General features: G+C 72.3%; 111 protein-coding genes and 2 pseudogenes (2 of these 113 cut by a window edge). 72 read left to right on the plus strand and 41 right to left on the minus strand.

Annotated elements, in window-relative coordinates; translation table 11 throughout:
* From ACWCQ1_RS30470 to ACWCQ1_RS30505, 8 genes are all read left to right on the plus strand, one after another.
* Positions 1-485, plus strand: partial view of a class F sortase gene (locus ACWCQ1_RS30470; RefSeq protein ID WP_358602800.1) — the 3' portion only. Its footprint begins 202 nt before the window's first position; 485 of the gene's 687 nt are visible here — the last part of the coding sequence; its start codon lies beyond the left edge, outside the window; the stop codon is at positions 483-485.
* A gap of 139 nt (positions 486-624) precedes the next feature.
* Positions 625-1,743, plus strand: coding sequence for a SchA/CurD-like domain-containing protein (locus tag ACWCQ1_RS30475; RefSeq protein WP_451027825.1), 1,119 nt, complete (start codon positions 625-627; stop codon positions 1,741-1,743).
* 62 nt (positions 1,744-1,805) lie between these two features.
* A complete protein-coding gene (locus tag ACWCQ1_RS30480; protein WP_133049369.1) occupies positions 1,806-2,210 on the plus strand; it encodes a cupin domain-containing protein in 405 nt (134 codons plus the stop codon).
* Complete coding sequence (locus ACWCQ1_RS30485) at positions 2,207-3,475, plus strand: beta-ketoacyl-[acyl-carrier-protein] synthase family protein (RefSeq protein WP_358602806.1); 1,269 nt, start codon at positions 2,207-2,209, stop codon at positions 3,473-3,475. Before ACWCQ1_RS30480 ends, ACWCQ1_RS30485 begins: the two co-directional genes overlap by 4 nt.
* Complete coding sequence (locus ACWCQ1_RS30490; RefSeq protein WP_133049347.1) at positions 3,472-4,722, plus strand: ketosynthase chain-length factor; 1,251 nt, start codon at positions 3,472-3,474, stop codon at positions 4,720-4,722. The genes ACWCQ1_RS30485 and ACWCQ1_RS30490 overlap by 4 nt, the downstream gene beginning before the upstream one ends.
* A gap of 35 nt (positions 4,723-4,757) precedes the next feature.
* Positions 4,758-5,015, plus strand: a complete 258-nt coding sequence (locus ACWCQ1_RS30495; RefSeq protein ID WP_133049348.1) for an acyl carrier protein — start codon at positions 4,758-4,760, stop codon at positions 5,013-5,015.
* A gap of 1 nt (position 5,016) precedes the next feature.
* Entirely contained in the window at positions 5,017-5,496 is a 480-nt protein-coding gene (locus tag ACWCQ1_RS30500; RefSeq protein ID WP_358602811.1) for an SRPBCC family protein, read from the plus strand.
* A 28-nt stretch (positions 5,497-5,524) separates the two neighbouring features.
* Positions 5,525-5,857: a TcmI family type II polyketide cyclase gene (locus ACWCQ1_RS30505; protein ID WP_133049350.1), complete on the plus strand. Its 333-nt coding sequence runs from the start codon at positions 5,525-5,527 to the stop codon at positions 5,855-5,857.
* A gap of 65 nt (positions 5,858-5,922) precedes the next feature.
* Here ACWCQ1_RS30505 and ACWCQ1_RS30510 read toward each other — a convergent pair whose 3' ends face one another.
* On the minus strand, positions 5,923-6,951 hold the full coding sequence (locus tag ACWCQ1_RS30510) for a methyltransferase (RefSeq protein ID WP_133049351.1): 1,029 nt from the start codon (positions 6,949-6,951) through the stop codon (positions 5,923-5,925).
* Between the two features lie 55 nt (positions 6,952-7,006).
* Positions 7,007-8,065 (minus strand): right-handed parallel beta-helix repeat-containing protein, encoded by a 1,059-nt coding sequence (locus tag ACWCQ1_RS30515; RefSeq protein WP_133049352.1) that lies wholly within the window; start codon positions 8,063-8,065, stop codon positions 7,007-7,009.
* A gap of 209 nt (positions 8,066-8,274) precedes the next feature.
* On the opposite strand from ACWCQ1_RS30515, the gene ACWCQ1_RS30520 reads away from it, so the two are divergent.
* A complete protein-coding gene (locus ACWCQ1_RS30520; protein ID WP_451027826.1) occupies positions 8,275-9,912 on the plus strand; it encodes an alkaline phosphatase family protein in 1,638 nt (545 codons plus the stop codon).
* Positions 9,913-10,235: 323 nt separating this feature from the next.
* Here ACWCQ1_RS30520 and ACWCQ1_RS30525 read toward each other — a convergent pair whose 3' ends face one another.
* The gene (locus ACWCQ1_RS30525) at positions 10,236-10,727 is read right to left on the minus strand and encodes a hypothetical protein (RefSeq protein WP_358602816.1); all 492 of its coding nucleotides are present in this window, start codon (positions 10,725-10,727) and stop codon (positions 10,236-10,238) included.
* A 209-nt stretch (positions 10,728-10,936) separates the two neighbouring features.
* Here ACWCQ1_RS30525 and ACWCQ1_RS30530 point away from each other — a divergent pair, with 209 nt between their 5' ends.
* Positions 10,937-11,212 (plus strand): ABC transporter permease family protein, encoded by a 276-nt coding sequence (locus tag ACWCQ1_RS30530; protein WP_358602819.1) that lies wholly within the window; start codon positions 10,937-10,939, stop codon positions 11,210-11,212.
* On the opposite strand, the gene ACWCQ1_RS30535 is transcribed toward ACWCQ1_RS30530, so the two are convergent.
* On the minus strand, positions 11,187-11,372 hold the full coding sequence (locus tag ACWCQ1_RS30535; RefSeq protein ID WP_358602822.1) for a hypothetical protein: 186 nt from the start codon (positions 11,370-11,372) through the stop codon (positions 11,187-11,189). The genes ACWCQ1_RS30530 and ACWCQ1_RS30535 overlap by 26 nt on opposite strands.
* Before the next feature lie 273 nt (positions 11,373-11,645).
* Between ACWCQ1_RS30535 and ACWCQ1_RS30540 the strand changes: the two genes are divergently transcribed.
* The 4 genes from ACWCQ1_RS30540 (at position 11,646) to ACWCQ1_RS30555 (ending at position 18,086) form a co-directional block, all read left to right on the plus strand.
* Entirely contained in the window at positions 11,646-12,668 is a 1,023-nt protein-coding gene (locus ACWCQ1_RS30540; protein ID WP_133049355.1) for a permease, read from the plus strand.
* Positions 12,665-13,393, plus strand: coding sequence for a TIGR03943 family putative permease subunit (locus ACWCQ1_RS30545; protein WP_451027827.1), 729 nt, complete (start codon positions 12,665-12,667; stop codon positions 13,391-13,393). Before ACWCQ1_RS30540 ends, ACWCQ1_RS30545 begins: the two co-directional genes overlap by 4 nt.
* 103 nt (positions 13,394-13,496) lie before the next feature.
* Entirely contained in the window at positions 13,497-14,717 is a 1,221-nt protein-coding gene (locus tag ACWCQ1_RS30550; protein ID WP_451027828.1) for a L,D-transpeptidase, read from the plus strand.
* A gap of 123 nt (positions 14,718-14,840) precedes the next feature.
* Positions 14,841-18,086 carry an NPCBM/NEW2 domain-containing protein gene (locus ACWCQ1_RS30555; RefSeq protein WP_451027829.1) on the plus strand — a complete coding sequence of 1,082 codons (3,246 nt, stop codon included), beginning with the start codon at positions 14,841-14,843 and terminating at the stop codon, positions 18,084-18,086.
* Here ACWCQ1_RS30555 and ACWCQ1_RS30560 read toward each other — a convergent pair.
* Positions 18,070-18,867, minus strand: coding sequence for an inositol monophosphatase family protein (locus ACWCQ1_RS30560; RefSeq protein WP_451027830.1), 798 nt, complete (start codon positions 18,865-18,867; stop codon positions 18,070-18,072). The two genes, ACWCQ1_RS30555 and ACWCQ1_RS30560, sit on opposite strands and share 17 nt — an antisense overlap.
* A 227-nt stretch (positions 18,868-19,094) precedes the next feature.
* Here ACWCQ1_RS30560 and ACWCQ1_RS30565 point away from each other — a divergent pair, with 227 nt between their 5' ends.
* On the plus strand, positions 19,095-19,769 hold the full coding sequence (locus ACWCQ1_RS30565; RefSeq protein WP_133049359.1) for a lytic transglycosylase domain-containing protein: 675 nt from the start codon (positions 19,095-19,097) through the stop codon (positions 19,767-19,769).
* A 3-nt stretch (positions 19,770-19,772) separates the two neighbouring features.
* Here ACWCQ1_RS30565 and ACWCQ1_RS30570 read toward each other — a convergent pair whose 3' ends face one another.
* Genes ACWCQ1_RS30570 through ACWCQ1_RS30580 form a run of 3 tightly spaced genes read right to left on the minus strand, consistent with a single transcriptional unit; the run spans position 19,773 to position 22,983 of the window.
* The gene (locus ACWCQ1_RS30570) at positions 19,773-20,828 is read right to left on the minus strand and encodes a Gfo/Idh/MocA family protein (RefSeq protein ID WP_358602840.1); all 1,056 of its coding nucleotides are present in this window, start codon (positions 20,826-20,828) and stop codon (positions 19,773-19,775) included.
* 5 nt (positions 20,829-20,833) lie between these two features.
* The gene (locus tag ACWCQ1_RS30575) at positions 20,834-21,832 is read right to left on the minus strand and encodes a Gfo/Idh/MocA family oxidoreductase (protein ID WP_358602843.1); all 999 of its coding nucleotides are present in this window, start codon (positions 21,830-21,832) and stop codon (positions 20,834-20,836) included.
* The gene (locus ACWCQ1_RS30580) at positions 21,829-22,983 is read right to left on the minus strand and encodes a Gfo/Idh/MocA family protein (protein WP_358602846.1); all 1,155 of its coding nucleotides are present in this window, start codon (positions 22,981-22,983) and stop codon (positions 21,829-21,831) included. Before ACWCQ1_RS30580 ends, ACWCQ1_RS30575 begins: the two co-directional genes overlap by 4 nt.
* Positions 22,984-23,135: 152 nt before the next feature.
* Here ACWCQ1_RS30580 and ACWCQ1_RS30585 point away from each other — a divergent pair, with 152 nt between their 5' ends.
* The 3 genes from ACWCQ1_RS30585 to ACWCQ1_RS30595 all read left to right on the plus strand — a co-directional run bounded on the left by ACWCQ1_RS30585 (position 23,136) and on the right by ACWCQ1_RS30595 (position 26,061).
* The gene (locus ACWCQ1_RS30585) at positions 23,136-24,140 is read left to right on the plus strand and encodes a LacI family DNA-binding transcriptional regulator (RefSeq protein WP_451027831.1); all 1,005 of its coding nucleotides are present in this window, start codon (positions 23,136-23,138) and stop codon (positions 24,138-24,140) included.
* A gap of 117 nt (positions 24,141-24,257) precedes the next feature.
* Positions 24,258-25,283, plus strand: coding sequence for an alcohol dehydrogenase (locus ACWCQ1_RS30590; RefSeq protein WP_358602853.1), 1,026 nt, complete (start codon positions 24,258-24,260; stop codon positions 25,281-25,283).
* 55 nt (positions 25,284-25,338) lie between these two features.
* Positions 25,339-26,061 carry a hypothetical protein gene (locus ACWCQ1_RS30595; protein ID WP_358602856.1) on the plus strand — a complete coding sequence of 241 codons (723 nt, stop codon included), beginning with the start codon at positions 25,339-25,341 and terminating at the stop codon, positions 26,059-26,061.
* A gap of 164 nt (positions 26,062-26,225) precedes the next feature.
* On the opposite strand, the gene ACWCQ1_RS30600 is transcribed toward ACWCQ1_RS30595, so the two are convergent.
* Positions 26,226-27,002: an MIP/aquaporin family protein gene (locus ACWCQ1_RS30600; protein WP_451027832.1), complete on the minus strand. Its 777-nt coding sequence runs from the start codon at positions 27,000-27,002 to the stop codon at positions 26,226-26,228.
* Positions 27,003-27,248: 246 nt separating this feature from the next.
* Here ACWCQ1_RS30600 and ACWCQ1_RS30605 point away from each other — a divergent pair, with 246 nt between their 5' ends.
* Positions 27,249-27,866: a VOC family protein gene (locus ACWCQ1_RS30605; RefSeq protein ID WP_133049168.1), complete on the plus strand. Its 618-nt coding sequence runs from the start codon at positions 27,249-27,251 to the stop codon at positions 27,864-27,866.
* Positions 27,867-28,011: 145 nt separating this feature from the next.
* Positions 28,012-30,807 carry an ATP-binding protein gene (locus tag ACWCQ1_RS30610; RefSeq protein ID WP_358602859.1) on the plus strand — a complete coding sequence of 932 codons (2,796 nt, stop codon included), beginning with the start codon at positions 28,012-28,014 and terminating at the stop codon, positions 30,805-30,807.
* Here the strand turns inward: ACWCQ1_RS30610 and ACWCQ1_RS30615 are convergent.
* Positions 30,797-31,516, minus strand: a complete 720-nt coding sequence (locus tag ACWCQ1_RS30615) for an SDR family oxidoreductase (RefSeq protein WP_358602862.1) — start codon at positions 31,514-31,516, stop codon at positions 30,797-30,799. The two genes, ACWCQ1_RS30610 and ACWCQ1_RS30615, sit on opposite strands and share 11 nt — an antisense overlap.
* Positions 31,517-31,770: 254 nt before the next feature.
* Between ACWCQ1_RS30615 and ACWCQ1_RS30620 the strand changes: the two genes are divergently transcribed.
* The 4 genes from ACWCQ1_RS30620 to ACWCQ1_RS30635 all read left to right on the plus strand — a co-directional run bounded on the left by ACWCQ1_RS30620 (position 31,771) and on the right by ACWCQ1_RS30635 (position 35,319).
* A complete protein-coding gene (locus ACWCQ1_RS30620) occupies positions 31,771-32,685 on the plus strand; it encodes a hypothetical protein (protein WP_451027833.1) in 915 nt (304 codons plus the stop codon).
* A gap of 114 nt (positions 32,686-32,799) precedes the next feature.
* Entirely contained in the window at positions 32,800-34,158 is a 1,359-nt protein-coding gene (locus tag ACWCQ1_RS30625; RefSeq protein ID WP_451027834.1) for an MBL fold metallo-hydrolase, read from the plus strand.
* Between the two features lie 46 nt (positions 34,159-34,204).
* Entirely contained in the window at positions 34,205-34,576 is a 372-nt protein-coding gene (locus ACWCQ1_RS30630) for a rhodanese-like domain-containing protein (protein ID WP_451027853.1), read from the plus strand.
* Positions 34,573-35,319 carry a sulfite exporter TauE/SafE family protein gene (locus ACWCQ1_RS30635; RefSeq protein ID WP_358602871.1) on the plus strand — a complete coding sequence of 249 codons (747 nt, stop codon included), beginning with the start codon at positions 34,573-34,575 and terminating at the stop codon, positions 35,317-35,319. The genes ACWCQ1_RS30630 and ACWCQ1_RS30635 overlap by 4 nt, the downstream gene beginning before the upstream one ends.
* A gap of 18 nt (positions 35,320-35,337) precedes the next feature.
* Here the strand turns inward: ACWCQ1_RS30635 and ACWCQ1_RS30640 are convergent, their stop codons facing one another.
* The 4 genes from ACWCQ1_RS30640 to ACWCQ1_RS30655 form a co-directional block, all read right to left on the minus strand.
* Entirely contained in the window at positions 35,338-35,625 is a 288-nt protein-coding gene (locus ACWCQ1_RS30640; RefSeq protein ID WP_133049167.1) for a metal-sensitive transcriptional regulator, read from the minus strand.
* A 187-nt stretch (positions 35,626-35,812) separates the two neighbouring features.
* On the minus strand, positions 35,813-37,645 hold the full coding sequence (locus ACWCQ1_RS30645) for a phospholipase C (RefSeq protein ID WP_358602874.1): 1,833 nt from the start codon (positions 37,643-37,645) through the stop codon (positions 35,813-35,815).
* A 221-nt stretch (positions 37,646-37,866) separates the two neighbouring features.
* On the minus strand, positions 37,867-39,105 hold the full coding sequence (efeB, locus tag ACWCQ1_RS30650; RefSeq protein ID WP_358602877.1) for an iron uptake transporter deferrochelatase/peroxidase subunit: 1,239 nt from the start codon (positions 39,103-39,105) through the stop codon (positions 37,867-37,869).
* Complete coding sequence (locus tag ACWCQ1_RS30655; protein WP_358602880.1) at positions 39,102-40,301, minus strand: EfeM/EfeO family lipoprotein; 1,200 nt, start codon at positions 40,299-40,301, stop codon at positions 39,102-39,104. The genes efeB and ACWCQ1_RS30655 overlap by 4 nt, the downstream gene beginning before the upstream one ends.
* Positions 40,302-41,549: 1,248 nt before the next feature.
* Here ACWCQ1_RS30655 and ACWCQ1_RS30660 point away from each other — a divergent pair.
* From ACWCQ1_RS30660 to ACWCQ1_RS30675, 4 genes are all read left to right on the plus strand, one after another.
* Positions 41,550-42,413, plus strand: a complete 864-nt coding sequence (locus ACWCQ1_RS30660; protein ID WP_358602922.1) for a dioxygenase family protein — start codon at positions 41,550-41,552, stop codon at positions 42,411-42,413.
* Positions 42,410-43,465, plus strand: a complete 1,056-nt coding sequence (locus ACWCQ1_RS30665; RefSeq protein ID WP_358602883.1) for a maleylacetate reductase — start codon at positions 42,410-42,412, stop codon at positions 43,463-43,465. The genes ACWCQ1_RS30660 and ACWCQ1_RS30665 overlap by 4 nt, the downstream gene beginning before the upstream one ends.
* 63 nt (positions 43,466-43,528) lie before the next feature.
* On the plus strand, positions 43,529-44,200 hold the full coding sequence (locus tag ACWCQ1_RS30670; RefSeq protein WP_133049148.1) for an RNA polymerase sigma factor: 672 nt from the start codon (positions 43,529-43,531) through the stop codon (positions 44,198-44,200).
* On the plus strand, positions 44,197-45,135 hold the full coding sequence (locus tag ACWCQ1_RS30675; protein ID WP_451027835.1) for a CU044_5270 family protein: 939 nt from the start codon (positions 44,197-44,199) through the stop codon (positions 45,133-45,135). Before ACWCQ1_RS30670 ends, ACWCQ1_RS30675 begins: the two co-directional genes overlap by 4 nt.
* A 3-nt stretch (positions 45,136-45,138) precedes the next feature.
* Here ACWCQ1_RS30675 and ACWCQ1_RS30680 read toward each other — a convergent pair whose 3' ends face one another.
* On the minus strand, positions 45,139-45,744 hold the full coding sequence (locus tag ACWCQ1_RS30680; protein ID WP_358602893.1) for a TetR/AcrR family transcriptional regulator: 606 nt from the start codon (positions 45,742-45,744) through the stop codon (positions 45,139-45,141).
* 71 nt (positions 45,745-45,815) lie between these two features.
* Complete coding sequence (locus ACWCQ1_RS30685; protein WP_358602896.1) at positions 45,816-45,944, minus strand: hypothetical protein; 129 nt, start codon at positions 45,942-45,944, stop codon at positions 45,816-45,818.
* Here ACWCQ1_RS30685 and ACWCQ1_RS30690 point away from each other — a divergent pair.
* Both ACWCQ1_RS30690 and ACWCQ1_RS30695 read left to right on the plus strand, forming a co-directional pair.
* Positions 45,943-46,314 (plus strand): cytochrome P450, encoded by a 372-nt coding sequence (locus ACWCQ1_RS30690; RefSeq protein WP_451027836.1) that lies wholly within the window; start codon positions 45,943-45,945, stop codon positions 46,312-46,314. The genes ACWCQ1_RS30685 and ACWCQ1_RS30690 overlap by 2 nt on opposite strands.
* Positions 46,315-46,499: 185 nt before the next feature.
* The gene (locus tag ACWCQ1_RS30695) at positions 46,500-50,177 is read left to right on the plus strand and encodes a family 78 glycoside hydrolase catalytic domain (RefSeq protein WP_451027837.1); all 3,678 of its coding nucleotides are present in this window, start codon (positions 46,500-46,502) and stop codon (positions 50,175-50,177) included.
* Positions 50,178-50,236: 59 nt separating this feature from the next.
* Here the strand turns inward: ACWCQ1_RS30695 and ACWCQ1_RS30700 are convergent, their stop codons facing one another.
* Entirely contained in the window at positions 50,237-51,049 is an 813-nt protein-coding gene (locus ACWCQ1_RS30700; RefSeq protein WP_358602908.1) for an SDR family NAD(P)-dependent oxidoreductase, read from the minus strand.
* 189 nt (positions 51,050-51,238) lie between these two features.
* Here ACWCQ1_RS30700 and ACWCQ1_RS30705 point away from each other — a divergent pair, with 189 nt between their 5' ends.
* Positions 51,239-52,225 (plus strand): pirin family protein, encoded by a 987-nt coding sequence (locus tag ACWCQ1_RS30705; RefSeq protein WP_358606053.1) that lies wholly within the window; start codon positions 51,239-51,241, stop codon positions 52,223-52,225.
* Between the two features lie 75 nt (positions 52,226-52,300).
* On the opposite strand, the gene ACWCQ1_RS30710 is transcribed toward ACWCQ1_RS30705, so the two are convergent.
* Positions 52,301-52,693, minus strand: a complete 393-nt coding sequence (locus ACWCQ1_RS30710) for a VOC family protein (protein WP_451027838.1) — start codon at positions 52,691-52,693, stop codon at positions 52,301-52,303.
* A 75-nt stretch (positions 52,694-52,768) separates the two neighbouring features.
* Here ACWCQ1_RS30710 and ACWCQ1_RS30715 point away from each other — a divergent pair, with 75 nt between their 5' ends.
* Positions 52,769-53,452 carry a TetR/AcrR family transcriptional regulator gene (locus ACWCQ1_RS30715; RefSeq protein WP_451027839.1) on the plus strand — a complete coding sequence of 228 codons (684 nt, stop codon included), beginning with the start codon at positions 52,769-52,771 and terminating at the stop codon, positions 53,450-53,452.
* A 10-nt stretch (positions 53,453-53,462) separates the two neighbouring features.
* On the plus strand, positions 53,463-54,515 hold the full coding sequence (locus tag ACWCQ1_RS30720) for a threonine aldolase family protein (protein ID WP_451027840.1): 1,053 nt from the start codon (positions 53,463-53,465) through the stop codon (positions 54,513-54,515).
* A gap of 13 nt (positions 54,516-54,528) precedes the next feature.
* On the opposite strand, the gene ACWCQ1_RS30725 is transcribed toward ACWCQ1_RS30720, so the two are convergent.
* Entirely contained in the window at positions 54,529-55,506 is a 978-nt protein-coding gene (locus ACWCQ1_RS30725) for a quinone oxidoreductase family protein (protein WP_358606041.1), read from the minus strand.
* A 130-nt stretch (positions 55,507-55,636) separates the two neighbouring features.
* Between ACWCQ1_RS30725 and ACWCQ1_RS30730 the strand changes: the two genes are divergently transcribed.
* The 5 genes from ACWCQ1_RS30730 to ACWCQ1_RS30750 all read left to right on the plus strand — a co-directional run bounded on the left by ACWCQ1_RS30730 (position 55,637) and on the right by ACWCQ1_RS30750 (position 59,882).
* The gene (locus ACWCQ1_RS30730; protein ID WP_133049141.1) at positions 55,637-56,002 is read left to right on the plus strand and encodes an ArsR/SmtB family transcription factor; all 366 of its coding nucleotides are present in this window, start codon (positions 55,637-55,639) and stop codon (positions 56,000-56,002) included.
* Between the two features lie 122 nt (positions 56,003-56,124).
* A complete protein-coding gene (locus ACWCQ1_RS30735; RefSeq protein WP_358606036.1) occupies positions 56,125-57,063 on the plus strand; it encodes an ABC transporter ATP-binding protein in 939 nt (312 codons plus the stop codon).
* Positions 57,060-57,902 (plus strand): ABC transporter permease, encoded by an 843-nt coding sequence (locus tag ACWCQ1_RS30740; RefSeq protein WP_133049139.1) that lies wholly within the window; start codon positions 57,060-57,062, stop codon positions 57,900-57,902. The genes ACWCQ1_RS30735 and ACWCQ1_RS30740 overlap by 4 nt, the downstream gene beginning before the upstream one ends.
* A 19-nt stretch (positions 57,903-57,921) precedes the next feature.
* The gene (locus tag ACWCQ1_RS30745) at positions 57,922-59,217 is read left to right on the plus strand and encodes a sensor histidine kinase (RefSeq protein WP_358606033.1); all 1,296 of its coding nucleotides are present in this window, start codon (positions 57,922-57,924) and stop codon (positions 59,215-59,217) included.
* Complete coding sequence (locus ACWCQ1_RS30750) at positions 59,214-59,882, plus strand: response regulator (protein ID WP_133049137.1); 669 nt, start codon at positions 59,214-59,216, stop codon at positions 59,880-59,882. The genes ACWCQ1_RS30745 and ACWCQ1_RS30750 overlap by 4 nt, the downstream gene beginning before the upstream one ends.
* A 7-nt stretch (positions 59,883-59,889) precedes the next feature.
* Here ACWCQ1_RS30750 and ACWCQ1_RS30755 read toward each other — a convergent pair whose 3' ends face one another.
* Together ACWCQ1_RS30755 and ACWCQ1_RS30760 are read right to left on the minus strand one after the other, a co-directional pair.
* On the minus strand, positions 59,890-60,540 hold the full coding sequence (locus tag ACWCQ1_RS30755) for a YoaK family protein (protein WP_358606029.1): 651 nt from the start codon (positions 60,538-60,540) through the stop codon (positions 59,890-59,892).
* Positions 60,541-60,625: 85 nt separating this feature from the next.
* The gene (locus ACWCQ1_RS30760) at positions 60,626-62,329 is read right to left on the minus strand and encodes an NAD-dependent malic enzyme (RefSeq protein ID WP_451027841.1); all 1,704 of its coding nucleotides are present in this window, start codon (positions 62,327-62,329) and stop codon (positions 60,626-60,628) included.
* A 127-nt stretch (positions 62,330-62,456) separates the two neighbouring features.
* Between ACWCQ1_RS30760 and ACWCQ1_RS30765 the strand changes: the two genes are divergently transcribed.
* Genes ACWCQ1_RS30765 through ACWCQ1_RS30775 form a run of 3 tightly spaced genes read left to right on the plus strand, consistent with a single transcriptional unit; the run spans position 62,457 to position 64,740 of the window.
* A complete protein-coding gene (locus tag ACWCQ1_RS30765; protein ID WP_358606023.1) occupies positions 62,457-63,362 on the plus strand; it encodes a LysR family transcriptional regulator in 906 nt (301 codons plus the stop codon).
* A 15-nt stretch (positions 63,363-63,377) separates the two neighbouring features.
* A complete protein-coding gene (locus ACWCQ1_RS30770) occupies positions 63,378-64,277 on the plus strand; it encodes a LysR family transcriptional regulator (RefSeq protein ID WP_451027842.1) in 900 nt (299 codons plus the stop codon).
* Positions 64,278-64,287: 10 nt separating this feature from the next.
* Complete coding sequence (locus ACWCQ1_RS30775) at positions 64,288-64,740, plus strand: GNAT family N-acetyltransferase (RefSeq protein ID WP_358606017.1); 453 nt, start codon at positions 64,288-64,290, stop codon at positions 64,738-64,740.
* Between the two features lie 5 nt (positions 64,741-64,745).
* Here ACWCQ1_RS30775 and ACWCQ1_RS30780 read toward each other — a convergent pair whose 3' ends face one another.
* Entirely contained in the window at positions 64,746-65,603 is an 858-nt protein-coding gene (locus ACWCQ1_RS30780) for an NAD-dependent epimerase/dehydratase family protein (RefSeq protein ID WP_358606014.1), read from the minus strand.
* Positions 65,604-65,809: 206 nt separating this feature from the next.
* Here ACWCQ1_RS30780 and ACWCQ1_RS30785 point away from each other — a divergent pair, with 206 nt between their 5' ends.
* Together ACWCQ1_RS30785 and ACWCQ1_RS30790 are read left to right on the plus strand one after the other, a co-directional pair.
* Entirely contained in the window at positions 65,810-66,670 is an 861-nt protein-coding gene (locus tag ACWCQ1_RS30785; protein WP_133049130.1) for a LysR family transcriptional regulator, read from the plus strand.
* Positions 66,671-66,728: 58 nt separating this feature from the next.
* Entirely contained in the window at positions 66,729-67,082 is a 354-nt protein-coding gene (locus tag ACWCQ1_RS30790; protein ID WP_358606011.1) for a VOC family protein, read from the plus strand.
* Between the two features lie 4 nt (positions 67,083-67,086).
* On the opposite strand, the gene ACWCQ1_RS30795 is transcribed toward ACWCQ1_RS30790, so the two are convergent.
* Positions 67,087-68,238, minus strand: coding sequence for an MFS transporter (locus tag ACWCQ1_RS30795; RefSeq protein ID WP_451027854.1), 1,152 nt, complete (start codon positions 68,236-68,238; stop codon positions 67,087-67,089).
* A 321-nt stretch (positions 68,239-68,559) separates the two neighbouring features.
* Between ACWCQ1_RS30795 and ACWCQ1_RS30800 the strand changes: the two genes are divergently transcribed.
* From ACWCQ1_RS30800 to ACWCQ1_RS30815, 4 genes are all read left to right on the plus strand, one after another.
* Positions 68,560-69,615, plus strand: a complete 1,056-nt coding sequence (locus tag ACWCQ1_RS30800; protein ID WP_133049127.1) for an NAD(+)/NADH kinase — start codon at positions 68,560-68,562, stop codon at positions 69,613-69,615.
* A 90-nt stretch (positions 69,616-69,705) separates the two neighbouring features.
* Entirely contained in the window at positions 69,706-70,170 is a 465-nt protein-coding gene (locus ACWCQ1_RS30805) for an SRPBCC domain-containing protein (RefSeq protein ID WP_358606006.1), read from the plus strand.
* Positions 70,167-70,508, plus strand: a complete 342-nt coding sequence (locus tag ACWCQ1_RS30810; protein WP_133049125.1) for an ArsR/SmtB family transcription factor — start codon at positions 70,167-70,169, stop codon at positions 70,506-70,508. Before ACWCQ1_RS30805 ends, ACWCQ1_RS30810 begins: the two co-directional genes overlap by 4 nt.
* 53 nt (positions 70,509-70,561) lie before the next feature.
* Positions 70,562-71,002: an SRPBCC family protein gene (locus ACWCQ1_RS30815; RefSeq protein WP_358606002.1), complete on the plus strand. Its 441-nt coding sequence runs from the start codon at positions 70,562-70,564 to the stop codon at positions 71,000-71,002.
* A gap of 55 nt (positions 71,003-71,057) precedes the next feature.
* On the opposite strand, the gene ACWCQ1_RS30820 is transcribed toward ACWCQ1_RS30815, so the two are convergent.
* Entirely contained in the window at positions 71,058-71,252 is a 195-nt protein-coding gene (locus tag ACWCQ1_RS30820; RefSeq protein WP_133049123.1) for a hypothetical protein, read from the minus strand.
* 253 nt (positions 71,253-71,505) lie between these two features.
* On the opposite strand from ACWCQ1_RS30820, the gene ACWCQ1_RS30825 reads away from it, so the two are divergent.
* The 3 genes from ACWCQ1_RS30825 (at position 71,506) to ACWCQ1_RS30835 (ending at position 73,450) form a co-directional block, all read left to right on the plus strand.
* Complete coding sequence (locus tag ACWCQ1_RS30825; RefSeq protein WP_356766077.1) at positions 71,506-72,501, plus strand: LacI family DNA-binding transcriptional regulator; 996 nt, start codon at positions 71,506-71,508, stop codon at positions 72,499-72,501.
* A gap of 63 nt (positions 72,502-72,564) precedes the next feature.
* Positions 72,565-73,188 (plus strand): DUF6629 family protein, encoded by a 624-nt coding sequence (locus ACWCQ1_RS30830; protein ID WP_358605999.1) that lies wholly within the window; start codon positions 72,565-72,567, stop codon positions 73,186-73,188.
* 85 nt (positions 73,189-73,273) lie between these two features.
* Positions 73,274-73,450, plus strand: coding sequence for a hypothetical protein (locus ACWCQ1_RS30835; protein WP_165955152.1), 177 nt, complete (start codon positions 73,274-73,276; stop codon positions 73,448-73,450).
* A 9-nt stretch (positions 73,451-73,459) separates the two neighbouring features.
* Here ACWCQ1_RS30835 and ACWCQ1_RS30840 read toward each other — a convergent pair whose 3' ends face one another.
* The 3 genes from ACWCQ1_RS30840 to ACWCQ1_RS30850 are packed head-to-tail and all read right to left on the minus strand — an operon-like array spanning position 73,460 to position 75,356.
* Positions 73,460-74,407: an NADP-dependent oxidoreductase gene (locus ACWCQ1_RS30840; RefSeq protein WP_358605996.1), complete on the minus strand. Its 948-nt coding sequence runs from the start codon at positions 74,405-74,407 to the stop codon at positions 73,460-73,462.
* Positions 74,404-74,691: a DUF2218 domain-containing protein gene (locus tag ACWCQ1_RS30845; RefSeq protein ID WP_358605993.1), complete on the minus strand. Its 288-nt coding sequence runs from the start codon at positions 74,689-74,691 to the stop codon at positions 74,404-74,406. Before ACWCQ1_RS30845 ends, ACWCQ1_RS30840 begins: the two co-directional genes overlap by 4 nt.
* Before the next feature lie 23 nt (positions 74,692-74,714).
* Positions 74,715-75,356: a GTP cyclohydrolase II gene (locus tag ACWCQ1_RS30850; protein ID WP_358605990.1), complete on the minus strand. Its 642-nt coding sequence runs from the start codon at positions 75,354-75,356 to the stop codon at positions 74,715-74,717.
* A gap of 174 nt (positions 75,357-75,530) precedes the next feature.
* Between ACWCQ1_RS30850 and ACWCQ1_RS30855 the strand changes: the two genes are divergently transcribed.
* Together ACWCQ1_RS30855 and ACWCQ1_RS30860 are read left to right on the plus strand one after the other, a co-directional pair.
* Entirely contained in the window at positions 75,531-75,986 is a 456-nt protein-coding gene (locus ACWCQ1_RS30855) for a DUF4442 domain-containing protein (protein WP_358605987.1), read from the plus strand.
* 52 nt (positions 75,987-76,038) lie between these two features.
* Entirely contained in the window at positions 76,039-77,298 is a 1,260-nt protein-coding gene (locus tag ACWCQ1_RS30860; protein ID WP_358605984.1) for a PP2C family protein-serine/threonine phosphatase, read from the plus strand.
* Between the two features lie 15 nt (positions 77,299-77,313).
* Here the strand turns inward: ACWCQ1_RS30860 and ACWCQ1_RS30865 are convergent, their stop codons facing one another.
* Positions 77,314-78,102: an SGNH/GDSL hydrolase family protein gene (locus ACWCQ1_RS30865; protein ID WP_358605981.1), complete on the minus strand. Its 789-nt coding sequence runs from the start codon at positions 78,100-78,102 to the stop codon at positions 77,314-77,316.
* A gap of 88 nt (positions 78,103-78,190) precedes the next feature.
* On the opposite strand from ACWCQ1_RS30865, the gene ACWCQ1_RS30870 reads away from it, so the two are divergent.
* The 6 genes from ACWCQ1_RS30870 to ACWCQ1_RS30895 all read left to right on the plus strand — a co-directional run bounded on the left by ACWCQ1_RS30870 (position 78,191) and on the right by ACWCQ1_RS30895 (position 84,944).
* Positions 78,191-78,901, plus strand: a complete 711-nt coding sequence (locus ACWCQ1_RS30870; protein WP_451027843.1) for a ThuA domain-containing protein — start codon at positions 78,191-78,193, stop codon at positions 78,899-78,901.
* Complete coding sequence (locus ACWCQ1_RS30875) at positions 78,871-79,992, plus strand: Gfo/Idh/MocA family protein (RefSeq protein ID WP_133049114.1); 1,122 nt, start codon at positions 78,871-78,873, stop codon at positions 79,990-79,992. The genes ACWCQ1_RS30870 and ACWCQ1_RS30875 overlap by 31 nt, the downstream gene beginning before the upstream one ends.
* Positions 79,993-80,066: 74 nt before the next feature.
* On the plus strand, positions 80,067-80,828 hold the full coding sequence (locus ACWCQ1_RS30880) for a sulfite exporter TauE/SafE family protein (protein WP_358605974.1): 762 nt from the start codon (positions 80,067-80,069) through the stop codon (positions 80,826-80,828).
* A 145-nt stretch (positions 80,829-80,973) separates the two neighbouring features.
* The gene (locus ACWCQ1_RS30885; protein WP_451027844.1) at positions 80,974-82,311 is read left to right on the plus strand and encodes a gluconate:H+ symporter; all 1,338 of its coding nucleotides are present in this window, start codon (positions 80,974-80,976) and stop codon (positions 82,309-82,311) included.
* 41 nt (positions 82,312-82,352) lie between these two features.
* Entirely contained in the window at positions 82,353-83,681 is a 1,329-nt protein-coding gene (locus ACWCQ1_RS30890; RefSeq protein WP_358605968.1) for an enolase C-terminal domain-like protein, read from the plus strand.
* A 156-nt stretch (positions 83,682-83,837) separates the two neighbouring features.
* Entirely contained in the window at positions 83,838-84,944 is a 1,107-nt protein-coding gene (locus ACWCQ1_RS30895) for an FAD-dependent oxidoreductase (RefSeq protein ID WP_451027845.1), read from the plus strand.
* A 9-nt stretch (positions 84,945-84,953) separates the two neighbouring features.
* Here the strand turns inward: ACWCQ1_RS30895 and ACWCQ1_RS30900 are convergent, their stop codons facing one another.
* From ACWCQ1_RS30900 to ACWCQ1_RS30910, 3 genes are read right to left on the minus strand one after another with little or no spacing between them, the layout of a single operon-like run.
* A complete protein-coding gene (locus tag ACWCQ1_RS30900) occupies positions 84,954-85,370 on the minus strand; it encodes a VOC family protein (RefSeq protein WP_358605962.1) in 417 nt (138 codons plus the stop codon).
* 52 nt (positions 85,371-85,422) lie between these two features.
* Positions 85,423-86,274, minus strand: a complete 852-nt coding sequence (locus ACWCQ1_RS30905; protein ID WP_358605959.1) for a helix-turn-helix domain-containing protein — start codon at positions 86,272-86,274, stop codon at positions 85,423-85,425.
* A 58-nt stretch (positions 86,275-86,332) separates the two neighbouring features.
* A complete protein-coding gene (locus tag ACWCQ1_RS30910; protein WP_358605956.1) occupies positions 86,333-89,239 on the minus strand; it encodes a SpoIIE family protein phosphatase in 2,907 nt (968 codons plus the stop codon).
* 169 nt (positions 89,240-89,408) lie between these two features.
* Here ACWCQ1_RS30910 and rutA point away from each other — a divergent pair, with 169 nt between their 5' ends.
* Positions 89,409-90,494: a pyrimidine utilization protein A gene (rutA, locus tag ACWCQ1_RS30915; RefSeq protein WP_451027855.1), complete on the plus strand. Its 1,086-nt coding sequence runs from the start codon at positions 89,409-89,411 to the stop codon at positions 90,492-90,494.
* Between the two features lies 1 nt (position 90,495).
* Here rutA and ACWCQ1_RS30920 read toward each other — a convergent pair whose 3' ends face one another.
* Together ACWCQ1_RS30920 and ACWCQ1_RS30925 are read right to left on the minus strand one after the other, a co-directional pair.
* The gene (locus ACWCQ1_RS30920; RefSeq protein WP_451027846.1) at positions 90,496-91,869 is read right to left on the minus strand and encodes a Tat pathway signal sequence domain protein; all 1,374 of its coding nucleotides are present in this window, start codon (positions 91,867-91,869) and stop codon (positions 90,496-90,498) included.
* Positions 91,870-91,991: 122 nt separating this feature from the next.
* Positions 91,992-92,588, minus strand: a complete 597-nt coding sequence (locus tag ACWCQ1_RS30925) for a TetR/AcrR family transcriptional regulator (protein WP_358605950.1) — start codon at positions 92,586-92,588, stop codon at positions 91,992-91,994.
* 120 nt (positions 92,589-92,708) lie between these two features.
* Between ACWCQ1_RS30925 and ACWCQ1_RS30930 the strand changes: the two genes are divergently transcribed.
* From ACWCQ1_RS30930 to ACWCQ1_RS30945, 4 genes are all read left to right on the plus strand, one after another.
* Positions 92,709-93,602, plus strand: a complete 894-nt coding sequence (locus ACWCQ1_RS30930) for an NAD(P)-dependent oxidoreductase (RefSeq protein WP_358605947.1) — start codon at positions 92,709-92,711, stop codon at positions 93,600-93,602.
* A gap of 58 nt (positions 93,603-93,660) precedes the next feature.
* On the plus strand, positions 93,661-94,455 hold the full coding sequence (locus ACWCQ1_RS30935) for an SGNH/GDSL hydrolase family protein (RefSeq protein ID WP_451027856.1): 795 nt from the start codon (positions 93,661-93,663) through the stop codon (positions 94,453-94,455).
* 150 nt (positions 94,456-94,605) lie between these two features.
* A complete protein-coding gene (locus ACWCQ1_RS30940) occupies positions 94,606-95,169 on the plus strand; it encodes a PadR family transcriptional regulator (protein WP_133049103.1) in 564 nt (187 codons plus the stop codon).
* 128 nt (positions 95,170-95,297) lie between these two features.
* Positions 95,298-95,999, plus strand: a complete 702-nt coding sequence (locus ACWCQ1_RS30945; RefSeq protein ID WP_133049102.1) for an SDR family oxidoreductase — start codon at positions 95,298-95,300, stop codon at positions 95,997-95,999.
* Positions 96,000-96,005: 6 nt separating this feature from the next.
* Here the strand turns inward: ACWCQ1_RS30945 and ACWCQ1_RS30950 are convergent, their stop codons facing one another.
* The gene (locus tag ACWCQ1_RS30950; RefSeq protein WP_133049101.1) at positions 96,006-96,410 is read right to left on the minus strand and encodes an ATP-binding protein; all 405 of its coding nucleotides are present in this window, start codon (positions 96,408-96,410) and stop codon (positions 96,006-96,008) included.
* A 388-nt stretch (positions 96,411-96,798) separates the two neighbouring features.
* Here ACWCQ1_RS30950 and ACWCQ1_RS30955 point away from each other — a divergent pair, with 388 nt between their 5' ends.
* From ACWCQ1_RS30955 to ACWCQ1_RS30970, 4 genes are all read left to right on the plus strand, one after another.
* Positions 96,799-98,136, plus strand: coding sequence for an acyltransferase family protein (locus tag ACWCQ1_RS30955; RefSeq protein ID WP_451027847.1), 1,338 nt, complete (start codon positions 96,799-96,801; stop codon positions 98,134-98,136).
* A 23-nt stretch (positions 98,137-98,159) separates the two neighbouring features.
* Positions 98,160-98,663: a MarR family winged helix-turn-helix transcriptional regulator gene (locus ACWCQ1_RS30960; protein WP_358605939.1), complete on the plus strand. Its 504-nt coding sequence runs from the start codon at positions 98,160-98,162 to the stop codon at positions 98,661-98,663.
* Positions 98,664-98,863: 200 nt separating this feature from the next.
* Complete coding sequence (locus tag ACWCQ1_RS30965) at positions 98,864-99,289, plus strand: CBS domain-containing protein (protein WP_133049097.1); 426 nt, start codon at positions 98,864-98,866, stop codon at positions 99,287-99,289.
* Between the two features lie 75 nt (positions 99,290-99,364).
* Positions 99,365-100,129: a hypothetical protein gene (locus ACWCQ1_RS30970; protein ID WP_133049096.1), complete on the plus strand. Its 765-nt coding sequence runs from the start codon at positions 99,365-99,367 to the stop codon at positions 100,127-100,129.
* Positions 100,130-100,148: 19 nt separating this feature from the next.
* On the opposite strand, the gene ACWCQ1_RS30975 is transcribed toward ACWCQ1_RS30970, so the two are convergent.
* Positions 100,149-100,451: a hypothetical protein gene (locus ACWCQ1_RS30975; RefSeq protein ID WP_356765727.1), complete on the minus strand. Its 303-nt coding sequence runs from the start codon at positions 100,449-100,451 to the stop codon at positions 100,149-100,151.
* A 170-nt stretch (positions 100,452-100,621) separates the two neighbouring features.
* Here ACWCQ1_RS30975 and ACWCQ1_RS30980 point away from each other — a divergent pair, with 170 nt between their 5' ends.
* Positions 100,622-101,272: a phosphoribosyltransferase gene (locus tag ACWCQ1_RS30980; RefSeq protein ID WP_133049160.1), complete on the plus strand. Its 651-nt coding sequence runs from the start codon at positions 100,622-100,624 to the stop codon at positions 101,270-101,272.
* Between the two features lie 39 nt (positions 101,273-101,311).
* Here the strand turns inward: ACWCQ1_RS30980 and ACWCQ1_RS30985 are convergent, their stop codons facing one another.
* Entirely contained in the window at positions 101,312-101,662 is a 351-nt protein-coding gene (locus ACWCQ1_RS30985) for a helix-turn-helix transcriptional regulator (RefSeq protein ID WP_358605933.1), read from the minus strand.
* A 132-nt stretch (positions 101,663-101,794) separates the two neighbouring features.
* Here ACWCQ1_RS30985 and ACWCQ1_RS30990 point away from each other — a divergent pair, with 132 nt between their 5' ends.
* From ACWCQ1_RS30990 to ACWCQ1_RS31005, 4 genes and pseudogenes are all read left to right on the plus strand, one after another.
* Complete coding sequence (locus ACWCQ1_RS30990; RefSeq protein WP_358605930.1) at positions 101,795-102,532, plus strand: ANTAR domain-containing protein; 738 nt, start codon at positions 101,795-101,797, stop codon at positions 102,530-102,532.
* A 61-nt stretch (positions 102,533-102,593) separates the two neighbouring features.
* Positions 102,594-103,469 (plus strand): fructosamine kinase family protein, encoded by an 876-nt coding sequence (locus tag ACWCQ1_RS30995; protein ID WP_451027848.1) that lies wholly within the window; start codon positions 102,594-102,596, stop codon positions 103,467-103,469.
* Positions 103,470-103,677: 208 nt separating this feature from the next.
* Positions 103,678-104,682, plus strand: coding sequence for a LacI family DNA-binding transcriptional regulator (locus tag ACWCQ1_RS31000; RefSeq protein WP_451027857.1), 1,005 nt, complete (start codon positions 103,678-103,680; stop codon positions 104,680-104,682).
* A 59-nt stretch (positions 104,683-104,741) separates the two neighbouring features.
* Positions 104,742-106,792, plus strand: a pseudogene (locus tag ACWCQ1_RS31005) (beta-galactosidase).
* A 49-nt stretch (positions 106,793-106,841) separates the two neighbouring features.
* On the opposite strand, the pseudogene ACWCQ1_RS31010 reads toward ACWCQ1_RS31005, so the two are convergent.
* The 5 genes and pseudogenes from ACWCQ1_RS31010 to ACWCQ1_RS31030 all read right to left on the minus strand — a co-directional run.
* Positions 106,842-106,979: pseudogene (locus tag ACWCQ1_RS31010) on the minus strand (acyl-CoA-like ligand-binding transcription factor); the annotation flags it as partial.
* Between the two features lie 197 nt (positions 106,980-107,176).
* Positions 107,177-108,928, minus strand: a complete 1,752-nt coding sequence (locus ACWCQ1_RS31015; RefSeq protein WP_358605921.1) for an RICIN domain-containing protein — start codon at positions 108,926-108,928, stop codon at positions 107,177-107,179.
* A gap of 50 nt (positions 108,929-108,978) precedes the next feature.
* Positions 108,979-109,740, minus strand: coding sequence for a carbohydrate ABC transporter permease (locus tag ACWCQ1_RS31020; RefSeq protein WP_451027858.1), 762 nt, complete (start codon positions 109,738-109,740; stop codon positions 108,979-108,981).
* Positions 109,741-109,796: 56 nt separating this feature from the next.
* Complete coding sequence (locus tag ACWCQ1_RS31025; RefSeq protein ID WP_451027849.1) at positions 109,797-110,792, minus strand: carbohydrate ABC transporter permease; 996 nt, start codon at positions 110,790-110,792, stop codon at positions 109,797-109,799.
* 3 nt (positions 110,793-110,795) lie between these two features.
* On the minus strand, positions 110,796-110,933 hold the end of the coding sequence (locus ACWCQ1_RS31030; protein ID WP_451027850.1) for a sugar ABC transporter substrate-binding protein. 1,107 nt of this gene lie beyond the right edge of the window; only the last 138 of its 1,245 coding nucleotides appear in the window; its start codon lies beyond the right edge, outside the window; it ends in the stop codon at positions 110,796-110,798.

Below are 110,933 nucleotides of genomic sequence, written 5' to 3' on the forward strand. Positions count from 1 at the left end.
CCGACGCCCGGGAGACCGCCGCCGCCCCGCACCTTCCGCGGTCCCGGCCGGTGCGCCTGCTCATCCCGAAGATCTCCGTCGACGCCCCCTTCACCGACCTCGCCATCGGTCCCACCGGGCAGCTCGAGCCGCCGCCCGCGCACGACACCAACCTCGTCGGCTGGTACGCCGACGGCGCCTCACCCGGTGAGGCCGGCACCGCGATCATCGCCGGGCACGTCGACACCGCGACGTCCGCGGCCGTCTTCGCCGGTCTCGGCGAACTGCGCAAGGGCGACCTCTTCCACGTCGTGCGGGCCGACGGCCGCAAGGCGACCTTCGTCGTCGACAGCGCGGAGACCTTCGCCAAGGACGCCTTCCCCAGCGATCGCGTCTACGCCGACACCTCCCGGGCCGAGGTCCGGCTGATCACCTGTGCGGGCGACTACGACCGCACGGCCCGTGACTACAAGGACAACCTTGTGGTCTTCGCCCACCTCGTGTGAGCCCCGGCGAGGGCGGCGCGGTCACCCACGTAGTTCATCCGAGTCGCGCCCTTCACAGCCCGGGCACAGGATCAAGGAACGCCGACGTGGCTCTCAAGCGGCCCACGTCCACCGCTGTCCCGCGAAGGAGATGTGCTCCATGACCACCCTGTCCGCATCCGCCTCACAACCGCTCGCGCGACAGGTGTCGCCCCGGGTCTCGCAGTCCGTCTTCGACGGCTCCCGGCTCCGTGTCGTCCTCCTGGTGGACGTCTACGAGGGCGCCCAGCAGCAGTTCCTGGAGGCCTACGAGCAGCTGTGCAACCAGGTCGCCTCCGTGCCCGGGCACGTCAGCGACCAGCTGTGCCAGTCGATCGAGAACCCCTCCCAGTGGCTGATCACCAGCGAGTGGGAGAGCGCGCCGCCGTTCCTCGCCTGGGTCAACAGCGAGGAGCACGTCCGCATGGTCGAGCCCCTGCACAGCTGCGTCCGCGACACCCGCTCGCTGCGCTTCCACATCGTCCGCGAGACCGGCGGCCCGGCGCCGGCCGACTCCGCGCGGCGGCTGCAGGCCGCGCCCCGCATCGGCGACGGGGTGATCCGCCACGCGCTCACCTTCACCGTCAAGCCGGGCAGCGAGGAGAAGGTCGCCGAGATCCTCTCCGACTACGCCTCGCCGAAGCCGGAGGTCGACCAGAACACCCGGCTGTGCCGCACCTCCCTGTTCATGCACGGCAACCGGGTGGTCCGGGCCATCGAGGTGCGCGGCGACCTGCTCGCGGCACTGCGCCACGTCGCCCGCCAGCCCGAGGTCCGCGCCGTGGAGGAGGCCATCAACCCCTACCTGGAGCAGGACCGCGACCTGGACGACCCCGAGTCCGCCCGCGTGTTCTTCACCCGGGCCGCGCTGCCCGCCGTCCACCATGTGACGGCCGAGCAGGAGGACCCCGGTGCGCAGCGCCACGCCCTGTACTACCCGTCCCGTCCCGGCCGCGGCATGGAGCTGGCCGAGCTGCTGGCCCGGCAGGACGAGAAGGCGGCGGACGACCCGCGCAGTCCCGTCGTGCGCAGCACGATCTTCCAGCGCGACGAGGTCGTGGTCCGGCTGATCGACGTACGCGGCGACCTCGACGCCGCCGATCCGACGCTGGTCCTCGGCATCGCCGACCCCGCCCGGCTGGCCGAGCTGACAACGCTGTCGAAGGACGGCGACCTCAAGCACGTCTTGGGTCAGGCCCGCGCGGAGCTCGTCACCGACCGCCGTTCGCCCGAAGCCTGATCCGCCCCGCCGCCCCAGCACACGAACGGAGCAACGCCGTGACGCAACCCCGTCCCACCATCGTGGATCTCAGCGACGTCGAGCCCAACACTCGGCGCGGCGGCGATCTGCGCGCCATGCTCACCCCCAACACGGTCGGCTCCACCAGCGGTTTCATGGGCGTGGCCATCGTGCAGCCCGGCGACCGCATCGGTGAGCACTACCACCCGTACTCCGAGGAGTTCGTGTACGTCGTCTGCGGTCAGCTGGAAGTCGACCTCGACGGCGAACCGCACCCGCTGCGGCCCGAGCAGGGGCTGATGATCCCCATCAACATGCGCCACCGCTTCCGCAACGTCGGCAAGGTGGAGGCCCGGATCGTCTTCCACCTCGGGCCGCTCGCGCCGACGCCGCCCCTCGGCCACGTCGACACCGAGGAGACCCCCGCCGCCGTCGGGGTCCACGACCGACAGCAGGTCCATTCATGAGCCGGCGGGTGGCGGTCACCGGCATAGGCATCGTCGCACCCGGCGGCATCGGAGTGCCGGCGTTCTGGGACCTGCTGGCGGCCGGGCGCACCGCGACGCGCGGCATCACCTTCTTCGACCCGGCGGGCCTGCGCTCCCGGATCGCCGCCGAGTGCGACTTCGACCCGGCCGCCCACGGACTGGACGCCGAGGAGACCGCGCGCAACGACCGCTACATCCAGTTCGCCCTGGCCGCCGGGGACGAGGCGGTGCGCGACGCCGGTCTCGACCTGGACCGGGAGAACCCCTGGCGGGTCGGGGTCTCCCTGGGCACCGCGGTGGGCGGGACCACCCGTCTGGAGCACGACTACGTGCTCGTCAGCCACCACGGCGAGCGCTGGGACGTCGACCCCCGCGAGGCCGAACCGCATCTGCACCGGGCCTTCTCGCCCAGCACGCTGGCCTCGGCGGTGGCCGAGCGGTTCATGGCGCGCGGGCCGGTGCAGACCGTCTCCACGGGCTGCACCTCGGGCCTGGACGCGGTCGGCTACGCCTTCCACACCATCGAGGAGGGCCGGGCCGATGTGTGCATCGCGGGCGCCTCGGACTCGCCGATCTCCCCGATCACCATGGCCTGCTTCGACGCCATCAAGGCCACGTCGCCCAACAACGACGACCCGGCCCACGCCTCCCGGCCCTTCGACGCCCACCGCGACGGCTTCGTCATGGGCGAGGGCGGCGCCGTACTGGTCCTGGAGGAGCTCGAACACGCCCGGGCGCGGGGCGCCCACGTGTACTGCGAGCTGGCCGGCTACGCCACCTTCGGCAACGCCTACCACATGACGGGGCTGACCAAGGAGGGCCTGGAGATGGCCCGGGCGATCGACACCGCCCTGATCCACGCCCGCCTCGACCCCACGGCGATCGACTACGTCAACGCCCACGGGTCCGGCACCCAGCAGAACGACCGCCACGAGACCGCGGCGGTCAAACGGGCCCTGGGACAGCACGCCTACGCCACGCCGATGAGCTCCATCAAGTCCATGGTGGGCCACTCCCTCGGCGCGATCGGCGCGATCGAGGTCGTCGCCTGTGTGCTGGCCCTGGCCCATCAGGTCGTCCCGCCCACCGCCAACTACGAGACGCCGGACCCCGAGTGCGATCTGGACTACGTGCCACGCGTCGCACGCGAACGGAAGCTGACCAGCGTGCTGTCCGTGGGCAGCGGGTTCGGCGGCTTCCAGTCCGCGGTGGTGCTGACCCGGCCGAGGGAGAGGACACGATGAGCGAACCGTATCCACGGCGCGCGGCCGTCACCGGCATCGGTGTGGTGGCGCCCAACGGAACCAGCGCCGAGTCCTTCTGGAAGTCCACCCGCGAGGGCATCAGCGTCCTCGACCGGGTCACCCGCGAGGGCTGCGGGCACCTGCCGATGCGGGTGGCCGGCGAGGTCCGCGACTTCGACGCGCCGGCGGCGGTCGAGGAACGCTTCCTCGTCCAGACCGACCGCTTCACCCACTTCGCCATGGCGGCGGCCGACCGCGCCCTGGACGACGCCGAGTTCGGCCCCGCCGACCAGGGCGGGAGTCCGTTCTCCGTGGGCGTGGTCACCGCGGCCGGCTCCGGCGGCGGCGAGTTCGGCCAGCGGGAGCTGCAGCAACTGTGGGGCAAGGGCAGCCGGTTCGTCGGCCCGTACCAGTCCATCGCCTGGTTCTACGCCGCCAGCACCGGCCAGATCTCCATCCGCCGGGGCTTCAAGGGCCCCTGCTCGGTGGTCGCCGCCGACGAGGCCGGCGGCCTCGACGCCCTCGCGCACGCGGCCCGGGCGGTACGGCGCGGCACCGACACGATCGTGGCCGGCGCGACCGAGGCCCCGCTGGCCCCCTACTCGGGGGTCTGCCAGCTCGGTTACCAGGAGCTGAGCACCGAGGCCGACCCGGACCGCGCCTACCGGCCCTTCACCGCCCAGGCCTGCGGTTTCGTGCCAGCCGAGGGCGGCGCGATGCTCGTCGTGGAGGACGAGCGCACGGCCCGGGAGCGGGGCGCACGGGTCCGTGCCCTGGTCGCGGGACACGCGGCGACCTTCACCGGCGCCTCCCGCTGGGAGGAGTCCCGGCACGGGCTCGCGCACGCCGTCGCCGGCGCCCTGGACGAGGCCGGCTGCGCCCCCGAGGAGATCGACGCCGTCTTCGCCGACGCCCTCGGCATCCCCGAGGCCGACCGCGCCGAGGCACTCGCGATCACCGACGCGCTCGGCGCCCACGGCCGGCGCGTGCCGGTCACCGCGCCCAAGACAGGCATCGGCCGCGGCTACTGCGCGGCGCCCGTCCTGGACAGCGCCGCGGCCGTGCTCGCCCTGGAGCACGGCATCCTCCCGCCCACCCCCAACGTCTACGACGTCTGCCACGACCTCGACCTCGTGACCACCCGCGCCCGCGCCGTCGAACTGCGCACGGTGCTGGTCCTCAGCCGGGGGCTCATGGGATCGAACTCGGCGCTCGTGCTGCGGCGCGGCGCCGCCGACGCCTCCTGACGAGGCGCCACCCAGCGAAGGAAGAGAGGAACCGCATGAGTGACCGCATCACCGTGGACGAACTGGCCGAGCTGATGAAGAAGGCCGCCGGCGTCACCGTCGCCCCCGAGGAGCTGCAGCAGCGCCGCGACTCCGGGTTCGACACCTTCGGCATCGACTCGCTCGGACTGCTCGGCGTGGTCGGAGAGCTGGAGAACCGCTACGGCGCTCCGCTGCCCCCCGACGCGGAGCGCTGCAAGAGCCCCCGCGAGTTCCTCGACCTCGTCAACAGCAGCCTGGTGGCAGGAGCCTGACATGCCCGGACACACCCAGAACGAGATCACCGTCGCCGCGCCGCTGGACCTGGTCTGGGACATGACCAACGACGTGGCGAACTGGCCGAACCTGTTCACCGAGTACGCCTCGGCGGAGATCCTCTCCGTCGAGGGGAACAAGACCACGTTCCGTCTCACCATGCACCCGGACGACAACGGCAAGGTCTGGAGCTGGGTCTCGGAACGGGAGACCGACCGCGGGGGCCTCACCGTGCGCGCCCGCCGCGTGGAGACCGGGCCCTTCGCCCACATGAACATCCTGTGGACCTACGAGCAACTGCCCCAGGGTGTGCGGATGGTGTGGACGCAGGACTTCGCGATGAAGCCCGACGCCCCGGTCGACGACGACTGGATGACGGACAACATCAACCGCAACTCCAAGGTCCAGATGGCCCTCATCCGCGACCGCATCGAGAAGGCGGCGGCCGAGCAGGGCTTCACCCCGGGCCTGACCGACTGATCCGCCGCATGGCAGGAAGGACAGACCGATGCACCAGGCCCTGATCGTGGCCCGTATGGCACCGGGCTCCGCCCCGGACATCGCCAAGGTGTTCGCCGAGTCCGACCGGGGGGAGCTGCCGCACCTGGTCGGGGTCGCCCGGCGCAGCCTCTTCCAGTTCGGTGACGTGTACCTGCATCTCATCGAGTCCGAGCGGGACCCCGGGCCGGCCATCGCCAAGGTGACCGGACACCCCGAGTTCCGTGACGTCAGCGAGCGGCTGGCGGCGTACGTCAGCGCGTACGACCCCGAGACCTGGCGCTCGCCGAAGGACGCGATGGCGAACCGCTTCTACCTCTGGGAGCGGGACGCCACCGCCTGAGACCGTCCGCTGCCACCGGCCGAAGGACCCGGCGACCGGTGGCAGCGGACGTTTGTGAGGGCCGTTCACCCCGGCACGTGGCAGTCGAACGCGTGCAGATAGGGGTTGACCGGACTGATGCCGTCGACGACCAGCCCGGCGGCGGTCAGCCGTCCGACCATGCTGTCGGTGGTGTGCTTCGCCCCGCCGACGTTGAGCAGCAGCAACAGGTCCATCGCGGTGCTGAACCGCATCGACGGGGTGTCGTCGACGAGGTTCTCGATCACCACGACCCGCGTACCCGGCCCACCGGCCTCGATGACGTTGCGCAGGGTGCGGGCGGTGCTGTCGTCGTCCCACTCCAGGATGTTCTTGATGATGTAGACGTCGGCCCGCACCGGCACGGCCTCCCGGACGTCACCGGGAACGATCCGCACCCGGCCGGCCAGATCGCCGCCCGGCCGCAGCCGCGCCACCGCGTTCTCCACCACCCGGGGCAGGTCCAGCAGACTGCCCTGCATCGACGGGTACTTGTCGAGCAGGCTCGCCACCACATGGCCCTGCCCGCCGCCGATGTCCGCCATCGACGTGCTGCCGGACAGGTCCAGCAGCGCCGCCACGTCCCGCGCCGACTGCTCGCTGGAGGTGGTCATCGCCCGGTTGAAGACGTCCGCGGACTCCGGGGCGTCCTCGTTGAGGTACGGGAAGAACTCCTTGCCGTACAGCTCCTGTACGACGTTCTTCCCCGTGCGCACCGCCTCGTCCAGCTTGGGCCAGGCGTCCCAGGTCCACGGCTCGGTGCACCACAGGGCGATGTAACGCAGGCTGTTCGGGTCGTCCTCGCGCAGCAGCCGGGACATCTCGGTGTGCGCGAAGGTGCCGTCCGGCCGTTCGGCGAAGACGCCATAGCAGGACAGGGCCCGCAACAGCCGTCGCAGCGGACGGGGTTCGGTCTTCACCGCGGCCGCCAGGTCCTCCACGGACATGGGGTCGTCACCGAGCGCGTCGGGCACGCCCAGCCGGGCGGACGCGCGGAGGGCGGCGGCACACGCCGCCCCGAACACGAGTTCCCTCAGCCGCATCGGCGGCGGTGGGGCGGTCTGTGCGGTCGTCATGCGCCGCCTGCCTTCCTTGGTGTGATGGGGGTTGCGACGGGGGAGCGGGGCCCGCTCAGCACAGGCCCGCGGGCTTGGACGCCCGGCAGGTGTTGCTCTCGAAGGTGTTGCCCTTGCCGAGGTCGGAGTTGACCAGGTCGGCGGGCGCGTTGCCGGACAGGCGGTTGCCGGTGATCCGGTTGTCGTCGCTGGTGGTGCCGACGAAGCTCTTGAACAGCACGATGCCACCCGACAGCGGGGAGGTGCCGGCGTTGTCGCGGATCTCGTTGTTCGCGACCAGGGTCTTCTCGGCGCCGGTCAGGACGATGCCGGAGCCCTGCAGGGCGGGCAGCCGGGCGGTCTTCGGGCAGGACTTGTTGTTGGCGACGATGCGGTTCTGACGCACGGTGAGGTCCCCGGCCTTGGGCTTGTTCTCGTCGCCGACGACGAACACGCCCACGCAGTTGCCGGTGAGGTAGTTGCGGTCGACGTGCAGGTCGCGCAGCCGGCGCACGGTCACGCCGACGCGGTTGCCCTGCAGCCGGTTGCGCACCACCCGGGTGCCCTCGGTGTCCGTGGCGCCCTTCTCGGCCGTGATCGTGTTGGCGAGGAAGATGCCCGCGTCGCCGCTGCCGCTGACGGTGTTGCCCCGCAGCACGCTGCGGACCGAACGCTCCTGGGCGATGCCCCAGACCCCGTTGTTCAGCGCGGACACGTTACGCACCGTCAGACCGTCGGTGCCCATGGCGAAGACACCGCTGCCGGTGAAGCCGCCGACCGTCAGGGAGGCGACGGTGACGCCCTTGAGGCTGCGGTCCTTGGCGCCCACGACGCAGATGCCGTTGCCCTTCTCGGAGCAGCGGTCGCCGGCCTTCTTGGTGCCCGGCTCGATCACCGTCTGCCGGCCCACGCCGCGCAGGGTGATGTAGGCCGTCGTCACCTTGACGCTCTCGTGGTAGACGCCGGGCAGCACCAGGACGGTGTCGCCGGGCCGGGCGGCGTCCACCGCCTTCTGGATGGACTCTCCCGGACGGACCGTTTGGATCATGTGGCCGGCGGCCGACGGGGCGGCACCGAGGCCCGTCCCGACGATCGCGGCGGTGCACGCCAGATAGGCGATATGGAGTTTCTTCATATTCGGCACGTTATGCCCAACTTATTTACGGACCGGGCGGATAGGCCGTTCGGTGGCGTGTCCCGGCGGGCCGTTCCTTTGCTCCCGCTGAGCCCTTTCTTTGGCAGGAGCGGGTGTGGGCGTCGGGCGCCGTACATTTTCGGCCACTGCCATGTCGGTGCACGGTCCGCAGACCTTCCTGCGCCCGCACGGCTTTGAGGAGAGGCACCATGCCACGAGGTCCCGTCCGTCCCGCCCGCACCGTCACCGCTGCGGCCGCCGCCGTCGGCGCGCTCACCGTCACCGCCGCCGCACCGGCCGCGGCCCACCCCGCCACGGCGCGGCACGTCCTGCTCCTGTCCGTCGACGGCCTGCACCAGTCCGACCTCGCCTGGTACGTCGCCCAGCATCCCGACTCCGCGCTGGCCCGGCTCGCCGCCGGGGGAGTGGAGTACACCCACGCCAGAACGACCGTCCCCTCCGACTCCTTCCCCGGCATGGTCGGCCAGGTCACCGGCGGCGACCCCGGTGTCACCGGCGTCTACTACGACGACACCTACAGCAACGCCCTGCTGCCGGCCGGCACCACCAGCTGCGCGGGCGTCAAGCCCGGCGTCGAGGTCGACCTCACCGAGGACCTCGACAAGAACAAGGACTCCATCGACGCGGGCCAGGGCCTCAGCGGTCTGCCCGGCAGCATCCTGAAGATGACCGGGAAGGCCGCGAGCCTCATCGACCCGTCGAAGCTGCCGGTCGACCCCAAGACCTGCAAGCCGGTCTACCCGCACGCGTACCTGAAGGTGAACACGGTCTTCGACGTGGCCCGCAAGGCCGGTCTGCGTACCGCCTGGTCCGACAAGCACGTCGCCTACGAGATCCTCGGCGGCCCCTCCGGCAAGGGCATCCAGGACCTGTTCGCCCCCGAGATCAACAGCACCGCCATCGGCTACCCGGCGGGCGAGGACTGGACCAAGGACAACGCGGCCACCGAGCAGTACGACGGCTACAAGGTGCAGGCGGTCCTCAACGAGATCGACGGCTACGACCACGGCCGCACCCACAAGGTCGGCACCCCCGCGGTGTTCGGCATGAACTTCCAGTCCGTCTCGACCGCCCAGAAACTGCCCGCCTCCGACGGCCTGACCGGCGGCTACACGAGCAAGGGCGTGCCCGGCCCGCTGCTGGCGAAGAACCTCGCCTACGTCGACCGGCAGATCGGCGCCTTCCTCGGCGAGCTCCGCAAGCGCCACCTCGCCTCCAGCACCACGGTGATCCTGTCCTCCAAGCACGGACAGTCGCCCACCGACCCCTCGGCGCTCACCCGCATCGACGACGGTCCCCTCCTCGACGGCCTCAACGCCGCATGGAAGAGCGCCCACCCGGGCGCGGGAGACCTCGTCGCCCACGCCGTCGACGACGACGCCATGCTTCTGTGGCTCACCGACCGCTCTCAGGCCGCCACCGACTTCGCCAAGGCCTATCTGCTCGCCCAGTCGGGCACCGGCAACGGCATCGACGGCAAGGCCAAGCCCTTCACGGCCGACGGTCTGAAGACCGTGTACGCGGGAGCGGCCGCCGCCCACTACTTCCACGTCAAGCCCGGCGACTCCCGGGTGCCCGACCTGTTCGGCATCAGCCAGTACGGCGTCGTCTACACCGGCGGCAAGAAGAAGATCGCCGAGCACGGAGGCGCCCACGCCGACGACCTCGACGTCCCCCTGGTCGTGTCCGGAGCCGCGACGCCGCACGGCGTCCGCGTCAACCGTCCGGTGCGCACCACGCAGATCGCCCCGACGATCCTGCGTCTGCTCGGTCTGGACCCGCGCTCCCTGGACGCCGTCCGCATCGAGCACACCCCCGCGCTCTGACCTGTCCGATTCCTGTCGGACGCGCCCGCTGGGTCTTTGAGGAACCTCAGCGCGCGAATAGAGCAAGAATGGCCACTTATGTCCAAGAAAGCGGTCACAGCGGGTGGTCAACCGATGTCGCGACGGTGACCCTCGACCGCGACGGCACCGTCACGGGCTGGAGCGAGGGTGCGCGGCGGCTGCTCGGCCGTCGCGCACCCGAGGTCGTGGGACGCGCCGCCGCCGAACTGCTCCTCGCCCCGGGAGACTCCCGGGGCGAGCGGTCTCGCGCTCCTCGGCTCCGATGAGTGGAGCGGGACGGCGGCGCTGCGGCACCGGGACGGTCACCGCGTCGACGTGACCCTGCACGCCCATCCGTCGCTGGACCGCGACGGCAGGCCGCAGGGGTTCGTGGTGACCGTCGGCACCTCGTCCGCGGCTTCGGAACGCGACCGGAGGATGGTGGAGTGGGCGTTCGACCAAGCGTCGGTCGGCTTCTCCGCCCACAGCACGGCCTCCGGCTCCTGGCACCTCAACACGGCCGCCGCCGAGGAGGACGCGGCGGGTGCCGAGGGCGGCGACGGCGAGGAGGGCTTCCTGCGCTGTGTGCGCCGCGTCGCCGAGGAGGGCAGGCCGATGCGGTACGAGCGCGTCGTCCCGGAGCCCGCCTCCGCACCCGTCCGGCGCCGTGCCTGGGTCATCGAGCTGTGGCCGGTGCGGGACCCCGCCACCGGCGAGGTCGTCGGCGTCGGCACCGCCGCCTTTGACAGCAGCGAGCAGCACGCGGCCCGGGAGCGGCAGGCGTTGCGGCAGGAGGCCGGCGCCTGCGTCGGCACCACCCTGAACGTCACCCGCACCGCCCAGGAACTCGCCGACCTCGCCGTCCCGCGCCTCGCCGACACCTACCTGGGGCTGATCGCCGCCGACACGACCCTCACCCTGCCGTTCACGGTGATCGTGCTGCGGCCCGTACTGCGCGGTGTGCAGCCGGAGTTGGAGGAGGCCGCGCAGATCGACGGGTGCGGACTGCCGGCGTGCTGCTCGGGTGGCCCTGCCGTTGATGGTGCCCGGCGTGGTCGCGGCGGCCGGACTGTCCTTCCTGATCGCCTGGGGGGAGTTCCTCTTCGGCCTCACCGTCGCCGGAGGCCCGGACGTCCAGTCGGTCACCGTGCTGCTCAACTCCTTCGTGGGACAGCACGGCACGTCCTGGGGCGCCCTGATGGCCACCGCCACCCTCATCAGCGTCCCGGTGGTCTGCGTCTTCGCCCTCTTCCAGCGCTTCATCGTCGGCGGTCTCATGACGGGCGGTGTGCGGGGCTGACGACGGACGCCGGTGCGAAGGTCACCTCGGCGGTGGCGTGCCGGGCCTCGCGGGGACCGGCGACGCGCAGACCGGCCCCGTCGTCGGTGGGGGAGCCGTCGGCCAGGAGGTGCTCGCCGGCGAACGCGGGGCGGTGCAGCCGGTAGGACAGGGACCGCACCTGCCGGTTGGGAGCACGGCTGCGGACGAGTTCGAGCCAGTGCAGGAAGTGCAGCCGCTGCCACAGCGGTGGCAGCGCGTCACCGGACTTCGCGGCCGACCAAGAGGGGCGTCCTCGTCCGTGACCGGGGCGGGCGTCCAGGACGCGACGTGCGGGGCGAGCGGGGTCGTCATGGTCCCCGTGTCCCCGTCACCCGAATGCGGAGGTGTGTGCGCCCGGCCCCCTTCATGATCGTCGCTTATCTTCGCCAGGACACCGACATCCGGAGTGACCATGGTGAGAACGGATGAACTGGTCGACGGCGTGGTCGCGACGGCCGCTCCCCCCGCTCGCCGCCTGCCGCCGCCGTCGGTCGTGATCGGGGCGGCGACGGCGGCCGCGCTGGTCGCGGTGGTGCTGACCCTGACGCAGACCCGGTGGCTGAGCGGGCCCGCCTTCGCCGCCTGGCGGACCGTGTGCCTCGCCATCACCGTGCAGGCGCTGCCCTTCCTCATCCTAGGCACGGTCCTGTCCGGCGCGATCAACGCCTTCGTACCGGCGGACCTGTTCACCCGGGTACTGCCCCGGCGCCCCGCGCTCGCCGTTCCGGTGGCCGGCGCGGCGGGCGCGGTCCTGCCGGGCTGCGAGTGCGCCTCGGTGCCCGTCGCGAACAGCCTCATCCGACGGGGTGTCACCCCGGCCGCCGCCTTCGCGTTCCTGCTCTCCGCGCCCGCGATCAACCCCGTCGTGCTGACCGCCACCGCCGTCGCCTTCCCCGGAAATCCCGCGATGGTCGCCGCCCGGCTGCTGGCCTCGCTGGCCACCGCCGCCGTGATGGGCTGGCTGTGGCTCTGGCTGGGCCGGGAGGAGTGGCTGCGGCCCGCAGTACGGCACGGCGGCCATCACGCCGGGCACAGCCGCTGGCGGGAGTTCCGTCTCGGTTTCCAGTACGACTTCCTGCACGCCGGGGGCTTCCTCGTGCTCGGCGCGATGGCCGCCGCCACCTTCAACGTCGCCGTGCCGCGAGCGGTGCTGGACACCTTCTCGGGTTCGCCCTGGCTGTCGGTGCTCTTCCTGACCGGGCTCGCCGTCGTCCTCGCGGTGTGCTCGGAGGCCGACGCCTTCGTCGCCGCCTCGCTCACCGGGTTCTCGCCCGTCGCCCGGCTCGCGTTCCTGGTGGTGGGCCCGATGGTCGACCTGAAGCTGATCTCCCTTCAGGCGGGCACCTTCGGCCGTGCGTTCGCCTGGCGCTTCTCCACCGCCACGGTCGTCGTGGCGGTCGCCGCGAGCGCGCTGACCGGAGGCGTCCTGCTGTGAAACGCCACGCCCAGACACTGCTGCTGGTCCTGACCGGAGCGGGACTGCTGCACGTCTCCCTCCTCACCGACCTCTACCTGCGCTACGTCAAGGAGGGCCTGCGACCCGTCCTGATCGTCTCCGGCGTCACCCTGCTCCTGCTCGGCCTCGCGAGCGCGGTCCTGGACCGGGATCACACCCACGACGAGGGCCACGCCCACGGCCACGACCACTCCCGGGCACCCCGCGTCGCCTGGCTGCTGTTCCTCCCCGCGCTCAGCCTGCTCCTCTACGTCCCACCGGCCCTCGGCGCGTACACGGCGGCGCGGACCAACGGCAAGGCGGTCACGGTGCACAAGGGCTTCGACCCGCTGCCCGCGACCTCCCCGCTGCCCATGACGCTCACCGACTTCACCACCCGGGTGCAGCAGGACCGGGGTCTCGCCATCCGGCACCGCACCGTGCAGATGACCGGCTTCGTCACCCCGGCCGCGCACGGCGGCGGCTGGTACCTGACCCGGATCATCTTCACCTGCTGCGCCGCGGACTCCCAGACCGTCAAGGTCCGGATGTACGGGGGAGCCGTGCCGCCCGCCAACACCTGGCTGGCGGTGACCGGGACCTGGCACCCGAAGGGCAGCCTGGGCACCGGGTCGGCGGAGGCCGCTCTCGACGTCGGCGGGACGCGGCGCATCGCCCCGCCGGTCAACGCCTACACCGACGATCTGCCCCTCACCCCCTCCTGACCCGGTTGCGGGTTATGCCCGGCCTCCGGCGGGTTACCCGCCCCGTCGGAGAGCGAGCGCGCCCGGCGCTCGCCGGGACGCAGGGAAGGCGGTTGAAGCAAGCATGCCGCACGCACAGTCGAGCACCGCCGGGAACGCCCCACGAAGCTGCCCGGGCCTGCCCGTTGCCGCGGCGGCCGCCGCGGCGCTCCTGGTCGTGACGGCCTGCAGCGGTTCGGGGGGCTCCACGGGGGACGGCGGGCGGGGGAACGACGCGCAGCACGACGGGCTCACCGTCTCGCCCGCGTCCGACAGCAGGTCCGTCGCCGTGAACCGGAAGGTGACCGTACGCGCCGGTGACGGCAGGATCACCTCCGTCAAGGTCACCGCGCAGGGCCCCGGCGATCTGAAGGGGACCTTCTCCGGCGACAAGGACACCTGGACGTCCGACGGGCAGCTCGCACCCGGCGTCACCTACACGGTGCGCGCCCGCGCCACCGGATCCGACGGAAAGCAGCTCACCAGGAACGCCATCTTCACCACCGCCGAAGCGCCCAGGTCGAAGACGTTCGTCGGCGAATACCACCCGGACAAGGGCACCACCGTCGGCGTGGCCATGCCGGTCTCCATCGTCTTCAACAAGCCGATCCACGACCGGGCGGCCGTCGAACGCCACCTCCAGGTCACCTCCATCCCCTCCGTGCAGGGTGCCTGGCACTGGATGACCGACCGCGACGGCCGGGACCGCGTCGACTTCCGGCCCGAGAAGTACTGGAAGCCCGGCACCGACGTCACCCTGCGCATGTCCCTCGACGGCGTGCGGGCCGGCGGACTGTACGGCGTTCAGAACCGGGTCGTGAACTTCCGTATCGGTGACGCGGTGACCACGACCGTCGACACCGCGGCCAAGACGATGACGGTCTCCGAGAACGGCAGGAAGCTGCGCACCCTGCCCGTCTCCGCGGGCAAGAAGGGCTTCGAGACCTGGAACGGCACCATGGTCGTCCTGGAGAAGACGCCCACCATCCGCATGAACTCCCGCACGGTGAGCATCTTCGGGCCCGAGGCCTACAACCTCGGCTCGGTGAAGTGGGACGTCCGGCTCACCCCCTCGGGCACCTTCGTGCACGCCGCCCCCTGGAACGAGGGCAAGTTCGGCCGGATCAACGGCAGCCACGGCTGCATCGGCATGAGCACCGCCGACGCCAAGTGGTTCTACGGCCACGTCCACACCGGCGACCCGGTCACGGTGGTCAACTCCAAGGACGCGGTCGCCGCCAACAACGGCTACGGCGACTGGAACGTCGACTGGGCGACCTGGCAGTCGGGCAGCGCCCTGCGGTGACACCAACCCGCACACCAAATTCCTGTGTTGGATTCTGACCGGACTCTTCCTTGGAAGCGTGCGTTCCTGTAGCCATGTGCGCGGAGGTGTTCGCCTCCGTCGGATCCGAGGCCGGGAGAGCGCATGCTCCAGTCCGTCCGGCGCCGCGCCCTGTCCTGGGGCGGCGCGACAGTGAGTGCCCTGGTGCTGTGTCTGTCCGGCCTGACGCCGGTGCCCGCAGCCGCCGACGACAACGTTGCCACCACCGTCACGGTCGACGACTCCGTCCAGGGAAGCGGCCGGGACCAGTTCGAGTACCACGGCTCCGGCTGGGGCCACGCCGCCGGGGAGGGCGCACCCGCCAACCCCTACCAGGGCACGAACAGTTGGACCGACCACACCGGTGACTCCGTCGGCTTCGCCTTCACCGGCACCCGGCTCACCCTGCACGCGGTGACCGACCCCGGGCACGGCATCGGCACCGTCTCCGTCGACGGCGGCACCCCGGCCGACGTCGACTTCTACAGCGCCACCCGCGCCGGCGACGCCACCGTGTGGACCAGCCCCACCCTCACGGACGGACCCCACACCTTCACCCTGGCCTGGACCGGCCGCAAGAACGCGGCCTCCAGCGGCACGGCCGTCACGGTCGACCGGATCGACTTCCTCGGCGAGGCACCCACGCCGGGCACCACCGACATCACCGTGAGCGGCTCCGGCACCGGCCGCACCTTCGACGGCATCGGCGCCATCAGCGGCGGCGGAGGCAACTCACGCCTCCTCATCAACTACCCCGAACCACAACGCGGCCAGATCCTCGACTACCTCTTCAAGCCCGGCTACGGCGCCTCCCTGCACCTGCTCAAGGTGGAGATCGGCGGGGACACCAACTCCACCGACGGCTCCGAACCCAGCATCGAGCACACCCGGGGCACCGTGCACTGCGACAGCGGCTACGAGTGGTGGCTGATGGAACAGGCCAAGAAGCGCAACCCGCACATCAAGCTCTACGGCCTCGCCTGGGGCGCCCCCGGCTGGATCGGCAACACCGGCGACACCCCTGGCGGGGGGAACTTCTGGTCCCAGGACACGATCGACTACCTGACCGCCTGGCTCGGCTGCGCCCGCCAACACGGCCTGGACATCGACTATCTGGGCGGCTGGAACGAACGCGGCTACGACACGGCCTGGTACGAGAAACTGCACACCGCGCTCGCCGCCCGCCACCTGCCCGTGCGGATCGTGGCCGCCGACTCGGGCCTGGACGTCGCCGACGACATCGTCAAGGACCAGCAGTTCGCCGACTCCGTCGACGTCGTAGGCGTCCACTACCCCTGCGAGGGCGGCGACGGCGGCACCGCGAACACCTGCTACAGCTCCGACAACGCCCAGGCCACCGGTAAACCCCTGTGGGCCAGCGAGAACGGCTCCCTCGACGAGAACACCGGCGCCGGCGCGCTGATCCGCTCCATCACCCGGGGCTACCTCGACGGCAGGTTCACCGCCTACCTCAACTGGCCCCTGCTGGCGGCCGTCTACCCCAACCTGCCCTACGGCACCGTCGGCCTCGCGGTCGCCAACCAGCCCTGGTCCGGGGCCTACGACCTCGGCACCAGTCTGTGGACCACCGCCCAGGTCACCCAAGTCACCCGCCCCGGCTGGACGTTCGTCGACCAGGCCAGCGGCTACCTCGGCGGCGACCGCACCAACGGCAGTTACGTCACGCTGAAACCGGCCGACAACTCCGCGTACAGCACCATCGTGGAGACCTCCACCGCCGGCAGCGCCCAGACGGCAGACTTCACCGTCGGCGGCGGACTGCCCACCGGCACGGTCCACATCTGGGCCACCGACCTCGCCCCCGGCGGACGCGGCTTCGTGCACACAGGTGACGTCACCCCGAAGGACGGGCACTTCTCGGTCACGCTCCAGCCCGGCCACGTCTACTCCCTGACCACCACCACCGGCCAGGGCCACGGCACGGCTGCCGGCCCGCCCCAGGGCCACCTGGCGCTGCCGTACCGCGACTCCTTCGAGCAGCACACGCCCGGGCGGGAGGCGACGTACCTCTCCGACATGCAGGGCGCCTTCGAGACCGTGCCCTGCCGGGGACGCAAGGGGCGGTGCGTGCGGCAGATGGCCGCCGAGAAACCCATCGAATGGCAGGACGACAGCGACGCCTTCGCCCTCCTCGGCGACACCGACTGGCAGGACTACACGGTCAGTTCGGACGTCTACCTCGAACAGCCCGGCACCGTCGAGCTCATCGGCCGGGCGGGCCCGCAGCAGCGGCCCCAGTCCCACCAGGCCGGCTACTTCCTGCGGGTCTCCGACACCGGCACGTGGTCCGTGGTCAAGAGCGACACCGGCGGACGGCTGACCACCCTGGCCGACGGCACCACCCGCGCTCTGGGCACCCGTCGCTGGCACAACCTGGCCCTCGGCTTCAGCGGCACCACCATCACCGCGAGTGTCGACGGCCGCCGGATCGGCGCGGTGGACGACTCCGCGTACCGGGCCGGACAGGTCGGCCTCGGCGTGGTCGGCTACCAGACCGACGAGTTCGACAACCTCGGCGTCACCCCCGTACGCGACGCGGCCGCACCGCCGGCCACACTGAAGGCCGCCCTGCCCGAGACCGTCCAGCGAGGCGAGTCGGCGACCCTCACGACCACCTTCACGCTCCCGGCCAAGGGCGGAGCGGCCACCGGCCTCACCCTCACACCCGGCACCCCGGCGGGCTGGAAGGCCGCCGCGACCACCCCCGTCACCTTCTCCGAGGTCGCCCCCGGACACTCGGTCACGGCACGCTGGACGGTCACCGCCCCCACGGCCGCCGACACCCCCGTCATCAACACCTTCTCCCCGTCGGCCACCTACACACGGGACGGCGTACGGCACTGGACCTACGGCGCGGCGAGCACCCGGGTGCCGATCCCGCCACCCACCGGAAGCCCGTACCTGAGCGACCTGTCGTTCGTCTCCAGCAGCAACGGCTGGGGGCCCGTGGAACGCGACCGCTCCAACGGCGAGCAGGCGGCAGGCGACGGGCAGCCGATCACCCTCAGGGGTACCGCACACGCCAAGGGACTCGGCGTGCACGCCGACAGTGACGTGGCCTTCTACCTCGGCGGCAACTGCACCCGGCTCACCGCCACCGTCGGCATCGACGACGAGGTCGCCCCGTACGGCTCGGTCACCTTCGGTGTCGTCGCCGACGGCCGCACCCTCACCACCACCCCCGTCCTGACCGGCACTTCGGCGGCCACGCCGCTGGACGTCGACGTCAGCGGCGTGCAGGAGCTGCACCTGGTGGTCCAGGACGGCGGGGACGGCAACGCCCACGACCACGCGGACTGGGCCGACGCCCGGCTCACGTGCGGGAGCTGACCGTGGTACGCCACAACTCCCTCGCCTCGGCTGCCGCGCCCGGTGCGGCCAGCAGCAACGGCTCGTCGTAGGCGGGGAGTCGTGGCATCGCCACCGCGCCGGCCTCCGTCGCGATGAGAAGTGCGGGCAGGCCGTCCACCGGGTGGAACTCGCCGATCGCCGCCGCGGTGGCGCGGCCGGCCGCGACCTGGACCAGGGACAGCGCGGTGGAGCCCATCACCCGGACCGTGCAGTGGCGGGCCGCCAGCTCGGCCAACAGGGCGTCCTGACCGGGCCAGTGGGCGTGGGCGGCCCACTCGGTCATGAACACGTGCCCGGTGAGGGTGGTGTGATCCGCCGCCCGGATCGGAGTTCCGTCGAGGTGCGCGCCCCTGCCCGAGGCGGCCGTGAAGATCTCGCGCCGCCAGGGGTCCGCCACCACGCCCAGCAGCGGGCTGCCGTCCGGTTCCGCAAGGCCCAGCGAGAAGGAGCACCAGCCCAGGCCATGGGCGTAGTTGGTGGTTCCGTCCACCGGGTCGATCACCCAGTGCGGAGCGTGGAAGGAGCCCTCCTCGACGCCGTACTCCTCGCCGTCGATGCCCCAGCCGGGGAACTCCCGCCGCAGCACCGCCCGTACGTGCCGCTCCACGGCCTCGTCCGTGTCCGTGACGATGTCCGCGGGGCTCGCCTTCTGCCGTATCGGCCCTCCGGCGCCCGCGTCCGTCCCCCGGATCTTCTCCGACGCCCACTCGGCCAGCTCCACGGCCACCCGCAGAGCGCCGTTCAGGTCATGCCCGCCCACAGCTCTTCACCACCCCGATCACGTCCTTGGCGGTCACGATAGGCAGGGGTGGCGGTGCCGTCCGGGAGGCCCGCGGTGAACGGGAGCCGTATTCGGGGCGACAGTTCGGACGTGGCGTGGCAGGAACCCGACCGGACCCTGTGATCACATACAGCGTCGGCTCACGCGGGCCTTAATCGCCTTGCGGTAGAAGATTGCCGGCCGAGGGGGCGGGAGAAGGGCGAGACATGTCCGATGTCCGGGCGGTGAGGTACCGGCGGCTGGCGCTCATGGTGGTGTTCGCCCTGGCCGTCTACGTCCTCGTGCGCGCCGCCAACACCCCACAGGGCCACACCCCGCCACCGGCCGGGAAGACCGTCCCCACCCCGACCCCGTCGGCCGGCTCGCCCAGCGCCTCCCGCTCGTCGGCCCCGTCCTCGTACGATCCCGCCGACTACGCCCCCCAGGTCCGCACCCGGGCCCGGGAGGCCGGTGTCAGCGCCCGGCTGGTGATGGCGATCCTCTACAACGAGGCGTACAAACCGCACGATCCGGCGCTGGAGCGGGCCTGGCAGAAGATCAAGCCGGGCGCCGCGTTCGGCATCGCCGACATGCACCGCGCCACCTTCGACGAGGTCAAGAAGGGCCGCGACTTCGCCGACCGCGACTGGACCCAGCTGCCGGACGACCGGGACCTCGCCATCGAGGCCGAGGCCTGGTACCTGCACGACCTGGCGGCCCGGCTGCCCGCCCAGTGGTCCGCCCCGTACACCAAGGACGAACTGCTGGCGCTCGGCTACGACGCCGGTCCCGGCACCATGCTGGCCTTCGCCCGCGGCGCGACCCCCGGCACCGACGCCCGGGCGTACCTCGACCGGCTGCACGCCAACTGGGCCGTGGCGAGGACGGCAGTCGGTTCCTAGTACCTACGCGTACGCGCCGGCGCGGTCCTCCCCGGGGAAGGTGATGCCGCACAGGGCGCGGATCTCGTCCATCGCCCGGAGCGTGGTGACGGAGTCGGCCAGTGGGCGCAGGGGCGTCTCGCGGTCGCCGGAGCTGATGCGCCAGGCCGTCTCCGCGGCCTCGAAGTACAGGGCGTCGTGGGCCGTGCGCGGCTCGGTGACGGTGAGCGGGGTGCCCCCGCCCGATGGGGTCAGCAGCAGGTCGCCGGGCTGGTAGAAGGGGCCGGGCAGGGTCAGGGTGGCGTGCGTGCCGGCGATCGTGGCGCTGGTGGGTGTGTCGCTGAAGAGCGTGGTGTGGAGGACGGCCTGGTTGCCGTCGGTGTCCCGCAGGACGGCCGACACCTGGCCGTTGACCCCGGCGGGATGGGGCTGCCCCTGCGCCGTGGTCCCGGCCGGAGCGCCGAGGACCCAGGTGGCGAGGGACAGCGGATAGGTGCCCAGGTCGAGGAGCGGGCCGCCCGCCAGGTCGGGGCGCAGGATGCGGTGGCCGGCGGTGAAGTGCTCACCGTGGTCCGCCAGCACCGTGCGGACCTCGCCGAGCACGCCCGAGTCGAGGATCTGCCGTACGACGTCGAATTTGGGCAGGAAGAAGGTCCACAGGGCCTCCGCGCAGAACAGGCCGCGCCGGGCGGCGAGTTCGGCGATCTCGGCGGCCTGCGCCGCGTTGAGCGCGAGCGGCTTCTCGACCAGCACGTGCTTGCCGGCCTCCAGCGCCAGGCGGGCGCAGGCGAGATGCGCGGTGTGCTCGGTGGCGACGTACACCACGTCGACGTCGTCGGCGGCGACCAGATCCTCGTACCCGCCGTAGGAGGCGGTGATCGTATGGCGGTCGGCGAAGGTCCTGGCGCGGGCAGGGTCACGGGAGGCGACCGCGGTGAAGCGCTGCCGGGTGTGGCGCCGGACGGAGTCGACGAAGCGCTCCGCGATCCAGCCGGTGCCGAGCACGCCCCAGCGCAGGGCCGGGGCGGCCATCGGGTCCGGTGTGCGGGCGGTGGGCAGCGTGGCGGGGAAGGCGGGCATGCCGCTCAGACCTCCGGGACCTGGACGGCGACGGTACGACCGCCGTCCTTCATGGACGCGATGACCGCCTCCGCCACCGCACAGGCCGTCAGCCCGTCCAGCGCGGTGGCCAGCGGTGCGGGCCGTTTCCGGGCGACGGCGTCGGTCCACGCCTGCAGCTCCAGGCGGTAGGCGTCGGCGAAGCGCGGGCGCCAGTCGGCGGGGTGGGCGGTGGACCGGGCCCGGTCGGCGTTCTCCACGAGCCGGGCGGGATCGGCGAGGGCCAGCGTGCCGCGCTCGCCGGCGACCTCGCAGCGGATGTCGTAGCCGTAACCGGCGTTGAGGAACGTCTCGACGGTGGTCAGGGCGCCGTCGGCGGTGCGCAGCAGCATCAGCTGCGGATCACGCAGCCCGCCCACCGTCGACGTAGGGCGGCCCGCGTGCCAACTGACCTCCGTGACAGGCGAGTCGAGCAGCCAGGGCACGGTGTCGAACTCGTGGATCGCCGAGCCGGTCACGCTGAACTCGTCGGTGCAGCCCGGGGCGGAGGACACGCCCCGGCTGACGCAGTGCAGCAGCAACGGAGTTCCGCAGGCGCCGGAGGTCACGGCCGCCTTCAGCTCGACGTAGGCGGGGTCGAAGCGGCGCATGAAGCCGAGCGAGATCAGTCCGCCGCCCGCGTGCCGCTCCGCGCGCACCACGCGCACGCACTCCGCCGTGGTGGGGGCGAGCGGCTTCTCGCAGAGCACGGGCTTGGCGGCCCGTACGGCGGCGATCGCCAGGTCGGCGTGTGTGCTGTCGTGCGAGGCGATGACCACGGCCTCGACGTCCGGGTCGGCGATCAGCGCCAGGGCGTCGCTGGTGGACCGGGCCCCGGGTACGGCGGCCGCGACCGAGGCGGCCCGCTCTTCGTCGACGTCGGCGACCATCGCCACCTCGGCACCGGAGACGAACCGGTGCAGCGTGCTCACATGATCGGCGCCCATGGTGCCCGCGCCGATCACCCCGATGCGCACGGCGCTCATCCCGGGCTCACCCACGCCCGCCGCTCGGCCGAGCGCACCATGGCGTCCAGCGCCGCCGCGCTCGCCACCGCGTCCCGCAGCGTCGCCCCGTGCGGCGCGCCCTCGGCGACGGAGCGCACGAAGTGGGACGCCTCGATGACCTTCAGGTCGTCGTAGCCCATGGCGTTGGCCGAGCCCGGCTGGAAGGCGGCGTACTCTCCGGCGCCCGGGCCGACGAAGACCGTGCTCACCGGCTGGTCCTGGTAGGAGCCGCCCCGGCTGACGCCCAGCTCGCCCATACGGCGGTAGTCCCAGAAGACGGCGCCCCTGGTGCCGTGGATCTCGAAGCCGTAGTTGTTCTGCTCGCCCACCGAGACCCGGCAGGCCTCCAGGACACCCCGGGCGCCGGAGGCGAAACGCAGCAGACAGTTGACGTAGTCCTCGTTCTCGACCGGGCCGAGCTCGCCGCCCGTCGCGCGGGTGTGGCCGGCGGTGGCACCGGTCGGGCGGGCCCGCTCCGGGACGAAGACCGCGGTGTCGGCGCTGAGGGACTCGATGTCGCCGAGCAGGAAACGCGCCAGGTCCACACCGTGCGAGGCGAGGTCGCCGAGCACTCCGCTGCCGCCGCGAGCGCGCTCGTAGCGCCAGGTCAGGGCGCCTTCGGGGTGGGCTGCGTAGTCGCTGAACAGACGGATGCGGACATGGGTGATGGTGCCGATCTCACCGGAGGCCACCAGGTCCCGGGCGGCCTCGACGGCGGGCGCGTTGCGGTAGTTGAAGCCGACGGTGCCCTGCACGCCCGCCTTGCCGACGGCGTCGGCGACCGCCCGGGCGTCCTCGGCGGTGAGGCCCACCGGCTTCTCGATCCAGACGTGCTTGCCCGCCTCGGCCAGCGCGACGCCGATCTCACGGTGCAGGAAGTTCGGGGCGGTGACGCTCACCGCCCGCACCCGGGGATCGGCCGTCAGCTCCCGCCAGTCGCGGACGGCGGTCGCGAAGCCGTACTGCGCCGCCGCCTCCTCGGCCCGGCCGGGTACCTCGTCCGCGACGGCGACCAGCTCGGGCCGCAGGGGCAGCTGCGGGAAGTGGTGCGGCAGACGGGTGTACGCCTGTGTGTGCACCCGTCCCATCCAGCCGAAGCCCACGACGGCGATACCCAGCGTCTTCACCATGACAGCCCTTCTTTGGACCGATCCAAACATCCGGCCCACCATGAGTCGTCCCTCCGGCAGGTGTCAAGAGGGGCTCATAGATGGTCAGGGAGGGTTAGGAAGGATCAGGAAGGGTCTTTACAGCACGGGGAGTGTATGGAACGGTCCAACCCATGAGGACCCCGACCATCCGTGACGTCGCCGCGCGGGCCGGCGTGTCCAAGTCCCTGGTGTCGCTGGTGCTGCGCGGCGCCGAGGGCGTACGCCCCGAGAAACGCGCGGCCGTCATGACCGCGATCGAGGAACTCGGCTACCGGCCCAACGCCGCCGCCCGCAGCCTCAGCGAACGCCGCACCCGCACCGTCGGCGTCCTCCTCAACGACCTGCGCAACCCCTGGTTCGTGGAACTCCTCGACGGCCTGAACTCCCGCCTGTACGACAGCGGACTGCACACCCTGCTGGCCGACGGTCACCTCAACCGGCGCCTGGGCGAGGACCTCACCCGCACCTTCACCGAACTGCGCGTCGACGGCCTGGTCGCGGTCGGCACCCTGCAGGACCCGCAGGCGCTGCGCACCGCCGCCGGACAGATCCCCACGGTCGTCGTCGGCACCCGCGAGCCCGTGCTGCCCGGGGTGGACATCGTCGCCAACGACGACGAGCACGGCGCCCGACTGGCCACCGAGCACCTCATCGCCCTCGGCCACCGGCACATCGCGCACATCGCCGGCCACGGCGCGGTCGGCGAGCTGCGCCGGCGCAGCTTCGAGGCCACGATGCGCGAGCACGGGCTGGCGGACACGGCCGTCGTGGAACAGGGCGACCTGACCGAGGAGGGCGGCTACCGGGCCACGGTACGGCTGCTGAGCCGGCCCCGGCGGCCCACCGCCGTCTTCGCGGTCAACGACATGTCGTGCGTCGGCGCGCTGTCGGCCGCCGAGGAGAGCGGCCTGAAGGTGCCGCGCGACCTCTCCCTCGTCGGTTACGACAACACCTACCTGTCGCGGCTGCGGCACCTGTGGCTGACCACCGTCGACAACGCCAGTCATGACGTGGGCCGCCGGGCCGCGCAACGCCTTCTGGACCGGATCGAGAACCCGGGGCGACCGGGCGAGGTGGAGCTGGCGGCGCCGTTTCTGGAGGTGCGGGGGTCCACTGGAGTGGTGGGGGAGGGGTGAGGCGGGGTACCGGGCCCAGTGCCATGTCACATACCACCGGCGTTCGGCGCGCGTGATTCCGCCGTAGCTGGTGTGCTGGTTCGCGGACAAGGTCGTACCCGATGTGCGGAGAGAGGCATGAGCACCTATCGAGTTGCACAAGTGGCCACCCGCGGCGGAGCCTTCGAGATCACCGAGCGTGACGTTCCGCGGCCGGGTCCGGGCCATGTACGGATCGCCGTGGACGCCTGCGGGATCTGCCACAGCGACGTCCTGTTCGTGAACGCCGGGGTGCCGGGCGTGAGCTTCCCGGTGGTTCCCGGGCACGAGATCGCCGGCCGGGTCGACGAGCTCGGCGAGGGCGCGGCCGAGTACGGCTGGCAGGCCGGCGACCGGGTGACCGTGGGCTGGTTCGGCGGCAGCTGCGGCCACTGCAAGCCCTGCCGGCAGGGCGACTTCATCGTCTGCCAGAACCTCAAGGTGCCGGGTTGGGCGTACGACGGCGGGTTCGGGGAGATGGTGATCGCGCCGGTCGACGCGCTGGCCCGCATCCCCGAGGCGCTGTCCGCCGCCGACGCGGGTCCGCTGGCCTGCGCGGGCGTGACCGTGTTCAACGGGCTGCGGCGCAGTTCCGCCAAGGCCGGCGCTCTGGTCGCCGTGCTGGGGATCGGGGGGCTCGGGCACCTGGGGGTGCGGTACGCGGTCGCGATGGGCTTCGAGACCGTGGCCATCGCCAGGGGCGCCGACAAGGCCGACTTCGCCAAGCAGCTGGGCGCCCACCACTATGTCGACAGCACGGCGGACACCTCCGTCGCGGACGCCCTGCAGTCCCTCGGCGGGGCGAACGTGGTGCTCGCGACCGCCAGCAACTCCGCCGCCATCACCTCCGCCGTCGACGGGCTAGCGCCGCGCGGTGAACTCGTCGTCATCGGCGGCGCCCCCGAACCGCTCGGCGTCAACCCGGGCCAGCTGCTGATGAGCGGCCGGATCCTGCGCGGTCATCCGTCCGGTACGGCGCAGGACGTCCAGGACACGATGGAGTTCAGCGCCCTGCACGGGATCCGCCCGATGACCGAGACCGTGCCGCTGGACCAGGCCGGCGAGGCGTACCAGCGGATGCTCTCCGGGGCGGCTCGCTTCCGGATGGTCCTCACCATGCGCTGAGGGCGGTGGAGCGGGGCCCACGGCGGCAGTTCGAGGTGATCCAGGGGGACGTCCGTTGACCAGTCATGACTCTCGGGCGGACAGCGACGTCCGGGACCCGTTCGGCACCTTGCGGCAGGCGTTGTGGATCGGCGGGGGCCAGTGGGCCGGCAAGTCGACGGTCGCCCGGCTGCTGGCCCTCCGGCACGGCGTCACCGCCTACCACTACGACTACCACGACGCCCGCGGTCACAACGACCGGCGGATCGCCCGTCGCATCGCCCGCGGTGAGCCGGCCGACGAGCCCGACCCGGACGAGGTGTGGGTGCACACCACCCCGGAGGAGATGGCCGCCGTGACCCTCGCGGGCTTCCGGGACCGGTTCGCCTGGGCCCTCGACGATCTGCGCGCGCTCGTCTCCGGCCGTCCTGTCATCGCGGAGGGCTGGGGGCTGCGGCCCGAGCTCGTCGCTCCCCTCCTCGACTCACCCCGTCGGATGGTCGTCATGGTGCCCACCGACGAGTTCCGCCTCCGGCAGGCCCGCGACCTGCCCCGAGCGGGCTCCCTAGGCCACCGTGTCAGCGATCCCGTCCGGGCGCAGGCCAACCGGCTGGCCCGGGACCGGCTCGTGGCCGAGGACGCCGTCCGCGCCGCGCACCGCCTCGGCATACGCGTCATCGAGGTGGACGGCTCCCGCGACGCCTCCGCGATGGCGGAACTCGTCGCCGATCACTTCGCCGACCGTCTCCCCGAGCGCGAGAGCCCCGGCGTCAGCCGACGCGGCCGAGGAGCCGGGTGACGGCCCGGCGGACGAAGGGGCCGAGGGCTGCGGCCAGGGCCGCCTTGCCCGCCTTCTTCGCGGCAGGCGGGCTTTTTCGGACCTTGGCGCGGGCTGAAGTGGCCGCGGCGGCGGTGACCGTCTCACGGTCGCCGCCGCCCCGGTGTCATAGGAGTGCCGTCGTGTCAGTCGCCTTCGGGTGCGGGCACGCGACCCGGTTCCTGTTCCGCCGTGGGCAGGAATGGACCGATGACGAACCGGTACAGCGCGGCGCCGACCACACCGCCGATGAACGGCCCGACGATCGGCACCCACCAGTAGATATTGCCGTACTGATCTCGCCACGCCGTGCCGTATCCGGTGAGGTAGCTGGCCAGTCGGGGTCCGAAGTCACGGGCCGGGTTGATCGCGTATCCGGCGTCGGTCCCCCAGGCCATGCCGATCGCCACGACGAGGAAACCGATGACCACGGGGGCCAGGTTGGCGCCGGGTGGCGTGTTGAGCAGGTCGGTCACGGCGAAGATCAGCAGCAGCAGGATCGCGGTGCCGATGATCTGGTCGCGCAGCGCTCCGAGCTCGCTCACCGGGAGGAAGCCGTTGCCGGGCAGGGTGGAGAACACGCCCTGGCTCTTGATCGTGTGACCGGGGTCGAACTTGGCCAGAACCTCCGTGTAGTTCCAGCGCACCAGCAGCGCGGCGATGAACGCCCCCAGCGTCTGCGCCACGATGTAGAACGGCACCTTGGCCCAGTGGAAGCCCTTGAAGCAGGCCAGGGCCACGGTCACCGCCGGATTGAGATGGGCGCCGCTGAGGCGGGCCGCGATGTACACACCGAAGGTGACGCCGAAGCCCCACGCCCACGCGATGCTGTCGTGATCTCCGATGCCGCCGGCCACCACCTGGGCGACCACACCGACACCGAAGAGGATCAGAACCATGGTGCCGAGGAACTCAGCGGCCATTTCGCCGAGGAGTACCTTTCTCGAGGTCCCGTCTGCCATGGGGCCACCGCCTTCCACCTGTCAAAGGATGGGCGTTTTTGACCGCGAGGGTAACGTTTTGATGCTGGACGTCCAGAGGCTCAGCGTCAACTGGAACAACATTCTCCCGCTTCCATCACCAGTGGGACTCCCTGGCGCGAAGGGGCGGCCGGCCGCGTGAGTCTCGTACCCGTCCGCATGTCGTCCCCCGCGCGGAAGGTGGCAGTCATGGACATGAAACTCGAGGTCGTGGTGGTGCCGGTGTCCGACGTCGAGAGGGCCAAGGAGTTCTACACGGCGCTCGGCTGGCGGCTCGACGCGGACGTGGCCACCGGCGAGGACTTCCGGGTCGTCCAGGTCACACCGCCCGGCTCCGCTGCGTCGGTCATCTTCGGTACGTCCGTCACGGACCAGGCGCCCGGTTCGGCGCGGGGGCTGCACCTGATCGTGGACGACATCGACGCCGCCCACGACGAGCTGAAGCGGCGCGGCGCCGAGCCCAGCGAGGTCTTCCACGACGCCGGCGGGGTCTTCCATCACGCAGGGACGGCCGCCCGGGTGCCCGGGCCGGACCCGCGGCGCAGCAGCTACGGCTCGTTCCTGTCGTTCAGCGACCCGGACGGAAACGGCTACCTCCTGCAGGAGATCACCACCCGGCTCCCGGGCCGGCTGGACCCCGCGAGCACGGACTTCGCCTCGGCCGACGACCTGGCCGGCGCCCTGCGCCGGGCCGCGGCGGCGCATGGCGAGCACGAGGCGCGCATCGGCGCGGAGGACCCCGACTGGCCGGACTGGTACGCCCGGTACATGGTCGCCGAACAGGCCGGCACGGAACCGCCCACCTGACCGCCGAGTACACCGGTCCCGAACACGGCCCGATGCTCCGGGACGGTTGTGAGGAAAGCTTTGCCCGGTGCGGATGCGGGTCGCGCCGACGCCGTTGTAGCGTGCTGAATGACCTGCGGGACAACCGCGGCAAAGGCGGCCAACGGTGGTACATCCGGGGCACGAACCAGAGCACGGGGCGAAAACGGCCCTGCTGGGGCGACGGCTCGAGTGCGCCGTACTCGACCGGATGATCGCTGCGGTCCGTACCGGAGAGAGCCGCGCGCTCGTGGTCCACGGGGCACCCGGCGTCGGAAAGTCGGCCCTGCTGGACTACGCGACGAACGCGGGCACCGGACTGCGGGTGCTGCACGCCATCGGCATCGAGTCCGAGCGGGAGCTCGCGTTCGCCACCCTGCACCAGTTGTGCGTGCCGCTGCTGGACCGGCTGCCGAACCTGCCCGAACCCCAACGCGCCGCGCTGGAGACGGTGTTCGGGTTGCGCACCGCAACCCCGCCGGAACGCTTCCTGGTCGGCCTCGCGGTCCTCGGACTGCTCTCGGACGCCTCCGAGGGGCAACCACTGCTCTGCGTGGTCGACGACGCGCACTGGATGGACCGGGTCTCGGCGCAGGTGCTGGGCTTCGTCGCCCGCCGGCTGCTCGCGGAGTCCGTGGCGCTCGTCTTCGGCGCCCGCGAGCGCGCCCAGGACCTGCTGGGACTACCGGAGTTGGAGGTCACGGGACTGCACGACGCCGATGCCCGGGCCCTGCTGGACTCCGTCACCTACTCCGCGCTCGACGCGCAGGTGCGCGACCGGATCGTCGCGGAGACCCGGGGCAACCCGCTGGCCCTGCTCGAACTGCCCCGCGGCCTGACGATCAGTCAGATGGCGGGCGGCTTCGGCCTGTTGCACACCGACGCACTGCCCGGCCGGATCGAGCAGAGCTTCGTGGGCCGGATCGAGGCCCTCCCCGAACGGACCCGGCAGCTCCTCCTGGTCGCCGCCGCCGAACCGGTCGGCGACCCCGCCCTGGTGTGGCGGGCCGCCGACCGGCTCGGTGCCAGGCCGCGAACGGCGCTCGCGGGCGGCACGGACGGCCTGCTGTCCTTCGACGCGCGCGTCACCTTCCGGCACCCGCTCGTGCGGTCCGCCGTGTACCGGTCGGCGACGAAGGAGGAGCGCCGGTCGGCGCACCTGGCCCTGGCGGAGGTCACCGACGCCCGCCTCGACCCCGACCGCCGCGCCTGGCACCTGGCGTCGGCCGCGGCCGGACCCGACGAGTCCGTGGCCGTCGAGCTCGAACGGTCCGCCGGCCGGGCACAGTCCCGCGGCGGCCTGGCCGCCGCGGCCGCGTTCCTGCAGCGCTCCGTGGCCCTGACCGTCGACACCTCGCGGCGCGCCGACCGCGCTCTCGCGGCCGCGGACGCCACCCTCCGGGCCGGCGATCCCGAGGCCGCCCGCCGACTCGCCGACATCGCGGGCCGGGACGCCCGCACCGAGTTCCAGCACGCGCGCGCCCAGCTCGCCCACAGCCGGATCGCCTGCGTGGCGGGCCTCGACGGCCGGGCACCGCCGCTGCTGCTCGCGGCCGCCCGGCGGCTCCAGCCCTTCGACAGCGACCTCGCGCGCGAGACGTACCTGGTCGCCTGGGGCACCTCGGCCCTGATCGCCGCGGACGCCGACGGCCTCCTGGCGATCTCCGAGGCGATGAGGGCCCTGCCGGCACCCACGGGAACGCCTCGCGCCCTGGACCTGGTGATCGAGGGCTACGCGCTGCTCGTCACCGACGGCCGGGCCGCCGCCGTACCCGTGCTGCGGCGGGCCCTGGCCGCGCTGGCCGAGCTTCCCGCGCGCGACGTCCTGACGTGGGGCTGGGTGGCCAACGGTGTCGGTTCGGCCGTCTGGGACGACCGGGCCATGCACACGCTCCACAGCCGGGCCGTCGAGGTGGCCCGCACCGCGGGCGCCCTGGCCGAGCTGCCCTTCAGCCTCGCCTCCCTCGGGATGGCGACCGCCTGGGCCGGGGACTTCGCCACCTCGGCGGCCGTCGTCGCCGAGGCGGACCTCCTGGCCGAGGCCACCGGTGTTCCCCTCGCACCGCACGTCAAGCTCCGGCTCAACGCGCTGCGGGGCCGCGGGGAGCAGGCGGAGGCGCTCATCGCCGCGACGATCGAGGAGGCCGGCGCGGACGGCCGGCTGATGGACGTCACGGTCGCGCACTGGACGGCCGCGGTCCTGTGCAACGGTCTCGGCCGCTACGAGGAGGCGATGACGGCGGCCCGGGCCAGTACCGGGATCGCCGAGCCGTGGGTCTCCGTGTGGGCGCTGCCCGAACTCGTCGAGGCGGCGGTGCGCGCCGGGGACGACGCGGTCGCCCGGGACGCGCTCGACGCCCTGACGGAAGCGGCCGGACCCTGCGACACCGACTGGGCCCAGGGCGTCCTGGCCCGCTGCCGGGCGCTCCTCGACGAGACGGCCGCGGCCGACGATCTGTACCGCGAGGCGCTCGAGCGGCTCGGCCGGACCAGGCTGCGGCCCGAACACGCCCGCGCCCATCTGCTGTACGGCGAGTGGCTGCGCCGGGAGCGCCGGCGCACGGAGGCGCGGGACCACCTGCGGACCGCACACGAGATGTTCGTGTCGATCGGGATGGAGGCCTTCAGCGAGCGAGCGCGGCGGGAACTGCTCGCCACCGGCGAAACCGTCCGCAAGCGCAAGGTCGAGTCCACCGCGTCCGGCGAGGAGCTCACCCCCCAGGAGCACCAGATCGCCCTCTTCGTCCGCGACGGCCTGTCCAATCCGGAGGTCGCCGCCCGGCTCTTCCTCAGCCCCCGCACGGTCGAGTGGCATCTGCGGAAGATCTTCACCAAGCTGTCGATCACCTCCCGTCGACAGCTCCGGGACGTCCTGGCCCGCGGCGAGTCCGGCTTCGGGCGCCAGGAGCGGCTCAGGGGATGAGCTGCTGGCCGCCGTCGACGTCGTACGTCGCCCCGGTCAGGGCCGTGTTGGTCATCAGGTGCAGGACCAGTGCGGCCACGTCGGCGGGACCGACCACGCGGCGGATCGGCAGCGTGGCCCGCAGTTGTTCCCGCCGCCGTTCGATGTCGTCACCGAGCAGGCGAGCCGAGAGCGGGGTGTCGACGAAACCGGCGGCGACCGCGTTGACCCGGACCGGGGCGAGCTCCAGGGCGGCGACGGCGGTCACGGCGGGGGTCGCCGCGGTGGCGATCGCCGCGATGCTCAGTCCCACACCGGGCCGACGCGCGCCGGTGCCGGTGACGTACGTCAGCGAGCCGCCGGGCCGCACGCGTGCGGCGCACTCGCGGGCGACGCGCAGCGACCCCAGCAGATGCTCGTCGAGGACGGCACGTGCCTGGTCGAAGTCCATCTCGGCGATCGTCGCGTAGATCGGCCCGCCACCGCTGACCAGGACATGGTCGATCGGCGCGGGCACATCTGCGAACAACGCGCGCAGCGCCGCGGGGTCGCCCAGATCGAGGGTCGCGGTCGACGCCTTGAGCTCCTCGCCCACGGCGTCGAGCCGCCCCTGGTCCCGGCCGGTGACCACGAGCCGGGCGTCGGCCGCGTGCGCCTGGCGGGCCGTCTCCAGACCGATGCCGGAGGTGCCGCCGATGACGACGACGGTGCTGCCTGAGAGATCACTCACTGTCGGCTCCTCGTCCGTCCTGTCGCCGGGGTCGCCGGCCTGCGGGTCCAGCGCGGTGACCTCGTCGGTCCGCAGGACCCGCAGCGGCGTGGAGGCGTGTGTCCGCTCCAGGTTCGGGCGACGGGACGGCCGTTCGCACCCGTGGTCCTCCCTGGCCGTGTCCGGGCCAGTGACGGCTGACGGATGCCTCGGCGGCACCGCATGAGCGGCGGCAGGTGTGAAACCCGGGAGGTGACCGGAGAGGACGGACGCTGGTGGACCTGGACACTGTCGCCGACGAGCTGTACGCGCTGCGGCCGGAGGACTTCACCGCCGCCCGGCAGGCCCGCGCGGACGAGGCCCGCGCAAGCGGCGACCGGGCCCTCGCCGAGCGGATCGGCAGGCTGCGCCGCCCGAGCCTGGCGGCCTGGGCCAGCAACCTCCTGGTACGGCGGCAGCCCGAGGACGTCGAACCGCTGCTGCGGCTCGGTGAGGCGCTGCGCCAGGCCCACCACGACCTGGACGGGGCGCAGCTGCGCGATCTCAGCCGTCGGCAGCACGTCCTGATCAACGCCCTGTCCCGGCAGGCACGCCGGCTGGCCGGCCAGGCCGGACACCCGGTCGGCGACGACGTCCAGCGCGAGATCGAGGCGATGCTGCAGACCGTCCTCGCCGACCCCGACGCCGGACGGGAATGGGCCACCGGACGCCTGGTCAAGCCCTTCGGCCCGACCGTCGGCTTCCCCGCCGCCTCCGCCGACGCCACCGCCCGCCGCACCCCGCCCGCCCGTCGGCCGGCGCCGTCTCCTTCCGCACCCCGGCGCGCGGACAAGGCCGCCGACGAGCACCGCCGCCGTCTGGACAAAGCCGCCGACGAGCGTCGCCGTCGTCTGGAGAAGGCCCGACGGGAGGCCGAGCAGGCCGAGGCGGAGCTCAGAGCCGGACAGGACGAGGCGGCCGAGGCCCACCGGCGGATCCGGGAGGCCGAGGAGCGGGCGGATGCCCTGCGGCGGCGCGTCGGCGAACTGAGCGAGGAACTGCGCCGGCTCGAGGAGGAGCAGCGACAGGCCGGGACCGCCGTCTCTGAGGCCCGCGAACGGGCTCGGGCCGCCGAGCGCCGCGTACGGGTCGCCGGCCGACGCGCGAAAACGGCCGCGGCGCGGGTCGAACGCCTGCACCGCACCGCCTGACCGGACACCGGGCTCCCGAGAAAAATACCCCCACGGGTATCCGTGCTACCGTCGTTCTATACCCCCGGGGGTAATTCTCGAATTCTCGAGTGATCGAACGGAAGGGAGCAGGCCGTGTTCTTCGTCGACGTCATCGAGGTGCCGGGCCTCGGCAACCGCGGCTACGTGGCCGGCGGTGAGCGGACCGCCGTGGTGGTCGACCCGCCGCGCGACATCGACCGGGTGATCACCGTCGCCGCGCGGCGCGGCGTGCGGATATCCCACGTCGTGGAGACGCACGTGCACAACGACTACGTCAGCGGCGGCCTGGAACTGGCCCGCGTCACCGGCGCCGCCTACCTGGTCCCCGCCGCGGCCCACGTCTCCTTCGAGCGCACCCCCGTGCACGACGGCGACAGCGTGGCCGTCGACGCCGGGCTCGCCCTGCGCGCGCTGGCCACCCCCGGCCACACCCCGCACCACATCTCCTATGTCCTGGAGAACGACGGCACGGCCGTCGCGGTCTTCACCGGCGGCTCGCTGCTGATCGGCACCGTCGGCCGCCCGGACCTGGTCGAGCCGCGGCTGACCGAACGCCTCGCCCGGGCCCAGCACGCCTCCGCGCGGCTCCTGGCCGCCGAACTGCCCGACGACACGGCCGTGTTGCCCACCCACGGGTTCGGCAGTTTCTGCTCGTCCGCCCAGACGGCCGGCGGCGACACGACCATCGGCAAGGAGAAGGCGTCCAACGACGCCCTCACCCGGGACGTGGACGCCTTCGTCGCCGGCCTGCTGGCCGGCCTGGACGACATCCCCGCCTACTACACGCACATGGGACCGGCCAATGCCGCCGGCCCCGCGCCCGTCGACCTGACCCCGCCCGCCCAGGCCGACCCCGAAGCCATCGCCGGCCGGCTGGACGCGGGGGAGTGGGTGGTCGATCTGCGCCACCGGGCCGCCTTCGCCGAGGGGCATGTCGCGGGCTCGTTCAACTTCGAGGCCCAGGGGCAGCTCGCCACCTACCTGGCCTGGCTGATCCCCTGGGGAAAGCCGGTCACCCTGCTCGCCGAGTCGGCCGGGCAACTGGCCGCCGCGCAGCGCGAGCTGGCCCGGGTCGGCATCGACCGTCCGGCCGCCGCGGCGACCGGCGCTCCGGCCGACTGGCTCCGCCCCGGCGAACGGCCCGCCTCCTTCCGGCGCGCCACGTTCGCCGACCTTGCCGCGCGTCCCCGCGACGGTGTCGTCGTCCTCGACGTCCGCCGTGACTCCGAGCGCGCGGGCGGACATGTCGAGGGCTCGGTCCACCTTCCCGTCCACACCCTGCACCGCCGCCTCGACGAGGTCCCGGCCGGCCGGGTCTGGGTGCACTGCGCGGGCGGGATGCGCGCCGCCGTCGCCGCCTCCCTGCTGGACGCCGCGGGCCGTGACGTCGTCGCCGTGGACGACGGCTTCGACGCGGCCGAGCAGGCCGGGCTCGTCGTCCGCAACGGCTGAGCCACCGAGCAGGGAGCAGGGAGCAGGGAACGAAGTGAACAGCATGATGAGTCTCTTCCGGCGGGGCCGGGGCGGTCCGGGCCGGGTGAGCGTCCAGGAGGCCGCCGCCCGGACCGGCGACGGCGGTGACGCCGTGCTGCTGGACGTCCGTGAACCCCACGAATGGCATGCCGGGCACGCGCCCGGTGCCGTGCGTCTGTCCCTTTCCACGCTGGCCGCCGGAGCCGGGCTGCCCGCCCGGGCGCAGGCGCGGCCGCTGGTCGTGATCTGCCGCTCCGGCAACCGGTCCCGGCAGGCCGCCGAACTGCTCGCCGCGCGGGGAGCGGACGCCGTGGACGTCATCGGCGGAATGCGGGACTGGGCGGCCGCCGGACTGCCGGTGGTGGACGCCCGAGGCCGTAACGGCACCGTCGCGTGACCGCGGTCGTCCTCGCCCTGGTCGCCGGCGGCGCCACAGGGCTGGCGCTCGGCGCGCTCGGGGGCGGCGGCAGCGTCCTGGCCGTGCCCGCCCTGATCTACCTGCTCGGCTTCACCCCGGTCGCGGCCACCACCGCGAGCCTGGTCATCGTCACCCTCACCTCGGCCACCGCTCTGTCCGCGCACGCCCGCGACGGCCACGTGCGCTGGCGTACGGGACTGCTGTTCGCCGCCGCCGGAACCGGCCCGGCGATGCTGGGCGGCGCGCTCGCCGGGAGCGTGCCCCAGGCGGTGCTGACGGCGGCCTTCGCGGTGGTGGCGGGAGCGGCGGCGGTACGGATGCTGGGCTCGCGGCCCGCCGTACAGGGCGCCGTCGCGGTGCGTCCGGGCCGCGCGGCGGCGGCCGGGGCCGGTCTGGGCGCGGTCACCGGTGTGCTCGGTGTCGGCGGCGGCTTCCTCGCCGTGCCCGCGCTGGTGGGCGTGGTCGGCCTGCGGATGCGGGCGGCGGTGGGCACCAGCCTGGTCGTCATCACCGTCAACTCGCTGGCGGCACTGGCGATGCGGGGCGGTACGGCGCAGAGCCTGGACTGGGCCGTCGTGGGTCCGTTCGTCGCGGCCGCGATCCTGGGCGCCTGGGACGGCAAGCGGCTGGCGGCCAAGGTGTCCGGCACCGCGCTCCAGCGGATCTTCGCCGTCGTCCTGCTGCTCGTGGCGGCCTTCATGCTGCTCGACGCCCTGCTGTGACCGCCACGGCCGCCCGTCTCACGCCAGTGACAGGAACAGCTTCTCCAGCCGGGCCCGCATCTGCTCGGTGTCCTCACCGTTCCTGCGGCCGGACTCGACATCGGTCAGGCACTGCTGCAGACCGGTGGCGATGATCGCGAAACCGGCCCGGTCCAGGGCGCGCGAGGCGGCGGCGAGCTGCGTGACGACGTCCTCGCAGTCGCGTCCCTCCTCGATCATCCGGATCACCCCGGAGATCTGACCCTGTGCGCGCCGCAGCCGGTTCAGCACGGACTTCAGGTCCGCGCCCTCGAGTTCCAGTTCCACCATCACTCCTCGACCAATACCCCTAGGGGTACTGTACGTCCCGGTTCGGGACGGCGTCGACCATCACCCCCCTGCTCGCCGAGCTGCCCCACAGCCGCCACGGCGTTGCGCACGCGCTGAGCGCGTCGCACGCAGTGGGGCCCGGTCCTTCCGGAAGGACCGGGCCCCACTGGTGACGCGGTTGGCATCACGCGGCGCCGTGCTGCCTGCGGCGCATCGTCAGGTACGTGCCCGTGGCGCCCGCGGCCAGCAGCGCGCCCACGCCCAGGCCCACCGCCAGGGTGGGGAACTGCGAGGCGTCGGTGCTCGCGGCGGTGTTCTGCATCGCCGGGCCCGGGGTGATGTGGGTGGAGACCGGGGCGATGTGCCGGATCGGACCGACCGACTTCACCGAGCCGTTCGCGTTCAGCAGCACCTGCTTGTCGTTGGGGTGCCGGAAGTCGAACATGCCGGACAGCGAACCCGCCGTGGCGTCGAAGGAGTGGTCGCCGATGCGGCCGGTGTGCCAGTTGTCCTCGACGAAACGGATGATCGAGGACTGGTCGGTCAGCGTGTGGTCGACCTTGTTGACCTTGCTGTAGGGCGAGATGACCAGCAGCGGCTGACGGGTACCGGGGCCGCAGCGGTCCGCGTAGCCGCCGGACGCCTTCGGACCGGCCTGGCAGGCGGGGCTGTCCGTGGCCTTGTTGTTGGAACCGAGCGAGGTGTCCGTGGAGCCGTTGCGCGGGGCGACATAGGCGTGGTCGTACCAGCCGTCGGAGTCGTCGTACGCGATGACGACGGCCGTCGACCTCCACTGCGGCGAGCTCTGGATCGCGTTGATCTGGCTGACGAGGAAGTGCTGCTCGTCGATCGGGTCGGAGTAGCCCGCGTGGCCGTCCTGGTACTCGCCGGCCTTGACGAAGCTGACCGCCGGGAGCTTGCCCGCCTTGACCGCGGCGGTGAAGTCGGTCAGGTCGTAGTTGTGGTTGGCCTGGCCGTTGTGCCCGATCTCGTCGACGCTCCTGGGCGGCAGGTGGTGCGGGTTGGACGTCGACTTGTAGTACTGGAACGGCGAGTGGTGCGGGCTGTAGTCGACCGAGGAGGCGCCGCCGATGTTGGTGTGCGCGGTGTCGCACTTGGCGTGGTCACCCGACTTGCCGTCCCAGGCCGTGGACGGCCGGAAGCCGCCCTGGAACCAGCCCCACGTCACCTTCTTGGCGTTGAGCAGGTCACCGATGTTCCTGCCCTGCATCGCGGCCAGCGCGCTGGTGCTGGTGCGGTCCTTGTCGGAGCAGTCGTCGAAGGCCGGGTCGGGGTCGTTGATGACCGTGCCGACACCCTTGGCGTCCGGTGACTTGACCGCGTACGAGTCGGGGGTCGAGGTCTGCTTGCCGGTCGTGGGGTCGACGGAGACGACCCCGTGCGTCTGACCCGAGACCAGGTTGAGCGCGCCGGGCGTGGAGGGGCCGTAGACCGAGCTGAAGGAGCGGTCGTTGAGGGAGTACTGCTGGGCGTAGTTCCACAGCGCGGTGACGGTGTTGCCGTCGTAGTAGTCCATCACCAGGCCCGGCTCGCCGAACAGGCCGCCGCTGCACTTGTCGACCTCGGTGTTCTGCACGTACTGGTCGGCCTTGCCGCCGTCCGCCGCGTACTGCTCCGGCCCGTAGGAGTGGTTCTGGTCGCAGGTCAGGGCCTGCGCCGGGGTGAGCCGCTTGGGCAGGTACTGGTTGGGGTTCTTCGTCAGCAGACCCGCGTGGGCCAGCGTGTCGATGTTCTTCGGCGTCTTCTTGGACGCGGTGAACCTCGTGCCGTCGGTGTTGGCGGCCTTCGGGTAGGTGGCGAAGTAGTGGTCGAAGGAGATGTTCTCGTCGAACAGCACGACCACGTGCTTGATCGGCGTCGCGGTCGAGGGGTGGCCCGGGTGGCCCGCGGGTACGGCGGCCCAGGCGGGGGCGCTGCTGCCGAGGACGGTGAGCGCGGCGGCTCCCACCAGTGCCCCGAGGCTCCTCGTCGCCGTTCGTCTTCCAGTGCTGGCCATGCTGGTTCACCCTCCGGACATGAAGGTCGGTGCGTCTTACCGGCACGGATGCTCCGCCGTGTGCGGGGCACTTCGGCGGAGACATGATGGCGCGAGAGTGAACACCGGGTCAGGGATGCTGGGACAAACCTTGACTGTGTATTGACCGATCGGGCTAAGAAGTTGTCCATACAAGGTCAGGTGATACGCAGGCAGGTGATACGCGGTCAGGTGATACACGGTCAGGTCAGGAGGGCGCGCCCGTACCAGTCCCGGCTGTCGCGCACGCCGGGCAGGGCGAAGAAGTAGCCGCCGCCGAAGGGGCTGATGTAGTCGGTCAGCGGCTCGCCGGCCAGCCGGTGCTGCACGGTTTCGAACTGCCGGGCCAGGTCCTGCTGGTAGCAGCAGAACAGCAGCCCCATGTCGAGGTTGCCGTTGCCGTCCATGCCCCGGTCGTAGTTGTAGGCGCGGCGCAGGATGCGCTGGTCGGCGGTGGCCGTCGTACGGGGGTTGGCGAGCCGGATGTGGGAGTCCAGCGGGATGACGTCGCCCTTGGGGTCGTCGGTGTACTTCGGCGTGTCGTGCTCCGCGTCGCCGTCCAGGGGCGCGCCGGACTCACGGGAGCGGCCGAACATGCGCTCCTGCTCGTTCAGCGAGACCCGGTCCCAGAACTCCACCAGCATCCGGATCAGCCGGACGACCTGGTAGCTGCCGCCGACGGCCCAGTCCGGCTCGCCCAGCGAGCGGCCCACCCACACCAGCCGGTCCATCTCGCGCGCGCTGGCGTGGTCCGGGTTGGCGGTGCCGTCTTTGAAGCCCATCAGATTGCGCGGGGTGCCGGAGGGCCTCGGCGGGCTGGAGAAGCCGTCCAGGCGCCAGCGGACCTGCATCCCGCCCCGGGTGTGCCGGGCGATGTCCCGCAGGGCGTGCAGCACGGTGTCGGTGTCGTCGGCGTGCAGTTGCAGGCTGAGGTCGCCGTGGCACCAGTCCGCCCTGAGGTCGTCGTCCGGGAAGGACGGCATGGCCGTCAGGCGGCGGGGCTTGAGCTCGGCCAGGCCGAACCGGTCGTCGAAGAGCGACGCGCCGACGCCCACGGTCACCGCCAGCGCCCCGGACGGCAGTTGCTCGCCGAGGACGCCGGAGTCGGCGGGCGGGGCGGTGATGCCGACCGGGTCGGGGGTGCCGCCCGCGGTCAGGAAGCGGGCGCGCTCGGTGACCGTCCTGAGCAGGTCGGTCAGGTCGGCGCGGTTGTCGGCGGTCACGTCGAGGGAGGTGAACACCGTGCACCTGCGGGGCTTGGCGGTCACGGAGGCCTGGTGGACGCCGTGGAACGGCGCGACCGGGGGAGTGGCCGCGTCGGAGGCGGTCGTCGCCGCGCCGGGGGCGGCCGCGCCTCCCGCGGCCAGTCCCGCGCCCGCCAGGGCCGCGCCGCGCAGGAACCGGCGCCGGCCGACTCCGCCCGGCTGCTCGTGCGTGCTCACACCGTCCTCCGCGGGTCGAACAGGGTTGCGACCGACGCCAGCCGCTCCACCAGATCACCGAACACCGCGTCGACGTCCTCGCGCCGCGTACGGCTCAGCCGGTCCAGCGGTGTCCAGGTGCCACCGTGCCGGAAGGCGTCCAGGGTCCGCCCGGCCCGGTCCAGCTCCTTGTCCAGGCCGGGCAGATCGGCGTACCGGGAGGTGAGCAGTGGCCGCAGCCGGGAGAGCACCTCGCGGGTGCCGTCGAGGTTGGCGCGGGCGGTGGCGAGGTTGCTGCCGCTGCCGTAGTCGGTCCGGCCGGTCAGCTCGAACTGCACGGTGTTCTCCACGATCTCGTGCGCCCGCAGCCCGAGTTGGGCGGGGTCCATCCGGGTCTGCGCCCAGTCGTCGCGCAGCGCGGTGACGGCCTTCACCAGGGCGCCGGCCGGACCGCGCAGCTCCTGCGCCGACTGCCCGTGCCACAACCCGTACTCGATCCGGTGGAACCCGGTGAAGTCCCTGTCGCGCACCCCGTCGGCCGACTCCGCGTCGGTGCCGTTGATCTGCCCGTCGGCGTCCCCGAAGGCGTCGTAGGCGGCGCCCAGCCGCTCGTACTCCAGATGCGCCGGCAGCCAGTCGGTGCGCGCCCCGGCGAGATCGCCGCGGTCGATGTCGTCGCGCAGGGTGGTGGTCAGCCGTACGACGTCGGCGAGTCCGGTGCCGACCCACTTCTGGTAGGCGATCGCGGGCGGGATCAGGTCGTGCTCGCTGACCGGGGCGGCGGCCGGTCCCGGACGGCCGCTGCTGATCCGGACGGTGGGTCCGGTGACGGCGTCGGCGTCGTCGGGCACGCACTTGAAGGCGTAGGAGCCCTTGCCTACGCGGACGGTCAGGGTGCGGGTCGTGCCGGGGCCGATGTCCTCGACCTCGCCGTACACGGCCCGGCTCCTCGGGTCCTCCAGGAAGACCTCGGCGGCGCCGTCGGTGGTGTTGTGCAGGTCGAAGACCTGGACGCCGGGGACCGGGTCGTCCCAGCCGTGGCCGCAGCGGCTCGGTGAGACCTCGACGGTGGTGTGCGGCAGCCCGTCGGAGGAGGTCCGGGCGTGGGCTCCGCCCCCGGAGCGGGCCAGCGACAGGCCGACCAGGGCGAGCACCAGCAGCAGACCGAGCGCCCCGCCCAGCCGTAGCGGGGTCAGCCTGAGGCCGGAGAACGGCATCCGGACCTCCGGAGTCGTACGTACGTGATCACCACATCCTAGGAAGCGGAATCGGCCCGAACAGGCGTCCACAACAAGCCATGACCAAGAGTTCCCCCTGGGTTCACTCGGCGTCCTGGGAGGCGTTCAGCGGCCACCGGGTGTATCGAGAAGGTAGCGGACCACGGCCCTCTGGAGCCGCGCCTACAGCTCGGGCCACGGCTGCGGACGCCCGGACCAGCCGGAAGGCGAGAGCCGGCGCACCCGCACTGCGCCATGCCGTTCACCCGGCTGGCCGACTGCGGCATGGACGATGCGTCCGCATGTCGGCTGCTCGCCGGGACTGCCGGCAGGACGCGGTGGCAGGATGCGGCCGTGGCCATCGCGGACGAGCAGCCGGAGCGCGCCCGGCACGCGCGGGCGGCGGGACACGACGTCGCCGCCCGCCAGGCGCACCGGCTCGCCTCGGCAGCCCTGACGCTCGCGCAGATGGCCTATCACACGGACACCCCCGAGAAGCGGGAGCTGTACACCCGCTCTCGCGCCGGGCCTGGAGCGCGTCGAGAGCCCTCAGCGGGCGGCACGCTCACCGGCCGGCTGTGTCTGCCCGCTGTGGCACCCGGGCGGTGGTCGTCGTGTGGGGCCGGCTCAGCGGCTGGGGAGCGGTCCACCAGACCGTCCCCGCCGCGTATGCCGCCGGCGGACTGGCCTGTCCGTTCGCAGAGGGGCCGGGCCAGGACGCGTCCCGGCCGCGCCCCGGGCTGTACGTCGACGAGCGCGTCACCGAGGGCTTCGCCCGCTTCCTCGACTTCCCCGCGTCCCACCCCGCCTCGTCCGGCCTGTCGGCCTCTACGGCGTTTGCCTCGGCGGCCGATTCCCCGCCCGTCTGGCCGCCGCCGTGGCCGTCAACGGTGCCCCGGTGGCACCGGCGGTCTCCGAGTTCCGTACCGCCCGCCGCGAGCGGATGGCGGCTCCGGTGGGCACCGAGGACCGGAGCGAAGGGGCCCGGTCATGGACGCCCTGCGCTTCGGCCCGGACGGTCACCGCATCGCCCGCCCGCTGTCCTGCTCCATGGCGGCCTGGTCCACTCGCCCGCCACGAGCAGCAGGGACCCTTGCCCCGCGCGGCCACCCGGCCACCGCGACCGGCCGCGTCCGGCACGGCCGGGAACACACCCTCCACGGCCACGCGGGCGAACCCGACGCGTACGCTGCAGACTGGTTTATGCGTCAACTACCGGGCCGCGATCTTCGAACAGCTGGGAACGCCATGGACTTCACCGTCGAGACCGCCACCGACGCGGTCGTGGACAGCTTCCGCACCACCAAGGACCAGCGGCTGCGGGAGCTACTGGGAAGCCTGACCCGCCACCTCCACGACTTCGTGCGGGAGGTCGAGCCCACGCTCGAGGAGTGGGAGCAGGCGATCGACTTCCTCACCGCCGTCGGCCAGAAGTGCGACGACACCCGGCAGGAGTTCGTCCTGCTCTCCGACGTCCTCGGTGTCTCCATGCTGGTGGAGACCATCAACGGGACCGAGAACGGCACCGAGGGCACGGTCCTGGGCCCCTTCCACATGACCGAGTCCCCGGACCGCGAACTCGGCGATTCCATCGACCTGTTGGGCACCGGCCGGGCATGCGTGGTCTCCGGCAGGGTGCTCACCGCCGACGGGACCCCGCTGCCGGGCGCCGAACTCGACGTGTGGCAGTGCAACGAGCAGGGCTTCTACGACGTCCAGCAGCCCGACGTCCAGCCGCCGGGCAACGGACGCGGACTGTTCCGCGCGGACGACGAGGGCCGCTACTGGTTCCGCACCGTCGTCCCCTCCCACTACCCTATCCCCACCGACGGCCCCGTCGGCCGCCTCCTCGACGCCACCGGCCGTCACCCCTACCGCCCCGCCCACATCCACTTCATCGCGAAGGCGGCGGGCCACCTGCCGGTGACCACGCACGTGTTCGTCGCGGACAGCCCCTACATCGACTCCGACGCCGTCTTCGCCGTGAAGAGCGGCCTGATCACCGAGTTCGCCGAGTCCCACGACGAGCAGGACGCCGAACGCCTCGGCGTGACCGTGCCGTTCGCGCACGCCCGCTTCGACATCGTGCTGGCGCCGGAGGGCTCCCGATGACCTTCACGTACGAGGCCCTGCCCATGCGGGTCGTCTTCGGTTCCGGCAGTCTGCGCCAACTGCCTCAGGAGGCTGAGCGGTTGGGGCTGCGCCGACTGCTGGTGCTGTCAACACCCGGTCAGCGCGCCCTCGCCGAGCAGGCGGCCGCCCTTCTGGGCGACGCGTGCGCCGGGACCTTCACCGAGGCCCGGATGCACGTCCCGGTCGAGGTCGCCGACGCCGCCCGCGCGGCGGCCCGGGACACCGGGGCCGACGGCTGCCTGGCCATCGGCGGCGGATCGACCGTCGGTCTGGGCAAGGCGATCGCCCTGGACTCCGGGCTGCCCGTGATCTGTGTGCCCACCACCTACGCCGGCTCGGAGATGACCCCCGTGTGGGGGCTGACCGAGCACGGCCGCAAGCGTACCGGCCGCGACCGCGCCGTCCTGCCCCGCAGCGTCGTCTACGACCCCGACCTCACCGTCGGCCTCCCCGTCGACGTGTCGGTCACCAGCGGCTTCAACGCCGTCGCGCACGCCGTGGAGGCCCTCTACGCCCCCGACGCCTCGCCGATCGTCTCCGCCATGGCCGAGGAGGCGGTCCGCTCCCTGGGCACGGCCCTGCCCGCGATCGCCGCCGACCCGCTGGACACCGACGCCCGCGCCGACGCCCTGCGCGGTGCCTGGCTGTGCGGCGCGTGCCTGGGCGCCACCACCATGTCCCTGCACCACAAGCTCTGCCACATCCTCGGCGGCACCTTCGACCTGCCCCACGCCGCCACCCACACCGTCCTGCTCCCGTACGTCGCCGCCTTCAACCTCCCGGCGGCACCGGAAGCGGACCAGTCCCTGCGCCGGGCGCTGGCCACCGACGACGTACCCGACCACCTCGCCCGCACGTCCGCCGCCCTGGGAGCCCCGCGCTCCCTGTCCCAACTGGGGCTCGCCGAGGAGGACTTGGACGAAATCGTCACCCAGGCCCAGGCCCAGCCCTACGCCAACCCCCGCCCGATCACCGAACCGGAGCTCCGCAGCCTGCTCACGGACGCCCTCAACGGGAGCCTCGCGCCCTGACGGCCCACGCATGATGTGATCGTCGCCACAGAGACGACCCGGGCCGGGCGGACAGAGCTGGTTGTGGAACTTTCCCTACGTGAGCGGATACGCGCTGGCGATCCCGAGGCGTTCGCCGAGCTGTTCACCGCGCACGCCCGGGCCGTCTACGGCCACGCCGCCCGGCTGACCGGGGACCGGGGCACCGCGGAGGACGTGGTGTCCCTGACCTTCCTGGAGGCCTGGCGGCTGCGCGAACGACTCAGACCCGAGGCCGCCGGCCTCGACCAGGACACCGGCGCGCCCGCGGACGAGAGCCTGCGGTCCTGGCTCTACGGCATCGCCACCAACGTCCTGCGCAACGTCCGCCGAGCCGCCCGCCGGCACAGCGCCGCGCTCGCCCGGTTACCGGACCGGGACCCCCTGCCCGACTTCGCCGACGACCTCGTCGGCCGCATGGAGGACGCCGCACGCCTCACCGCCGCCCGCACCGCGCTGAGCAGGCTCCGTACCGCCGAGCGCGAGGTGTTCGCCCTGTGCGTCTGGTCGGGCCTGAGCTACGCGGCCGCGGGCGAGGCCCTCGGCGTTCCCGCCAGCACCGTGCGCTCACGGCTCGCCCGGGCCAGGCAGCGCCTGCGACGGCTGTCGGAGGCGGAGCTGGCCCGGCAGGAGAAGGCGAGACCCGGCCCGCGCACCGGACAGGTACCGGGTGGCCGCCCCGAAACGGCCCGGTCGACACAGGAGAAGCACCGATGAACCCCGAAGAGCGCGAGGAACTGGCCAGGCTGCTGCCGAGCCCGGGCGAACCGGTCCTGACGAGCGACCGCCACGACCTGCTGAAGGACCATCTCATGCGCGAACTGACCATGGAGGCACGGCACTTCGAGGAGACCGGGAACGCGCCAGGGACACGCCGGCGCTCTCCGGGCCGCCGCTTCGTCCTGATGGCCGTACCCCTGGGCGCGGCCGCAGCGGTGGCCGCGACCGTCCTGATCGGCTCCGCCGCAGCCCCCGCCCCCGACGCGAGGGCGGCCGACCTCCTCAACCGCATCGCCGAGGTCGCGGCCGCGAAGCAGGCCGTGCCGGTCCGCGACGACCAGTACGTCTACGTCCGCACCCAGGGCTTCATGAAGTTCGCGGACGACGACATCCGGGTGCTGCGCGAGTCCACCTGGACGGCCGTCGACGGCAAGCGCGCGGGCCTGCGCCGGATCACGGTGCTGGTGGGCCCGCAGCCCCGCCCGCGGGACCCCTTCGCCTCGTACTCCAAGGGCACCCACGACATGCGGCTGAACCCCGACGCCAATGTCACCACCTACCGCGAACTGGCGGCGCTGCCCACGGATCCCGACGCCCTGCTGGAGAAGCTGTACGCCCACGGCAGGAGCGAGGGGCAGTCCGAGCAGAGCGCCGCGCTGGAGAAGATCGGCGACATGCTGCCCGACGCCACGCTGCTGCCCGCACTGGACGCCGCCCTCTACCGCGCCGCGGCGCGGATCCCCGGCGTCTCGGTCGTCCAGAACGCCAAGGACTACGCGGGCCGCTCGGGCATCGGCCTGACCTTCAAGGACCGCGGCGACCGCACCGTCTGGGTCTTCGACAAGCGGTCCCTCGACTACCTGGGCTCGAACAAGGAGGCACTGCTCGACACCGGGGTCGCGGACAAGGCGGGCCGGACGCCGGGGCGCTGAGTGCTAGGGGGCGTCGTCCCGCTCGAACAGCAGGCGGACGAAATCGGTGACCGGTCCCACGATGTCGAGGTCCTGGTCGAGGACCCACTGCAACTGGAGCCCGTTGAGCACCGCCTGGAAGAGGACCGCGGCGCTCTCGGGGGTGACCCCCTCGCGGAGTGCGCCGCGGGCCGCCTCGTCGGGGAAGCCGTCGGCGAACTGGGCGCGGCTGCGTTCGTAGCGCTCGACGAAGTACGTGTGCGCGGGATGGCCGGGCCGGGAGGCCGCCGCCGCGAGCTCGATCCACAGCCGCATCAGCTCGGGGGCCTTCTGGTGGCGGCGCATGAGCCCGGCGAGGTAGGGGGCGAGCTGGTCCGGCCCTTCCACCTGGTCCAGGCCCTGCTGCCACTCCTCCGCGTCGCGGTCGGCGAGCACCTCGGCGAGCAGTTCGTCCTTGTCGCGGAAGTGGTGCAGCAGTCCGGCGTGGGTGATGCCGGCCCGCTCGGCGATGTCGCGCAGGGAGGCCTTGGCGTAACCGCGCTCGGCGAAGCTCTCGCGTGCCGCCCGTACGATCTCCGCCCGGCGGGCCGGTGTCTTGGCGTACGGCCCCCGTGCCTTTGCCTGCCCCACGGTGCGCTCACCCTCCTCGACGAAGCGACCCGAAAATCTACCACACGGTCGGAATTGGAGTCGGCGGGCTCTCAGGCGTCCGTGGCGGCGCCCTCGTACCGCTCGAGGAACTGTTCCACGAACGCGAGGGCCTCCGTGTGCCGGGTCGTCATGCCCATCGTGTTCTCCATCATGATGATCCGGCCGAGGGCGTTCGTCATGGTCGCCGCCAACCGTGACCCCCGCCGCTTCGAGGACCCGGACCGCTTCGACATCCACCGGGTCAGCCAGCACATGAGCTTCGGCGTGGGCGCCCACTTCTGCCTGGGCGCGGCCCTCGCCCGGCTGGAGGGCCGGATCGCGGCGGAGGAGATCCTCCGGAGCTTCCCCGGCTGGGACATGGACAGGGACCACGCCGAGCTGGCGCAGACCTCGACCGTGCGCGGCCTCCGTGCCCGAGGTGTTCGAACTCGACGAGGGCGGCCAGGGACGGGCACGGTCCGAGACCCTGCCGGCCTCCGAACTCGTCCTGGAGGTCGCCGAGTCCTGCCCGATCGAGGCCATCGGCATCACGGACACGGAGAGCGGTGAGCGGATCTTCCCGCCGAACGCCTGGCCGTCACGGCCGCATGGGCCGACGAGTCCGACGGAACCGAACCATTGTGCTTCGCCCGGGTCGTTCGTAAGCTTTCCACTTGGAAGGTATTGAAACGTTTCAAGTGCTTCGTCTCAAGCACTTGCTCCACCCTGCCTTCCGGGGACGAAAGGAACGATCCGTGGACGAGGACAACAGAAGTGCGCTGAGCCGCCGGCACCTGATCGGCGTCATGACCGCGGCGGCGGCCGGGGCCTCCCTTCCGCTCGCCGCCGCACCGCGGGCCCGGGCGTCCGGCGGGCGCGGTGCCGCACCGGCCGGGCTGCAGGTCAACTCCCGCACCGAGCCGCTGGGCACCGAGACCGCGCCGGCCTTCAGCTGGCTGCCTCCGGTCGCCCGCCAGACCGCGTACGAGATCCGGGTCGGCACCGGCCCCGGCCGGGCGGACGTCTGGCGCAGCGGCAAGGTGGCGAGCTCCATCAGCACCGAAGTCCCTTACGAGGGCGGTTCGCTGGGTTCGGAGCGGGCGTACTTCTGGCAGGTGCGGAGCTGGGACGAGAAGGGCGTTCCCGGGCCCTGGAGCGAGCCCGCGCGGTGGGAGACCGGTCTGCTGAAGGGGGAGAAGGACTGGGCGGGCGCGCAGTGGATCGGCGGCCGTCAGCCCCAGGACCACGACTGGCGGGACCTGACCGCCACGGTCGTCTTCCGCGGCGGCCCCGATCCCACCGGAGGCCTGTCCCTGTTGCTGCGCGCCGAACCGGTCGGCAAGACCTGGGGCGAGGGCCTCAACTGGGCCATCCGCCGCAACGGCGACGACATGCAGCTGGTCATGAGGACCAGCCACTACGCCGGCAACACCTGGGTCGACGACGGCACCTCCGAACCCCACTGGGGCGTCGACCACTACGACCCCCAGAGCGAGACCAACCCCACCACCGCCGGCACCCGCAGCGTGCCCGTCGCCACGATCACCCTCCCCGCCTCCACCGGCCTGACCAAGGACACGTGGGCCACCCGCGACCACACCGTCCGGGTCACGGCTCAGGACCTCACCGTCACCACCATCGTCAACGACGTCGAGGTCGACCGCCGCACCCTCACCGGCGACCAGATCCGCCGCCACGGCAGCTTCGGCTTCGCCGGCGGCACCTCCGCCACCATCCGCGACGTCAAGGTGACCGGCACCGGCGCCCCCGACTTCGCCGTCGACCTCACCACCGGCGCCAACCCCTTCGAGGCCGGCATCGCCACCCTCGACGGCCTGACCTTCCCGCCCAAGAACCCCTACATCCCCGCCAAGAACGCGATCCTCCCCATCGCCAACCCGGCCCCCCTCCTGCGCCGCGCGTTCACCCTGCCCCGCGGTCGCCGCATCACCAAGGCCCGCCTGCACCTGAGCGCCGCCGGCAACGTCACCCTCACCGTCAACGGCGAGCCGATCACGGTCGACGGCAAGCAGGCGACGCGCGAGCGCACCAACGTGCCCCGCCTCCTGACCGACCAGAGCACCTACGACCGCACGGTCCTCTACGACACCTTCGACGTCACCGCGCTGCTCCGCGACGGCCGCGAGAACGTCCTCGCCGCCGAACTGGGCCGGGGCTGGTACGGGGTGACGACCCCTCAGGAGTGGTACTGGCAGCTCGCCCCCTACAACGGGGCACCCCGCCTGCGCGCCAAGCTCGTCGTGACCCACTCCGACGGGTCCACGACCACCCTCGTCACCGACAAGGACTGGCTCACCGCCGACGGACCCACGATCTTCGACTCCGTGTACTCGGGCGAGAAGTACGACGCCCGCCGGGCCGAGGAGTTGGGGGAGTGGCGGACCTCGGACCACCGCACCGGACGCGACTGGCGCCCGGCCACCGTCCTGATCCCGCCGGGCAGTTGCTCCGGCCCGTCCCCCGAGTACCACGGCCCGCTGCCCGCCACCACGATCCCCGCCGGCTTCCGGCCCGCCGCCGTACGCGCACACGAGGCGGAGCCGGTGCTGGTCAACGAAACTCTCCGCCCGGTGTCGCTCACCGAGACGGCACCCGGATCAGGCGTCTGGATCCTGGACTACGGCCAGATCATGACCGGCCTCGTCCGCCTGTCCCTCACCGGCGTGCGCCCCGGCAAGGAGGGCCTGACCCTCCGCATCCGCGGCGGCAACCGCATCACCGGCGGCGACGGCACCACCGCCTCCCCGCTCTCCGTGGAGGAGGAGAACTTCCAGCACGACGCCGACCTCCAGACCCACTACTACACCCTCGGCAGACGGCCGACGCAGACCTGGGAACAGCAGTTCAGCCACTTCGGCTTCCGCTACCTGGAGGTCATGAACCTCGAGGCCGTCCTGGGCCGCCCCCCGGACCTCAAGCGGGACGCGGACGTCCTGACCGTCGGCGTCGCCCGCTCCGGCTTCGCCCGCACCGGCACCTTCACCACCGACAACGCCCTGCTCAACCGCCTCCAGCGCAACCTGGAGTGGGCCGAGCGCAACAACCTCGTCCAGAAGCCCACCGACACCCCCTCCCGGGAGAAGAACGGCTGGACCGGCGACGCCATGGCCAGCTCCGAGTCGGAATCCCTCACCTGGGACGTCAACGCGGTGCTCACCAACTACCTGCGCCACTTCCCCGACACCCAGATCTCCACCGGCCAGCTCCCCATGTTCGTCCCCGTGGCCAAGGGCGGTTACGGCTACGACCGCACCCCCGGCTGGAACGCCACGTGGAAGGCGGTCCCGGCCTGGGACTCGGCGTACTTCGTCATCCCGAGGGAACTGCACGCGTACTACGGCAACAGCAGCCTGTTCGCCGAGCTGTACGACCACCAGGACAGGCTCCTGACGTACTACGAGACGCTGTTCACCGCCGAGAACGCCTACCGGTTCGAGGCCTCGCTCGGCGCCTACTCCGGGGCCGAGGCCCCCGGCAGCAACGCCGTCATCAGCCTCGCCTTCTACATCCACTTCTGCGACTACATGGACGAGGTCGGCCGCGGACTCGGCCGCACCGAACGGGCCGCCCACTACGCCGGGTTGGCGCGCACCCTGCGCAAGGCGTTCATCGCCAACTACTGGGACAGCGGTCAAGGCCACTTCACCCAGGGCAGCATCTCCAGCGAGAACGCCATGGCCATCGCCTTCGACCTGGTCCCCGGCTCCGACCTGGACCCCGACGACCCCCGCCACCTGTCCGGCACCGGGACACTTGCCGAGAACAAGAAGGCCCTCGCCCAGTTGCTCGCCGACCGCATCACGGCCGCCGACGGACACATCCAGAACGACATGTACGGCTCGCGCTACGAGTTCAACATCCTCAGTGAGTACGGCTACACGGACATCGCGCTGCGCGCGGTCACCCGGACCGGCGTGCCCGGCTACGTCCACCAGATCGCCAAGGGCGCGACCTCGCTGTGGGAACAGTGGACGGACCGGCTCTCGGTCGACCACCACTACCGCTCCAACGTGGCCACCTGGTTCTACCAGAGCCTGGCCGGCATCAGGCCGACCTCGACCGCCTACGAGACGCTGCGCATCCGCCCGTACATCCCCTCGGCCCCGGTCAACAGCCGGGTACCGACGGGCGTCGACGACACGGACCTGTCGCCCGCCCCGCTCGACCACGTCAGCGCCTCCATCGACACCGTGCGCGGGAGGGTGTCCTCACAGTGGCGACGGCGTGCGGACGGCAGGATCGAACTGGCGGTCACGGTCCCCTGCAACACCGAGGCCGAGATCTGGGTGCCCACGCAGGACAAGCCCGTCAGTGCCCCGAAGGGGGTCGCCCACCTCCGCGACGACACCTCGGGAGGCGCCGGGTACGAGGTGTACCGGGCGCGGGCGGGGTCGTACGTCTTCAACGGCTGAGGCTTCAACGGCTGACGCCCGACCGGGCCGGTTCACCTGTCGCGTGAGCCGGCCCGGTGTCAGGCCGTCTCACCGGCGTCGGCGAGGAGCGTGCTGCCCGTCATGAAGGCGGCCAGGTCGCTCGCGCAGAACAGCACCACCCGCGCGATGTCGTCGGGCACACCGATCCGGCCGAGCGGGCCCGGCTGCATCACGGACAGGAAGGTGTCGCTGGGTACGCCGGCAGCGGCGGCCGCCTCCATGTTCCCCTCGGTCGGCACGAACGTCGGCGCTACGCCGAGTACGCGGATGCCGAACGGCGCGAACTCCAGGGCGAGTTGACGGGTGATCCCGCGCGCCGCGTGCTTCGAGCCGACGTACGCGGCGAGCCCGGGACCCGTTCCCCGGAACCCGGCCGTGGAGACGACGTTGACGATGACGCCCCCGTTCCCGGCCTCGCTCATCCGTCGTGCGGCCTCCCGGGCTCCGAGGAAGGCACCGCGCGCGTTCACCGCGAACACCGCGTCCCAGGTCTCCTCGGTCATCTCGAGCGCGGGTACGGCGGGGAAGATCCCGGCGTTGTTGACCCAGATGTCGATGCCGCCGAACTCCCGGACCGCGAGGTCGGCGGTCGCGGCCACGCTGCCCGCGTCGGTGACGTCCAGGTGCGCGGCCAGCGCCCGGCCCCGACCCCGTCGGCCGAGTTCCTCGGCCGCGGTGTGGGCGAGTTTCACCTCGAGGTCCGCGAGGAGCACGTCCGCTCCTGCCTCCCCCAGGCGTTCGGCGATGGCCCGGCCGAGACCACGCGCCCCACCGGTCACGACGGCGAGCCGCCCGGACAGGGAGATCAGTTCTGCGAGTGAGCGGGACGAGACGTCAGGAACGGCTGCCATGCTGTGTCCTTCCGGCGGCGGGGCGGTCAGATGCGGTGGGTCATCGTGACTGCCTTTCGCTCCAACATTTACCACGTGGGTGGTTTTCGCTGGAACGTAGGTGGGGTCAGGCGCCGGGGCCGGGCTGTCGGGCCGTTCTCGTGGCAGGCTGGTTGATGCAACAACTAGAGCGGGTGGAGGGTGGTCCCGGTGAGCAACGTGGAGACCGAACCGGCGGCGCTGCGCTGCGGTGCGGCCGTGGACGACGGCGAGTCTGCCGAGGCGCCCCGGGTCGAGGTGTTGTCGGCGCGGGACGTGCCCCTCGGCGGCCCTCGGGCGATGCGTGTACGGCGGACGCTTCCGCAGCGGGCCCGCACCCTGATCGGCGCCTGGTGCTTCGCCGATCACTACGGCCCGGTCGACGCCACCGCGCGCGGCATGAACGTACCCCCGCATCCGCACACCGGTCTGCAGACGGTGAGTTGGCTCTTCAGCGGCGAGATCGAACACCGGGACACCCTGGGCACCCACGCGCTGATCCGACCCGGCGAGATGAACCTGATGACCGGCGGTCACGGCATCGCCCACTCGGAGGTCTCCACCCCGAACACCACCGTCCTGCACGGGGTTCAGCTGTGGGTGGCCCTGCCCGAGGAGCACCGCGACACCGGTCGGGACTTCCAGCACCATGTGCCCAAGCCCGTTTCGGTGGACGGGGCCGAGCTCCGGGTGTTCCTCGGCTCACTCGCCGGAAGCACGTCCCCGGTGCGGTCGTTCACGCCCCTGCTGGGCGCGGAACTCACCCTCGATCCGCGGGCGACGGTCACGCTGGCCGTGGATCCCGCCTTCGAGCACGGACTCCTCGTCGACGCCGGGGACGTCCGCCTGCTGGACACCGTGCTGCACCCCGCCGATCTCGGTTATGTCCCCTGCGGTACCGACACCCTGACGCTGGTCAACGAATCGGACGCGCCCGCCCGCACGATCCTGCTCGGCGGCCCGCCCTTCGAGGAGGAGATCGTCATGTGGTGGAACTTCATCGGACGCAGCCACGAGGACATCGCCCGGGCCCGCGAGGACTGGGAGGCCGCCTCCGACCGCTTCGGCACCATCGAGGACTTCCCGGGCGGCCGCCTCCCCGCCCCCGCCCTGCCCAACGCCGTCATCACCCCACGCCGCAACCCCCCGCGCCACTGACCTCACCGGGGGCGTTGGCCGGCCGGGCAGCCGTCGTCGGCGCATCACCGGCCCGGACGTCGTTCCGGTCGGATCTCAGGCGTCGTGGCCGTCGGCCGTGAAGAGGCAGAAGGGGTGGCCGGCCGGGTCGTGCAGGACGCGTACATCGTGCTGGGGCTGGAAGTCCGCCATGGTGGCTCCGAGCGCCAGGGCGTGCTCGACGGCTGACGGGAGGTCCGTCACCTCGATGTCCAGGTGCATCATCATCTGCTGGTCGGAGCGGGCGGAGGGCCACTGGGGACGGGTGAAGAGGGGCTCGGTCTGGAACGACAGTCCCTGGCCGCCGTCGGGCGGCGCGATCTCCAGCCAGTCCGGCTCCTCCTTCCGGATCGGCCAGCCGAGCAGGCCCTGGTAGAAGTGCGCGAGCGCGCGGGCGTTCGGTGCGTCGAGGGTGGTCGCGGCCAGCGTGAAACGCGGTTGGGGCTTCATGCGGTACTGGTGCCCGGGCAACGGGGGCGGATGTGCGTCCACCGGATCGATACGCCGTACCGTACGCTGACCCGTATGCCCCGCCACTCCGCGGCTCTCGACCGCGCGACCCCCGAGCGCATCGCCGAAGCCGCCCTCGGGCTCGTCGACGAAGGCGGCCCCGAGGCGCTGACCTTTCGGGCGTTGGCCGTGCGGCTGGAGATCTCGCTCGCCTCCCTCCAGCGGCGCTGCACGGACCTGGCGGGCCTGCTCGACCTGTGCGTCGACCAGGTGGCCGCCAGGCTGCCCGACGTCGAGCCCGGTACCGAGTGGGCCGCCGCCACCGAGGCCCGGTTCACCGCGCTGTACGAGCTGCTGGCGGCCCATCCCGGCCTGCTCGCCCTGCGCGGGACGCGCCCGTGGCTCGGTCCGAATCTGCTGGCGCGGCTCGTCGAGCCGCAGCTCGCCGACAGTCTCGCCGCCGGCATGACCCCGCAGGAGGCGATCACCGCGTACCGGCGGATGTATCTGCTCACCCTCGGCGGCGCCGGCTTCGTCGACCACCGCGACCCCGGACCCGCCCGGGCGGCCACCCGTGCCGCACTGGCCGCCCTCGACCCGGACCGGTTCCCCGCGCTGACCGCCCACCTCGCCGCGATCGTGCCCGCCGTGACCGATCACGAGGTCTACTTCGGCGCCCTGCGTCAGCTCATCGAGACCGCGGACCCGGGCGGGCGCGCCCCACGCTCACCGAACACTCCCGCACCTGACGGACCGTAAGGACACCACCATGAGCACCGCTCCTCCCGCAGCCCGCGTCTTCAGCAGCGACAACACCGCCGGCGCCTCCCCGGAAGTCCTCGAGGCCGTCGTCCGGGCCGCCGCGGGCCAGGCCCTGCCCTACGGCGCCGACGACGTCACGGCCACGGTCCGGCGCCGGCTGTGCGAGGTGTTCGAGCGGGACGTCGACGTCCTGCTGGTCTCCACCGGCTCCGCCGCCAACGCACTGAGCCTCGCCGCGCTCACCCCGCCCTGGGGCAGCGTGCTGTGCCACCGGGACAGCCACATCAACAACGACGAGTGCGGGGCCCCCGAGTTCTACACCGCGGGCGCGAAGCTCGTGCCGCTCGGCGGATCCGACGCCAGGATCGACCCCGAGGAACTGCGCGCCGCCGTACGGCACAAGGCCGGGGACGTGCACAGCGTGGAGCCCTCCGTGGTGAGCGTCACCCAGGCCACCGAGACCGGTGCCGTCTACACCCCGGACGCGATACGCACCCTGGGCTCGATCACCAAGGACGCCGGGCTGCGTCTGCACATGGACGGTGCCCGCTTCGCCGGTGCCGTTGCCGCCCTCGGCTGCGCGCCCGCCGACGTGACCTGGCGCGCCGGGGTCGACCTGCTGTCCTTCGGGGCCACCAAGAACGGCACCATGACCGCCGACGCGATCGTCGTCTTCGACCGCTCACTCACCGCCGAACTGTCCTTCCGTGCCAAGCGCGCCGGCCAGCTCGCCGCCAAGATGCGCTTCCACGCCGCCCAGTTCGACGCCTACCTCACCGACGACCTGTGGCTGCGCAACGCGGAGCACGCCAACGCCATGGCGGCCCGCCTCCAGGAGGGCCTGAAGGCCGTGCCCGACGTCGGACTGCTCGGTGCCGCCGACGCCAACATCCTCTTCTGCCGCTTCCCCCGGCAGGTCATCGACGGACTCCTGGCCGACGGCTACGCCTTCTACCACGACCGCTGGGAGCCGGGCGTCGTCCGCCTCGTCACGTCCTTCGCCACCACCCCGGAGGACGTCGACCACCTCGTCGGTGCCGTCCGCCGCCACGCCGCCTGACCGTGGGCGCCGCTCAGTCGGTGGCGCGCAGCAGCAGCTTGCCCGTGGAGGTGCGCCCGCCCATCAGCCGGTGTGCCTCGGCCGCGTCCGACAGCGCGAACTCCGCGGTGACCGGAAGGCTCACCGTGCCGTCGGTGACCTTGCGGAAGGCTCGCCCGGTCAGGGAGCGCAGCTCCTCGGGCGCGGACCGGGCCAGCGTGAGGATGGAGAATCCGGCGACTGAGCTGCCGTACGGGTACAGCTCCGGCTGGCCCACCCGCCACGGCTCGGCTCCGCTCGCGTTGCCGAAGGAGACCAGGCGTCCGAAGACGGCCAGCGCTTCGAGGCCCCGGCGCAGGGTGTCGCCGCCGACGGGGTCGAGGACCAGGTCGACGCCCCTGCCGCCGGTGGCGCGGCGCACGTCGTCGGAGAAGGTGTCGGCGGTGAACACCTCGTCGTAGCCGTGCTTGAGCGCGTGCTCGGCCTTGCCCAGGGAGGAGACCACGCCGTAGACCGCGCCGGCGCCGGCCGCCCGGGCCAGCTGTCCGGCCGCCGTGCCGATGCCGCCGGCCGCGCCGTGCACCAGCACGCTCTCCCCGGCGCGCAGCCGGCCCACCTCGTGGAGCAGGGCGTGCGCCGTCGGCAGCACCGTGGGCAGCGTGGCCGCCGTCCGCAGGTCCAGGCCCTCGGGGAGCGGGAAGACGGTGGCCGGCTCGGCGAGGACGACCTCCGCGTACGCCGCGCCCTCGACGAGCGCCACGACCGCCTGGCCGGGACGCAGACCCTCGACGCCTTCACCGACGGCCCGGACCCGGCCGGAGACCTCCAGACCGGGGCGGAAGGGCAGCGACGGCACCCGGTAGCCCTCGGCGCGTGCCTTGAGGTCCGCGAAGTTCACGCCGACATAGGCGGTGTCGATGGTCACCTGTCCGGCCTGCGGCTCGGGGATGTCGGCCGCTACGACCTTCAGCACCTCGGGGCCGCCGTACTCCTGGAACTCGACTGCGCGCATGGGTCGTCCCCGCCTCTCGGTCCGTCTTCGTCGGCCAGTGTTCAATGGAAAGCGAACACTGGGACTGTAAGATATTCATCGAACACTCGGCAAGCGGCGTGGGCGGGACGACGGGGACGGGGAGAGGGGCATGGCGAAGCAGGCTGTGGGCGGCGGTCACCGCGCGGCACCGGTGCACACCGATCCCGAGGACGTCCCCGTGCTCACCGCGCTGTCCGCGGTGGCCGATCCCGTGCGCCTGCAGCTGATCCGCGAGCTCGCGGGCTCCGCCGACTGGAGCCGCAGCTGCGGAAGCTTCGACGTGCCGGTCGGCAAGGCCGCGCTCAGCCACCACTTCTCCGTCCTGCGCGGTGCCGGCCTGGTGGAGCAGCGGGACGAGGGGCCCCGGCGGGTCAACCGGCTGCGCCGCGAGGAGTTCGAGGCCCGCTTTCCCGGACTGCTCGATCTCGTGCTGAACGCCGACGGCGACCGACCCCGGGGGTGCGACCCCGCGTAGTACCCCGGTACCACCCGCCCGGCGTAGATCGAACCGCGGTACCACCGGATCGGACGGTCCGGTTCCTTAGCGTGTGAGGTGCGGCGGCCGACGGGTGCCGCGGACCGAGAGAGAGCACGCGGATGATCGAGGCACAGCAGCTCACCAAGAGGTACGGGGAGAAGACGGCCGTGGACGGGCTCGACTTCGTCGTCAAGCCGGGCACGGTGACGGGCTTCCTGGGACCCAACGGCGCGGGCAAGTCCACCACCATGCGCATGATCGTCGGGCTGGACGCCCCGACCAGCGGTTCGGTGACGGTCAACGGCCGTCGCTACGCCCAGCACCGCGCGCCGCTTCAGGAGGTCGGCGCGCTGCTGGAGGCGAAGTCGATCCACCCGGGCCGCTCGGCCTACAACCACCTGAAGGCACTGGCGCTGACCCACGGCATCCCGCGCGGCCGCGTCGACGAGGTCATCGAGCTCGCGGGACTGGGCAGTGTGGCCCGGAAGCGGGCCGGCGCCTTCTCGCTCGGCATGGGGCAGCGGCTCGGCATCGCGGCCGCCCTGCTCGGCGACCCGCAGACGGTCATGCTGGACGAGCCGGTCAACGGGCTCGACCCGGAGGGCGTGCTGTGGATCCGCAACCTGCTGACCTCGCTCGCCGAGGAGGGCCGTACGGTCTTCGTCTCCTCGCATCTGATGAGCGAGGTGGCCCTCGTCGCCGACCACCTGATCATCGTCGGACGGGGCCGGCTGCTGGCCGACACCACCGTGTCGGACCTGGTCCGCCAGGCCGGCGGCGACACCGTGACGGTGGCGACCCAGGACCCGGCGCGCCTGCGGGAGGTGCTGGCCGGACCCGGCGTCGACATCACCGGACACATCGGCTCCGAAGAACTCCAGGTCACCGGGGTCACCGCCCGCGAGATCGGCCTGAAGGCGGCCGAGCACGGCATCGCCCTGTTCGAGCTCAGCTCCCGCACGGTGTCGCTGGAGCAGGCCTTCATGGACCTGACCAGGGACGCGGTGGAGTACCACGGCACCACGACCGCCATCGAGACCCCCGGGAGGGCGGCATGACCACCATCACCGCGACCACCGAGACACCGCCCACCACCACCCCCGAACGCCCCGTCTACCGTGTCACCACGGCGGGAGTGCTCCGCTCGGAGTGGGCCAAGCTGTGGTCCCTGCGCTCCACCTGGATCACGCTGGGGCTCGGGCTGCTGTTCCTCGTCGCCTTCGGGCTGATCGCCACCGCCCGCTACAAGTCCGGGTACGACTCCGGCACCCTCGACAAGGACTTCGCCAGCCGGACGGGCGTCGAACTGTCCCTGTTCGGCACGGACTTCGCCCAGCTTGCCCTCGGCGTCCTCGGTGTCCTGGTCACCGCGGGCGAGTACTCCACCGGCATGATCCGCTCGACGCTGGCCGCGGTGCCGCGCCGGCTGCCCGTGCTGTGGTCCAAGGCCGCCCTGTACGGCGTGGTCGTGCTCGTCGTCGGCACGATCGGCGCGTTCGTCACCTTCCAGATCGGCAGCGGCATCGTCTCCGGCACGCCGGCGGCCATGAGCCTTTCCCACGCCGGTGTCGTCCGCGCCCTGTTCGGCGCCGGGCTGTACCTCGGTCTGGTCGGGGTGATCGGCGCGGCCCTGGGCATGCTGCTGCGCTCGGTGGCCGGCGGGATTTCGGTGCTGGTCGCCACGCTGATGCTGATCCCGGGCCTGGTGACGCTGCTGCCCAGCTCCTGGCAGGACAACATCAGCCCCTACCTGCCGAGCAACGCCGGTCAGTCGATGTACGCCCTCACCCACGACGCCACCAGCCTCTCGCCCGGCGCCGGACTCTGGGTCTTCCTCGGCTGGACGGTCCTCGCGCTGGCCGGCGCGGCCTACCGGCTGGTGCGCAGCGACGTCTGAGCGCCTGCACCATGGACGGGTGACATCCGTGACCTTCGACGACGCCGGCGGCCTTGGGCCGCTGGTCGCCCGGCTCGCCCGGGCCGGCCAGCGGCTGCGGCAGGCCGACCGGGCCCGGCCGTGGGTGCTGGACACCGCGGTCGTGGTCCTGGTCTTCCTGCTGTTCTGCGTGCCGGACCTGCTGCACGCCACCGGCGCCACCACGGACGACGACGGACCGCACCGACTCCGCCTCGCCCTCACCGACCTGCCCCTGCCGGCGATGCTGGCGGTGCAGGTCGGACTGGTGCTGCCGCTGCTGTGGCGGCGGCGACGGCCGCTCATGACCTTCGGCGTCATCACGGCCGTCTTCCTCCTGCAATGGTCCCTGGGCGCCGGACTGCGCGCGGACTTCGCCCTGTTCATCGCCCTCTACAGCCTGGTGCTGCACGGGCGGCTGCGACAACTGCCCTGGGCCTGCGCGGTCATGGCGGGCGCCCTGACCGTGGTCGCGCTGCGCGTGTCGCACGCGGTGTCGGTGTGGGACGCCCTGTTCTTCCTGCTGAGCACGGCGACCGCGGCCCTCGCGCTGGGGCTGACGGTCCGCATCCGCCGGGCCCAGCTCGCCGGTCTGCGCGAGCGGGCGGCCCGCCTCGAGATCGAGCGCGACCAGCGCGGCAGGCTGGCCGTCGCCACCGAACGGGCCCGGGTGGCCCGCGAGATGCACGACATCGTCGGCCACAACCTGTCCGTCATCATCACCCTCGCCGACGCCGGCAGATACGCCACCGACCTCGCCCCCGAACGCGGCAAGGAAGCTCTGGAGCTCATCGGTGACACCGGCCGTCAGGCACTGAGCGAACTGCGGCGCGTGCTCGGCGTACTGCGCGAGACCGCGGGCACGTCCGGCGCCGAGCCCGCGCTCAGCCCGCAACCCGGCCTCGCCGACATCGACGCCCTGTGCGCCGGGGTGCGCGCCGCCGGTCTGGAGGTCGTCTACCGCACCGCCGGGGACGTGGAAACCCTCGACAGCGGGGTGCAGTTGACGGTGTACCGGATCGTGCAGGAAGCCCTCACCAACACCCTCAAGCACGCCGGCCCCGACACCCGGGTCCACCTGGCGATCCTCGTGGAGGACACCTCCTTGACCATCCGCGTCCGGGACACCGGCCCCGCCCTGCTGCCCGGACCGCCGGGCGAGGAAGGACACGGCCTGGTTGGGCTGCGCGAACGGGCGGCTCTCTACGGCGGCGACGTGAGCGCCGGCCCGGCACCCGGCGGCGGCTGGAGCGTCCGGGCCACCCTCGACCTCACTCCCCAGGGCGGTACCGAGTGACGACCGTGCTCATCGTCGACGACCAGCCGCTGCAGCGCTACGGCTTTCGCATCCTGCTGGAGTCGGTCCCCGAGACCGACGTGGTCGGCGAGGCCGCGCACGGCGCCGAGGCCGTCCGCAAGGCCGCCGAACTGCGCCCCGACGTGGTCCTGATGGACGTCCGGATGCCCGGCATGGACGGCATCGAGGCCACCCGCCGCATCGTCGCCGCCGGGGACCGCTCCCGCATCCTGGTGCTGACCACCTTCGACCTCGACGAGTACGTCCACGCCGCCCTGCGCGCCGGAGCCAGCGGCTTCCTCCTCAAGGACGCCCGCCCCGAGGAGCTCCTCGCCGGCATCCGCGCGGTGGCCGCCGGAGACGCCGTCATCGCGCCCGCCCTCACCCGCCGCATCCTCGACGAGTACGCCCAGAACCGGCCGGCCACCGGCCGCGATCCGGACGAGGACCCGAGACTGACCAGCCTCACCGACCGCGAACGCGAGATCCTCGAAGCGATCGGCAAGGGCTGGACCAACGGCGAGATCGCCGCGCACTTCGTGCTCTCCGAGTCCACCGTGAAGACCCACGTCGGCCGCGTCCTGGCGAAGATAGGCGCCCGCGACCGCATCCAGGCGGTGATCTTCGCGTACGACATCGGTCTCGCCCGGCCCAACGCGGGCTGAGCGACGGTCATCCGTCCCGTTCGGCGGACGGACCCGCGAGCACGGTGACCGCCACCACGACCGCGAGCACGGCGACCGCCGTCAGCGTCCAGGGCGTGCCGGCCGACCGCACGGTCACCGCGCCCAGCGCGGCACCGGCGACGAGGGTGAGAACACTGAGCGCCTGCCGGCGGGAGGTCGACGCGGTGCGCTCCTCGGCCCGGCCCGCGACCAGGCCGGTCAGCGTGCTGGTCATCACGGTCGTCGTCAGGCCGGCCAGGCCGAGCCGTCGGACCGCCGCGTTCTGCATGCCAAGGGCCACCGCGCCCAGCAGGATCGGCAGCACCGCGACATCGTCGTACGACCACACCAGGGCCGCCGCGACGAACAGGGCCGCCTCCAGCGCGGCGCAGATGCCGAGGAGCGTGCGATGGCCGACCTGGCGTGGCGCCACCGCGCGCACCAGCAGGGCGCCCACCACGAAGCCGCCGAGCGCGACCAGCGGACCCGCGGGCGCGGACCCGGGCGCGCCGGTGAGCGACAGGCCGACGAGGACGAGGTTGCCGGTCATGTTCGCCACGAACACATGGCCGAGACCGAGCAGGCTGACCGCGTCGATCACACCACTGAGCAGGGTCAGCATCAGCAGCGGAGGGACGAGCCGGTCGTCCTCGCTCACGACGGCCCTCGTCGCCGCGAACAACCTCCTGCCGGGCCCGCGTTCGATGCTCCCGCAGCTCACGGTGATCCCTGTGCCCGGCACCTCAGACCGCCACCACCGGCCGGTACACCGGCTCCCACATGGCCCGGCGCACCCGCTCCTCGATGCCGTCGTCCACGGTCTCGCGGGCGACACCGTCCTCGGCGGCCGCCCGCGCCACGGCGACCGCCACGGCGGCGGAGGTGCGCCGCAGGTCCCGGGTGTGGGGGAGGAGGGAGGCACCCCGGTCCGTGGAGTCGACCTGCTCGGCGACGGCGTGGGCGGCGGCGGAGAGCATGGAGTCGGTGACACGGGTGGCGCGGGCGACGACGGCGCCGAGACCGAGGCCGGGGAAGATCAGCGCATTGTTGGCCTGGCCGATCTCGTAGGTCACCCCGCCACTGGTCACCGGCTCGAACGGGCTGCCCGTCGCGACGAGCGCCCGCCCGTCCGTCCAGTCCAGGAGTTCGGAGGGCACCGCCTCGGCGAGCCGGGTCGGGTTGGACATCGGCAGGATGATCGGGCGCTCGGTGTGCGCGGCCATCTCCCGCACGATGCCCTCGGTGAAGGCGCCGCCCTGGCCGGAGGTGCCGATCAGCACGGTCGGCCGTACCCGCCGGACGACCTCCTCCAGCGAGATGCCCTCGACCTTGTCGTCCCGCCGCCAGTCGGCGACCTCGTCGGCGGGACGGGCGTAGGGGGCCTGGAAGTCGCGCAGTCCCTCCTGGTCGCGGGTGATCAGCCCGTAGCGGTCCACGGCCCAGAAGCGGGCGGTGGCCTCCTCACGGCTCAGCCCCTCCGCGACCATGGCGTCCCGCAGCTGGTCGGCGATGCCCATGCCCGCCGTACCGGCGCCGAAGACCGCCACCCGGTGCTCGGGCAGCGGCATCCCGCTGGCCCGTACGCCGGACAGCACCGCGGCGAGGTTGACCGCGCCCGTGCCCTGGACGTCGTCGTTGAAGACGAAGTGCTCGCCCCGGTAACGGTCCAGGATGCGGCGTGCGTTGGCCGGTCCGAAGTCCTCGAAGTGCAGCAGCGCGTCGGGGAAGAGACGTTCGGCGGTGGTGACGTAGCGCTCGATGAAGGCGTCGTACGTCTCCGTGTCCACCCGCGGGTGACGGTTGCCCAAGTAGAGCGGATCGTCGAGGAGTTGCTTGCGGTTGGTGCCGACGTCGAGGACGACGGCGAGGGTGCGGGCGGGGTCGATCCCGGCCGCGGCCGTGTAGACGGCGAGCTTGCCGACCGAGATGTCGATGCCGCCCACTCCCCAGTCGCCGATGCCCAGGATGGCCTCGCCGTCGGTCGCCACGACCAGGTCGACGTCCTCGGCGCCCAGCCCCGAGGCGCGCAGTGCGCGTTCCATGTCCTCGGGCGCGTCGACCGACAGGTAGATGCCACGCGGACGCCGGTACTCGGTGCTGTACCGCTCGATGGCCGTGCCGACCGTCGGCGTGTACACGATCGGCAGCATCTCCGAGAGGTGGTCGCTGAGCAGACGGTAGAACAGCACCTCGTTGCGGTCGTGCAGGGCCGCCAGGTTGACGTGCTTGGCGAGGTCGGTGGGCTGGGCCGAGTACTGGCCGTAGGCCCGGTCGGCCTGCTGGTCCAGGGTGAGCACGCGGGGCGGGATCAGTCCGTCCAGACCCAGGTCCCGGCGCTCCCGCTCGGTGAAGGCCGTACCGCGGTTGAGGCGGGGATCGGCCAGGACGGCCCGGCCGCGCGCCGAGGTCTCGAACTGGTTGGCCTGCGGCTTCCACTGGGTACTCATCGTCGCTCCATGACGTGTCCGGATCGCGACCCGCCGGTCGCCCCTGTCCCTCCCAGAGTGGCCCCCGAACTTCCATGCGTCCAATGACTCGATACGGGGAAACCCATGCACCGGTAACATGGATCGCATGGACGTGCAGGTACTGCGCTGCTTCGTCGCGGTCGCCGACGGTGTGACGGTGACCCAGGCCGCGGAGGAGGCGCACATGACCCAGCCGGCCCTCTCCCGGGCGCTGCGCCGCCTCGAGCTTGAGGTCGGCGCCGAGCTCTTCCAGCAGGTGGGGCGCGTGCTGCGGCTGACACCGGCCGGACGCGCCTTCAAGGAACACGCGGACGCGGCACTGGAGCGCCTCGACCGGGCTCTGCGCGCGGTCCACGAGACCGTGTCCCCCGAAGCGGGCCTGATCCCGCTGGCCTTCCTGCACTCCCTGGGCACCTGGCTGCTGCCCCCGCTGATCACCGGCTTCCGGGAGAGGTTCCCGCTCTCCCGGTTCGAACTGCGCCAGGGGAGTGAGGCCGTTCTCATCGCCTCGCTGCTGGACGGAACCGCTGACCTGCTCCTCACGGCCGGCGACCCCGGCCACCCCTTGATCACCTGGCGCCGTCTGCTGGTCGAACCGCTGTGGCTGGCCGTGCCTCCCGGGCACCGGCTGGCCCAGCGCCGCCGGGCCCGGCTGGCCGAGGTAGCCGAGGAGCCCTTCATCCTGCTGCGGCACGAGCAGGGCCTGCGCTCGGTGACCGAGGCACTGTGCGGCGAGGCCGGTTTCAGCCCCCGGGTCGGCTTCGAGGGGGACGAGGTCGCCACCCTGCGCGGCCTGGTCGGCGCGGGCCTGGGCGTCGCGCTGGTCCCACGCCCGCACGCCGCCGCGCCCGCCGGCGGACCGTCCTACCTCCAGGTCACCGACGTGGAGGCGGCCCGGGACATCGGCATCGCCTGGCTGACCTCCCGTACGCTCCCGCCGAGCTCCGGGCGGTTCCTGGACCATGTGCGAGGACATGCCGCGTCGGTGGCCGAACAGGAGATCCTGGCCTAGGAAGGGCGGTGACGCATGGACGTGGACCTGCGCAAGCTGCGCTACTTCGTGGCCGTGGCCGAGGAGCTGCACTTCGGGCGTGCGGCGGAGCGGCTGCACATCGCCCAGCCGGTGCTCTCCCGGCAGATCCGCGCGCTGGAGGACGAACTGCGCGCCGAACTGCTCCGCAGGGACCACCGCGGCACCGAGCTGACCGCCGCCGGCGAACAGCTCCTGGAGGACGCCCGTCCACTCCTCGCCTCCGCCGAGGCACTGGCCAGGAGGGTCGCCGACGCCGCCACCGGCGTGCCGACCCTGACCATCGGCTTCATGCCCGGCATCACCGTGACCGCCGAGGTCCGCGCGCTGACGGCCCGCCGTCCCGGCCTCGGCGTCCGCCTCCTGCGCACCAGCTGGGACGACCAGGTCGAGGTGCTCAGGGACGGGCGGGCCGACGTCAGCGTCGTCCGGCTGCCCGTCGACCAACAGGGCCTGGAGGTACGCCCGCTGTTCCAGGAGCCGCGGGTGGTCATGCTCCCCGTCGGACACCGGCTGGCGGACAAGCAGGCCGTCGCCGTCTCCGACCTCGCCGCCGAGCACCTGCTCCAGGACCCGGAGGCGGTGCCCGAATGGCGTGACGTGGCGCTGGAGCTGCGCCGGGCCGACCGGCCCGGGAACCCGCCGATCCGCCATGTCGAGGAGAAGCTGGAACTCGTCGCCGCCGGGGCCGGAGTGTGCGTGCTCCCGCTGTCCACGGCCGGTTTCTACCCGCGGCCCGACGTCGTCGCCGTGTCGGTGGAGGACATCGGGCCCAGCCAGGTGTGCCTGGCGTGGACGGCGGTCCGCCGCTCGCCCCTGGTCCGCGACTTCGTGGAGATCGCCCTCGCTCTCGCGCGGCAGCACCAGTCCGACGGCGGCCGAGGAGCGGCCGGATAGCATCCCGATCATGGCGGACTGGGAGATACGGCCGGCTTCGGCGGCGGACGTCGAGGCGGTGGCCGAGCTGCGGGCGCAGGTCATGCGACCGGACCTGGAACGGCTCGGCCGTTACGACGAACACCGCGTGCGGCAGCGGCTGCGGGACGGGTTCGTCCCGGCGCACACCTGGGTGATCGAGGTCGCCCGCGCCTTCGCCGGCTGCGTGGCGCTGCGGCCCGCCCAGGACGCCCACTGGCTGGAGCACTTCTACCTGGACCCCGCGTTCCAGGGCCGGGGCATCGGTTCGGCCGTGCTCAGTACGCTCCTGGAACGGCACGAGCGCGACGACGCGCCGATCCGGCTGAACGTGCTGAGGGGCAGCCCGGCCCGGAGGCTCTACGAACGGCACGGTTTCCGGGTCGAGAGCGAGGATCCGGTGGACGTGTTCATGGTGCGCGAGCCGGTTCCCGCCGCCCGCTGATCCGCTCAGCCGCGTTCGAGATCGGCGAGCGGGTCGGTGTGGACCGGCGTCCAGCCCAGCTCGGTGCGGGCGCGGGCCGGGGTGAAGCGCTGGTCGAGGGCGAAGGCGTCGGCGATGACGCCCATGCGCTCACGTGCCTCGTCCAGGGAGTTCGAGACCGTCTTCCCCGCGATGCCCGCCGCCCGGCTCAGCGCCAGGGCCACCTCCCTGGCCGTCGGGTTCACCCCGCCCACGCCGACGTACACCGAACCCGCCGGGGCCCCGAGCGCGGCGACGTAGAGCTCCGCCACGTCGTCGACGTGGACCAGCGCCCAGTGGTTGCCGCCGTCGCCGATGTACGGGATGGCCCCCGCCCGCCGGCCGGGGGCGGTGAAGAACAGGTCGATCAGGCGGTTCTCACCGCCGTACAGCAGTCCGGGCTGGACCACGACCGGGCGCCCGCCGCGCTCCGCCCGCCGCAGGACCGCCTCCTCGACCGGGCGGCGCCAGGCGACCACGGGCGGCGGGTTCCACGGCGCGGTCTCGTCGGCCACACCGTCCGTGTCGCCGTACACCCAGGTCCCGCCGGTGTGGACGTACGTGCCGGAGCCGATCCCGTCCTGCAGGGCTCCGGCCGCCGCGAGGTCGGCTTCCCCGGTGTCGGCCTGCGCCAGGTGGACGACGGCGTCGGCCCTGGCCGCGGCGGCGTTCAGCACGTCGAGGTCGCCGAGACCACCGGTCACCGGTACGGCCCCCAGCCCGCCGACCGCACGGGCCGCGTCCTCGCTGCGGGCCAGCGCCTCCACGGTGTGCCCGTGCCGGATCAGGGCGGTGATCGTCGCCTTGCCGATGTAACCGGACCCGCCGGTCAGGAAGACCTTCATCGATGTACTCCTCAAGGGGGTGTCGAACGGGGGTGTCGAGTACGTCGGCTTCAGCGTGCGGGCGGTCGCGGCGGGGCGTCCAAGACCTCTTCGGGCCGCTGTCATGCCCTGCGGGTATCAGGGGTGGCGGGACGGGGTGCGGCCCCGCCGTGGATGCGATGATCGGGTGCACGTCGGTGGCCGTGGAGCGATGCGGGGGAGCGGGAATGGACCTTCGGCAGATGGAGGTCGTGGTCGCGGTCGCCGAGGAGGGCGGCTTCACGGCGGCCGCCCGCCGGCTGCACGTGGTGCAGTCGGCGGTCTCCGGCACCGTGCGCGAGCTGGAGAAGGAGCTCGGCATCCGGCTCTTCGACCGCACCACGCACCGGGTGACGCTCACCGCGGCGGGCGAGGAGTTCGTGCCGGCGGCGCGTGCCGCGCTGCGGGCGGCCGAGCAGGCCCGCGAGGCGGCCGCCGCCGCACGCGGTGAACTGCGCGGGCGGATCACGGTCGGCACGATGCAGGGCGTGTGGGCGGACCTGCACCGGGCGCTGGCCGCGCTGCGCGCCGAGCACCCCCGGATCGTGGTCCGGCTGCGGCAGGCCGCGGTCGTCGACATCCGGCAGGCCCTGCGGGAGGGGTCGGTGGACCTCGCCGTCGTGGCCTTCGACCGGCAACAGCAACGGGGGCTGGTCACCACGGTGCTGGCCCGTGAGGAGATGGTGCTGGCGGCGGCACCCGCCCGGTCCTTCGCCCGCCCCGACGAGGTCACCCTCGCCGAGACCGCCGGCCTGCCGTTCGTCGACTTCGCCCCCGGATGGGCCGTCCGCCAGGCCGTGGACCGGGCCTACCGGTCGGCCGGGGTGGAGCGCGGCGCGGTGTTCGAGGTCAACGACATCGTGGCCGCAGCCGAGCTGGTGCGGCACGATCTCGGGGTCTGCGTCATGCCGGAGTCGATCGCCGCCCGCTTCCCGGATCTGACCCTGCGCCGCTTCACCCGGCAGGCCCCGCACTGGGACGTCCTGCTGGCCCGTCCGCCCGGCCCCGTGCCGCCGGCGGTCGCCGCGCTGCTGCGGCACATCACCTGACCGGCCGGGACCGGGAGTTCGCCCGGCCGCGGACGGCCGGTCCTGGCAGGATGGCGGTATGGAACGTGTGCTGGGAATCGGCGGATACTTCCTGCGGGCCGGCGACCCGCAGGCCCTGAGCGCGTGGTACCGGGAGTGTCTGGGCCTGGACACCGACGAGCACGGCCTGTGGCGTCAGGAGCCCGGGGACACGGTGTTCGCGGCCTTCGAGTCCGGGACCGACTACTTCGGCTCCCGGGCTCAGCAGACCATGCTGAACTTCCGGGTCCGCGACCTGGACGCCATGCTCGCGCAGCTGCGCGCCAAGGGAGCGGACGTGGACCCGGAGACCCAGGACATGGAGGGCGTCGGCCGCTTCGGCTGGGTCACCGATCCCGACGGCAACCGGATCGAACTCTGGCAGCCCGCCTGACCGTTCAGCGGGTGCGCCGCTCCGTCAGCCAGTACAGCAGGGCGAGGACGGGAAGGACGGCGCCCAGCGCGGTGACCGCGTTCCAGCCCGCCGCGTGGTAGGCGACCGAGCCGAGCTGCGAGCCCAGTGCGCCGCCCGCGAAGAAGACGGCGATGAAGGCGCTGTTGAGGCGGGCCCGGGCGGCCGGGTCCAGCCGGTAGATGGTGTGCTGCCCGACGATGAGCGTGGTCTGCACGGCCGTGTCGAGCAGGACGGCGGCCAGCGCGACCAGCACGATCGTGTGCTGTCCGAGCCCGGCCAGCACGAAGGCGAGGGCGCCGACCCCGAACGCGATCCCGGTCACCGGCCGGGCCAGCCCCCGGTCGGCCCAGCGGCCCGCCAGCGGCGCCACGGCCGCGCCCGCCGCACCGACCAGGGCGAACAGCCCCACGCCGATCGCGGAGTAGCCGTACTCCGGCCCGGTGAGCAGGAAGGACACCGTGGTCCAGAACGCGCTGAACGCGCCGAACATCGCCGCCTGGTAGAGGCCGCGGCGCAGCAGCTCGGGGTGCGTGCGCACCATGCGGACGGTGGAGCGCAGGACGTGGTGGTACGGCGCCGCCGTGGTCGGCGCGTGCTCCGGCAGCGTCAGATGCAGGGTCACGGCCAGGATCGCCATGAGCGCGGCGGAGCCCAGGTAGACCACCCGCCAGCCCGCGGCGTCGGAGACCAGGCTGCTCAGGGTCCGGGAGAGCAGGATCCCGGTGAGCAGGCCGCTCATCACCCGCCCGACGATCCGGCCCCGGGCGTGGTCCGGGGCCAGCCCGGCGGCGAACGGCACCAGGATCTGCGCCACCACCGAGGTGGCTCCGGCGATCAGGGACGCGCCCAGCAGCACGGCGAACCCGGTCGCCGTACCGGCCGCCACGAGCGCGAGGGTCGTGACGGCCAGCAGGACCGTCACCAGGCGCCGCTTCTCGACGCGGTCACCGAGCGGGACGAGCAGCAGCATCCCGGCGACGTACCCGATCTGCGTGACGGTGATGATCAGGCCGACGGTCGCCGTACCGGTGTGGAAGACCGAGCGCAGCGTCGAGAGCAGGGGCTGGGCGTAGTAGAGGTTGGCGACCGTCAGCCCGGAGGCGACGGCCAGCAGCGCGACGAGCCTGCCGGGCACGCCGGACGCCGGCGCGGCGTCCTGGGCTGGAGCTGTGTGTGAGCGAATGGAGCCGGTATCCGGGGACATGGCCGCCTTCTCGGTCTCGGGACGGAAAGCTTCGGCGAGCGGCCGCGTCGGCGCTCGTAGGGCTTCAGCACCGATGCCGGGAGGAAGCTTCCGCACCTGTGGCCGATGATGCAAGATGTCGATCATCTCGAATACAGATGACCGAGAGGGATCCGGACTTGGGGTTGTCCGTCAGCCTCATGGCAGGCGTCCGCCAAAGCTGTGACCATGTCACAGAGCCCGCAGACAGACCACGGCAGCCCGGGAGACGACATGCCGATCAGCCGGTTGGGACTCGTCGTGCACGAAGGACGTCCCGAGGCGGTGTCGGGAGCGCGGGCCGTGCGCGAGTGGTGCGCGCGGCGCGACATCGGCTGCGTGGACATCGACGTGTGGCAGGGGCAGGGCAGCCGCCGAAGCGGCCGGGAGGAGATGCGGGCCGCGGGCGGTCCCGACCTGATCGTCACCCTCGGCGGGGACGGCACCTTCCTGCGCGGCGCCCGTATCGCGGCCAAGAAGAACATCCAGGTGCTCGGCGTCGACCTCGGCAAGGTCGGCTTCCTGACCGAGACCCCGGTCACCGAGGTCGAACGGGCGCTGGACGCCGTGCACGCCGGGCGCTCGGAGTGCGAGGAGCGGATGACCCTCACGATGCGGGCGTCCAGGCCGCTCGAGATGCCCTCCGACATGGAGCAGATCCTGTGCTACGGCCGGGGCCCCGCGCTGCCGCCGCCACCGCCGCGGTCCGGTGACGACGACTCCTGGGGCGTGGCGCTGGACGTCACCGCGCTCAACGACATCGTGGTGGAGAAGCTGGCCCGGGACCGCCAGGTGGCCGTCGGCGTCTACATCGCGGGCCGGCTGCTGGCCTCGTACTCCGCCGACGGTCTCATCGTCGCCACCCCCACGGGCTCGACCGCCTACAGCTTCGCGGCCGGGGGACCGGTGCTCTCGCCCCGGATGCGGGCGGTGGTGTTCACGCCGGTCGCCCCGCACATGACGTTCAACCGCACGGTGATCGCCAACGCCGACGAGCCGATCGCCCTGCGCGTGCTGCCGCATTCCGGGCGTGCCGCCGTCAGCGTCGACGGCCAGCCGCGCGGAGTCCTCGAACCCGGGGACTGGATCGGGGTGATCGCGGCACCGGAGCCGCTGCGCCTGGTCAGGCTCAGCCCAGCCGACTTCTACGGCCGCCTGCGCGACCGCATGCGCCTGACCGACGCGCCGGCCACGGCCGCGGACGGAGAGTCGGCACCCCTGTTTCGCCCCAGCGGGCCCGTCCCGGAGGATGTACGCCACCTCCAGCTGCCCCCGCCCCCGCTGTCCTGACGGACCCCGTCGCGCAACGAATGGTTGCATGTTCGCCGCTTCCGGCGTACGGTGATGTGCAACCAAAGGTTGCGAATGGAGTGAGGGCGGATGGAGTACGGCAGCATCGAGCGCGAGATCTACGTGGAGGCCGCACCCGAGGTCGTGTACGAGGTGATCAGCACGCCCGAACACCTCCGGGAGTGGTGGCCGGACGAGGCGGAGCTCAAGCCCGAGCCCGGCGCCACCGGGGTCGTCGTGTTCGGCGACCGAACGAACCCGGAGGCGAACGTCGTACCGCTCACCGTGCTGGAGGCCGACCCGCCCCGGCGCTTCTCCTTCCGGTGGGCGTACGAGGAGGGCGAGGTCGCGTCGGTCGACAACTCGCTGCTGGTGATCTTCGACCTGGTCCCCTCCGGAACCGGCACGCTGCTGCGGTTCTCCGAGGGCGGCTTCCGGGAGAACGGCTGGGAGGCCGCCGTACTCGAAGAGCGCTACCGCGAGCACGTCACGGGCTGGGACCACTTCCTGCCGCGGCTCGTCACCTACGTCGACCGGGTGGTGTCGACGTCGTGAGCACCGCCATCGACGACGAACTCTGGTCGGCGGTGGGCGACCCCATACGCCGGCGGATGCTCGATCTGCTGCTGGCCGACGGCGGCGGTACGGCGACCACGCTCAGCGAGCGTCTGCCGGTCACCCGGCAGGCCGTGACCAAGCACCTCGTCGTGCTCGGCCGGGTCGGACTGGTCCATGTCACCCCGTCCGGACGCGAGCGTCTCTACCGGGTCGACGAGGCCCAACTCGCCCGGGCCGTGGCCCAGTTGTCAGCGGTCGGCGCCGCCTGGGACGCCCGGCTCCAACGCATCAAGCGGATCGCCGAGGCGATCCAGCGCCGTAACCAGGAGCGCTGACCGCGCGCGAGCGCGGCGGGCGCCCGAGAAACATCGGAGAAGGAGAAATCGACATGGTGGACATCCTGCACAGGATCGGCGTCACCTCGTCTCCCGACGAGGTCTACGCGGCCCTGACCACGGTCGACGGGCTGGCGAACTGGTGGACCCAGGACACCGAAGGCGACCCCGAGACCGGGGGAGTGGTCCGGTTCCGCTTCGAGCCCGGCGGGTTCGACATCAAGGTCCTGGAGGCCCGGCCCCGCGAGCTGGTGCGCTGGGAGGTGGTCGACGGTCCCGAGGAATGGGTCGGCACCCACATCCACTTCGACCTGAAGCAGGAGGACGACTACACGATCGTCCTCTTCCGGCACGAAGGCTGGCGGGAGCCGGTGGAGTTCATGTACCACTGCAGCACCAAGTGGGCGACCTTCCTGATGAGCCTCAAGAAGCTCGTCGAGACCGGAAAGGGTGACCCGGCACCTCAGGACGTCAGGATCAGCAACTGGCACTAGGTGTGTCGACCTCACCGTCCTGATGGGTGATGAATCCTCGGTCGGCGCAGGTGTCTCACAGACCGAGGTCCGCCGCCAGGCAGGAGAAGGACATCCAGGCGCCCTCGGGGTCGTAGGCCTCCCGCGCCGGGTCGTGCGGTGTGGCCGCCTTCTCCTCGGTCATGTCCTCGTAGCGGATGCGCTCGGGCAACGTGCCGAACCGTGCGTGGCGCGCGGCCGCAGCGCTGTCCGGGGTGCTCTGGATCTCCACGGTCAACCTCCGCTGTTCGCTTGGCGGATCGAGTTCCGCGGTCCGCCGCGGGACTCAGACTCGCACGAGGTGCGTCACCGGTCAAGATGGTGACGCACCTTCGTTGTGCGGGTGGTGGTCCGACACGTCACTCGCGCGCTCTATTAGTGCGCGCTAGCCGGGTACGATGTCCCCAGCCCAAGGTCATGCCAATAGGGTGGGCGGCGTCGGAGGGTGGTCACAGGTGGAAGCATCGGGCAAGCAGCGGCCCACGATGGCGGACGTCGCCGAGAAGGCCGGCGTCTCGCGGGCGCTCGTCTCGATCGTGTTCCGCAACCAGCCGGGCGCGAGCGAGGAGACCCGGGAACGGGTGCTGCGGGTCGCCGACGAGATCGGCTACCGGCCCGACAGCGCGGCCCGGCTGCTGGCGCGCGGCCGCAGCCGCACGCTCGGCGTCATGTTCACCGTCCAGCAGACCTTCCACACCAACCTGATCGAGGGCATCTACCCCGAGGCCGAACGTCTCGGCTACGAGGTCCTGCTCTCCGGCGCCACCCGGGGCCGCAGCGAGGAGAAGGCCGTCGAGGCGCTGCTCAGCCACCGCTGCGAAGCGGTGATCCTGCTCGGCTCCTTCGCCGAGCCCGCCTTCCTGGACGAGTTGGGGCGCCGCACGGTCGCCGTCTCCGTCAGCCGCCGGGTCCCGCACGCCCACGTGGACTTCGTCCACTCCGCCGAGGGCAAGGGCGTCCGTCAGGCCATGGACCACCTGGTCGAACTCGGCCACCGCCGGATCCTGCACATCGACGGCGGCCGGGGCCCGGGGTCGGCCGAGCGGCGGCGGGCCTACCGGGCGGCGATGCGCCGGCACGGGCTGGAGGAGGAGGCGCGGGTCCTGCCCGGGGACCACACCGAGGAGTCCGGCATCGAGACCGGACGTCTGCTGCTTCAGGAGCGCGACCGGGGCCTGCCCCTGCCCACCGCCGTCCTGGCGGGCAACGACCGGTGCGCGATGGGCCTGTTGATGCCGCTGACCCGGGCCGGTGTCGAGGTCCCCCGGGACATGTCCGTCGTGGGGTACGACGACAGCCACCTCTCGCATCTGATGCCGATCGGCCTGACGACCGTACGGCAGGACGCGGTGCTGATGGCCGAACACGCGGTGCGGTTCGCGGTGGAGCGGCTGGAGGAACCCGAACTCGATCCGCGGGAAGCCGTGTTGGACCCGAAGCTGGTGGTACGCGGGACCAGCGGGCCGCCGCCGGCGGACTGAGCACCGGTACGCACACAGGTGTCCGCCGTGGCGGCGCGGCACGGTCGAGGTCAGGGTGGAGCCATGTGCTGGAGCGCGACGGCCGATCTCGTCGCCGGCGCCGGGATCGCCGCCGTCGGCGCCTTCTGTGTGGCGCGGGTACGTCGGGTGCGTGAACTGCCGCTGGCCGCGCTGCCGTTGCTGCTGGGCGCCCATCAGCTGGTCGAGGCGTGGGTCTGGCATGCCGGCGGCGGTACGGGTCCGGCCACCGTCGCCTGGGCGGTGATCGCCTTTCCGCTGCTGGCGGTGTGGGTGCCGTTCGCCGTGCTGTGCGCGGGTCCGCGACAGGCCCGGGCCCGGCTCGCCGTTCCCGTGGCGAGCGGGGTCGCGACCGCCGCCGCGCTGTCGTACGCCATCGCCACCCGTCCCGTCCGCGCCGAGATCCGGGGCCACACCGTCGGTTACGTGCTCGGGCTGACACATGGGGCTTTGCTCGTGGCGGGGTATCTGCTGGCCACCGTCGGCGCGCTGCTGCTGGCCACCGACCGCTGGGTGCGCGGACTCGGTCTGCTGGCCGGGGTGGGGGCGCTGCTGTGCTGGGCGCTCTGGCGGCTGGAGTTCGTCTCGACGTGGTGCGCGTTCGCGGCCCTGTGCTCGGTGGTCGTGTACGGCTGGGTCGTGCGCCGGGAGCCCGCGTATTCCCGCTGACGGTGGTGGTGTCGCTACCGGGAGCGGTGATCCTGCGTGCGGGAGGGACCTGGTTGCGTCGGCTCCCGCGTCGCAGGGTGGGACCATGAACACCACTGGAACGTCACGGATCCGCAGCCGGGTGACACCGCTGCGCCGCCTGAGCGGAGACGTCTACGTCCCGCGCGGGACCTCGACGCCTGTGCCGCGGCGGCGGCGCGGGCGGGACGTCGTCGAGGGGGAGTGCGAGGACCGCGGGTACGTCGAGCAGGGCCGCGGATGACCGTACGGCTCAGAGCAGGATGACCGTCTTGCCTCGGGCGTGGCCGGAGCGGGCGCGGGCCACGGCGGCGGGGGCGTCGGCCAGGGAGATCTCCGCGTCGACGGTGACGCGGAGCTTTCCGGCGGCCGTGAGGTCGGCGAGGGCCGCGAGTTCGGCCTGGCTCGGGCTGCTGGAGAGGTTGACGCCGTGGATCTCACGGGCGGCCAGGGCCTCGGGGTCGGTGGCGTGGTTGGTGCTGATCAGCCGGCCGCCGGGCTTGAGCAGGGCGGCGAAGGCGTCGATGTCTCCGCCGGGGTGGGTGATCAGGTCCAGGACGGCGTCGATGCCGTCCGGGTGCGCGGCCAGCACCTGCTCGGCGACGGGCGCGGCGGTGAAGTCGAGGGTCTCGTGGGCGCCGAGGTCGCGGAGGTGACCGGCGATGTCGGGGGCGGCGGTGGCCAGCACCCGTGCGCCTTCGTGGACGGCGAACTGGACCGCCGACTGACCGACGCCCCCGGAGGCGCCGTTGACGAGGATGATCTGCCCGGTGTCCAGCCGGGCCGCCTCGATGGCCTGGTAGGCGGTGGCACTGGCGGTCGGCAGGGCCGCGGCGACACCGAACGGGAGGTCCTCGGGTATGCGGGCGAGCCTTCCGTCCTCCGGGACCAGGGCGTACTCCGCGTACGAGCCGTGTCCCCGGGCCACGTTCATGAACTGGCCGTAGACGGTGTCGCCGAGGCGGAAGCGGTTGACGCCCTCGCCGATGCGCTCGACCACTCCGGCGCCGTCGGAGCCCATGACGAGGGGGAAGCGGTGCTCGACCGCGTCCTTGAGGGCGCCGTCGGCCACTTTCCAGTCGAAGGGGTTCAGCGCGGCCGCGTGGAGGCGTACCAGCAGCTCTCCCGGGCCCGGCCGCGGCACGGGCAGGTCGGTCAGGCGCGGCTCGGCGCCGAAGCCGTCGATCGTGACGGCCTTCACGACTGCTCCCAGACGACGGTCAACTCGTTGCGGCGGCCGAAGCGTTCGAGGTGGCTGGCCACGACGTCCCGGATGGTGCCGAGCGTGGAGGCGTCGGGCGCGGTCACCCGGATCAGCAGGTGGTCCTCCGCGGGCTCCAGCAGGACGTCGGTCTGCTGGAAGGTGAGGCGGTGGCGCCCTTCGGGCAGCTCCTCGGTGGGGATCTTCCGGCCGAAGTGCGAGGCGAGTTGCTTGGCGTAGCGCGGGGCGGCGTCGGTGGCGGCGCGGCCGTGGGACGTGGGCATGGTGCGACTCCGGGGTGAGGGCGTCAGCCGGCGAGGCCGGCGAGGCGCGGCAGGGCGAGGGTGTGGTGGGTGTGGCGGACCTTGGCGTGGAGGTAGCGCAGGTTGCTGGGGGTGGTGTGGACGCCGGTGGGCCGCACGAGGCGGACGTCGACGCCGAGGGCCCGCAACTGGCCCGCCTTGTCGGGGTTGTTGGTGAGCAGGTCGAGTCCGGTGATGCCGAGTGCGGTGAGCATCTGGGCGGCGGCGGTGTAGTCGCGTCCGTCCTCGGGCAGGCCGAGGGCGGTGTTGGCCTCGTAGGTGTCCAGGCCCGCGTCCTGCAGGGCGTAGGCGTCGAGCTTGTTGTAGAGGCCGATGCCGCGGCCTTCCTGGCGCAGGTAGAGCAGGACGCCGCCGGTTTCGGCGATGCGCTCGACGGCCTCGCGCAGCTGGGGTCCGCAGTCGCAGCGGGCGGAGCCGAAGACGTCCCCGGTCAGGCACTCCGAGTGCAGTCGTACCAGCGGCGCCGGGGCCGCGGCGGGATCGCCGAGGATCAGCGCCACGTGTTCCTTGCCGTCGACAAGCCCGTGGAAGGTGACGGACTCGGCGGTGACTTCGTAGCCGTCGGGGAAGCGCAGCGGGATGGTGACACGGGTGCGGACGGAGGCGGCTGGGGCGTGGGCGGTCATGGCATCTCCCGAGGGCGACGGCTTGTTCAAATTTGAATGGGATAGACAGACCATAGCCGATGTGCTTCAAATTTTGAACATCGATACCCGTGTGGCGTCGATCACGTGATGCGGCGACGGGGCTGTTGTCCTCGCGGACACCTCCCGGCCAGCAGCCCGTGCGAGGCTGCGGCCATGGACAGGACCGCGCCGGCCCGCACACTGCTGGAGCCGATACCCGCACACCGCACCGCCGGTGTCGAGGTCGTCCGCGCCGCCGACGCCGCGGCCGAGGTGGCGCTGCGGACGCCTCCGGAGCTGGCCAACGTCATCGGCTCACTGCACTCCGGCGGCCTCGTCGCCCTGATCGACGCGACCGACCTGGCGGCGATCATCGCGGCCGCCGGCGACGACGGTGAGATGGAGGGCGTCGTGCCGCTCGGCCGATCCGCCTCCGTGGAGTTCCTCGCCCCGGCGCGCGGACGGCTCCTGGCCTCCTGTCGTCTGACGGACGAGGCCCGCGACGCCCTGCGCCCGCTGTGGACGCGTGAGACGGACCGGGTCCGGCTGTCCACCGAGGTCGAGGTCGTCGACGCGTCGGGGGCGCCGGTGTGCCGGGGGAGCTTCGACTGGAGCGTGCGGCGGCGGTGACGGTGGGGCCGAGTACTGTGCGGGTGGCGCCGCTGTTTGTCACGATTTGAAGGTGTCCAGAGTCGTGCGGCTGATCCGGTCGCTCCGCACCGCCACGCCGGTGGACGCGCCCCCGGCGGCGGACTCGTGCGGCACCGTCGTCGAGGCGCTGGAGACGCTGCGGACCGCGGTGTCCGGGATCGGCACGACCCTCGACGAGGAGACGACCTGCGCCGAGCTGACCCGGGCGGTCGCCGACCGCTTCGGCTGCTCGGCCGCGGTCGTCCGGGTCGAGGGCGCGACCGTCTCGGGGTACGGGGCGATCGCCGGCGACGCGGACGCCTTGCCGGACCTCCGGTGGGCCACGGCGATCGCGCGGGACACGGTGGACCCGTGGGCCCAGGCGCAGGCTTGCTCGCCGGCCGGTCCCACGGCGCCCGGGCGGTCACGTCCCGCGCTGTGCGTGCCCGTGGCCACCGGCGCGTTGCGCTACGGCATCCTCGTCTGCGCCCGGGAGCACGCTGCCTTCACCCCGACCGAGGCCCGTCTGCTCGCCCTTCTCGCGGAGCGGGCCGCCTCCCATCTCCGGCACGCCCGGGACTACGCCGGTGTCAGCCGCACCGCCGGGGACCTGCAGCGCGCCCTGCGCGCCGAACCGGGACGTCCGCACCCGAACCTCGACGTGGCGACCCGCTATCTGCCCGCCGGCCGGCGCGCCCTGGTGGGCGGTGACTGGTGCGAGACGGTACGGCTGAACTTCGGGCGCACGCTGCTGGTGGTCGGCGACGTCATGGGGCACGGCGTGGAGGCCGCCGTCGACATGGCCGCGTACCGCTCCGACCTGCGCTCCCTGGCCGCGGCCGATCTGCCGCCGCAGCGCATCCTGCGCCAGCTCGACGACATCTCCGCAGGCGCACCTGACCGCAGGCCCGCCACCTGTCTGATCGCCCGGGTCGACCCGGCCCGGGGCAGGGTGACGCTGGCCGGTGCCGGGCACCTGCCGCCCACGGTGATCGGTGGCCGGGGAGGGACGGTCGCTCTGCCGATGCCGGTCGGACCGCCGCTCGGCACCGGGCTCGGGGGCTACGAACCCACCACCTACGCCCTGGACGAGACGCAGACCCTGCTGATGTTCACCGACGGCCTCGTCGAGCGGCGGGGCGAGGACATCGACGTGTCCCTGGAACGGCTCGCCCGGATCCGGTTCCGGCCCGGCGACGGCGTGGAGGACATCCTGAACACCGTCCTCACCGGCCTGGGCGCGCGGCACGCCGAGGACGACGTGGCGGTCCTGGCGGCCCGGCCCCGGCGCGACGGAACCGGCTCCCGCTGAAGCCGGCCGGGCGGTTCAGCCCGCGTGCTGGGGGAGCACCGGGCTCGGCACGGGGCGCTTGGCCACGAAACCGTCGCCGGGTACATGGCCGCGCAGGCGCCGCCATGCCCAGGGGCCGACATGGTCCACCGCCCAGCGGACATCGGCTCCCAGGGCGCGCAACACCGACACGGGGGTCAGGGCGGGAAGCGGCTCCGCCCAGTTCTCATGACCCGGCAGACCCAGGATGTGGGCCATGCCGGCGGCGATCCGGGCGTGCCCGACCGGGCTCGCGTGCAGGCGGTCGTCACTCCACAGGCGGGGGTCGGCGGTGAAGGGGTGCGGGAAGACGTCCAGGACCGATACGCCGTACCGTCCCGCGATGTCGCGCACCCGGGAGTTGAGGCCGATGATGCGCGGTCGCACCCGGCGCGCGACCGGGGAGACCGTGCCGAGGTCGGGGAAGGTCATCGTGACGACGTGGGCACCCGACGCGGTCAGCCGGGCGAACGTCTCCTCGATGTTCGCGGCGACCGCCTCGGGGTCGTAGCGCCGCCGTACGACGTCGTTCATGCCCGCCGTCACCGTCACCAGGTCGGGCCGCAGCGCCAGCGCCGGGGACAGCTGGTCGGCCCTGATCTGGGTGCTGGTCTTGCCGCGCACGGCCAGATTGGCGTAGGTCAGACCCGGTTGCGTCTGCGCGAGGGTCTCGGCGAGCCGGTCGGCCCAGCCCCGGGGCCCGCCCGTCGGGGCGGGATCACCGACGCCTTCCGTCAGGCTGTCGCCGATCGCGACGTAGCGGGTGAACGGGTGTGAGACGGTCATGCCGCCCGAGTCTATCTTCGGTTCATCCGTGGTTCAGACTGGGCAGGCCCCATTGCGTCGAAGCCGACAACCGGAGAGGGAGCGGCACGTGGCGCATAAGAGGGCCCTGGTGGTGCGCGGAGGATGGGAGGGGCACCAACCGGTCAAGGCGACCGAGCTGTTCATCCCCTTCCTCGAGGACAACGGCTACGCCGTGCGCGTCGAGGAGTCGACCGAAGTCTACGGCGACGCCGAGGAGTTGGGGGTCACCGATCTCATCGTGCAGTGCGTGACCATGGCGGAGATCACACACGAGCAGGTGGCCGGACTCGGCGCGGCGGTCGCCGCGGGAACCGGCCTCACCGGCTGGCACGGCGGGATCGCCGACTCCTTCCGCGCCTCCTCCGACTATCTCCACCTGGTCGGGGGCCAGTTCGCGACCCACCCCGGCAAGGAGCCCTGTCTTCGCCGCGGGGAGGCCGACGACAACTTCCTGCCCCACACCGTGCACTTCACGGAGCTCGGCCGCGAACACCCCGTGACCGCGGGGCTGGAGGACTTCGAGCTGGAGACCGAGCAGTACTGGGTGCTCCACGACGACCTCATCGACGTGCTCGCCACCACCACCCATCCGGTACGGCCCTGGCATCCCTGGCACCGTCCGGTGACCTCACCGGCGATCTGGACCCGGCGGTGGGGCGAAGGACGCATCGTCGTCACCACGCCGGGACACAGTCTCGACGTACTGGAGGACGCCGCCGTCCGTACCGTCATCGAGAGGGGAATGCTGTGGGCGACGCGCACCGCATCGGCATCGTAGGGCTCGGCGTCATAGCGCGGGCCTACCTCGGCACGCTCGCGGAGCACCCCGACGTGCAGATCGCCGCGGTCGCCGACCTCGACGCCGCCCGCGCGGCCGAGGTCGCCGGGCGGCTGCCCGGCACCGAGGCGTTGAGCGTCGAGGACCTGCTCGCCGCCTCCGACCTCCACACCGTCCTCAACCTCACCACCCCGGCCGCGCACGCCGGAATCGCCCTCGACGCGATCGGCCGCGGCAAGCACGTCTACACCGAGAAGCCGCTGGCCAGTGCCTTCGACGACGGCCAAGCGGTCCTCGACGCCGCCGCGGCGGCGGGAGTCGGCGTGGCCTGCGCGCCGGACACCGTCCTGGGCACCGGTACCCAGACGGCCCGCGCGGCCGTCGACGCCGGGCTGATCGGGCGGCCGTTCGCGGCGTCGGCGGTCATGGTCACCCCGGGCCACGAACGCTGGCACCCCAACCCCGACTTCTACTACGCGCCGGGCGGCGGCCCGTTGCTGGACATGGGGCCGTACTACATCTCGGCGCTCGTCCACCTCCTGGGCCCGGTGCGGACGGTGACCGGCGCGTCCAGCCGGCTGCGCGGTGAGCGGGTCATCGGCTCCGGGCCGCGTCAGGGGGAGCGGATCCCGGTCGAGGTGGACAGTCATGTCTCCGGCGTCCTGGAACACGCCGGCGGTGCCCTCTCCACCCTCACCACGAGCTTCGACGGGGTCACCACGACCGCCGCCCCGATCGAGATCCACGGCGAGAGGGGAACCCTGGCCGTCCCCGATCCCAACCAGTTCGACGGCGAGGTACGGCTCTTCGAGCTGGGCGGCACCGACTGGCGCACCCTCGCTCCGTCGGCGGGCTACGCCGACGCGACCCGCGGCATCGGCCTGCTCGACTTCCTCAGGGCCGACGACCGGCGCCCGCCCCGCGCCGGCGGGGACGTCGCCCTGCACGTCCTGGAGACGATGACCGCGCTGCTGCACTCCGCCGCCGAGGGCAGGCGCATCACGCTGACGACCTCCGTGGAGCGACCCGAGCCGGTCCCGCTGACCCCGGCGTGGATGTGGAAGGGACCCCAAGACCGTCTCCCTATGTAGACACCGTCTTACATGCGGGACGTCCGCCGGGCAGGATGGGGCCTCCGTGCTCACCGACTGGAGAGGGAGGCCCCGTGTCGGCCGGCTCCGTGTTCCTGCTCGCACTGGCCGGCGTCGCCTCCGGGCTCGCCGGATCGATCGCGGGACTGGCCTCGCTCTTCAGCTATCCCGCGCTGCTGGCCGCCGGTCTGCCGCCGGTGGCCGCCAATGTCACCAACACGGTCGCGCTGTTCACCAACACCCTGGGAACCGCGGCCGGTTCACGCGAGGAGCTGCGCGGACAGCGCCGCCGTCTGGTCCGGCTCGGGCTCCTCTCGGCGGCCGGCGGCTCGGTCGGCGCGGCACTGCTGCTGGGCACGCCGTCCTCGGCCTTCGAGCACGTCGTGCCGTGGCTGATCGCCCTGGGCTCGGTCCTGATTCTGGTGCGTGAACCACTGCGCCGGCTCGCCGACCGACGCCCGCAACGGGACGGCCGGCGCGGCCGGCTCCCGCTGATCCTCGCGGTGCTCCTCGTGGGGCTCTACGGCGGCTACTTCGGGGCCGCGGCCGGCGTCCTGATGCTGGCGGTGCTGTCCCTCGCCGCCGACGAGCCGCTCCGGGTGACCAACGCCGTGAAGAACGTCGCCACCGGAGCCGCCAACGTCACCGCGGCGATCGCCTACGCCTTCCTCGCGCCGGTCGACTGGAGGGCGGCGGCGGCACTCGGCCTCGGCTGTCTGATCGGCAGCCGGGTGGGGCCGGTGGTCGTACGACGGCTGCCCGAGAAACCGCTGCGGATCGCCATCGCGCTGGCGGGGCTCGGCCTGGCCGTATCCCTTTGGTACCGGACCGGCTGACGGCACGTCAGCTCAGGCCGACCGGTGCGCACCCATTGACCCGGCGGTGTCGATCAACCTAGCCTCCGTCCTCATATGTAGACGGCGTCCTCATGAGGGGACTTCGTTCAAATGAATGAACGGCAGTTCAAGGGAGAACTGACAGATGCCGCTCGTGGTGGTCGGGGTCAGCGTGCTGATCCTCCTGTTCCTGATGACGAAGCTCAGGCTGAACGGCTTCGCCGCGCTGCTCCTCGTGGCGGTGGGGGTGGCCGTGGTCCGGGGCATCCCCCTGGAGAAGATCTCGGACGTCCTGTCCGAGGGCATCGGCGGCCAGATCGGCGACACGATGCTCACCATCGGGCTCGGCGCCATGGTCGGCCGGGTGATGGGGGACTCCGGCGCGGCCCAGCGCATCGCCACCAGGCTTCTCGACGTCTGCGGCCCGCGCCGGGTCCAGGTCGCCATGGTGCTGACCGCCATGCTCATCGGCGTGACCATGTTCTACGAGGTGGCCTTCGTCATCATCGTGCCGGTCGCCTTCACCCTGGTCCGCGTCACCCGCTCCAACCTGCTGTGGGTGGGCCTGCCGATGTCGATCGCCCTGTCCACCATGCACAGCTTCCTGCCGCCCCACCCGGGCCCGACCGCCGTCGCCGCCACCTTCCACGCCTCCGTCGGACTCACCCTGTTCTACGGCCTGTTCGTCGCCGTCCCGGCCGGTGCCCTCGTCGCCCTGGTCTGGCCGCGGCTGCCGTTCGTGCACGCGATGAACCCGGCCGTCCCCAAGGGGCTGGTCAGCGAGCGCGTCTTCGAGGAGGAGGAGCTGCCCGGCACCGGCTGGTCGTTGGCCGTGGCGCTGTTGCCCGTCGTGCTGATCGCGGGCGCCGCGGTGACCGACCTGGCCACCTCCGGATCGAGCCCGTGGCTGCACTTCGTCGCGTTCATCGGCTCCGCGCCGATCGCCCTGCTGCTCACCCTGCTCCTGGCGATCTGGGCGCTCGGCCCGCGCATCGGGCGCAGCCTCGCGGACGTCGCCGCCTCCTGCCGGGAGGCCGCCCAGGCCATGGCGATGATCCTGCTGGTCATCGGCGCGGGAGGCGCCTTCAAGCAGGTGCTCGTCGAGGGCGGCATCTCCGACTACATCAGGGACTCCACCGAGCACTGGTCCATCTCGCCGATCATCCTGGCCTGGCTGATCGCCGCCATCCTCCGCGTCGCCCTCGGTTCCGCGACCGTCGCCGTCGTCACCGCCTCCGGTGTCGCGCTGCCCCTGCTCGCCGGCAGCGGCGTCCACCCCGAGGTCATGGTGCTCGCCGTCTCCTGCGGCTCGATCGCGTTCTCCCATGTGAACGATCCCGGCTTCTGGATGTTCAAGGAGTACTTCAACCTGTCCGTCATCGACGCGATCAAGGCACGGACGACCTACACGACGGTGCTCGCGATACTCGGCCTGGGCGGCGTGCTCGTCCTTGAACAGGTGCTCGACGCCCTCAACGTGTGACCGCTCACCGCCAACCTCCCGCACGAGAAAGGCACTTGTCCATGACCCAGCCCGTCGTCACGACGTTCTCCGTCTACCCGGTCGCCGGCCGGGACTCCATGCTGCTCAACCTCTCCGGCGCCCACGCCCCCTACTTCACCCGCAACGTCGTCGTCATCGAGGACTCCGAAGGGCGCACCGGACTGGGCGAGGTGCCCGGCGGCGAGAGGATCACCCAGACGCTGCGCGACGCCGAACACCTCGTGCTGGGCGCACAGGTCGGCGACTACAAACGCGTACTCCGGTCCGTCCGGGCCCGGTTCGCCGACCGTGACGCGGGCGGCCGCGGTGCCCAGACCTTCGACCTGCGCACCACGGTGCACGCCGTCACCGCGATCGAGTCGGCCCTCCTCGACCTCCTCGGCCAGCACCTGGAGGTCCCGGTCGCCGCACTCCTCGGCGACGGCAAGCAGCGCGACGCCGTACGCGTCCTCGGCTACCTCTTCTACGTCGGCGACCCCGACCGCACCGACCTCGACTACCACCGCGCGCCGGACGCCGAGGTGGAGTGGTACCGACTCCGCCACGAGGAGGCGCTGACCCCCGAGGCGATCGTCCGCCAGGCCGAGGCGACCTACGACCACTACGGCTTCCGGGACTTCAAGCTCAAGGGCGGTGTCCTGCCCGGCACCGAGGAGGTCGAGGCCGTACGGGCGCTGAAGGACCGCTTCCCCGAAGCCCGCGTCACGCTGGACCCGAACGGCGCCTGGTCCCTGCGCGAGGCCGTCGAGCTGTGCCGCCCCCTCGTCGGCACCCTCGCCTACGCCGAGGACCCCTGCGGAGCCGAGGACGGCTACTCGGGCCGCGAGATCCTCGCGGAGTTCCGCCGGGCCACCGGGCTGCCCACGGCCACCAACATGATCGCCACCGACTGGCGGCAGCTGACCCACGCGCTCGCGCTGCAGTCCGTCTCCATCCCGCTCGCCGACCCGCACTTCTGGACCCTGCAGGGGTCGGTGCGCGTGGCCGAGTTGTGCGACGCGATGGGACTGACCTGGGGCTGCCACTCCAACAACCACTTCGACATCTCGCTCGCGATGATGGCGCACTGCGGAGCCGCGGCCCCGGGCGAGTACAACGCGCTGGACACGCACTGGATCTGGCAGGAGGGGCAGGAGCGGCTCACCGTCGAGCCGCCGAGGATCGTCGGCGGCGAGGTCGCCGTGCCGGACACCCCCGGCCTCGGCGTCCGTCTCGACCGGGAACGGCTCATGGCGGCCCACGAGTTGTACCGGGCGAAGGCGCTGTCGGGGCGCGACGACGCGATCGGCATGCGCTATCTCATCGACGGCTGGACCTTCGACGCCCAACGCCCCTGTCTCGTACGATGAGTTCGGCGGCGAGCCCGCCCCGTCGCTTCACAGGACGCACACAAACTCCCCCCATTTGCTTAAAACTTCAAGCGCTAGGCTGCTCACCAGTTCGAGTGGCCGGGGGACCCGACGGAGGGCGCCGCTCGCCACCCCCCACTTGCACAGGAGACCGGCGTGCTGCACGGCGACGTAGTGGTGATAGGCGGTGGCTACGCGGGCGTGCGCGTGGCGAAACGACTCGACGGGACGGCGCGGGTGACACTCGTGGACCGCAAGGAGGTGTTCTTCCACCGGATCGCCTCCCTGCGGGCCGGAGTCCGCCCGGAGTGGTCCGTGACGCCGTTCATCCCCTACGACCGGTTGCTGCAGCGCGGCCGGGTCGTCGTGGGCAAGGTGGTCCGTGTCGACACCGCCGAGCGGCAGGTGGTGCTGGGCACGGGGGAGCGGCTGCCGTACGACGTGGTGGTGATCGCCACCGGCGCCGACTACCCCGAACCGGCCCGTTTCGTCGGCAGCACCGCCGACGAGGCGGTCGAGGCCTTCGCCGGCCACCAGCACAAGGTGGCCGACGCCGAGCACATCCTGGTCGTCGGCGGCGGACCCTCCGGGATCGAACTGAGCGCCGAGATACGCCTGGCCCGCCCGGACGCCCGGGTCACCCTCGCCCACTCCGGCACCGAACTGCTGCACTCGACGGGCATCGCACGCGCCGGCCGGCGCGCCCGCGCCTGGCTGGAGTCGCACGACGTCGAGGTCCGCCTCGACTCGTTCATGTCGCCCGGCAACGACTTCGGCACCTACCGCGACGCCCGGGGCAACGTCATCACCGCGGACCTGTCCTTCTGGGCGACGGGCACCACGCCCAACACGCTCTGGCTGCGACTGGGCGGCCACGGCGACTGGCTGAACGAGGCCGGACACATCAAGGTCGACCGGACGCTGCGCGTCGGGGGACGCCTGGACGTCTTCGCGGTCGGCGACGTCAACGACGCCACCGAGCTCAAGATCACCCCGGCCGCGCTGGCCCAGGCCGACCTCGCCGCCTGGAACATCCGCACCTACCTGAACAGCGCCGGACGCCACCGCAGCAACCTGCGCCTGTACCGGCCTTTCCACCGCACCCCGATGATCGTCCCGTTCGGCTCCGCCGACGGCGTCACGGCGGTTCCCATCCCGGGGGGTGAGACCGCCCTCCTGGGAGGCCGCACCTCGGTGCTGGCCAAGGCGAAGACCCTGATGACGCCGTACATGCGACGCCAGCTCGGCTACACCGCGACCTGAGACCTGCTCTCAGCGCGGCTCGCCCCGGTAGGTGCCGAAGTACCAGCGGTTGCCCTCGGGATCGCGGGCGGCGAAGTCGCGGGAGCCGTAGTCGGTGACGTGGAGGCCGGTGGTGATGTCGGCGCCGGCCTCCTTGGCGCGGGCGTGCACGGCGTCCGGGTCGGCGGTGACGACGTAGGCGCTGAAGGCGCCGGGCGGGGTGGGTCCCTCGCCGGGGTCCTGGTTCTCCCGCACCGAGCCCAGCATCACCCCGCCGCCCTCGGGCCAGCTGAGCTGGGCGTGCTCGACGAGATCGCCGTCGCCGTAGGCGACGGTCTCCTCGAAGCCGAAGGCGTCGACCAGGAAGCGGATCAGCGCCCGGGCGTCGCGGGCGCGCAGGGTGGGCCACACCTGCGGGGCGGGCGGCTGCTTGGCGGTGTCGGTCATGACGGCGGGCCTTTCGGTGCGGGGAGCCTGAGTCGGCCGTACCCCTTCAGCGTCACGCGGGCGGGTGGTGCCCGGATTGGATGTTTCGGAACTCCTGCGCCAGCCAGGCGCTCGGCGTGCAGGAGGCCAGCGCCGCGAACTCGCGGTCGAGGTGGGACTGGTCCGCGTAACCGCAGTCGGCGGCCAGAGCGGCGAGGTCGGGCCGGCCGGGTCGCCGTGCGAGGCGGCGCCGGGTCAGGTCGAAGCGGACGACCCGGGCGGCCGCCTTGGGGGTGAGGCCGATCTCCGCGCGGAAGCGGTTGCGCAGATGGCGGTCGCTGTAGCCGGTCACGGCGGCGAGCTCCTCGACGCGCACCCGGCCGCCGGTGGCCAGCAGCCGCCGCCAGGCCTCCGTGAGGGTCGCGGCGGCCGTGCGGGTGCCGTCGTGGTGTGTCAGCCGGGTCAGCAGCCAGTCGTCGAGGACCCGGAAGCGGGCGGGCCAGTCGGGTGCCTCGCGCAGTCTCTCGTGCGCCTCGCGCACGTCCGGCCCCAGGGCGTCGTCGGCGTGGACGTCGATCCCGGCCAGCTCGCCCGCGGGCAGCTCCAGCAGGGCGCGGGCGCCGAGCGGGCTGATCGCCAGCTGGATGCCGGACTGCCGGCCGGGGATCCGGATGAGGGCGGGCGAGGTGTGCAGACCGCCCAGCAGGGTCGGGTAGTCGCCGGGCGAGGCGCCCGGGTCGGGGTGCGCGGCGATGCTCAGCGGCTCGTCCAGGGTCAGGATCAGCGTCAGCCACGGCGAGGGCAGCCCGCGGTGCGTGGTGGCGGGGACGCCGCGCTGCTGGTAGCCGGAGTACCAGCCGACCAGTCCCCTGAGCGGCGGCGCCGGTGGCACCCGTACCGCCTCGTCCACGACCTCGGCGACCATACGGCCATTGTGCCGCGCAGGCCCCGAACGGTCTCGTGGACGGCCGGTGTCCACCCCCTCACAGCAGCGCGTCCCAGTCCGTCTCGAGGTCACCCCCGCCGAGGAACATCAGCTCCATCGCGTCGGCCGGCTCCTCCTCCGAGCCGTCCGGCAGCGGAAGTTCGGCCCAGATGCACTTGCCCGTCGGTGTGTAGCGCGCTCCCCAGCGCGCCGACAGGGCCGCGATCAGCTGCAACCCCCGCCCGCCCTCGTCCGTCTCCGTCGCCCGCCGGATCCGCGGCATCGTCTGACTGCCGTCGAAGACCTCGCAGACCAGCCCCGCCCGGTACAGCAGCCGCAGCCGCACCGGGCCCTTGGCGTGGCGCACGACGTTGCCGACGAGTTCGCTGGCCAGCAGCTCGGTGGTGGCGGTCAGGCCGTCCAGGTCCCAGGCGGCCAGTTGCTCACGCACATGGCGGCGCGCCTGGCCCGCCGCCTTCGGGTCCAGGGGCAGCGACCAGGACGCCATCCGGTCCGCGGGCAGCGCGTGCAGCCGCGCGACCAGGAACGCGGCGTCGTCGGCGGCCCGCTGGCCGGCGGGCAGCAGACCGGCCGTCAGCGTGTCGCACAGCCGCTCGAGATCGAGGGCCGTGCCGTCCGCGTGGGCCGTGCCCAGCAGCCGTGCCAGCTCCGCCGTCCCTTCGTCGATCTCCCGCTTCGCCGACTCGACCAGACCGTCCGTGTACAGCACCAGCAGACTGTCCTCCGGCACCTCCAACTCCACGGTGTCGAAAGGAGGTTCAGCGGCGCCGAGCGGCGGATCGGCCTCGTGGTCGGGGAAGTGCACGGTGCCGTCGGGGCGGACCAGGGCGGGCGGCGGATGTCCGGCGCGAGCGATGGAACAGACCCGGGAGGTGGCGTCGTACACCGCGAACAGGCAGGTGACGTACGAGGTCTCGCCCATGCCCTCGACGATGTCGTTGAGGTGGCCCATGATCTCGTCGGGCGGCAGTTCCAGGTCGGCCAGCGTGTGCACGGCGGTGCGCAGCCGGCCCATGGTGGCCGCCTCCGGCAGACCGTGCCCCATGACGTCGCCGACGACGAGCGCGACCCGTCCGCCGGACAGCGGGATGATGTCGTACCAGTCGCCGCCCACGTCCGTGCCCGGCCCGGCCGGCAGATAGCGGGCGGCGGCCGTGCACTCCGGCAGGTCGGGCAGGGCCTGGGGGAGCAGACTGCGCTGGAGCTCGCGGGACCGGGTGTGCTCGGCGTCGTAGAGACGGGCCCGTTCCAGCGACTGGGCGACCAGGGCGCTGATGGTGGTCAGCAGGTCGCGCTCCTGGTAGGTGAGCAGCCGGGGCCGGTCGAAGGCGACCACGCAGACACCGAAGGTGTGCCCGGACGCCGTCAGCGGCAGAAAGGCCCAGGACCGCTTGCCGCCGACGGCCGCCAGGTGCGCCGTCTCGGGGTAGCGCGCGGCGAACTCCGGCGACGAGGACAGGAACAGCGGTGTCCCGGCGGTGATCGTGTCCCACGCCGGGTCGCCGCGTCCCGGCCGGGGACGGGTGTCGAGCCTGTCGACGAAGCCGTCGGGAAAGCCGACCGCCCCGACGTGGTGCAGCCGGTCTCCCTCGATGACCTGGACCAGCAGACCCGCGGCGGCGAACGCCGGCAGTACGCGCCGGGCGACCACGTCCACCACGTCCTGGGAGGTCGTCGCCTTGGCCAGTTCCGCGGTCAGCTCCGCCAGCCGGGCCGAGCGTTCGGCCGCGTCGCGTTCGGCCGCCTGCTGTTCCTCCGCCAGCCGCCGCTTCTCGGTGACGTCCTGGAAGTAGAGGGTGCGTCCGGCGGGTCCCGGCACCAGCCGCAGATGCAGCCGCCGCCCGAAGTCCGGGACGAGGACGTCGAAGCCGGCGGGCCGCTCCTCGGCCGCCGCCTCCAGACATCCGCTGCGCAGCCCCGGAATGTCCCGGGCGGCCGGCAGGTCCCACAGCAGCCGGCCGAACAACTCCTCGTCGGAGAAGCCCAGAAAACGTTCCGCCTCCAGGTTGGCGAAGGTGATCCGCCACTCGTCGTCCACCGCGATGAAGCCGTCGCTCATGTGCCGCAGAGCCCGGCCGAGCGCGTCGCGGGCGGTGCGCGACTCGTTGCTCTCCCAGCCCACGCCGATCATCCGCAGCGGCTCGCCGTTCTCGTCGTACGTGGCCCGGCCGCGCGCCTGGGTCCAGCCCCAGGTGCCGTCCCGCCGCCGTACCCGGTACTCGGCCTCGTAGACGCTGTGGTCGAGGATCGCCCGCTGGGCCGCCGCCAGGGTGGGGGCCAGGTCGTCGGGGTGGACGATCCGCATCCAGTTCTCGATCTTCCCGGTGAAGTCGGCGGGCCGGGTGCCGTACAGCTCCAGGGCCGCCTCGTCCCAGATGAGCTCGCCGCCCCGGATGTCCCAGTCCCAGGAACCGACCTGGACCTCCTTGAGGGCGTGCCGCAGGCGCTCGCCGTTCAGCTCGGGCTGCGCGGGGCCGGACGGCGGCGGGGCCTGGGCCATACGGTCCTCGGTCCAGGCGACCACGTCCCGCAGGAAGTCCCAATGCTGGGGGGTGGGTTCGCCCCGGTCGCCCGCCAGGACCGTCAGCGCGCCGATGCTGCGCCGCCCGCTGAACACCGGGAGGGCGGCGAGCCCTGTGCCGGGCCACACCGGTCCGGGCGGAGTGCCGGGAGCGGAGTTCGGCACCCAGACGCCCTCGCCCTGCTGGAGGGCGCGGGCCGGGGCCAGCGGGCCCTCCTGGTCGACGATCTCCCAGGAGCGGGTGAGCGCGGGCGGCAGCCCCACCGAGGACACCAGCCGCAGCGCCGACATCGGTCCGCGCAGGTGCATGGTGCCGCCGAGCCCGCTCAGCTCGCCCACCGCCTGCCCGAGCGCCAGCCTGAAGACCTCGCTCTCCGTCACACCGGGAGACACCGTGCCGAGAAGAGCGAGCCGCGCGTTCATGGTGGGAACTTATCGTTCCTGTTTCCGATCGAAACCTGCTTCACGGATTCCGACCGGCCGCCTCCCGCAACTCTTCCTCCCCAACAGCCAACGGGCAAGGGCAAGTTGTTGAGGTTTCGGCCGTGTACCGTGCCCTCGCACGGGCAGGCTTCCGATCATGAGGAGCGGCATGGACATCGGTGTCTTCATCCCCATCGGCAACAACGGCTGGCTCATATCCAAGAGCTCGCCGCAGTACATGCCGACGTTCGAGCTGAACAAGGCGGTCGTGCGCAAGGCCGAGGAACACGGCCTCGACTTCGCCCTGTCGATGATCAAACTCAAGGGCTTCGGCGGCGAGACGGAGTTCTGGGACCACTGTCTCGAATCGTTCACCCTGATGGCGGGCCTGGCCGCCGTGACGGACCGCATCAGGCTCTTCGCGTCGACACCGATCCTCGCCCTGCCGCCGGCCATCGTCGCCCGCATGGCCGTGACGGTCGACTCCATCGCCCCCGGCCGCTTCGGCGTCAACATCGTCACCGGCTGGGCGCCCGGCGAGTACGGCCAGATGGGTCTGTGGCCCGGCGACGAGCACTTCGGCAACCGCTACGCCCGGGCCGTCGAGTACGTCACCGTGATGAGGGAGTTGTGGCGCGAGGGCGTCAGCAACTTCAAGGGCGAGTTCTACGAGATGGACGACTGCGTGCTCTCCCCGCGCCCGGCGGAGGGGCACATCGACATCGTCGCCGCCGGCCAGAGCGGCACCGGCATCCGCTTCGCCGCCGAGCACGCCGACTACAACTTCGTTCTGGGCAGCGGCGTCAACACCCCGCTCGCCTTCGCGGACACCACGGCCGCCCTGGCGGAGGCGGCCCGCGACAGCGGCCGGGACGTCGGCGCGCTCTCCCTGTTCATGGTCATCGCGGACGAGACGGACGAGGCGGCCCGGGCCACGTGGCAGGACTACCACGACCACGCCGACCACGCGGCCCTGGCCTACATGGCGGGGGAGTCGGCCACGGACAGGACCGCCGACGACTCCTCCACCGCCCGCACCATCGTGGCCCCCGAAGGCGCCGTCAACTTCAACATGGGCACGCTCGTCGGGTCGTACGAGAGCGTCGCCCGGATGCTCGACGAGATCGCCGAAGTCCCCGGCACCAAGGGCATCATGCTCGTCTTCGACGACTTCCTCGAAGGCATCGAGAACTTCGGCACCCGTGTCCAGCCGCTGATGCGCTCGCGGTCCGGGCGCACCGTGGCGGCGAACTGACTCAGGCCCGCAGCGGGTTGGCGCGTGCGAGGGCCAGCAGGTACCAGGCGGTGGCGCCCGTGTGCCGGTACGGGTAGTAGCCGAACCCGAAACCGGTGTCGAGAGGGCTGCTGGCCGAGACGACACCGGACCGCTCGGCGACCGCCACCGAGCCGAGGGTCTGGCCGCCGCCGAGCAGGTCCTGGGCGCGCTCGACGGACGCGATCAGCCCCCGGGCGCGCGCCTCGTCGCCGGGAGCGCGGCGGTCGCGCAGGGCGAGCGCGAGATGGGCCGTGCCCTCGAACCACACGCCGTTGCGGTCGGGCTTCGGCTGCCCACTGGCGATCGGCGCGTCCTCGTTCGCCACCAGACCGGCCGAGCTGAAGGTGACGCCCTCGTACGACTGTCCTGCCGCGACCGTGCTGTTGGGGCGGTCGGCCGTGTCCAGCACGGCGAGGTGGGCCGCCGCCCAGTCCACGGAGCGCGCGTGGGCGGGGGAGGGGAGGGCGAGGCGGGTCCAGGTCTGGGTGTCCTCGGGAACGGGCGACTTGTTGATCGTCACGCCGTCGTTGGAGCCGGTGTAGAAGAAGCCCCCGGCGGGCTCCCACATCCGCTCGACGAAGGCCTTCGCCCAGGCCCGCCGCTCCCGCCACACCCGGTCCCCGGTCAGCCGGGCGAGCCTGCCGAACAGACCGACCAGGTCGGTGTTGTGCTCGGTGGAGCTGAACGGCTGCTTCTCGTTCGCTCCGTTCACCCCGAACGTGTAGCCGCCCAGCGGCTCGTCGGTGCGGGCGTTGCGCTCGATCCACTCGCCGATCCGCACGGCGCCGGTCAGGAACCGGCGCTCTCCGGTCCGCGCGGCGAGGGCGCCGAGCGCGATGCCGGCCCACGCCATGTCGCCCACCGCGGTGCCGGTGAAGCCGAACTGGGTGCCGACGTTGGCCGAACCGTCCGCCCGGACGAACCCGTCCGGCTGGGCCGAGCCGTCGTAGAAGGTGTACGGGCCGACGTTGTAGGCCTGGCGCAGCCTGCCGTCGTCGTGGCCGGGGTCATGGGCCTGCGCGTACAGCAGCGCGTCCCCGAGGACCGTGGCGCGGGTGCGGCCGTCCGCCGTGCCGGAGGCGAGGTTCGCCAGGATCACCAGGGCGTTGTCGTAGGTGAACGCCGTGCTGAACAGGCCCGCCTGGTCGGTGTAGCTCTGGGCCAGACGGACGGTGCCGTGGTCCGGGTAGGCGTCCATGGCCGCGGCGAGGAAGGAGAGGGCCCGGCGCGGGGCGGAGGGGCCGCTCGTCGCCTCGGCGGTGCCGGTCCCGGCGGTGAGGAGGGCGGCGCCCGCGCCGACTCCGGTCCCGATGAGCGAACGGCGGCTGATTCCGGGGCCTTGGCTGCCGGTCATGGGTCTCCCTGGGCAGGTGACGGTCGCGCCTGAGAGCGCTCTCAGGCGGTGCGGGCCCATTCTGCTGGCGGACGCGAAGTCCGGTCAACGACTGTGGCGTAAGGGTCAGTTGAGAGCAGCGGTCAACCGGTGGTGTGCGTAGCGGCGTCGAGGAGGGGGCCCAGCTCCCGGGCCACGGTCGTCAGGGCGCGGGTGTCCTGCTCGGCCCGGGAGATGAGGATGGCGCCCTCCAGCGCGCTGATCATGAGCGTGGCGAGGGCGCCGGCCCGTTCGCCGGGTACGCCCATGTCCGTCAGGGCCTCGGCCACGGGCCCGGTCCACGTGGCGAACGCGGTGGCCACCGCTTCCCGGGTGGACGTGCTGGACTCGGCGCAGTCCACGGTGGCGGCGGCGACGGGGCAGCCGCCCGCGAAGCCCTCGGTCCGGTACTCGTCCGTCCACTGCCGCACCATCTCGGCGAACAGCCCGCTCGGCGTCGGTTCCTCGAGCGTGGCTCTGAAACGGGCGACCCGCTTGCCGGCGTAGCGGCCCGCCCAGCCCACCGCCTCGTTGACCAACTGCTCCTTGCCGCCCGGGAAGTAGTGCTGGAGCGAGCCGCGCGGGGCCTCGGCGTGCGCGGCGACCTCGCGCATCCCGGTGGCCCCGACGCCTTCGCGCCGGATGAGCTGGGCCGCGCTGAAGACCATCCGCTCGCGTGGCCCGCGTTCGGACTCCGCCATGCCCGACCTCCCTCGACCTCGCTCGACGTCTTCGCGGTCACCCTATGACCGCAGTCATAGCGACGGCTACTATGACCGCTGTCATAGTCGGCAGCTGCGGCTCGGAAACGGCGGTGCATCGTGGACTACGTGGGATTCGTCGGCCTCGGGGTGATGGGCCGCCCGATGGCGCTCAACCTCGCCCGCGCGGGAACACCGCTCCTCGTCTGGAACCGCACGCCGGACCGCTGCGAGCCCCTGCGCGCGGCCGGAGCCGAGGTCGCCGCCGACCCTGCCGAGGTCTTCGCCCGGGCGGGCGTCGTCTTCCTCATGCTCGCCGACGAGGCCGCGACCGACGCCGTCCTCGGCCGGGGCACACCGGACTTCACCGCACGGGTCGCGGGACGCACCGTCGTCCACATGGGGACGACCGCGCCGGAGTACTCGGGCGGTCTGCAGGACGCCGTGCGGGCGGCGGGCGGGCGTTATGTAGAGGCGCCGGTGTCCGGCTCCCGGGTTCCGGCGGAACAGGGGCAGTTGGTGGCGATGCTGGCCGGCGACAGCGACGCCGTGGCGGAGGTACGGCCGCTGCTGGCGCCCCTGTGCCGCGAGACGTTCGAGTGCGGTGCCGTACCGGACGCCCTGCTGATGAAGCTGTCGGTGAACCTGTTCCTGATCACCCTGGTGACCGGTCTGACGGAGGCCTTCCACTTCGCCGACCGGAACGGCCTCGACCGGCGGCTGTTCCTTGACGTCCTCGACGCGGGCCCGATGGCCAGCGCGGTCTCCCGGATGAAGGCGCCGAAGCTGCTGGCCCGGGACTTCGCGGTCCAGGCGGGCGCCTGCGACGTACTGAAGAACAACCGTCTGATCGCCGAGGCCGCCCGCAAGGCGGGCCTGGCGTCGCCCCTTCTCGACGTCTGCCACACGCTCTTCGGCGAGACCGTCGAGCAGGGGCACGGCGGCGAGGACATGGTGGCCGTGCTGCACGCCCTGGAATCCCGGACCGACGGAGCGGACCGGCCGACGCTATAGTCAACAATGCGAATAGGTGACTAGTCGCATGACTGATGGCGCATCGACGGGGGGCCTCATGGCCGACAGCGGGTATCTGCGGTACGTCGCCCTGGGGGACAGCCAGACCGAGGGGGTGGGTGACGGGGACGAGCTCGGAGGGTTGCGGGGATGGGCCGACCGGCTCGCCCAGCGCATCGCCCGCGACAGCCCGGGCCTGTTGTACGCCAACCTCGCCGTCCGCGGCCGGCTCGCCGGGCAGGTGCGGGCCGAGCAACTGGCGCCCGCCCTGGCGCTCGAGCCCGACCTCGCCACGGTCGTCGCCGGGGTCAACGACGTGCTGCGGCCCCGCTTCGACGCGGACGAGGTGGCCGGCCACCTGGAGGCGATGTTCGCCGCGCTCACCGCACGGGGTGCCCGCGTGGCCACGCTCACCTTCCCCGACATCGGCCGCATCGCACCGCTGGCCCGACCACTCGCGCCCCGGGTCCTCGGCCTCAACGCCCGCATCCGTGAGGCCGCTCGGCGCCACGGCGTCCTGGTGGCCGACTTCTCGCCCCACCCGGCGGTGACCGATCCGCGGCTGTGGAGCCCCGACCGGCTGCACGCCGGCCCCGAGGGCCACGCGCTGATCGCCGCCGCGGTCGCCCATGCCCTCGCCCTGCCGGACAGCGACGACGGCTGGACCCGGCCCCTGCCGCCCGGCGAGGCGACCCGCTCGGGTCTGCGGGCCGTCGGCGCCGAACTGCGCTGGGCCACAACCTTCCTCGGACCCTGGATCGTCCGCCGCGCACGCGGCCGCTCCTCCGGCGACGGACGCCGGCCCAAGCGTCCCGCCCTGCTCCCGGTGACCGTGTCGGCCGAGGACATCTGAGCGTTCCGCCGGAAGGGCCGCGGTCTGTGTCGTCCGTCGACTGTCCTTTGCCGTCTGCGGCGCAGTCGTGGCCGGTCGCGCAGTTCCTCGCGCCCCTTGGGGGGCTGTAGTCACCTCTTTGATTAGTCAACGCGGTGTTAATTTGGGGCAATGGCATTGCGCAACGCGGTGATGGCCGCACTGCTGGAGGGCGAGGCGTCCGGCTACGACCTCGCCAAGGGGTTCGAGGCCTCGGTGGCGAACTTCTGGATGGCCACCCCGCAGCAGCTCTACCGGGAGCTGGAGCGCATGGAGGGCGAGGGGCTGGTCTCGGCACGGGTCGTGCAGCAGGAGCGCCGCCCGAACAAGCGGCTCTTCTCCCTCACCGAGGCGGGCCTGGAGGTCCTGCGCGACTACATCCTGGCGACCCCGGCCAAGCCGCTGGCCATCCGGGACGAGCTGATGGTCAAGGTGCAGTGCGTCGACATCGGCGACCTCGACGCCGTACGGGCCGCGGTCGCCGAGCGGGTCGAGCGGGCCACCGCCAAACTCGCCCGTTACGAGCGGCTGAGGGAGCGGCTGCTGGACGGCCGCAGCGAGGACGAGTACTTCACCCACGCCGAGCGCATCGGCCCGTACCTCACCCTGCTGGGCGGCCTGGCGCTGGAGCGGGCGAACGTGCAGTGGGGCGAGGCGGCCCTGAAGCGGCTCGACCAGCGCGCGGCTGCGCACTGACCCAAGGGGTTCGTTTTCCAAACTCAATGGGCGGTCCTCCTTGAGTCCGGAAACCGATCGGTTTACAGTGACGTGAAACCGATCGGTTTCCGTATGTGTTCTGCACATCTCGTTCTCAAGGAGTGGTCATGACCGCGATCAAAGACGCCGTCGTCCTCGTCACCGGCGGCAGCCGGGGGATAGGCAAGGCCCTGGTGGAAGAGCTGTACGCGCGTGGCGCCGGCAAGGTGTACGCCACCGCCCGCGACCCGCGCACGGTGACGCACCCGGATGCGGTACCGCTGGCCCTCGAGGTCACCGACCCCGATTCGGTGGCGGCAGCGGCGGCGCGGGCGCAGGACGTCACCGTCCTGATCAACAACGCCGGCGTCTCCGTCGGCGGTCCCTTCCTCGACACCCCGGTCGACGACGTGCGCCGGGAGTTCGAGATCAACTTCTACGGACCGCTGCTGGTGACGCGCGCCTTCGTGCCCGTCCTCGAACGCAACGGCGGCGGACACATCCTCAACGTCCACTCCGTGCTGTCCTGGCTGGGCAACGCCGGCTCCTACAGCGCCTCGAAGGCGGCCCTGTGGCAGCAGACCAACTCACTGCGCCTCGAACTGCAGCCCCGGGGCATCGCGGTCACCGGCCTACACGTCGGATACGTGGACACCGACCTGACCGCGCGCGTCGACGCCCCCAAGTCCGCGGCCCGCGATGTCGCCGCGCTCGCGCTCGACGGCATCGAGTCCGGGGCGCACGAGGTACTGGCCGACGACATCTCACGGCAGGTCAAGGCGGGACTGGCCGGCGAACTGTCGGCGCTCTACCCGCAGTTGGCCGGGTAGCGGGGGCTATCCGGACGCGCCGACCAGGGCCCACACGGTCTTGCCGTTGCGTCCCCGGTCCCGTACCCCCCAGGTCCGGGCAAGCTGGTCCACCAGATGCAGTCCGCGGCCGCGCTCGTCGTCCGGGCTCGGCGCGTCCCGCAGCACCGGCTGGGCCGGGCTCTGGTCGGACACCGCTATGAAGCAGGAGCCGTCGGCCCGGGCGGTCACCGATATCTCGAACTCCCGCTCGAGGATCGGTCCGTGACGGACGACGTTCGCCGCCAGCTCGGAGGCCAGCAGCACGACGTTCTCCGTGATCGCGTCATCCTTGCCATGTCCCCACGTGGCCAGATGGCGGCGTACCCGATGCCGGGCGAAGCCCACGGAAGCCGGGTGCCGGGGCACCCGGAAGGCCTCTCGTCTCAGCACAAAGCATCCCTCCCCTGTGAACACCGAAAGCCTCCCCACTGGAGAGCGCACAGTGACAGGTCAATGTCACCGCCGACCCGACACCCGACTGATTCCGGCCACTCCGGGACCACCGGTAACGCGGGGCGTGCCAGGCGGATGCCGAGGCGCCACACGGCTCCCGGCGACCACTGTATGAGAGGAAAACGGCAGTTCGGGTGGCATGTCGGGCGATGGCCCCATACCCGTTCGGCAGGCGGGGACCGGTTCGGGAGCGTCCTGCCGAACCGCCCGGCATATGCCCGCACGCCGGCAGAATGGCCGAACACGGCGTTCCTGATCTCGTCGGGAGCACGGATTGGTTGCGGCCGGGGATTCGCGGAGCGGCTCCGCCGGGGCCTCCGGCAGCATGACGAGGCATGGGGAGAGACGGTACGTCGACTTTCTGCGGGCGTGGGCGATCGTCATGGTGGTGCTCGGCCACTGGCTGATCACGGCCCTGGTGCACGGGCCGGACGGTGCGCTGGGCGCGCCGGAGCTGCTGGCCACGGTGCCCTGGACCCAGTGGCTGACCCTGCTGTTCCAGATCATGCCGCTCTTCTTCCTGGCCGGCGGCCACGCGGCGGCCGGATCCTGGGCGCGGACGCGTGCGGCGAGCGGTTCGGCCACGGGCTGGGTGGGGCGGCGGGCCGTACGACTGCTGTTGCCGACCGGGCTCTACAGCGGGCTGGTGCTGCTCGCCGTCGGGCTCTGCGAAGCCGTCGGCGTGGATCCGGGCACCCTCGCGCTGGTCGGCTGGGCCATGGCGATGCAGTTCTGGTTCCTGCCGGTGTACCTGCTGGTCAGTGCCCTGACGCCGGTGCTGCACGCCGCCCACCGACGCTGGGGGCTCACCGTCCCCGTGGTCCTGGGCGCGGTCGCGGTGGCCGCCGACACGATCGTGCTCACCGTCCACACGCCCTTCGTGGGTCTGCTGAACCACGTCCTCGTCTGGGGCGTCGCCTACCAGCTGGGCTTCTGCTGGCGCGACGGACTGCTGACCGGGCGCCGGCTGCCCGCCGCGATGGCCGTCGGCGGCGGGTTGGTCTTCGCGGCGCTGGTCGGCCTCGGCCCCTTCCCGGTCAGCCTGATCCTGGTGACCGGACAGACCCCGAGCAACACCGATCCGCCGTCGGTGGCGATGCTGGCCTGGGCGGTGGCCCAGGTGGGCGCCTGTCTGCTCGCCGCGCCCGCCCTCCGGCGCCTCCTCGAACACGAGCGGGTGTGGCGGGTAGTGCGGCCGTTGGGCGGTGTCAGCATGACCCTGTATCTGTGGCACATGCTGCCGGTGCTGATCGCCGCGGCCGCCTTCTACCTGACCGGACTCGCCCCCGAACCCGCCCTGGACTCCGCGTCATGGTGGGCCCTGCGCCTGCCCTGGCTGCTGGTGCTCGGCGCGCTCCTCACCGTCGTCGTGTCGGCGCTGCGTCCTTCGGAGGGCGCCCTGGTGGCACGGTACGAGCGCATCCGCCCGGACACCGGCCCGTACCGCGCCCGGCTCCTGTGGCCCGGTCTCGCCGTGACCGTCCTCGCCCTGATCCGCTTCGCCACCCGGGGCTTCGCCGAGGACGGACGCGTCCCCGTCCTGGCCGCCGTGGGCCTCGTCCTGGGCACGGCCCTGGTCCTGCTCCACCGGGCCCCGGGCGGACACGGTTCCGTACCGCGACGGCCCGCCGAGACCGAGGGCGCCTTGGAGGAAGCGGCCTGACGGCGAGTCCGTAGGGTGTGCCCATGTCCACGACGCCACGCTGGCTCAACGCCGAGGAGCGACGGGCCTGGCTGGCCTACATCGACTTCTCCACCCTGCTCGCCGACCATCTGAACCGGCAGCTGCGGCGGGACGCCGGCATGACGCACGCCGACTACAGCCTGCTCGCCCACCTCTCCTCTGCGCCCGACGGCGTCCTCGGCATGTCCGAACTGGCCCAGCGGCTGAAGATCACCCGCAGCCGGCTCACCCACGCGGTGAACCGGCTGTGCGAGGCGGGCCTCGTGGACCGGCGCGAGGACCCCGCCGACGGCCGCGGCCAGCTCGCCGTCCTCACCGACGAGGGCCACGCCCTGCTGGAACGGGCCGCCCCGGGCCATGTGGAGGCCGTCCGCCGCGCGGTCTTCGACGCCCTCACACCCGAGCAGGTACGGCAGTTCGCGGAGATCGGCGAGGCGATCAGCGACGCCCTGCACCGCGTCGACGAGGCGGACGACCCGAGGGTGCTGCCGTGGCGGCGCAGATGAGTGCCTGCGGTTACCACCCGCGGGCCGGTTCCGGTCGGTGGACTCCGCGGGGGCGGTAGCCGTGCTCGTCTGAGCGGCCCAGCAGGTCGGCGAAGTACCAGACGGGCGGATCTTGTCGGGGAGGCGTGGTTTGCGCGGGCCGGTGCGGGCTACGCGGCCGGCATGCCACCTGTGCTCCCTCCGGCACCCGGGAGGTCCTCATGAGCCGGAAGATACGAGACGTGATGTCGCCCGGCGCGGCAGCCCTCGAACCCATGACCACCGTGGCACGCGCGGCTCGCGTGATGCGGGAGCGGGACGTTGGCGACGTGCTCGTCGCCTACGACTGCGATCTGTTCGGCGTGCTCACGGACCGCGACATCGTGATCCGGGCCCTGGCCGCGGGACTCGACCCGGAGCACACGACCGTCGGGTCCGTCTGCACCCCGCCACCGGTGGCGACCCTGTCGCCGGACGACACCACCGACCGCGCCATCGAGCTGATGGGCCGGTACGCCGTTCGTCGGCTGCCGGTCGTCGAGCGCGGCGGCTGCCCGGTCGGCGTGGTCAGCATCGGCGATCTCGCCACCACCGAGGACCCCTGTGCGGCCCTCGCGGACATCAGCAGGGCCGCTCCGAACCATTGAGCGCACCCGGCGTGAGGGCGTGCCCTCACGGGTAGGCGCACGGTCAGGGACCGCACCCTCCCGCGGGAGACTCCCATGAGCGTCACACTCGTTCATCCGCGCCCCAAGTTCGCCCGGGCACGGCTCACCGAGCCGCCGCCGACCGGCTATCTGCATCTCGCCGCCGCCGTGGAGCCGCCCCCGGGCGGAATCGGCAGGCCGGGACACAGCCGGGGCAAGTCCCACCTGCTCGACCTGCTGCGGGCCGAGGCGGAGGACCTGGCCAGTCTGACCGAGGTGAAGCGGGCGAGCGTCTACCGGGCCGCGGCCCTCGCGCCCGCCGTCGGCTGGGACCCGCCCGAGGGACTGCACCGCGCCCGCTACGACGTCGTCCTCCTCGTGGAGACCCGGACACCACACGACATCGCCCCGGTACGGGACAGCGTCGCCTACCGCCGTCTGCGCCGTCGGCTGGAACAGGCGGCCCGGGACGTCCACGAGATGACCGCCCGCTGTGCCAAGTGCCTGGCGGACGTGGACCGCGGGCACCAGGGCCTGTTCCAGTTCACCTACTTCGTGGCGGAGGACCCGCGGCGCACCGCCGAACTGTGGGAGCACCTCGCCGGCTGGTACGCCGCCGAGACGGGCCTGGACAACTCGGTGCTGCTCCAGCCGTTGGACGAGACCGCGTCGCACTACAGCTTCGTCGCCCACGCCCGCTGGGACGCGGGCCTGGCCGCCGTCGCCCTGCGCCAGTTCACCAAGCCCAGCTTCTACCGCTTCCTCGGGCCCACCCTGCGGGAGAACCGCACGGCCGCGATGCCGGTGCTCCACCACCTCGTACAACTGCGGGACCGGTGAGAGGGACTGCCGTGCCTCGTCAGGCGCGGGTGTCCGGGCCCATCATCTCGTCGAGGTGACTGTTCGCGCCCGTGTCGTACGACCGCGGGGTGCGGTGACGGCGGTGCGCGCCCCCGCTCACCATGGCCAGACCCAGGCAGAACAGGAGCGCCAGCGCCAGGCCGGAGCTGAAGATCGCCAGCGTGTTCATGGTGGCGATGTGGTGGTCCAGCACCGACACCGAGTACTCGGGGCCGCCGGACAGGTTGCCGGCGATCGCCAGGGCGGTGAAGGCGCCCGTCGCGCCGAGGAGGAGCAGTCCGAGGAACAGCATCCGAGTCATCTCCTCAACATCCTCACAAGAGGTCGTTCACCAGCACGGGTACCCCCGGCCCGGCGGCCCATGACCCGCACGCGCGACCCGGAGCGGTGCATCGGCCGGGGCGCGCGGGGTAGGCGGGCAGCAGAGCGTGGACGTCGTGCGCGAAAGGGGTGACGACCGTGACGACCGCGATGCAGTTCCATGACCGCGGGCACGCCGGGCGGGAACTGGCCGGGCGGCTGCGGATCGAGCAGGAGAAGGGCGTGCTGCCCCACCCCCTGGTCCTGGCCCTGCCCAGAGGCGGTGTCGCCGTCGCCCGTGAGGTGGCGCGGGCCCTGGACGCCCCGCTCGACGTGCTGGTCGTACGGAAGATCGGCGCCCCCTTCCAGGAGGAGCTCGGCGTGGGCGCGATCGCCGGGGACGACGAGCCGCTCTTCGACGACGACGCCCTGGACCGGCTGGGCCTGACCGAGACCGAACTCGCACCCGTCGTCGAGCGGGAACGCGAGGAACTCCGGCGCCGCCGGCGCCGCTACCGGCAGGACCGCCCCGCCCCCGACCTGGCGGACCGCACCGTGATCGTGGTGGACGACGGACTCGCCACCGGCGTCACGGCCCGCGCCGCCCTGCGCTCCGTACGCCGACAGGGACCCGAGCGGGTCGTGCTGGCGGTCCCGGTCTGCTCGCCGCAGGCGGCGGACCTGCTGCGCGCGGAGGCGGACGCGGTGATCTGTCTGCAGCGGCCGGACGACTTCATGGCGGTCGGCCTGTGCTACGAGGAGTTCGAGCAGCTGACGGACGAGGACGTCCTGACGGCCCTCGGCGAGACCGCCGACCACTGACCTGCGCGGCCGACCGGGCCGACCGCGACCGCCGTTCGCTCAGGCCGAGGCGTGCGGGCGGGAGTCCTGCTGAGCGGTGGTCGTGCGGTCCGCCTCGGCCTGGATGAGCAGTGAGAGCAGCGACGCCACCGTGAGGCCAGCCTCGGCCGGGTGCCGCAGCACCTTGCTGGGGTCGATCCGGTACGTGTTGGAACGTCCTTCCCTGGTGTGGGAGAGGTATCCGGCCTGCTCCAGGTCGGCGATGATCTTCTGGACGGCGCGTTCGGTGAGGCGGCAGTGGGCGGCGATGTCCCGGATCCGGGCGCTGGGGTTGTCCGCGATGGCGGCCAGCACGCGCGCGTGATTCGTGATGAACGTCCATCCGGTGTGTGGCTCGGGCACTCCATCCATGCCCCTACTGTAGCGACCCAGCATTCACGCATTCAAAAACACGTACTGCGTTTCCTGTATTGGTTGACGTATGTGGGCCGAAGCGGGGAACCTTGGAGTCGAAGGCGGGCGAGCACACGAGGGAGAGACGCCATGACGGAGCCTGCGCACGCGGCGCGGCCCCGTACGAGGCAGGACGCCGACGGCACGACGGTCGGCGGTGCCCCGTCGGCCGTGCCTCCGTGCCTCGCGACGATCCATGTGCTGCCGGTCGGCGAGCGTACGGACATCCGGATCGACGGCGAGCTCGACTTCGGCAGCCGACGGCTGCGGGACAACCTGGAGGAGGCGCTCGACGACTCGGCCGGAGGCGTCGACCTGGACCTGGGCGAGGTCGGGTTCTGTGACTGCGCTGGGCTCAATCTGCTGCTGGATCTGCGGCGGCGGGCCATGGACCACGGCAAGACGGTGACCCTGCGCGTGAGCTGTCCCTCGGTCGACCGGCTCCTGGAACTGACCGGCGCCCGGGAGCTGTTCCCGCAGGCCGAGCCCGCCTCGGAGGGCGCCTGGGCCGCCCCGGACGAGCGTGTCCCGCGCGTGGACGTCGACGGCGAACTGCGCAGGGAGGTCGCCGAGTTACGGCGTGCCATGCGGACCCGGCCCGGCATCGATCTGGCCCGGGGCATCCTGATGGCCACGTTCAACCTGACTCCGGAGGCCGCATGGACCGTGCTCGTCACGGCGTCGCAGAACACCAACACCAAGCTGCACGTGCTGGCGCAGGATCTGGTGGACACCGTGCAGGGGGTGCCGCTGCCCGAGGAGGTCCAGCAGCAGGTGGCGGCCGCGGTCACGCAGGCCCGCCGGGTGATGGAGGCTCCGCCCGCGTGAGGGGGCCCGGGGCCTCGACGGTGCGCCCCGCGGCCCCCGGGACCGTCCGGCGGCGCACCGCATGAGCGGACGGGCGCCGGCCGGTGACGGGCCCGGTGCGGCGGCGGCGCGGCTGACCGGGCGTGCGGTGCGCGGTGAGCGCCCGCTGTCCGGTGCGGTCACCGAAGTCGCCCTCGACGGCGGTGGACCGGTGCTGGTGAAGCGGGCCGACGAGCCCGACGCCGTGCGGGCCGAGGCGGCGGGACTGCGCTGGCTGGCGGACGCGGGCACGGTTCGCGTTCCGGATGTCCATGGGTACGAGGGGAGTTGGCTGGTCACCGATCTCGTACCGCGGGGCCGGGCGAGGGCACGGACGGCGGAGGAGTTCGGGCGCGAGCTGGCCGCACTGCACGCGGCCGGCGCACCCGCGTTCGGCGCGCCGCCGCCCGACGGCCCCGTCGACGCGTACATCGGGCTCGCCCCGATGCGGAACGTCCCCGGCGCCGACTGGCCCCGCTGGTACGCCGAGCTCCGGGTGCTGCCGTATCTGCGTGCCGCGGTCGACGGGGGTGTGATCCGCCCCGCCGAGACGTCCGCCGTCGAGCGCCTCTGCGAGCGGCTGCCCGACCTGGCGGGTCCCGCCGAACCCCCCGCCCGGCTGCACGGCGACCTGTGGAACGGCAATGTGCTCTGGGGTGCCGACGGCCACGCCTGGCTGATCGACCCGGCCGCGCACGGCGGCCACCGGGAGACCGACCTCGCGATGCTCCACCTCTTCGGCTGCCCGCACCTGGACCATGTCCTGGACGGCTACCGGCAGGCCGCACCGCTGGCCGACGGCTGGCGGGACCGCGTCGGGCTGCACCAGCTCTTCCCCCTGCTGGTCCACGCCGTACTGTTCGGCCGCTCCTACGCCGAGCAGGCCCTCGCGGTGACCCGGGCGGCGCTCGCGCGATGACCTGGAACCGACGTCGGCGGGTACTGACCCATTGACGCGGCTCTCGTTCTTCCAGACACTGACATGACTACGTAGTCAAAGCACCGCCCTCCCGGTCGGCCTCGGTTGACTACGTAGTCACGACAGGGAATCCGCTGGAGAGCGCATGGCCACGAGCAGAACCGAGGGGACCCCGGACGGTTCCCGGCGCCGCCGTCACGGCCCCGGCATGACCGAGGTCGCCCGCGCGGCCGGTGTCTCGCAGAAGACCGTGTCGCGGGTGGTCAACGGGGAACCGCACGTCAGCCCCGAGGTGCGCGACCGCGTGCTGAGGGTCATCGAGGAGCTGGACTACCGCCCGAACAACGCGGCGCGCGCCCTGCTCCTGGGCCGCTACCGGCGCATCGGCGTCGTCTCCCTGGGCACCGCCCTGTACGGTCCCTCGACCCTGCTCATCGCGCTGGAACGGGCGATGCAGCGGACGGGCTACTCCTTCGCCGTGGCCAGCACCCTGGAAGGGCAGCGCGTCCCGGTCGCCGCGGAGGCGCTGCTGGAACAGGGCGTCGACGGCATCATCCTGTCCGAACCCATCGACGACGGCACTCCGCTCCGCATCAGCGCGGACGTACCCGTCGTCAGCCTCGCCGAGGGGCTGGAACAGACCGGTGGCGTCAGTGCGGTGGTCGGCGCCGACGGCGCCCTCGCGGCCCGGATCGCCACCGAGCATCTGCTCTCCCTGGGTCACCGCACCGTCTGGCACATCCCCGGTCCGCAGGACTGGTGGGCGGCCCGTGACCGTGTACGGGGCTGGCGCGAGGCCCTCGCCGCCGCCGGCGCGCCCGAACCGCCCCTGCCGGAGGCCGGCGACTGGACCCCGGCCTCCGGGTACGCCACAGGGCGACGGCTCGCCCAACTTCCGGACGTCACCGCCGTGTTCGCCGCCAACGACGACATGGCCATCGGTGCGCTGCGGGCGTTCGCCGAAGCGGGAGTGTCCGTACCGGACGGCGTGAGCGTCGTCGGTTTCGACGACATCCCCGCCGCCGCCTACCTCTCACCGCCCCTGACCACCGTCCGCCAGGACTTCACCGTCGTCGCCGAGCGCGCGGTCGACGTGCTCGTCGCCATGATCGAAGGGCGGCCCACTCCCGCCGAATCCGTGGCCCCCGCCGTCGAGTTGACCGTACGGGCCTCCACCGGACCGGCCCGCGGACCCGCACCGCCCCGCCGCTGAACGCGCGTCGGCCTCTTGGCAGTTCCCGCAGAGCTACCTCTCGACCGTATGGGAGAAGGATGTTCCCGCTTCCTCGCCGCGTTCTGTTCGGCGCCGCCTACTACCACGAGTACCAGCCCCACGAGCGGCTGAAGGACGACCTCGACCTGATGGCCGAGGCGCGCTTCACGGTCATCCGGATCGGCGAATCGGTGTGGTCGACCTGGGAGCCGGAGAACGGACGGTTCGACCTGGACTGGCTCCAGCCGGTGCTCGACGGCGCGCACGAGCGGGGCATCTCGGTGATCCTGGGCACGCCGACGTACGCCGTGCCGCCGTGGCTGGCCCGCCAGTACCCGGAGATCACCGGGGAGGCCCGCACGGGTGAGCGCATCGGCTGGGGGGCCCGGCAGGAGGTCGACATCACGCATCCGGCGTTCCGTTTCCACGCCGAGCGGATCATCCGGAAGGTCGTCGCCCGGTACGCCGACCACCCGGCCGTGATCGGCTTCCAGGTCGACAACGAACCGGGCCTGCATCTCCTGCACAACCATGGGGTGTTCCAGCGCTTCACCGACGAACTCCGCGCGCGGTACGGCGATGTGGAGACCCTCAACCGGGAATGGGGGCTCGTCTACTGGTCGCACCGGCTGTCCACCTGGGCCGACCTGTGGCGGCCGGACGGCAACGCCCAGCCGCAGTACGACCTCGCCTGGCGCCGGTTCCAGGCCCGTCTGGTCACGGAGTTCATCGCCTGGCAGGCCGACATCGTGCGCGAGTACGCCGGCCCGGCCAGTTCGTCACCACCTGCATCTCCTACGACCGTCCGGGCGTGGAGGACGACCGGCTCACCGAACGTCTCGACGTCACGGCGGGCAACCCCTACTACACGATGCAGGACGCCCTCGCCCTGCCCGACCGGGGCAGCTCCGCCCAGGACTGGACGACCAACGGCACCTGGGCGCTGTACCGCAGCGCCGACCGCATGTACTCCTCCCGCCAGGAGCCGTTCCTGGTGACGGAGACCAACGCGCAGGCGATCGGCTTCTCCTGGAACAACCGGCCCGCCTACGACGGCCAGTGGCGCCAGGCCGCCTGGGCGCTGGTCTCGCGCGGTGCCTCGATGATCGAGTACTGGCACTGGCACACCCTGCACTTCGGCGCTGAGACCTACTGGGGCGGCATCCTCCCTCACAACGGCCGGCCGGGCCGCGTCTACCGCGAACTGGCCGCTCTCGGGGCCGAGTTGGAGAAGGCCGGGGACCTGGTGGCCCAGCTGACCCCGGACGCCGACGTGGCGTTCCTCTACGACGGCCCCAGCAAGTGGGCCTTGCAGGGGCAGCCGCCCCTCGCCGACGCGGACGGCGGTCCGGACGCCCGCTCGTACGAGAGGATCTTCGACGCCTTCTACCGGGGCGCCTTCGACGCGGGCCTGCAGTCCCGCATCCTGCACCCGCGCCAACTCCCCGACGCCGACCTCCCTCCCGTCCTGGTGGTCCCCGCCTACTACGCGGCCGACAACGCGGTCCTCGACCGGCTCAAGGCCCACGCCGAGCGGGGCGGCCACCTCGTCCTCGGTCCGCGCACCGCTTACGGCGATCACGAGGCCCGGGCCCGCACGGACGCCCAGCCGGCGCGACTGGCGGAGGCGGCCGGGGTGACGTACGACGAGTTCAGCAACCTCGACGGGCCCCTGCCGGTCAGCGGCACCGCCGCTCTCGCCCTCCCGCCGGAGGCGCACGCCCTGTACTGGGCGGACGGGCTGCGCCCGCAGGGTGCCGAGGAACTGGCCGGGTACGTCCACCCGCACTTCGGCCGGTGGCCGGCGGTCACCACGCACCCGTACGGCAAGGGCCGTGTCACCCATGTCGGCACGGTCCCCGACCCGGCCTTCGCCCGCGCCCTGTTCGACTGGACCGCCCCGGTCGACTCCTGGCGCCCGGCCCACCCGAGCGTCACCTCGACCACGGCCACCGCCCCGGACGGCCGCCGGGTCCGCTTCCTGCACAACTGGTCGTGGGAGCCGGTGTCCGTGCCCGTGCCCGAGCCCCTGCGGGACGTGCTGTCGGACACCGTGTACGACGAGGGTGTGCCACTGGGGCCGTGGGACGTGAAGGTGCTCGAGGAGTGAGCGCGGCACCGGTCCGAGTCAGCTGTCCGGCTGCGGCACCGGACAGGTCGCAACCGTCCTGCCGCAGCCACTGCTCGTGGGCGGCGACTGCGGCACCCAGGCAGGCGTGGGCGATCGCATGGGGGAGGAGGTCGTCCACCGCCCGCTCCAGCCGGTCCGCCGCGAACTCCGCGACGACTGCCGCCATTCGCCGTGCATCAGCGTGGTCCACGACCCCCTGGCGCTGGGAACGGATCGCCGGGCTGCCGAGGCAGGCGGCGGAGAGCACCGAACGCGTCCGCAACACGCATCTGGAACGTGCGGTGCTCGCCACCCTCGACTACGCCACGAGCGCCGAGGAACAGTCCTTCCAGACCGACGACTTCCGCGACACGCCGGCCCGGCTCACCGGGAAGTGAGCTTCCACAGGTGGTCCGCCGTGCCGTTGTCGTCCCACTGCAGGACCTGGGCGCCGGAGGACGTGCTCATGTTGTTCACGCCGAGCAGCAGTCCGCTGTTGTAGTTGGCGATCTTGTAATAGCCGCCGCCGTCCGGGACGAGCTGCCAGAGGTGGTCGGCGGTTCCGTTGTCGCCCCAGATCAGGGCGGTGCCGCCGTCGCTGGTGCTCATGGCGTTGATGCCGAGCAGCAGCCCGCTCGCCTGCTGCTGGATCTTGTACAGGCCGTTCCCTGCGGCCACGAGGGTCCAGTTCTGGTCGGTGCCCGTGGTGGACGTGGCCTGCACGACCGAGGTGCCCTGGGCGGTGCCCGCGCCGCTGGTGTCGAGGGCGAGACCGCTGTTCTTGTTGGTGATCTGGTACCGGCCGGCCAGTGAGGTGCTGGTGCCGCTCGGGGTGACGACCAGGTGGTAGCCGTCGGAGGCGTTCATCGTGACGGGCACGGTGATGGAGCCGTTGCTGACCGGGAAGTCGGTGTCCGAGACGGTGACCGGGCCGGAGACCGCCGTGGTACGGCCCTTGGAGGGGGTGTACTCCAGCTTGACGTGCACCGTGCTGCCGAAGGCCGACAGCGAGGACAGGCCGCTCACGGTGACGGCGCAGGAGCCGGTGCAGCCGCCGGCGACGACGCTGATCTGGTTGCCGGCCCCGTTCCGGGCGGCGAAGCCGTCGATGCCGGTCTGCGCCGGAGGAGTGGTGACGACCATGTTCCCGGACATGTCGCCGTACCACTTGTAGAGCCAGTACGCGCCGTTCGGTGAGCCTCCGGTGTCGGTCAGGGTGTCGCCGAGGGTGCCGTAGTGGTTCCAGAACGCCAGCTCGGCGTCGTGCACACCGGCCCGCTCGAACTTGGCGACATAGCCGACGAGCGGTCCTGGCACGCCGACTTCGCTCGTGGTGCCGTACTCCTCGATGGCGATGGGGCGCGGGCTGATGCCCAGGCTGCTCTCCAGCGAGCGGTAGGCGGAGACATGCGCGGCGATGTTCTGCGAACCCTGCAGCTCGTGCCAGGAGATGATGTCCGGCACGGTGCCGCTCGCCTTGGCGTCGGTGAGGAACGTGCTCATCCAGGACTGGTTCCAGGCCGAGTAACTCGGCCCCTGGATCGGCGTCCTGGTGTCCTTCGCGCGGACCTCCTGGTAAGTGCGCGCCCATCCCGCGTCGAAGGCGCCCGCGTTGGTGGTGTCCCACGTCCAGTCGGGCTCGTTCCACAGTTCGTACGCGGCGATGTTCGTGGCGCCGGAGGACTGCACGGACGCGACCTGCTTGTCCACGGCGGACAGCCAGTCGCTCCAGCTCACCCACTTGTAGGGGAAGTTCGGGTACCAGTCCGGCATGCGTACGACGACCTTGGCGCCGGCGTTCGCCGCCTTGGCGGCGACCACCAGGGCGTCGCCCGCCGGCTTGGGCTCTCCGTTGGGCAACTGGGAGCCGCCCGGGGCCATCTGGACGAAGGTGTTCGGCTTGAGCGGGGTGACCAGGCTGTCGGCCGGGGTGCTCGCGTCGGCGAGGCCGTAGAGGCTGCCGGTCGCCACATGGGTGACGGAGCGGAGGGTCTGGTCGGCGTTGACGACCAGGGTGGTCGAGGACGTGGGGGCCGCCTGGGCCGGTGCGGCGGTGGCGAGGGCGGCCGCGGTGAGGGCGGCGGCGCCGAGGGCGGCCGTCAGGCGCGCGGGAACGGGGGGTCTTGTGCGGCTCATGACAGAGGTCTCCTCAGGGAGGAAGGGGGAGAGGGGAATCGCGGGTGGTGTCAGTCCTTCACGGCGCCCGCGGTGACACCCGCGGCCACATAGCGCTGGGCGAGGACCAGCAGGACCGCTGCGGGGACGGACGCGACGACGGCGGTGGCCATGATCGCGTTCCACTCCTGGTTGTTGTTGCCGATGTACTTGTAGATGCCGAGGGTGATCGGCCTCAGATCGCCGCCGCCGTCCAGGGTGTTGGCGAAGACGAAGTCGGACCAGGCCCACAGGAAGCTGAACAGCGAGACGGTGACCAGGGCGTTGCGGCTCACCGGCAGCACCACCGACCAGAAGGTGCGGAAGGTGCCGGCACCGTCGATCCGGGACGCGGCGATGAGCTCGCCGGGGATGCCCGACATGAACGCGGTGAAGATCATGACGCCGAACGGCACGGCGATGGTGGAGTCCGCGATGATCAGCCCCCACCAGGAGTTGAGCAGACCGAGGTCGAGGAAGATGCCGTAGAAGCCCATCGCCATGACGATCCCGGGGATCATCTGCGCGACCAGCAGGACGAGTCCGAGCGCGCCGCCCCCGCGCGGGCGGAGCTTCGCCAGGGAGTAGCCGGCCGGGGCGGCGAGCAGCAGGGTCAGCGCGACCGTGCCGAGGCCGATGAGCAGGCTGGTGCCGAGGTAGGGCAACTGGTCGTCCAGGACGGCCCGGTAGCCCTCGAAGGTGGGGTGCAGCGGGAACAGGTCGGGCGGGTCCTTGCGCATGTCCTGCTGCGGGGTGAGCGACACGTTGAGCATCCAGTACACCGGAAACAGCATCAACGCGGTGAGGACGAGGCCGACGACGGTGTGACGGCGGCTTCTGGAGCGGGACTTCACGCTTCCTGCCTCCTCTGCACGCGGATGTACAGCAGCCCGAAGACGAGCGCGATGAGGATGAGGATGTTGCCGACCGCGGCCCCGGGGCCGAACTTGGGCAGCAGCGTGCCGAAGCCCAGCTGGTACGACCAGGTCGCCAGGGTCGAGGAGGAGTCACCCGGACCGCCCTTGGTCATGATCCAGATCAGGTCGAACACCTTGAGGGTGTAGACGAGACCGAGGAGCAGGGTGATCGCGGACACCGGCCGCAGCAGCGGGAAGGTGATCCGCCGGAACTGCTGCCAGGCGCTCGCCCCGTCCAGGGCCGCCGCCTCGTACAGCTCGGCCGGGATGTTCTGCAGACCGCTGTAGAGGATCACCAGGTTGAACGGGATGCCGATCCAGATGTTGGCGACGATCACCGACGTCAGCGCCCAGTCCGGCGAGGTCAGCCAGCCGACCGGGCCGGCCCCGAGGAAGTGCAGGAAGTAGTTCACCACTCCCGACTCGCTGTTGAACATCCACGACCAGGTCGACGCCGACACGATCAGCGGCAGCAGCCACGGGATGAGGAACAGGGCACGCAGGGTGGGCGCGAGACGAAAGTGCCGGTTGAAGAAGACCGCGAGGGCGAGCCCGATGACGTACTGGAAGGCGATGGACACGAAGGTGAAGACCATCGTGTGCCGTATCGCCGGGCCGAACGTCGGATCGTCCAGCACCTTCCGGAAGTTGGCCCAGCCGGAGAACGGCGCGTCCCCGGCCACGAAGGAGCGGACGGTGTAGTCGCGCAGGCTCAGGTCGAGGTTGCGGTAGAGCGGATAGAGGTAGAAGGCGGCGAGGTAGGCGAGCAGGGGAAGGACGTAGGCGAGCGCGGTCAGCCGACGCCGAAGGGCGGGGGACAGGCGGGCCCTGTGCTGTGCGGCGTCCCGGTCGGGGCGCCGCGCCTCGCCGGTGTGCGGCTTCGCCGCCGGGCGCGGCGGGCCCCCGCGGACCCGCAGACTCACGGCCACCGGTCAGCCCTTCCCCGCCGCGGCCTGCGCGGCGTCCAGCGCGTCCTTGGGGCTCTTGCCGCCCGACAGCGCCGCCTGGACCGCGGTCCACATCGGCTGCGAGATGGTCGGGTACTTCGTGCCCAGACCGCCGCTGGTGCG

The organism is Streptomyces sp. NPDC002144 (assembly GCF_053593695.1).

Bases quoted from the DNA above. Each gene is read 5' to 3' on its own strand.
- ACWCQ1_RS30945 (WP_133049102.1), top strand. From the start codon at position 95,298: ATGACCGCGATCAAAGACGCCGTCGTCCTCGTCACCGGCGGCAGCCGG.
- ACWCQ1_RS30700 (WP_358602908.1), bottom strand. From the start codon at position 51,049: ATGGCAGCCGTTCCTGACGTCTCGTCCCGCTCACTCGCAGAACTGATC.
- ACWCQ1_RS30500 (WP_358602811.1), top strand. From the start codon at position 5,017: ATGCCCGGACACACCCAGAACGAGATCACCGTCGCCGCGCCGCTGGAC.
- ACWCQ1_RS30715 (WP_451027839.1), top strand. From the start codon at position 52,769: ATGCCCCGCCACTCCGCGGCTCTCGACCGCGCGACCCCCGAGCGCATC.
- ACWCQ1_RS30825 (WP_356766077.1), top strand. From the start codon at position 71,506: ATGGCGGACGTCGCCGAGAAGGCCGGCGTCTCGCGGGCGCTCGTCTCG.
- ACWCQ1_RS30575 (WP_358602843.1), bottom strand. From the start codon at position 21,832: ATGAGCGCCGTGCGCATCGGGGTGATCGGCGCGGGCACCATGGGCGCC.
- ACWCQ1_RS30550 (WP_451027828.1), top strand. From the start codon at position 13,497: ATGCCGCACGCACAGTCGAGCACCGCCGGGAACGCCCCACGAAGCTGC.
- ACWCQ1_RS30740 (WP_133049139.1), top strand. From the start codon at position 57,060: ATGACCACCATCACCGCGACCACCGAGACACCGCCCACCACCACCCCC.
- ACWCQ1_RS30770 (WP_451027842.1), top strand. From the start codon at position 63,378: ATGGACGTGGACCTGCGCAAGCTGCGCTACTTCGTGGCCGTGGCCGAG.
- ACWCQ1_RS30985 (WP_358605933.1), bottom strand. From the start codon at position 101,662: ATGGATGGAGTGCCCGAGCCACACACCGGATGGACGTTCATCACGAAT.
- ACWCQ1_RS30780 (WP_358606014.1), bottom strand. From the start codon at position 65,603: ATGAAGGTCTTCCTGACCGGCGGGTCCGGTTACATCGGCAAGGCGACG.
- ACWCQ1_RS30955 (WP_451027847.1), top strand. From the start codon at position 96,799: ATGACGAGGCATGGGGAGAGACGGTACGTCGACTTTCTGCGGGCGTGG.
- ACWCQ1_RS31000 (WP_451027857.1), top strand. From the start codon at position 103,678: ATGACCGAGGTCGCCCGCGCGGCCGGTGTCTCGCAGAAGACCGTGTCG.
- ACWCQ1_RS30485 (WP_358602806.1), top strand. From the start codon at position 2,207: ATGAGCCGGCGGGTGGCGGTCACCGGCATAGGCATCGTCGCACCCGGC.
- ACWCQ1_RS30520 (WP_451027826.1), top strand. From the start codon at position 8,275: ATGCCACGAGGTCCCGTCCGTCCCGCCCGCACCGTCACCGCTGCGGCC.
- ACWCQ1_RS30900 (WP_358605962.1), bottom strand. From the start codon at position 85,370: ATGACCGACACCGCCAAGCAGCCGCCCGCCCCGCAGGTGTGGCCCACC.
- ACWCQ1_RS30890 (WP_358605968.1), top strand. From the start codon at position 82,353: ATGACCCAGCCCGTCGTCACGACGTTCTCCGTCTACCCGGTCGCCGGC.
- ACWCQ1_RS30720 (WP_451027840.1), top strand. From the start codon at position 53,463: ATGAGCACCGCTCCTCCCGCAGCCCGCGTCTTCAGCAGCGACAACACC.
- ACWCQ1_RS30815 (WP_358606002.1), top strand. From the start codon at position 70,562: ATGGTGGACATCCTGCACAGGATCGGCGTCACCTCGTCTCCCGACGAG.
- ACWCQ1_RS30580 (WP_358602846.1), bottom strand. From the start codon at position 22,983: ATGGTGAAGACGCTGGGTATCGCCGTCGTGGGCTTCGGCTGGATGGGA.
- ACWCQ1_RS30835 (WP_165955152.1), top strand. From the start codon at position 73,274: ATGAACACCACTGGAACGTCACGGATCCGCAGCCGGGTGACACCGCTG.
- ACWCQ1_RS30725 (WP_358606041.1), bottom strand. From the start codon at position 55,506: ATGCGCGCAGTCGAGTTCCAGGAGTACGGCGGCCCCGAGGTGCTGAAG.
- ACWCQ1_RS30920 (WP_451027846.1), bottom strand. From the start codon at position 91,869: ATGACCGGCAGCCAAGGCCCCGGAATCAGCCGCCGTTCGCTCATCGGG.
- ACWCQ1_RS30905 (WP_358605959.1), bottom strand. From the start codon at position 86,274: ATGGTCGCCGAGGTCGTGGACGAGGCGGTACGGGTGCCACCGGCGCCG.
- ACWCQ1_RS30600 (WP_451027832.1), bottom strand. From the start codon at position 27,002: ATGGCCGCTGAGTTCCTCGGCACCATGGTTCTGATCCTCTTCGGTGTC.
- ACWCQ1_RS30475 (WP_451027825.1), top strand. From the start codon at position 625: ATGACCACCCTGTCCGCATCCGCCTCACAACCGCTCGCGCGACAGGTG.
- ACWCQ1_RS30960 (WP_358605939.1), top strand. From the start codon at position 98,160: ATGTCCACGACGCCACGCTGGCTCAACGCCGAGGAGCGACGGGCCTGG.
- ACWCQ1_RS30645 (WP_358602874.1), bottom strand. From the start codon at position 37,645: ATGGCCAGCACTGGAAGACGAACGGCGACGAGGAGCCTCGGGGCACTG.
- ACWCQ1_RS30975 (WP_356765727.1), bottom strand. From the start codon at position 100,451: ATGACTCGGATGCTGTTCCTCGGACTGCTCCTCCTCGGCGCGACGGGC.
- rutA (WP_451027855.1), top strand. From the start codon at position 89,409: ATGGACATCGGTGTCTTCATCCCCATCGGCAACAACGGCTGGCTCATA.
- ACWCQ1_RS30685 (WP_358602896.1), bottom strand. From the start codon at position 45,944: ATGACGAACGCCCTCGGCCGGATCATCATGATGGAGAACACGATGGGC.
- ACWCQ1_RS30660 (WP_358602922.1), top strand. From the start codon at position 41,550: ATGGACTTCACCGTCGAGACCGCCACCGACGCGGTCGTGGACAGCTTC.
- ACWCQ1_RS30585 (WP_451027831.1), top strand. From the start codon at position 23,136: ATGAGGACCCCGACCATCCGTGACGTCGCCGCGCGGGCCGGCGTGTCC.
- ACWCQ1_RS30665 (WP_358602883.1), top strand. From the start codon at position 42,410: ATGACCTTCACGTACGAGGCCCTGCCCATGCGGGTCGTCTTCGGTTCC.
- ACWCQ1_RS30495 (WP_133049348.1), top strand. From the start codon at position 4,758: ATGAGTGACCGCATCACCGTGGACGAACTGGCCGAGCTGATGAAGAAG.
- ACWCQ1_RS30490 (WP_133049347.1), top strand. From the start codon at position 3,472: ATGAGCGAACCGTATCCACGGCGCGCGGCCGTCACCGGCATCGGTGTG.
- ACWCQ1_RS30565 (WP_133049359.1), top strand. From the start codon at position 19,095: ATGTCCGATGTCCGGGCGGTGAGGTACCGGCGGCTGGCGCTCATGGTG.
- ACWCQ1_RS30555 (WP_451027829.1), top strand. From the start codon at position 14,841: ATGCTCCAGTCCGTCCGGCGCCGCGCCCTGTCCTGGGGCGGCGCGACA.
- ACWCQ1_RS30970 (WP_133049096.1), top strand. From the start codon at position 99,365: ATGAGCGTCACACTCGTTCATCCGCGCCCCAAGTTCGCCCGGGCACGG.
- ACWCQ1_RS30885 (WP_451027844.1), top strand. From the start codon at position 80,974: ATGCCGCTCGTGGTGGTCGGGGTCAGCGTGCTGATCCTCCTGTTCCTG.
- ACWCQ1_RS30990 (WP_358605930.1), top strand. From the start codon at position 101,795: ATGACGGAGCCTGCGCACGCGGCGCGGCCCCGTACGAGGCAGGACGCC.
- ACWCQ1_RS30570 (WP_358602840.1), bottom strand. From the start codon at position 20,828: ATGCCCGCCTTCCCCGCCACGCTGCCCACCGCCCGCACACCGGACCCG.
- ACWCQ1_RS30510 (WP_133049351.1), bottom strand. From the start codon at position 6,951: ATGACGACCGCACAGACCGCCCCACCGCCGCCGATGCGGCTGAGGGAA.
- ACWCQ1_RS30790 (WP_358606011.1), top strand. From the start codon at position 66,729: ATGGAACGTGTGCTGGGAATCGGCGGATACTTCCTGCGGGCCGGCGAC.
- ACWCQ1_RS30690 (WP_451027836.1), top strand. From the start codon at position 45,943: ATGGTCGCCGCCAACCGTGACCCCCGCCGCTTCGAGGACCCGGACCGC.
- ACWCQ1_RS30735 (WP_358606036.1), top strand. From the start codon at position 56,125: ATGATCGAGGCACAGCAGCTCACCAAGAGGTACGGGGAGAAGACGGCC.
- ACWCQ1_RS30540 (WP_133049355.1), top strand. From the start codon at position 11,646: ATGGTGAGAACGGATGAACTGGTCGACGGCGTGGTCGCGACGGCCGCT.
- ACWCQ1_RS30865 (WP_358605981.1), bottom strand. From the start codon at position 78,102: ATGACCGTCTCACACCCGTTCACCCGCTACGTCGCGATCGGCGACAGC.
- ACWCQ1_RS30995 (WP_451027848.1), top strand. From the start codon at position 102,594: ATGAGCGGACGGGCGCCGGCCGGTGACGGGCCCGGTGCGGCGGCGGCG.
- ACWCQ1_RS30655 (WP_358602880.1), bottom strand. From the start codon at position 40,301: ATGCCGTTCTCCGGCCTCAGGCTGACCCCGCTACGGCTGGGCGGGGCG.
- ACWCQ1_RS30590 (WP_358602853.1), top strand. From the start codon at position 24,258: ATGAGCACCTATCGAGTTGCACAAGTGGCCACCCGCGGCGGAGCCTTC.
- ACWCQ1_RS30935 (WP_451027856.1), top strand. From the start codon at position 93,661: ATGGCCGACAGCGGGTATCTGCGGTACGTCGCCCTGGGGGACAGCCAG.
- ACWCQ1_RS30845 (WP_358605993.1), bottom strand. From the start codon at position 74,691: ATGCCCACGTCCCACGGCCGCGCCGCCACCGACGCCGCCCCGCGCTAC.
- ACWCQ1_RS30710 (WP_451027838.1), bottom strand. From the start codon at position 52,693: ATGAAGCCCCAACCGCGTTTCACGCTGGCCGCGACCACCCTCGACGCA.
- ACWCQ1_RS30805 (WP_358606006.1), top strand. From the start codon at position 69,706: ATGGAGTACGGCAGCATCGAGCGCGAGATCTACGTGGAGGCCGCACCC.
- ACWCQ1_RS30910 (WP_358605956.1), bottom strand. From the start codon at position 89,239: ATGAACGCGCGGCTCGCTCTTCTCGGCACGGTGTCTCCCGGTGTGACG.
- ACWCQ1_RS31020 (WP_451027858.1), bottom strand. From the start codon at position 109,740: ATGCTGTTTCCGGTGTACTGGATGCTCAACGTGTCGCTCACCCCGCAG.
- ACWCQ1_RS30760 (WP_451027841.1), bottom strand. From the start codon at position 62,329: ATGAGTACCCAGTGGAAGCCGCAGGCCAACCAGTTCGAGACCTCGGCG.
- ACWCQ1_RS30505 (WP_133049350.1), top strand. From the start codon at position 5,525: ATGCACCAGGCCCTGATCGTGGCCCGTATGGCACCGGGCTCCGCCCCG.
- ACWCQ1_RS31015 (WP_358605921.1), bottom strand. From the start codon at position 108,928: ATGAGCCGCACAAGACCCCCCGTTCCCGCGCGCCTGACGGCCGCCCTC.
- ACWCQ1_RS30850 (WP_358605990.1), bottom strand. From the start codon at position 75,356: ATGACCGCCCACGCCCCAGCCGCCTCCGTCCGCACCCGTGTCACCATC.
- ACWCQ1_RS30980 (WP_133049160.1), top strand. From the start codon at position 100,622: ATGCAGTTCCATGACCGCGGGCACGCCGGGCGGGAACTGGCCGGGCGG.
- ACWCQ1_RS30630 (WP_451027853.1), top strand. From the start codon at position 34,205: ATGAGTCTCTTCCGGCGGGGCCGGGGCGGTCCGGGCCGGGTGAGCGTC.
- ACWCQ1_RS30515 (WP_133049352.1), bottom strand. From the start codon at position 8,065: ATGAAGAAACTCCATATCGCCTATCTGGCGTGCACCGCCGCGATCGTC.
- ACWCQ1_RS30855 (WP_358605987.1), top strand. From the start codon at position 75,531: ATGGACAGGACCGCGCCGGCCCGCACACTGCTGGAGCCGATACCCGCA.
- ACWCQ1_RS30605 (WP_133049168.1), top strand. From the start codon at position 27,249: ATGGACATGAAACTCGAGGTCGTGGTGGTGCCGGTGTCCGACGTCGAG.
- ACWCQ1_RS30800 (WP_133049127.1), top strand. From the start codon at position 68,560: ATGCCGATCAGCCGGTTGGGACTCGTCGTGCACGAAGGACGTCCCGAG.
- ACWCQ1_RS30775 (WP_358606017.1), top strand. From the start codon at position 64,288: ATGGCGGACTGGGAGATACGGCCGGCTTCGGCGGCGGACGTCGAGGCG.
- ACWCQ1_RS30965 (WP_133049097.1), top strand. From the start codon at position 98,864: ATGAGCCGGAAGATACGAGACGTGATGTCGCCCGGCGCGGCAGCCCTC.
- ACWCQ1_RS30730 (WP_133049141.1), top strand. From the start codon at position 55,637: ATGGCGAAGCAGGCTGTGGGCGGCGGTCACCGCGCGGCACCGGTGCAC.
- ACWCQ1_RS30675 (WP_451027835.1), top strand. From the start codon at position 44,197: ATGAACCCCGAAGAGCGCGAGGAACTGGCCAGGCTGCTGCCGAGCCCG.
- ACWCQ1_RS30940 (WP_133049103.1), top strand. From the start codon at position 94,606: ATGGCATTGCGCAACGCGGTGATGGCCGCACTGCTGGAGGGCGAGGCG.
- ACWCQ1_RS30765 (WP_358606023.1), top strand. From the start codon at position 62,457: ATGGACGTGCAGGTACTGCGCTGCTTCGTCGCGGTCGCCGACGGTGTG.
- ACWCQ1_RS30830 (WP_358605999.1), top strand. From the start codon at position 72,565: ATGTGCTGGAGCGCGACGGCCGATCTCGTCGCCGGCGCCGGGATCGCC.
- ACWCQ1_RS30925 (WP_358605950.1), bottom strand. From the start codon at position 92,588: ATGGCGGAGTCCGAACGCGGGCCACGCGAGCGGATGGTCTTCAGCGCG.
- ACWCQ1_RS30785 (WP_133049130.1), top strand. From the start codon at position 65,810: ATGGACCTTCGGCAGATGGAGGTCGTGGTCGCGGTCGCCGAGGAGGGC.